Genomic DNA, 95,068 nt, shown 5'->3' on the forward strand with positions numbered 1-95,068 from the left:
ATCGGCGACCTGACGGCGTTCCTCGCCTACCTCATGCAGATCGTCATGTCCGTGATGATGGCCACCTTCATGTTCATGATGGTGCCGCGCGCGGAGGTCTGCGCCGAGCGCATCCAGGAAGTCCTCGGCACCTCCTCCAGCGTCGTGCCGCCCACCGCGCCCGTCACCGAACTGCGCCGGCACGGTCATCTGGAGATCCGGGGCGCCGGGTTCCGCTATCCGGGTGCCGAGGAGCCGGTGCTCAAGGCCATCGACCTGGCGGCGCGCCCGGGTGAGGTCACGGCCGTCATCGGGTCGACCGGCAGCGGCAAATCCACCCTGCTCGGGCTGATCCCCCGCCTCTTCGACGCCACCGAGGGTGAGGTGCTCGTGGACGGCGTGAACGTCCAGGAGATCGACCCGAAACTGCTCGCGAGGACGGTCGGGCTGGTCCCGCAGAAGCCGTACCTGTTCGCGGGCACGGTCGCCACGAACCTGCGCTACGGCAATCCGGACGCCACCGACGAGGAGCTGTGGCACGCGCTGGAGGTGGCACAGGCCAAGGACTTCGTCTCCAAGCTGGAGAACGGCCTTGACTCCCCCATCGCGCAGGGCGGCACCAACGTCTCCGGCGGTCAGCGGCAGCGGCTCGCGATCGCCCGCACCCTGGTGCAGCGCCCGGAGATCTACCTCTTCGACGACTCCTTCTCCGCGCTCGACTACGCCACCGACGCGGCCCTGCGCGCGGCGCTCGCCCGGGAGACCGCCGAGGCGACCGTCGTCATCGTCGCGCAGCGGGTGGCGACCATCCGGGACGCCGACCGGATCGTGGTCCTGGACGAGGGCCGTGTCGTCGGCACCGGCCGCCACCACGAACTGATGGCGGGCAACGAGACCTACCGGGAGATCGTGCTCTCCCAGCTCACGGAAGCGGAGGCTGCCTGATGGCCGGGCCCATGCGGGGGATGATGGGCGGGGGTGGCCCCGACCAGCGCTCGATGGACTTCAAGGGGTCCGGGAAACGGCTCCTCGCCCAGTTCAGACCCGAACGCCCCACCATGATCGTGATGCTCTTCTGCGGTGTGCTGAGTGTCGGGTTGTCCGTGGTCGGACCGAAGATCCTGGGCAGGGCGACGGACCTGGTCTTCGCCGGGATCATCGGCCGCCGGATGCCGGCGGGCCTGAGCAAGGAGCAGGTCCTCGACTCCATGCGGAAGCGGGGCCAGGGCGGCATCGCCGACATGCTCTCCGGCACGGACTTCACCCCGGGCAAGGGCATCGACTTCGGTGCCGTGGGGAACGTCCTGCTGCTCGCGCTGTGCACCTTCCTGGTGGCCGGCCTGCTGATGGCGGTGTCGACCAGGCTCTCCAACCGGGCCATCAACAAGACGGTCTACCGTCTGCGCGAGGACGTGCAGGGGAAGCTGTCCCGGCTTCCGCTGTCGTACTTCGACCGGCGGCAGCGCGGTGAGGTGCTCTCCCGCGCGACCAACGACATCGACAACATCCAGCAGACGCTCCAGCAGTCGATGGGCCAGCTCATCAACTCGCTGCTGACGATCGTCGGTGTGCTGGCGGTGATGTTCTGGGTGTCGTGGCTGCTGGCGCTGGTCGCGCTGGTGACCGTGCCGCTGTCATTCTTCGTCGCGACCCGCGTCGGCAAGCGGTCGCAGCCGCACTTCGTACAGCAGTGGCGCACCACCGGCAAGCTGAACGCCCACATCGAGGAGATGTACACCGGGCACACGCTGGTGAAGGTGTTCGGGCGGCAGGAGGAGTCGGCGAGGCAGTTCGCGGAGCAGAACGAGGCGCTGTACGAGGCCGGGTTCCGGGCGCAGTTCAACAGCGGTGTGATGCAGCCGCTGATGATGTTCGTGTCCAACCTGAACTATGTGCTGGTCGCGGTGGTCGGTGGTCTCCGGGTCGCGTCGGGCGCCCTGTCGATCGGCGACGTGCAGGCCTTCATCCAGTACTCGCGGCAGTTCTCGATGCCGCTCACGCAGGTCGCGTCGATGGCGAACCTGGTGCAGTCGGGTGTCGCCTCGGCGGAGCGGATCTTCGAACTGCTGGACGCGGAGGAGCAGGGGGCCGAACCCGAGCCGGGGCTGCGGCCGAAGGAGCTGCGCGGGCGGGTCGCGCTGGAGAACGTGTCGTTCCGCTACGACCCGGAGAAGCCGCTCATCGAGAACCTGTCGCTCAAGGTGGAGCCGGGGCAGACGGTCGCGATCGTCGGCCCGACGGGAGCGGGCAAGACCACGCTCGTCAACCTGCTCATGCGCTTCTACGACGTCACCGGCGGGCGGATCACGCTCGACGGGGTCGACATCGCGAAGATGTCCCGCGACGAGCTGCGGTCCTCGATCGGGATGGTGCTGCAGGACACCTGGCTGTTCGGCGGCACGATCGCGGAGAACATCGCCTACGGCGCCTCCCGGGAGGTCACGCGCGGGGAGATCGAGGAGGCGGCGCGGGCGGCCCACGCGGACCGGTTCATCCGTACGCTGCCGGACGGCTACGACACCGTGATCGACGACGAGGGGACGGGGGTCAGCGCGGGTGAGAAGCAGCTCATCACGATCGCGCGGGCGTTCCTGTCGGACCCGGTGATCCTGGTGCTGGACGAGGCGACGAGTTCGGTGGACACGCGGACGGAGGTGCTGATCCAGAAGGCGATGGCGAAGCTGGCGCGCGGTCGGACGTCGTTCGTGATCGCGCACCGGCTGTCGACGATCCGGGACGCCGACACGATCCTCGTGATGGAGAACGGCTCCATCGTCGAACAGGGCTCGCACACGGAGCTGTTGGCGGCGGACGGGGCGTATGCGCGGCTGTACAAGGCCCAGTTCGCCCAGGCTGTGGCCGAGGTGGACTGATCGACCGATCGACTGATCGACTGATCGACTGATCGACTGGGGCCGCCCGGATGGGCGGCCCCTTCAGTCCAGATAGCCCCTGAGCTGGTCCGCGAAGGCGTGGTCCCGCAGCTTGTTCAGCGTCTTCGACTCGATCTGGCGGATGCGTTCGCGCGTGACGCCGAAGATCCGGCCTATCTCCTCCAGGGTGCGCGGGCGGCCGTCGACGAGCCCGTAGCGCAACTGCACGACCTTCCTCTCCCGCTCACCGAGCGTGGACAGGACGGCCTCCAGATGCTCCCTGAGCAGCAGGAAAGCGGCGGACTCCACGGGGCTGGCCGCGTCGCCGTCCTCGATGAGGTCGCCGAGGGCCACGTCGTCCTCCTCGCCCACGGGAGCGTGCAGCGAGACCGGCTCCTGGGCGAGCCGCAGCACCTCGCTCACCCGCTCGCCGGGCAGCTCCAGATGCGCGGCGACCTCTTCCGGAGTCGGTTCGTAGCCGCGTTCCTGGAGCATGCGGCGCTGGACGCGGATGACCCGGTTGATCAGCTCGACGACGTGGACCGGGACCCGGATGGTGCGGGCCTGGTCGGCAAGGGCCCGGGACATGGCCTGGCGGATCCACCAGGTCGCATACGTGGAGAACTTGTAGCCGCGGGCGTAGTCGAACTTCTCGACGGCCCTGATCAGACCGAGGTTTCCCTCCTGGACGAGGTCGAGCATGGTCAGCCCGCGGCCGACGTACCGCTTGGCGACGGAGACGACGAGGCGCAGATTGGCCTCGATCAGCCGCCGCTTGGCCATGCGGCCCATGACGACCAGCCGGTCCAGGTCGAGTGCGAGCCGGGTGTCCAGGTCGGGGGTGTTGAGGAGCTTCTCCTCGGCGAACAGGCCGGCCTCGACACGGCGGGCGAGTTCGACCTCCTCGGCGGCCGTGAGCAGGGGGATGCGGCCGATCTCGCGCAGGTACTGGCGGAACAGGTCGGAGGAGGGGCCACCGGTGTCGGCACGGTCGCGGAGGGCTTCGACGGGTTCGACGACTTCGACGGCTTCGACCTGTTCGGCTGGTTCCAGCGGTTCGTCGAGCTCGGTCGGGCCCGGTGGCTCGGTCTCGGTCTCGGTCTCGGGATGGTGCGCGAGCCGGTTCTGCGGCGAAACCGCCGGGAGGACGTCGGTCTCCGCGTCCGGCTCGTCGTTCAGGATGTCCGGTTGTGTCAGGGTCTGGGTCTGCACGGGGGCGACCTCCAGGAATGTCGCTGCTTCAGGCGTGCGGCAGCGGTACGTCGGTGAGCGGAACAGCGGGGGTGTCGAACCCGCCGCCGAGGGCGGGCCGGCCGCGCTCCGAGGACTCAGGCACCGGAACCCAGTGTGGGGTACGACACATCGCCGTCAGTAGGGGCGTGCGTCCACTTTTTGAGTCCCGTGCGTGACCGGGCGGTTACTCAGTTCGTTTGACCATCGGACTGATGGCCGGGGACACTGGGACCCGCCGATGAGGGCAGGATGGAAGGCATGGGCGAGACCGAGGAGCTGCGGCGGCGTCTTGAGGCGCTGGAGGCGCAGGTACACGAAGTCGGGAGCAGCAAGCCACGACGTGAAACCTGGCCGTTGGCTCCAACCGGGAGGTAGCAGCGCTGCAGGAGCAGCGGCGGGCCGACATGCAGCTGATCCGCGCCCTGAGGGATACCCAGCTGGAGCAGGGCAGGACCTTGCAGCAGCACAGCGAACTGCTGGGAGCACTCGTAGCGGGTCAAGTCGAGCACGGCAAGGTCCTGGCTGAGCACAGCAAGGTCCTGGCTGAGCACAGCAAGATGCTGCGGTCCCTCGCGGCCGGGCAGGCCGCGGTCCTGGACCACCTCGGCATCACACCACCCGAGCCCCCGGAGGCCTGACCACTTGGGCGGCGGCCCTCACAACGCCGCCGCACCCCGCTCCCGCAGCGCCTGGTCGTACTGCTGCAGCACCCACAGCTCGTTCTGCACGGCGGCCAGTTGGGCGGGATCGCCGTGCGTGCCGAGGCGGGTCAGGGTGGACTGGATGTCACGGATCCGGCGTTCGACCGCGCGGCGGCGGACCGTGACGAGAACGGTGCCCGCGTACACGTCGTCCACCGTCCTGCGCATGATCGCCTCGACCGCCAGTTCCGTGACCATCGCGCGCACCGTGTCGTCGGGCGCCGCCTCCCGGACCCGGACCAGGTACTCCTGCGAGTCCTGCGCGCCCCACTCCGCGCCGCCCGCCTCGATGATCGCCTGCCGTACGGCCGCGTACGGCGCCGCCGTGAACTCGTCGACCCCGTAGGCGTCGAACGCGGGCGACACCAACTCCGGCCGCTGGAGGGCGAGTTTCAGCAGCTCGCGCTCGGTCGCGTAGACCGGGTTGCGGAGGGTGAGCGCCGGGCCGGAGGCAGCCGGGCGGGGGGCCGCCTCGTAGCGCTGCGCCGGGCGTGGTCCCGTCGGCGCCGGGCCTCGTCCGCCCCGGTCGCGCGCCCAACGGGCCAGCTGCGCCACCCGCTTGACCACGAACTGCGTGTCCAGGATGCCGAGCATGCCGGCCAGCTGGACCGCGACCTCGTGCTGCGCGCCGCTGTTCTTGATGCGGGCGACGACCGGCGCCGCCTCGTCCAGCGCGGCCGCCCGGCCCGCGGGGGTGTCCAGGTCGTAGCGGCCGACGATCTGGCGCAGCGCGAACTCGAAGAGCGGCGTGCGCGGCTCCGCCAGGTCCGCGACCGCCTCGTCGCCCTTGGCGAGCCGCAGGTCGCAGGGGTCCATACCGTCCGGCGCGATCGCGATGTACGTCTCGGCGGCGAACTTCTGGTCGTCCTCGAAGGCCCGCAGGGCGGCCTTCTGGCCGGCCGCGTCGCCGTCGAAGGTGAAGATGACGCGCGCGCTGCCGTTGTCCATCAGCAGCCGCCGCAGGATCTTGATGTGTTCGCCGCCGAAAGCCGTGCCGCAGGTCGCGATGGCCGTGGTCACGCCGGCGAGGTGGCAGGCCATGACGTCGGTGTAGCCCTCGACGACCACCGCCCGACTGGTCTTCGCGATCTCCTTCTTCGCCAGGTCGATGCCGTACAGGACCTGGGACTTGCGGTAGATCGGCGTCTCGGGCGTGTTGAGGTACTTGGGGCCGGTGTCCGCCTCGTAGAGCTTGCGGGCGCCGAAGCCCACCACATCGCCGCCGATGTCCCGGATCGGCCACATCAGCCGGCCGCGGAAACGGTCGATGGGGCCTCGGCGGCCTTCCTGGGACAGGCCGGAGAGGAGCAGCTCCTTGTCGCTGAAGCCCTTGCCGCGCAGATACCGGGTGAGGTGGTCCCAGCCCTGGGGGCTGTAGCCGACGCCGAAGTGCACGGCGGCGGCCTGGTCGAAGCCGCGCTCGGCCAGGAACTTCCGCCCCGCCTCTGCCTCCGCGCTCGCGTCGAGCTGCTCGGCGTACCACTGGGCCGCCAGCTGGTGGGCCTCGATCAGGCGGATGCGTTCGCCGCGCTGGTGGGTGGGGTTGTACCCGCCCTCCTCGTACCGCAGCGTGATGCCCGCGCGGGCGGCCAGGCGCTCGACCGCCTCCGAGAAGGAGAGGTGGTCCACCTTCATCACGAACGTGATGGTGTCGCCGCCCTCCTGGCAGCCGAAGCAGTGGAACAGCCCCTTGCCGGGGCTGACCTGGAAGGACGGCGACTTCTCGTCGTGGAAGGGGCACAGCCCCTTCAGGTTCCCCCCGCCGGCGTTGCGCAGCTGGAGGTACTCGGACACGACGGCGTCGATCGGAACCGCGTCCCGTACCGCCTTCACGTCCTCGTCGTTGATCCGTCCTGCCACGAGGAGATTCTACGGGGGCGGTGTGACAGGGGCGGTGGCAGTGGACGACGTCGGTCGCCGGCGGTGGACGGTGCCCGTGGTCTCAGGGTGCCAGGCTCTCCAACGGCACGCCCGGGTCCGCCAGTGCCTCCGGGTCCACCACCACCCGCTCCCGGATCAGCTTCTGGATCCGGTCCGTGACATCCCACACATTCACGTTCATCCCGGCCAGCACCCTGCCCTCCTTCAGCCAGAAGGCGATGAAGTGCCGCTTGCCGGCGTCCCCCCGGATCACCACCTCGTCGTACGTCCCGGGCGGCGCCCAGCCCGAGTACTCCATCCCCACGTCGTACTGGTCGGAGAAGAAGTACGGCACCCGGTCGTACGTCACCTCCCGCCCGAGCATCGCGCGGGCGGCGGCCGGGCCGCCGTTCAGTGCGTTCGCCCAGTGCTCGACGCGCAGCCGGGTGTCGAACAGGGGGTGGTGGAAGGACGCCACGTCACCGGCGGCGTAGATGTCGGGGTCGGAGGTGCGCAGCTGCTGGTCGACGACCACTCCCCCGCCGTGCGCCGGGTCGGCGATCTCCAGCCCCGCCGCCTCCGCGAGAGCGACCCTGGGGGCCGCGCCGATCGCCGCGAGGACATCGTGCGCGGGGTGCTCCTCGCCGTCGTCGGTGCGCGCGGCCAGCACCATGCCGTCCTGGCCGACGATCTCGGTGAGCCGCACCCCGAAGTGGAAGCGGACGCCGTGGTCGCGGTGCAGCTCCGCGAACAGTTCGCCCAGCTCGGGGCCGAGGACGTGGTGCAGCGGGGTCGGCGCGGACTGGATGACGGTGACCTCCGCACCGTACTCGCGGGCCGCCGCCGCGACCTCCAGGCCGATCCAGCCCGCGCCCGCGATCACGATGTGGCCGTTGTCCCGGCCGAGGGCGGTGAGCACGCCCTTGAGGCGCTCTGCGTGCGCGAGGCGGCGCAGGTGGTGGACGCCGGCGAGGTCCGTGCCCGGGATGTCCAGGCGGCGGGGCTCGGCGCCGGTCACGAGGAGCAGCTTGTCGTAGTGGACGACCGTGCCGTCGTCGCCGAAGCGGACCGTCTTGGCGGCGCGGTCGATGGCGTCGACGGTCTGCCCCAGGTGCAGCTCGATGTCGTTGCGCGCGTACCAGGCGGGCTCGTGGACGAAGACGCTGTCGCGCTCCTCCTTGCCGAGCAGGTAGCCCTTGGAGAGGGGAGGCCGTTCGTAGGGGTGGTCGCGTTCGTCGCAGATCAGTATCACGCGGCCCGTGAAGCCTTCCTCCCGGAGCGTCTCGGCCGCCTTGGCGCCGGCGAGACCTCCTCCGACGATGACGAATGTCTGATCCGCGTCGACCACTTGATGCCTCCTCGTAAGGATGTCGCCACTTGCGAGCCTCCCGCACGGGAGCGGGCTGCGGGAAGAGGGGGTGCCCCGATCAGGCCACGGAAGGGCACGACCGGTCGTCACGTGCCGCCGTCATGTCCCGGTGAACGTCCCGGTCATGTGCGCCCCGTCAGCCGCGCGTGCAGATGGCCGGCCGAGGCGTCCGTGAGGGAGGCGATCTGGTCGACGATCACCCGTTTGCGGGCGCGGTCGTCGGCGGCCTCCTCGAACAGCGCCCGGAACTGCGGGTCCAGTCCGTCGGGCGCGCGGGCGGTGAGCGCCTCCGCCAGCTCGGCGACGACGACGCGCTGGCCGGCGCGGATCCGCTCCTGCTCGGCGCGCTGCATCACATACAGGTCGGCGACCGCCTTGAGGACCGCGCACTCCATGCGGGTGCTGCGGGGTACGACCAGTTCGGCGGCGTATCTGGTCAGGCGCCCGCTGCCTCCCCCAGAGCCTGAACGGCCTGGGAGGTGCCCCCACGCCGCCCGGGTGGCGCCCTCCGCCGCCAGGCAGAAACGGCCGATGAGCTGGCTGGTGGCGTCCTTCAGGCGGCCCTGGGCGATGGCGGAGCCGTCGTAGCCGCGCGGCCACCACTGCTGGGCGAGGAGCCGGTCGAGGGCTTCGGCCAGTTCCTCGGGGTCGGTGTCCGCGGGCACGTACCGGCCGAGGGCGACGGCGAAGACCGCCCGCCGCTCGGGTTCGGCGTGCAGGGCGCCCGGGTCGATGTACCCGGCGTGCAGGCCGTCCTCGAAGTCGTGCACCGAGTAGGCCACGTCGTCGGACCAGTCCATGACCTGGGCCTCGAAGCAGGTGCGGTGGGCGGGGGCGCCCTTGCGGAACCAGTCGAAGACGGGGCGGTCGTCCTCGTAGACGCCGAACTTCGCGGAGGCGGGGTCGGTGGGGTGGGCGCCGCGCGGCCACGGGTACTTCGTGGCGGCGTCGAGGACGGCGCGGGTGAGGTTGAGGCCGACGCTGACGAGCTCGCCGGTGCAGACATTGGGGACGAACCGCTTGGGCTCGATGCGGGCGAGCAGGCGCAGGGACTGGGCGTTGCCCTCGAAGCCGCCGCAGTCGTGGGCGAACTCGTTCAGCGCCTGCTCGCCGTTGTGCCCGAAGGGCGGGTGGCCGAGGTCGTGGGAGAGGCAGGCGGCCTCCACCAGGTCGGGGTCGCAGCCGAGGGCGGCACCGAGCTCCCGGCCGACCTGGGCGCATTCCAGCGAGTGGGTGAGCCGGGTGCGGGGGCTGGCGTCCCAGGCCTCACTCCGGGTGCCCGGGGTGACGACCTGGGTCTTGCCCGCCAGACGGCGCAGCGCGGCCGAGTGCAGCACGCGGGCGCGGTCGCGCTGGAAGGCGGTGCGGCCGGGGCGTTTGTCGGGCTCGGCGGCCCAGCGCTCGGTGTCCGAGGCGTCGTACGCCGAGCCGTTCTCGCAGCGTGTGGGGGTCTCGTGGGCCTTCGGTGCGATCCCGTCCATGACCTGACAGTAATCGCAGCCACGGACAATCGGGATGTCGTCGTCCGTTTCTCGCCGGGCATCAGGCCGAGGCGGAGCGGCCCGGAGTGGTTCAGGCCGACGCCAGCGCGGGTTCCGTGGCCGCCTCCGGGATGGCGAGGGCCTGGTCGTAGCGGTGCAGGACGAGGCGGGCCATCGCCGCGTGGGCGCCGAGCGGGGCCGTGGCGATCCACGGTGCGGCCTCGGCGCACTCCGTGTGGAAGCGGCCGGGGGCGGTGAAGTACGAGGCGACGGCGACCCGGGGGCGGCCGCGGGCGGCCAGCGCGCGGACCGCCTCGGGCACGGTGGGTGCGGCGGCGGAGGCGTAGGCGGGGACGACGGGGACACCGAGGCGCTCGGCGAGGAGCTGGGCGGTGCGGCGGGTGTCGACGGCGGATTCGGGGTCGCGGGAACCGGCGGCGGCCAGCACCACCGCGCTGGTGCGGCGCCGGGCGTCGCTCATGCCGGCCGGCCAGCCGGCCTCCGTCAGCCGGGCGTGCAGGGTCTCCACGAGAAGAGGGTGCGGGCCGAGCGGGGCCGCCACGCGCGTGTGGGCGCGCGCCGCTGCCGCCGCCTCGGGGATGTCCTGCTTGACGTGGTAGCCGCGGCTGAGCAGCAGCGGCACGAGGACGGCGTGAGCCTCGCCGAGCCAGGCGAGGGTGTCGGGCAGCAGCGGCTCGTTCAGCTCGATGTGCCCGAGGTGCACCGCCAGGTGGGGGCGCAGTTCGCGGACCCGTTCCATAAGGGCGCGCACGGTCGCCAGGGCGCGCGGGTCGCGGCTGCCGTGCGCCACGAGGACGAGCGCGGGCGGGGCGGGGCGCCGGCTGCCGTCGAGCGAGACTTGGCTCAGCCGCCTGCCGAGCTGGCTGGTGATCCGGTTCATGAGCTGCGCCGTACTGTCGAGGTGGGCGCCGCGGGGCGGATGGCCGCCGGGGCGCGGGGCGGACTCGTCGCGAGGGGGATTCGACGGCGTCATGCACCGATCCTGGCGGCAGCAGGTTGCCGCGCCGTTGCGCGGCCGTGACCGGGTTGTTTTCCGGGGCTTCACGGCGCGGGCGTGGGGGATGTGAGGGGGGCGCGGGGGCGTGAACCGGATGGCCGTCCGCCGCGTCCCTCTTGGCATGCTGGGCATGAAGATCCGCAGACCGTGGCTGCCGCGCACGCGCGCCGGCCGGCGCAGGGCCGTGCAGGTCCTGGTCGCGCTGTGTGTGCTGGCGCTGCTGCCGGCCACCTGGCTCTACCTGACCACGGCCGGCCGGCTGCGCACCACCGCGGACGTGCCGCGCACCGAGGTCGCCGTCGTCTTCGGCGCGGGCCTGTGGGACGGCGAGCCGTCGCCGTACCTCGCACACCGCCTGGACGCCGCGGCGGACCTCTACCGGGCGGGCCGGATCAAGGTCGTCCTGGTCACCGGGGACAACAGCCGCGAGGACTACGACGAGCCGGACGCGATGCGCGCGTACCTGGCGCGGCACGGCGTACCGCGCGGGCGCGTCGTGACCGACTACGCCGGCTTCGACACCTGGGACTCCTGTGTCCGCGCGAAGAAGATCTTCGGCGTCGACCGGGCGGTCCTGATCAGCCAGGGCTTCCACATCCGCCGCGCGGTCGCCCTGTGCCAGGCGGCGGGCGTGACGTCGTACGGCGTGGGGGTCGCGGACAAGCACGACGTGACCTGGTACTACGGCGGCACGCGGGAGGTCTTCGCGGCGGGCAAGGCGGCCCTGGACGCGCTGTTCCGCCCGGACCCGACCTTCCTCGGCCCCAAGGAGCAAGGGATCACGAAGGCGCTGGCAGGGGCACGGGACTGAGCGTGGAGACAACGGATCTGACGCCCGCCGAGCGCCGGGTGTGGGAGGCCTTCCCGCTGGGGGAGGGCGTCGACTTCCGGCAGGGCGAGGACGAGGACCCGGCGCAGGGCGCCTCCTGGGGGCCGGAGCGGACCGTGCGGGCGGAGGTGCTGCGGGCGCTGCTGCTGGACGGGCCGGCGCGGGACGGGCGGATCGCCGGGCTGAAGGTGTGGGGTGCGCGTATCACCGGGCGGCTGGACCTCAAGTACGGGACGGTCGACCGCTCCGTCCGGCTGCGGTTCTGCCACTTCGATCAGGCGCCGGACCTGTACGGGGCGCGGATCGTCGCCCTGGTCCTGAACGACTCGGTGCTGCCCGGGCTCACGGCGGGGAACCTGCGCTCCGAAGGCGTCGTGCGGATCAGCTGCTGCCGCATCACGGGGCCGGTACGGCTCGCCGGGGCGAAGATCTCCAGCGGGTTCTTCGCCAACGCGGCCCGGCTGGGCAGCCCCGACGAGATCCCCGAGGAGCCCGTTCTGCAGCTCAACCACGCGGAGGTGAGCACGGACGTACAGGCGGCCGGGCTCGTCGCGCACGGCCAGGTCCGGATGAACGGGGCCACCGTCGGCGGGCAGGTGAACCTCGAGGACGCGCGGCTGTACGCCCCGGGCGGCACCGCCCTGCACGCCGAGACCCTGACGGTGGGCACCGACCTGCACGCCAGAGGGCTGCGGGCGCGCGGCCGGGTCAATGTGAGCGGGGCCCGCATACCGCGCCACCTGAGTCTCACCGGCTCCCGCCTGTGCAACCCCGGCGGGCAGGCCCTGCGCGCCAGCAGCAGTGTCGTGGGCGAGCTGTGGATGCGCGGCGCCGCGCCCGTCGAAGGCGTCGTCAATCTGCGCGGCGCCCAGGTGGACCTGCTGCACGTGCCGCCCGAGGTGTGGCCCGGGCAGGTGCGGCTCGACGGGCTCGCCTACCGGGTGCTCGCCCCTCACCTGCCCGCCGAGCAGCGGCTCCCGCTGCTGGAACGCGACACGGACGGCTACCTCCCCTACTCCTACGAGCAGTTGACCACGGCCTACCGCACGGTGGGCGACGACGCCGCCGCGCGCACCGTCCAGCTGGCCAAGCTGCGCCGCCACCGCCGCACCCTGCCGCGGTACGCCCGGCTCTGGGGCTGGGTGCAGGACGCCGCCGTCGGCTACGGCTTCCGCCCGATGCGGGCCGCGGGCTGGCTGCTGGTGCTGCTGTGCACCGGCACCCTTACCTTCGCGCTGCACCGTCCGCCCGCGCTCAAGCCCGCGGAGGCACCCGAGTTCAACCCGTTCTTCTACACCCTGGACCTGCTGCTGCCGATCATCGACTTCGGTCAGGAGGGGGCGTACGCGCCGCGCGGCTGGTACCAGTGGCTGTCGTACCTGCTGATCGCCACCGGCTGGGTGCTGGCGACGACGATCGCGGCGGGTGTCACGCGCTCGCTGAACCGGCAGTAGGCCCGGGGGCTGCGGACCTCACGCCACCCCGGGCCCGGCGGGGAGGTCATGGTCCCGGCCGTGTAACCGGCAGCGCCCCGCCGTGTAACACGCCCGACGCACGCTGAGCGGCATGCAGACCACCTCGACGCCCACCCACTGCCCCTACTGCGCCCTGCAGTGCGGGATGAACCTGAAGCCCACGCCCGAGGGGGGCGTCGAGGTGGCCGAGCGTGCCGACTTCCCGGTGAACCGGGGCGCGCTGTGCGGCAAGGGGCGCACAGCGCCGGAGGTGCTGTCGTCGCGGGTGCGGCTGACCTCGCCGTTGGTGCGTTCCGGGGGTGTGCTGACGCCCGCCACCTGGGACGAGGCGCTGGACCGTATCGCCGGGGCGCTCTCACGCGCGCGGGCTGAGCACGGGCCGGACGCGCTCGGGGTGTTCGGTGGCGGGGGCCTGACGAACGAGAAGGCGTACACGCTGGGGAAGTTCGCCCGGGTGGTGCTCGGCACCTCGCAGATCGACTACAACGGGCGGTTCTGCATGTCGTCTGCGGCGGCCGCGGGCACGAAGGCGTTCGGACTCGACCGGGGGCTGCCGTTCCCGTTGGAGGACATCCCGAAGACCGGGTGTGTGATCCTCGTCGGCTCCAACCTCGCCGAGACGATGCCGCCGGCGCTGCGGTACCTGACGGAGCTGAAGGAGAACGGCGGCACGCTGATCGTCGTCGACCCCCGGCGGACGCGGACGGCCGAGCAGGCGGATCTGCACCTGGCGCCGCGCCCGGGCACGGACCTGGCGCTGGCGCTCGGCCTGCTGCACCTGGTGGTCGCCGAGGGGCGCACCGACGAGGAGTACATCCGCGAGCGCACCAGCGGCTGGGAGGAGGCCCGGGCGGCGGTCATGGCGCACTGGCCGGAGTATGTGGAGCGGATCACGGGGGTGTCCGTTCCGCAGCTCCGGGAGGCCGTGCGGCTGTTCTGCGAGCCGGAGCACGCGATGGTGCTGACCGCGCGGGGGCCCGAGCAGCAGTCCAAGGGCACGGACACGGTGGGTGCGTGGATCGACCTGTGCCTGGCGACCGGCCGCGCGGGCCGTCCGCTGTCCGGCTACGGCTGTCTGACGGGGCAGGGCAACGGGCAGGGCGGCCGGGAGCACGGCCAGAAGGCCGACCAGCTGCCCGGCTACCGCAAGCTGACCGATCCGGGGGCGCGGCGGCACGTGGCGGAGGTGTGGGGCGTGCACCCGGACTCGCTGCCCGGCCCGGGCCGCAGCGCCTACGAGCTCCTCGACGCGCTCGGCACGGACATCCGCACGCTGCTGCTGATGGGCTCCAACCCGGTGGTGTCGGCCCCGCGTGCCGCGCACATCGAGGACCGGCTGCGCTCGCTGGACTTCCTCGCGGTGTGCGACGTGGTGCTGTCGGAGACGGCGGAGCTGGCGGACGTCGTGCTGCCGGTCACCCAGTGGGCGGAGGAGACGGGCACGACCACCAACCTGGAGGGCCGGGTCCTGCTGCGCCGCCGCGCGCTGACCCCGCCGCCCGGGGTACGCAGCGACCTGGAGGTCCTGCACGGACTGGCGGCCCGCCTGGGCGTGGAGAAGGGCTTCCCCACGGACCCGGAGGAGGTGTTCGAGGAACTGCGCCGCGCCAGCGCGGGCGGCCCGGCGGACTACTCGGGGATCACCTACCGCAGGCTGGCGGAGGAGAACGGGGTGTTCTGGCCGTGCCCGGCGCCGGCCGACGCCGTAGGGGGCGAGGACGCCTCCCTCGACCTGCTCCCCGACGACCCGGCGGACCTCGACGACCCTGAGGGTCCCTCCGGTGAACGGGCGCCCGGTGTCCACCCCGGCACCCCCCGTCTCTTCCTCGACCGTTTCGCCACCGAGGACGGCCGGGCGCGGTTCGCCGCCGTGACCTACCGGGCGGTCGCCGAGGAACCCGACGACGCGTACCCGGTGCTGCTGACCACCGGGCGGGTGGTGGCGCAGTACCAGTCCGGGGCGCAGACGCGGCGGGTCGCGGAGCTGAACGCCGCCGCACCCGGGCCGTTCGTGGAGATGCACCCGCGGCTGGCCGAGCGGCTCGGTGCGGCGGACGGGGACGCGGTCGCGGTGGTCTCGCGGCGAGGGCGGGCCGTGGCACCCGCGCGGATCACCCGCGCCATCCGGCCCGACACGGTGTTCATGCCGTTCCACTGGCCGGGCGAGGGCCGCGCCAACACGCTGACCAACCCCGCGCTCGACCCGACTTCCCGCATGCCCGAGTTCAAGGTGTGTGCGGTGCGGCTGGAGCGCTTGGGCCAGGACCACTCGCAGTGACGTCGGCGGTGGGCGTACGGGACGCGCTCGCCGCGCTGTCCGGCGGCGGCGTGCCGTCGGTCGACGCGCTCGGGAGGGGGGAGGTGGGCGCGCCGCCCGCTCCGGTGTTCGCCCGCGTCGTGTCGATGCCGACGGTCAGCGTCGCGACGAAACCCCTCTCGGCGTCCCCGGTGAGCGTCATCAGCCCGTCCCTGGCGCCACCCCCGCGGTAGACCGGGTCGTGCGCGAGCCGGGTACGGGTGCCGGTGTGCTCGGAGTACGGGGCCTTGGCGTACACCGTGTCGGCGTGGCTGTCGGCGAAGAAGAGCTGCCCGGTCCAGTTGGCCCTGCCGCCCTTGTAGGTGCCGGCGGTCCTCCTGCCGCCGGTGTGCACCTTGACGTGGAGGTGCGGAGCGCGCGCCGTGTACCAGCCGGGGAAGATCGTCACGAACTCGGCGACGCCGTCGGCCCCGGTGGTCTGGAAGCCGCGCAGATACGTCGGGTTGACGCCGCTGGTGTGGCTCTCGGCGGGCACCGTGCCGCCCGGGTGCACGCCGGCGAAGCCGGAGTAGTAGCCCCAGGCGTCGCACTGCCAGATCTCGACGGCCGCGTCCTTCAGGGGGGCGCAGGCGTGCGGCTCGTCGCGCACGGTGAGCCGTACGGTGAGCGGCACGCCCTGCTTGCCGTCGGTGATGTCCCTGCGGAAGGGCGCGCCGGCCAGGTGGTACGGCCCTTGTGTGACGCTCGGGTTGAGCACGCACAGCTCGGCGCCGGGCGCCTTGTGGGCGTCCGGTTCGTGCCGGCGGCGGGAGGAGCAGGCGCCGGCCCCCAGTCCCAGGACGGCACCCGCGGCGGCACCGCCCAGTGCGAGCGCCCGCCGCCGGGTGAGGTCGCTATCGGTCATGGCCGGGACCCTAGGCGGGGTGGCGCGACGGCGGGCGGGGGCACACGGCGTGGTCGCCCGCACGAGGGACGCATGCGTGTGGGGGCGGCGGTCGGCCTCCGGCACCCTGTGCCGGGGCTCAGCCCGTTTCCGCGCTCCGCCGGTTGAGCCAGTCCCCGCTCTCGATCGGCTTGCCCCGGGTCCGCAGCCGGGCCGCGACGGCGGGTGCGGCGAGGTAGACCCAGGCCCGTACGGTTCTGCCGTCCGCGGTGGTCACATCCCGCTGCACCCGCTCGTACAGGCTGCGCGGATCGCCCGGCACGTACTCCTCGAGGCGGTCCAGGACGGCGAGCAGCCCGTCGTACGTCTCGGGCCGCGCGGTGACGATCTCGCCGGTGACCGTGGAGCCGTCCTCGTCCGCCACCGCGAAGGGATATCCGGGCCCTTGGTACAGCACCGCGCCACGCAGCAGGCCCGGCTCCTCGGAGCCGGTGCGGCCACGCAGGAAGAGGGTGTGGTTGTGCTCCCCGGGGCGCAGCGTCCCGTAGACGAAGAACGGCAGTCTCACAGAACCGATTCTTCCCCCTCACACATCTCCTCCGCTGATCCATGGACATGACATGTCCTGGACCCTTCAATCGAAGGAACGCCAGGGGGACTTCGCCCCTGCCCTCCCCACGCGCCCCCGGGCGCCTTCCCTAGGAGACCGATGAGCCGGATACGGCCTGCCCGAGGTTCCCGTCTCACCGCGGCCGGCACCGCCGCGACCGCCGCCGCCCTGCTGGCCGCCGCGCTCGCCCCGGCCCCCGCCGCCGGCGCGGCCGACAGACCCAGCCGGTCCACCGCGATCCGCGACGCCGCGGCGGTGCTGGTGCGCGAGGCCGCACGGCTGGGCCTGACGTCGGCGCAGGGCACGAGCGTACGGGACGTCGTCGTGGACCCGGACGGCAGCCGGCATGTGCGCTACGACCGGACATACCGTCAGCTCCCGGTACTCGGCGGCGACTTCGTGGTCCACATGGCACCCGACGGCTCCTACCGCGGCGCCGACCGGGCCACGCAGCGCACCTTGTCCGTACCGACGATCACTCCGACCGTGAAGGCCCCCAGGGCCGCCGACCTCGCCACCGCCGCGCTGCGCGCCGCGAACGCCGGGAAGTTGATCGAGCACCTGACCGCCAAGCCGCAGCTCGTCGTCGACGCGCTGCACGGCACGCCCCGGCTGGCCTGGCGCACCGAGGTCGCGGGGCAGGACTCGCTCGGCAACCCGGTCGCGCGCACCGTCGTCACGGACGCGGGCACCGGACGGCAGATCGACGCCTGGGACACCATCGAGACGGCGACCGGTGACGGGAAGTCCCTCTACAGCGGCACGGTTCCGCTTGAGACGACGCAGTCCGGGTCGACGTACCAGCTCCAGGACCCGACGCGGGGCAACACGTACACGGGCGACGCCGGGAACAAGACCGACCTGTGCTTCCTCACCACCATCTGCGTCAGCCGCGCCCCCGCCACCCTCTTCACCGACTCCGACAACCACTGGGGTTCGGGCACGGTGTCGGACCGCTCCTCGGCGGCGGTGGACGCGCAGTACGGCACCGATGTGACCTGGGACTACTACAAGAACGTGCACGGGCGCAGCGGCATCGCGGGCGACGGCAAGGGCTCGTACAACCGGGTGCACTACGGCACGAACTACAACAACGCGTTCTGGGACGACAACTGCTTCTGCATGACGTACGGCGACGGTGACGGGACGACGCTCGGGCCGCTGGTGGCGCTGGACGTGGCCGGGCACGAGATGACGCACGGCGTGACGTCGAAGACGGCGGCGCTGGCGTACTCCGGGGAGTCGGGCGGCCTGAACGAGGCGACCTCCGACATCTTCGGGACGCTGGTGGAGTGGTACGCGAACAACGCCTCCGACCCCGGTGACTACCTGATCGGCGAGAAGATCGTCCGGTCGGGCTTCGGCGGGACGGCGTTGCGCTACATGGACAAGCCGTCCAAGGACGGCAACTCCGCGGACTGCTGGAGCAGTTCGGTGGGCCAGCTGGACGTGCACTACTCCTCCGGCGTCGCGAACCACTTCGCGTACCTGCTCGCGGAGGGCAGCGGCGCCAAGACCCTCAACGGTGTGTCCTACAACTCCCCCACCTGCAACGGATCGACGGTGACGGGCATCGGACGGGACAAGCTCGGGGCGATCTGGTACCGGGCGCTGACGGTCTACATGACGTCCTCGACGAACTACGCGGGCGCCCGCACGGCCACGCTGAACGCCGCGAAGGACCTGTACGGGGCGGGCAGCACGGAGTACGACGCGGTGGCGGCGGCCTGGAGCGCCGTGAACGTCGGCTGAGGGAAACACGGTGGCGGGCCGGGTGCCGCCCTGCCTAGGCTGCGGCATCCGACCGCCGTACCCCCGCTGGAGACCGATGCCCGTCGCGAGAATGCACGCCGACGAACTGGACGTGGACACCGCGCTGGTGCGTCGGCTGATCGCCGCACAGTTTCCCCGGTGGGCCGGGCTGCCGGTCAGCGAGGTGCCGTCCGCCGGGACGGACAACGCCATGTACCGGCTGGGCGACGACATGGTCGTGCGGCTGCCCCGGCGCCCCGACGGGGCGCGGCAGGTGGACAAGGAACAGCGCTGGCTGCCGCTGCTGGCTCCACACCTGCCGCTGACCGTCCCGGTGCCGCTCGGCCGGGGCACCCCGGCGCCCGGGTACGCACAGCCGTGGTCGGTGCTGCGCTGGCTGGACGGCCGGAACGCCTACGACGCCCCGATCACCGAACTGGACGCGGCAGCCGTCGAGTTGGGGCGTTTCGTGGCGGTCCTGCGGCGGGTCGACGCGAGCGGCGGCCCGGCGTCCTGGCGGGGCGGCCCGGTGGCGGCGAACGACGCGTACGTCCGCGCGGCCATCCGCGACCTGGGCGCGGACGGCGCGGTGGACGCGGACGCGGCGACCGCGCTGTGGGAGGAGGTCCTCCGGCTCCCGCAGTGGGAGGGCGATCCGGTCTGGCTGCACGGGGACCTGCTGCCCGGCAACCTGCTCACGACCGGGGGCCGACTCACCGCGGTGATCGACTTCGGCGGCCTGGGTGTGGGCGACCCGGCGGCCGACACGCTGGCCGCATGGGCGGTCTTCACCCCGGGCACCCGCGACCTGTTCCGCGAGGCGGCCGCCGTGGACGACGCGACCTGGGCCCGGGGCCGGGGCTGGGCGCTGTGCTTCGGCCTGATGGCGGAGCACTACTACCGGGAGACGAACCCGGTCCTGGCGGCGGTGGGGCACCGGGCGGTGACCGAGGCGCTGGACGACTGGCTGTGACGGCCTGGGGGTGAGGCGGGGGGAACGGACTCGCTCACGCGGCCTCACTCGTCAGCCGCTGCGGGGCCGTCCCGGCCTGCGCCCCCACACGGCTCGAGGCGGAGGCCCCGGGCAGCGCCGCCAGACAGCCGACCATGGCCAGGACGAGCGCCGCCGAGCAGCCCAGAAGCGTCGGCGTGTAGCCGCCCGTCACGTCGTGCAGTACACCGGGCAGGTAGGAGCCCAGCGAGGAGCCGACCTGGTGCGCCATGGACAGCAGGCCGAAGACCAGCCCCAGCGACTCGGCCGGGAAGTTCCGGGTGGCGATGAGGTGGGCGGGCGCCACGGTGGCGAAGTCGACGAGCCCGAAGGCGACGCTGATGACGACGAGCCACACTCCGTACGGCGCGAGCGCCAGCAGCACCAGGACCAGGGCGCGCGTGCCGTAGAGCACGGCGAGGATGCGTGCGCAGTTGTAACGGTCGCTCAACGGGCCCGAGATGACGGTCCCGGCGATGTTGGCCGCGGCCAGCAGGCTCACCGCCGTGCCGGTCAGCGCGGTGGAGGCCCCGTGGTCGTGGGCGATGGAGACCAGGTGCGTGTCCATCAGGCCGGTGGTGGTCACCCCGCACACGAAGAACGGCGCGAGCAGCCCCCACAGCAGCGGCGAGCGCAGCACCTCCTTCACGTTCCCCCGGCCGGCCGTCGGCTCCGCCGTCTCCGTCAGGTCCGGTCCGCCGTACGGCTCCAGACCGCGGTCGGCGGGGGCCGAACGCAGCAGCAGCGCGACCAGCGGGCCCACGAGGGCGACCAGCAGGACACCCTCGACGACGAGCGTGGTGCGCCAGCCGTAGGCGTCGATCAGGATCAGCGACAGGGGGTGAAGACGAACTGGCCGGCCCCGAAGCCCGATTCGACCAGGCCGAAGGCCAGCCCGCGCCGCTCGGTGAACCAGTGCCGCACCACCAGACCGGCCGTCACGCCGGAGGCGGCGCTGAAGCCGAGTGTGGCCAGCACGCCGTACAGGCCCAGCAGGACCGGCACCGAGGAGGCGGCCGAGGACAGCAGCAGGCCCGCGCCCGCCACGAACACGCCGCCGACGAGGACCGTGCGCGGCCCGAACCGCCCGGCGAGCTGGCCGACGAAGGGCTGGGTGAAGCCGTAGACGAGGTAGCTGACCAGGCTGATGGCGCTGATGGTGCCGAGGCCGGCGTGCAGGCCGTCCCGCCAGGCGGGCACGAAGGCACCGAAGGCGATCCGCGCCCCCTGTGCCGTGAGCAGGCCGAGCAGGACCAGGGCGAGCATGCCCCAGGCCGGGTGGACGCACGCGCCGGCCCGCATCTTCTCCTTCACTGTTCTCCCTTCGCCATGGCGCGCAGACCGGCGTACAGCCGCTCCGTCTCCTGCGGTCCGAAGGGCCGCAGGATCTGCTCGTTGAGCTCGGCGACCGTCCTGTCCACCTCCTCGCGCAGCGCGGCGCCCCGCGGGGTGAGCCGCAGCCGGACCAGCCGCCGGTCACGGTCGTCCGCGGCGCGCGTGACCAGGCCGGCCCGCTCCAGCCGGTCGAGGACGCCGGTGATGGTCGCGCTGTCCATGACGAGCCGTTCGCACAACTGGGCCGCGGTGCGGCCGTCCTGCTCCCACAGCCCGGCCAGCACGGAGTACTGCGGCACGGTCAGGCCGACGGACTTCAGCCGGCGCTTCAGCTCCCCGTGCACCTGCTGGTACGCCTTGCCGAGGGCGAAGACCACGCACTCGTCGATGTCCACCGCATCTCCTCCGGATCTCCTCCGGTTTCTCTCGCACACGAGAGACTGGTGCGCGAGAGATCCGCGCGTCACCCGCCAGGGGCGGCCGTCTCGCCCACCGGGACGGGAACGGCACGCCGGGCGACCGGGCGGCGCGGACACGACGCCGGGCACGAGGCCGTCGCGCTCTTCGGCCCGTCCAGCCTGCGCCGGAGTCGGCCGCCCGCCCTTCCGGCCTCGCACCTGACGGGTGGTCACTCGTTCGCCGCCGCGCCTTCACCCTTTGGGGGCCGCTTCCGCGATACGGCAGCCCCACATCCTGTGACCTGCCACAACGTCGTCGCGACCCTCGCCGCCCGACACCCGTTCACCGTATTTCTGACGCTCTGTCAGCGAGCGGGCGCGCGCCGCCGGCCTTTACCTCGACAGTGCGGGGACACGACCGACACAGCGGCACGCCGGTGATGCCGCGGGCCGTGTCCCGCCCGAGGAGCACCACGATGCGACGTACGGCCCGTTCGCTGACCGGCACCGCGCTCGCCCTCGCCGCCGCGGGGCTCGCCGCCGCGCCCGCGTACGGCGGTGAGACCGGGCGCCTGGAGGTCTTCCCCTCCATGGCCGTGCCCGGGAGCGAGGTCACCGTCAACACGGCGGCGTGCGGTGCGGACGGCTCCGCGGCGGGCGATGCCACCGCGGTCGGCGGCGGCACGTTCACGCTCGCGCCCAGCACGCACGAGCAGGACGCGATCGGCCGGTTCCGGGTGCCGCCGAGCGCCCAGCCGGGGACGTACGAGATCGTCGCCACGTGCTCCGGCGGCCGGCGGGCCAGGGTGACCGGCGACCTGACGGTCACCCTGAGCGCGGCCAAGGATCGGACGCGTCCGCGAGGAAGCGTGAAGACGGGGGTCGGCGGTGCACTCGGCCCCGACCCCGTGCGGACCGCGGCCGGTGTGACGGCACTCGCCGTCGCCGCCGCGGGCGGTACCTGGCTCCTGCATCGCCGGCTGAAAGGCGACGGGATCTGACGGACACCTCCGCTGTCCGTCCGCCGGTACCGCCTCCCCGTCCCCCTCCGGGTCCGACTGCCCCTCGCGGCCCGGAGGGGGTCCGGGACCCCCGGCTCCCCCGGAAGGAAGGAGACTCGTGTGCGCAAGGTGGGCAATGCCGCGATAGCGTCCGTGACGATGGTCTCCCTCTGCTCCGGCGCCTGGCTGCTGCACAGCGCCTACCACTCCGAGGCACCCCCTCAGCCATCAGCCGCGCAGGGCGCCGTGGACCCCGACCGCGAGGGTTCCGCCGCGCCGGCGCTGCCGCCCTCCCCGCCCGACCGCATCCGCATCCCCTCGATCCACGTGGACGCCCCGCTGATGGGCCTGCGGCTGACCAGTGCGGGCAGCCTGGACGTCCCGCCCGCCGAGAACAAGAACCTCGCCGGCTGGTACGAGGCCGGCACCATGCCCGGTGAGACGGGCACCGCCATCGTCGCCGGGCACGTCGACAACTCCCGGGGTCCGGCGGTCTTCTACGACCTGGGCGCCCTGAGCAAGGGCAGCACCATCGAGATCGGCCGCCGCGACGGCTCGACCGCTGTGTTCACGGTGGACGCGGTGGAGGTCTACGCCGCGCGGAACTTCCCCGACGACAAGGTGTACGGCGCGGCGGGGCGCCCGGAGCTACGGGTGATCACCTGCGGCGGCGGCTACTCGAAGGCGACGGGCTACCAGGGCAACGTGGTCGTCTTCGCCCATCTGACGGGCAGCCGCTGAACCGTCACGCCGCTCAGGACAGCCACTGCTGGTAGGCCAGGTTCGCGACCAGCGTGAACACCACCGTCAGCAGCACGATCCGCACGAAGCCGCTGCCCCGCTTCAGCGCCGTCCGCGCCCCGATCATGCCGCCCGCCAGGTTGAAGCCGGCCATCAGCACCGCCAGCTGCCAGAACACCGTGCCCTTCCAGGCGAACGTGGCGAGCGCGCCCGCGTTGGTGCAGCAGTTGACGATCTTCGCGGTGGCGGAGGCGGTCACCAGGTCCAGGTGCAGCACCGCGGTGAGCGCCAGGACGAGGAAGGTGCCGGTACCGGGGCCGATGAGGCCGTCGTAGAAACCGATGCCCAGGCCCGCGAGCCCGATCGCGGCGAGCACCCGGCGCGCGGAGACCGGTCCGGTGGAGGGGGCGGTGCCGAAGGCGGGACGCAGGATCACGAAGGCGCCGACGCCGAGCAGCACCACCATGACGACCGGCTTGAGGACATCGGTGCTCAGCCCGGCGGCCACGAACGCCCCGGCCGTGGACCCGGCGAGCGCCGCGATCCCGATCCGTACGGCCGTCCCCACGTCGACCGGTGTCCGGCGCGCGTACGTCACGGCCGCCCCCGTCGTCCCGACGATCGCCACTGCCTTGTTGGTGCCGAGCGCGTACGACGCCGGGGTGCCGCCGGGCAGCCCCAGCAGCAGTACGGGAAGCATCAGCAGACCGCCTCCCCCGACCACGGCGTCGATCCAGCCGGCCGCGAGGGCGGCGAGGCACAGGGCCGCGACCATGGTCAGTGAGATGTCGGGCATGATCATGACCCTAGGGACGGCATCGGTGGCCCGTCCATCCCTCTGAGGGTCTTCTGAGGTTGCCGCCCGGCCGGTCACCGGCCTGCTCACAGGCCCGGCCAGAGGTCCGGCCGCCGGGCCTGTGACGGTCCCGGCGGCCGGAGGGAAGGGTCCTGGCCGGGCGTCCTCAGGCGGCCCGTACCTCGTACGCCGCCACCCGGACCGTCTCGTCGTCCAGGCACTGGCCGGTCTCCAGGTCGAAGCGCTGCTTCAGCAGCGGTGAGGCGACGAAGGGGCGGCCCTGGTGGGTGCCGGTGAGGCCGCGGGACAGGACCGCGGCGCCGCCGAAGGGGTCCCGGTTGTCGATGCCGTACAGCCGGCCCGCGCGGTCGCGGAAGAGGGCGACCTGGCGGCCGTCCGGCAGCAGTGCCGCCACGCCACGGCCCGGGGTCAGCGTGCTCAGGTCGCAGACCTGGAACCAGGTGTCCTCGTCGATCCGGAGCTGGACCTTCAGGTCGGTGGTCTCGAGTGCCAGGGTCATCGCTGGGCGCTTCCTTCCAGGGGTCGCGTGCCGATGGTGAGCAGCGGCAGGTCGGGCTTGATCTGGTCGCGCTCGGGGACGAAGCCGACGACCGGGTCGGGGGTGTCCGGCGCGTTGATGAAGGACACGAACCGGGCCAGCTTCTCGGGGTCGTTGATGGTCTCGGCCCACTCGTCGCGGTAGTTCGCGACGTGCGCCTGCATGAGCTTCTCCAACTCGTCGCAGATGCCGAGCGAGTCGTGGACGACGACGTCGCGCACGTGGTCCAGGCCGCCGGGGATCCGCTCCAGCCAGGTGGAGGTGCGCTCCAGGCGGTCGGCCGTGCGGATGTAGAACATCAGGAACCGGTCGATCAGGCGGACCAGTTCGGCGTCGCTCAGGTCCTGGGCGAGCAGGTCCGCGTGACGCGGGGTGGCACCGCCGTTGCCGCCGACGTAGAGGTTCCAGCCGTTGGCGGTGGCGATCACACCGAAGTCCTTCGACTGGGCCTCGGCGCACTCGCGGGCGCAGCCGGAGACGGCCGACTTCAGCTTGTGCGGGGAGCGCAGGCCCCGGTAGCGCAGCTCCAGGTCGATCGCCATGCGGACGGAGTCCTGGACGCCGTAGCGGCACCAGGTGGAGCCCACGCAGGACTTCACCGTGCGCAGCGCCTTGCCGTACGCGTGCCCGGACTCGAAACCGGCGTCCACCAGCCGGGCCCAGATCAGCGGGAGCTGCTCGACCCGCGCGCCGAACATGTCGATCCGCTGACCGCCGGTGATCTTCGTGTAGAGGCCGAAGTCCCGGGCGATCTCACCGATCACGATCAGCTTCTCCGGGGTGATCTCACCGCCGGGGATGCGCGGCACGACCGAGCAGGAGCCGTTCTTCTGCAGGTTGGCCAGGAAGTGGTCGTTGCTGTCCTGCAGCGCGGCCTGCTCGCCGTCCAGGACGTAGCCGCTCGCGCCGATCGTCGGGGCGAGGGAGGCGATGATCGAGGCGACGGCGGGCTTGCAGACCTCGCAGCCGTCGCCGCCCCGGGCCTCCTCGCGGCCGTAGCGGTCGAGCAGGTCCTGGTAGGTGTTGATGCGCAGGGCGAGGACGATCTCGTACAGCTCCTCGCGGGTCCGGGAGAAGCAGCCGCACAGGCCCTTGTCGACCTCGACGCCGGACGCCTCCAGCTCGGCCGTGACCAGCTGGCCGAGGACCTTGACGCAGCTGCCGCAGGTCGTGCCGGCCTTGGTGCACTTCTTCACCTCGGGCACGGTGGTGCACTTGTGCTCGGTGACCGCCCCGCGGATCGTGCCCTTGGTGACGTTGTTGCAGGAGCAGATGATCGCGTCGTCCGGCAGCGCGGTCGGGCCGAGCTGGGCGGACTCCCCCGCGCCGGCGGGCAGCACCAGCGACTCGGGCGAGACGGGCGGCACCGAACCGGTGAAGGCCTTCAGCGTGCCGTACGCCTCCGCGTCGCCGACCAGGATGCCGCCGAGCAGGGTGCCGTCGCGGCCGATGACCAGCTTCTTGTACAGGCCCGAGCGGGAGTCGGAGTAGACGACGTCGAGGCAGTCCTCGGTGGTGCCGTGCGCGTCGCCGAAGGAGGCCACGTCCACACCGAGCAGCTTGAGCTTGGTGGACAGGTCGGCACCCGTGAAGGACGCCTCGTCGGCGGCGACCGTCGCGGCCGCCGTCTCGGCCTGCTCGTAACCGGGGGCCACCAGGCCGTACACCCGGCCGTCCGCGGCCAGCGCGCACTCGCCGATCGCGAACACGTGCGGATCGGTGACCGTGCGGCACTGCTCGTCGACGGTGATGCCGCCGCGCTCGCCGACCGCCAGGCCGCAGTCCCGGGCGAGCTGGTCGCGGGGGCGGACACCGGCGGAGAAGACGACCATGTCGGTGGCGAGTTCGGAGCCGTCGGAGAGCTTCATGCCGGTGACGGCGCCGTCGTCGCCGACGACGATCTCCTGGGTGCCCGTGCCGGTGTGCACGGTCAGGCCCATGTCCTCGATGGTGCGCAGCAGCGCGGCGCCGCCGCCCTCGTCGACCTGCACCGGCATCAGACGCGGCGCGAACTCCACGATGTGGGTGTTCAGACCGAGGCCCTTGAGCGCGCCGGCCGCCTCCAGGCCGAGCAGACCGCCGCCGACGACCGCGCCGGTGGTGGCCTTCGTCTTCGCGTACTCCTCGATGGCGAGCAGGTCCTCGATGGTGCGGTAGACGAAACAGCCCGTCGCGTCCTTGCCGGGGACCGGCGGGACGAAGGGGTAGGAGCCGGTGGCGAGGACGAGGGTGTCGTACTCGAAGACCTGGCCGGAGCGGGCCGTGACCTTCTTCGCCTCGCGGTCGATGCTCTCCGCGGGGTCGCCGACGTACAGCGCGATGCCGTGGTCGTTGATGAACTCCATGTCCGTCATGGACAGTTCCTCGGGCGTGGTGCCCGAGAAGTACGAGGTGAGCTGGACGCGGTCGTAGGCGGGGCGAGGCTCCTCGCACAGCACGACCACGCGGTGCGTGGCGGTCAGGCCGCGCTCGGCGAGCGCTTCGAGGAAGCGCTGGCCGACCATGCCGTGGCCGACGAGCACGATCGTGGGGGTGCCGGTGGACATCAGGAGCCTCCATCGTTGGTGAGCAGGTGGAGCAGGGGGCCGCCGTTCGTGGGGAGCGGCTCTGCTCCCTCCCAGGCGCGGGCGAGCGCGCCGACGGTGCCGAGTTCGCCGACGAGTACGCCGCCGACCAGGCGGTCGTCGCGGACGACGACCTTCCTGTAGGTGCCGCGGGTGGCGTCGGCGAGCTGCACGACGTCGTCGCCGGGGCGGGGTTCGGTCTCGCCGAAGGCGGCGAGGTCGAGGAAGTCCTGCCCGGCGAGGGTGAGCCGGGTCAGGGATCGGGTGCCGGTGTAGCGGGAGTTCGCGTCTCCGGCCAGCAGACCGGCCAGCGCCTCGGCCTGTTCGAGGGCGGGGGTGGCGAGGCCGTAGACCGTGCCGTCGTGCTGGGCGCAGTCGCCGATGGCCCGGATGTGCGGGTCGCAGGTGCGCAGTTCGTCGTCGACGAGGATGCCCTTGTGGACGGCGAGGCCGGCGTCCTGGGCGAGGCCCACCCGGGGGTGCACACCACAGGCGAGGACCACGAGGTCGGTGTCGAGGGCGTAGCCGTCGGCCATCTCGACGGTGCGGACGGCGCCGCCGAGGGTGCGCACGCCGCGCACCCGGGTCTCGGTGTGGACCTCGACGCCGAGGTCGGTGAGGTGACGGCGCACCAGCTTGGACGCGGACGGGTCGAGCTGGCGTTCCATCAGGCGCTCGGCCTGCTGGGCCAGGACGACCTGGGCGCCGCGGGCGGCGAGCGCGCGGGCGGCGGAGACGCCGAGGAGGCCGCCGCCGATGACGACGGCGCGCACCCCCGCGCGTACCGCCTTCGCCAGACCCAGGCAGTCGTCCATCGTGCGGAACGCGTGGACGCCCTCGGGCAGCTCGGGCCGGTCGGGGGTGAACAGACCGCGCAGGGGCGGCAGGACGGGGTTCGAACCGGTGGCGAGGACGAGCGTGTCGTATGCGATCACCGCGCCGTCCGAGCAGTGGATCTCGCGGGCCGCCCGGTCGATGCGGGTGACCCGGGCGCGCACGAGACGCTCGGGCGCCGGGAGGGAGATCACCTCGGGCGCGTAACGGCCGGCCAGCACGTCCGCGAGCAGCACGCGGTTGTACGGGGGGTGCTCCTCTTCGCCGACGATCAGGGCGGGCATCCCGAGCTCGCCGAGCCGCCGGGCGAGACGGACGCCCGCGAGCCCGGCGCCGATCACCACCACACGCGTATTCGAGGTCATGTGTCGAGCGTGCGGTGCCGACGTTACCCGGCCGCATCACGACTGTTTCCCACCGGGAACGCTGCCCTCAGCGGGGGCGGGGGGTGGGTGTGAGGGTTCCGGGGACGGGGTGGGGGTGGGCTGTGAGGCGGGGGTGGGCGCGGGTGGGGCGTGCAGGTCGTCGTCGCCGGACGCCGGTGGGAGCCGCTGGAGCAGACCGTCGCCCTGATCGAGGAGGGGGGTGGCAAAGCGCTCGCGGTGGCCGACGACGTCTCGCGTGCCGAGGACACCGAGGACCTCGTCCGGGCGGCGGTGGACCGCTTCGCTCGCTCGACCTGGCGGTGAACAACGCGGGTGTCTTCCGTGGCGGCCGGCCCCCGGCCGAGATGTCCGAGGACGACCGGCGCGCCCAGCTCGACATCAACGTCACAGGCGTCCTCCTGGCCCTCGGGGCGGAGATCGCCCGGATGCGGAACCAGGCGTCCGGCGGCACGGCCGTCAACGTGTCCTCCGCCTTCGGCAGGCACACCAGCCCCGCCGGGGCCGCCGCCTACGCCGCCTCCAAGGCCGCCGTCACCGCGCTCAGCCGGGCCGCCGCCCTCGACCGCATCCGTGACGGTGTCCGCATCAACGTGGTCAGCCCCGGCGCGACCGCCACGCCCCTGTCGCTGCGGCCCGGCGAGACGGAGGCCGCCCGCGACGAGCGCGCGAGGGCCACGCTCCCGCTCGGCCACATCTCGGCCACCGAGGAGGTCGCCGCCGCCGTGCTGTACCGGGCCTCCGGCGCCGCCGCGTCGGTCGTGGGCGCGGACCTGGTCGTGGACAGCGGTGGGTCACTGTGAGGTCGCGCCTTTCCACGCGCCACCCCGGCGATCCCCGGCACGCGAACGCCCCCGGGTCCTACCCGGGCCGGCCCACCCCCGGCTCCGCCGGGGAGCGAGGTTCCTCGCCGGGGACCCGCACGGCCCCGCCCGGAGTCGGGGGCGGGGGCAGGGCGAGGTCACGCCACCGTTGTCGGAGCCGACTGGCACAGTGGTCGGCATGGAGGAGCAGCAGCGTACGTCAGTTCGACTCGTCGTCGTCGATCCGGAACTCGATGCCCAGTGCGACCGGGTGGAAGAGCACTTGCTGGTGCCCCTGGCCGCATCCCCGCGCACACCGCGCGATGACACGCTGTTCGCGGAGGGGCTCGCCGCCTTCCGGCGCATCCGCAGCACACTGGCCGAAGCGGTGGCGCGCGGACCGCGGGTGTGGACGCCGAACGGCCGCTGGGAACACGCGGGGCTGCGCATCGTCCGTCTGCCCGGCACGGAGACCGATGTGCTGTATGCGCTGTTGCGTGACCTGTCCGGGGCGCTCGTCGCGCACCCGGACCCCGGCGACGAGCCGTCGGGCGTCGTCGCGGCGCTCCGCGAGGACGTGTCGGCGTCGGGAGAGTCCGCGGTCGGCCTGGTCGGTGCGCTGGCGCGCGTGCTGTCCATGGTGGACCTCACGCCGGATGCGGACACCGCGACCCTCTTCGCCGCACTGGAGGCGGCCGGGGATGAGGATGTCCGGCTCTCCTACGCGCAGGAGGAGGCGTGGCAGCGGCTCGCCCATCGGGTCACCGTGCTGCTGACGGAGTCCGCTCCGCTGCACCGCTTCCTGTACTGAACCGCTGGGACGCTCCCAGCGCAGTCGCCGTCGCCACACAGCGTCCGGAGCGGCGAGAGCCGGCCGGTCCGCTCCGGCAGCGTTCCCGCCCCGGGGCGGTGTTCTGAGCGTGCACAGAGATTTTGCCGGCAGTGCACTCCTTCTCGGTGTCCCACAGGAGCCTCACGGCGGAAGCGAGGGCCGTCTTTGTGCGTTCAGGGACAACCATCAGGGCACTATGGGGCATTTTTCCGGCTTTCTCCGGTGGCAGCGCGCCGCCGGAGCGGTCGTTCGCCTGCGTGCCGCCCCGGTCCGGCGTGACCCGCTCCTTGTGGCCGCGCCCGTGCGCGGATTGTTGAATACGCGAAGCGCGCCTTTCACGACTTGTAGAAAGGACGGGTACGAGGGAGGAGTCACCATGGCCGAGCTCCGGCAACGGGTCCGGGTGGGCAGTGACGCCCTGCAGGAACTGGTCGAGGAACTCGCCGTGCGGCTCCAGCGGTCGGTGGTCATCGACGACCCCCTGGTGCGGCTGATCTGCTCCAGCCAGCACTTCGGGGACGAGGACCCGGTCCGCATCCGCAGCCTGCTGCAGGGCCGGGCCGACGCGGGAATCATCCGGTACGTCCTCGACCAGGGCGTGGCCCGATGGTCGAAGCCGGGCTTCATCGAGGGCCGCGACGACCTGGGGCTGCTCACCCGCTACTGCGTTCCGCTGCGCGAGCGCGGAGAGCTGCTCGGACTGCTGATGGTCGTCGCGCCTCAAGGGGCGCTGACGCGTGAGGAGACCGACACCGTCGCGCGAGCGGTGCCGGCGATCACCGCCCAGCTCCGCGCGGACGAACTGGCCGCCGATGTCGAGAAGCTCGACATGCGGGAGACGCTGCTCTCCTTGTTCGGCACCAGTGAGGCAACCCGTGCCACCGCCCGTCAGCAGATACTCGACGGCGGTCTCCTGCCCGACGCCCCGTACGCCGTGGTGAACGTCGTCCAGGTGTCCCGCTCTCCGGAACCACCCGGTCAGGTGGAGATCGCGCTGCGCGGAGCCCTGGAGCGGTTCCACCACACACGCTCGGCGGACGGCGTCATGGCCGTCGCGCGGGACGGCGCCGTGCTGCTGCAAGTCTCGGACCGGCCCCTGCGGACGCGGGAACTCGAGGACCAGGCCACGGAGGTCCGGGAGGCACTCGCCACCTACCTGGACGCCTCGGCCGCTCCCGTCATCGGCATCGGCGGCGCTCAGGACGGTCTGGCCGCCTCCTGGGCCTCGCACGCTCAGGCACTCGTCGCGGCCCGCGCCGCGCGCCGCCTGCCCCATCTGAAAGGCATCGGCGTGTGGGAGTCGCTGGGCGAGCTCGCCGTGCTGCTGCAGGTGCCGGACGATGTCCTGAGCCCCATGTTGCTGCCCAGACCACTGCGCCTGCTCCTGGAGAGCCCCGGTGGCCAGAAGCTGGAGGAGACGCTGCGGTGCTTCCTCGAGCACGCCGGGTCGATACCGCGCACGGCGGAGGCCCTGCAGATCCACCGCACCTCGCTCTACTACCGGCTGCGCCAGATCCAGGAGGTCACCGGCCTCGATCTGGACAGCGGTGGTGACCGTCTCGTTCTCCACCTGGGCCTGCGGATACGTGAACTGCTGGAAGCACAGGCCGACCAGACCGCGGCGTAACCGGACGGGCCCGGCCGCTCGGTGCACCGGCGGACACCGGGTCTCCACAGACTGACGAAGTTTTCGCCGATCGATCTCTACGGAGCGCGGAGTCGTCTCGTCGCGTTCCACAGAGTGACGAAGTTTTCGCCGATCGATCTCTACGGAGCGCGGTGGTGTGCGAAAAGCCCGACGGTACAGAATTGCGGTACGCAGACGCCGCTTCATACATCGGCTCCATGCACCAGGTCGGTCGCACAGCGCGGCGGACGGAACCGCCGCGGGAATGTGAGGAGGAGCCGAAATGGGAACCGTGGGCCGGCTGACGACCAGTGACGGCATACGACTGGTGTACCAGGACAGCGGTGGCGAGGGATTCCCTCTGGTCATGCTGCACGGCTGGGGCCAGACACAGGAGATGTTCCGCCACCAGGCACGCGGTCTGGCGCCCGCTCGCCGCGTCATCACCCTCGATTTCCGGGGGCACGGCCTGTCCGACAAGCCGCACCACGGCTACCGCATCGCCCGCCTCGCCGCCGACGTCCTGAACCTCGTCGACCATCTGGGGCTCGACCGCTTCGACGCGCTCGGCTGGTCGATGGGGACCTCCGTGTGGTGGAGCTTCATCGACCAGTACGGCACCGGCCGCATCCGCCGTTTCGTCGCCGTGGACCAGCCCGCGGCCGTCGCCGCCGTGCCGTGGATGTCCGCCGAGCAGCAACAGCAGTCGGGTGCCATCTTCGACGTGGCAGGCCTCGTCGCACTCGGCGCGGAACTTGCCGGTCCGCGCGGTGAGCAGGCCCGGTACGACTTCGTTCGCGGCATGTTCTCCGGCGAACCCGACCCCGATCTCCTCTCCTTCGTCGCCGAGCAGATCGGGTTCACCCCGGCCCATGCCGGAGTACCCCTGCTCTTCGACCACTGCGCCCAGGACTGGCGGGACGTGCTCCCCCGCATCGATGTACCCACGCTGGTCATCGGATGCGACGGCAGCCATGTGCACCCGCGTTCGCAGCAGTTCATCGCCCAGCGGATCCCCGGCGCGCGGCTGCACGTCTTCCCGACCACGGTGGCCAACTCGCACTTCCCCTTCCTGGAGAATCCGTCGGCCTTCAACACGGTGGTCGACAAATTCCTCTCGGAGGAGTCGGACGCGGCGGATCACGCCGACGTGAGCGCCTGAATCCGAAACCTATTCGTCACCCTCTCTCGACATCAATTCCACGAAGAACTGAACACATTGAAAAGGACGCGACGGGAGCTCGATATGACCCGGTCGATCACTTCCCCCATGCCTGAAACTGCGGTAAACGATCCGTCCGACACGGCCACGAGACGTGGTTCAGGACCTTTCATCGTCCTGCCGTGGCCGGTCGACGGCGATGACCACCTTTGTCTCGCCGTCAACGTCTCCGCCGAAACGGTGCTCCTGAACCGCGAGCGCCCCGTATGCCTGGAGCCCGGCGATCTCGTGATCACCACGGCCCACTGCCCCGGCTTCCTTCTCGACGGTGAGGCACTGGCCGTCTTCCGGATCCCCTTCTGTCTGCTCAACGCGTCGGCGGCAGACCTGCGCGAGGTGCCACCGACCCGTCTCGACGGGCGGAGCGGCCTGGCGTCGCTGGTTTCGCAGTTTCTGACCGCCCTCGCCGGAACGCCCCCTCATGAGCGCTTCAGCGGCGGTCGGCAGCTCGCCCTGAACACGGCCGATCTGGCGGCGCTGCTCCTCGACGAGGTGCTTCGGACGCACAGGCCGGAGCGCGTCCGCGTCGGCCACGACATGCTGACGCGCATCCAGCGACACATCCAGGAAAACCTCATGGACCCGGACCTGACCCCCGAGTCCATCGCCCGGGCGCACCACATCTCGGTGCGCTACCTGCACAAGCTCTTCCAGCCCGGCGGCACCACCGTGGGCACCTGGATACGGCAGCGCAGACTGGACGCCTGCCGTGACGAACTGCGCAGGCAGCGGCGCACCGTGGCCGCGGTGGCTCACCGCTGGGGCTTCACCAGCCCCTCTCACTTCAGTCGGCTCTTCCGACAGACCTACGGCCTCACGCCCAGGGAGTGGCAGGCCGCCGCGTCCTCCGACTCCTGAGCCGCCTTTCCGGCGTCAGAGTACGACCGCGGCCGGTTCTGTGCGCTGTGGGGCCATCGCCGGTGCGCTGACGCGGTGTCCGGTACGGCCCGTCGGCCTGGCGTCAGGCACACCCGCATCCCGCGGGCCGGAAATCCGCGTGGCCCACGCCCATCCCCGGCCGCAACCCCCACCGCACCGGATGGGCCGTCCAGGCCCCCGTACCGGACCGCCGGTCGGGCCACCAGGCGAGCGAGGCCGCCGGCACCCCACAGCCGGACCCCGCCGGCCGAACCTCACCCGGCACGCCCCGTGATCCGCGAAGGAGCCCCGTCATGCCCACCCCCACCGTCGTCCTGGTCCACGGAGCGTTCACCGATTCCGCGAGCTGGTTCGGTGTCGTCGCCGAGCTGCACAGCCACGGCATCCCGGTCGTCGCCCCGGCGAACCCGCTGCGCGGCCTCGCCGCCGACGCCGCGCATGTCGCCTCGGTGGTCGCCCGGATCGACGGCCCCGTCGTTCTGGTCGGGCACTCCTACGGCGGCGCCCTGATCACCGTGGCCGGCACCGCCGACAACGTCGTCGGCCTGGTCTACGTGGCCGCCTACGTGCTGGAGGAGGGCGAGAGCCTGGGCGAGCTGCAGGGCCGCTTCCCGGCCACCGAGCTGGTGAGCGACCTCAGGCAGTGGACGTACCCCGTCCCCGGCGGCGAGGCCGTCGAGGTCACCATCGAGGAGTCGGCATTCCCGGCGGTGTTCGCCGCCGACGTCTGCCCCCAGGTCGCCAGGGTGCTCGCCTCCTGTCAACGCGCGCTCGCCCTGGCCGCTTTCGACGAGAAGGCCGCTGCCGCCGCCTGGCGGACCAGGCCCTCCTGGGCTCTGGTGGCCGGCGCGGACCGGGCGATCGCTCCGGATGTGGAGCGCTTCGGCGCCGCGCGGGCCGGGGCGGTCGTCATCGAGATCGAGGGCGCCTCGCACGCCGTCACCGTCTCGCAGCCGACGGCCGTGGCGGGGCTCATCCGCGACGCCGTCCATGCCTTGAGATCCACCGCACGACCAACGGAACCGGGAGGAACGGACCGATGACGACACAGCTCAAGCCGCTTCTGCGGCTATGGGAATGGCAAGCCGAGGCCGCCTGCCGGGGCATGGACAGCTCGGTGTTCTTCTCACCGCCCGGTGAGCGGGGCAACGCGCGCCGCCGGCGTGAGGAGATCGCGCGGGCGATTTGCCGATGCTGCCCGGTACGCGTCCCGTGCGACAGCTTTGCCGCGGCGTCCGAGCAGCGGTACGGCGTGTGGGGCGGCCGCACCGAGGCCGAACGCCGCACCGCCGTCTCCCCCTCCAGCCGGACGCCCGCCGCCCGTCGGACGTAGCCCGGAGTGGCTTCGCTCACCGGCAACTCACGTCACGGTGGCAGCGGTTGCCGTGGCGAGAGGGCGGCACCCCCGCACAGGGGTGCCGCCCTCTCTTCGTGCTCCGGAACCGCTGCCGTGTCGGTGAGGGTCGGGGTGACCGGCAGCGGTTCCGGCGTTCCATGCCGGTCCTCGGAGGAACTGTCGGCGGATCTAGCGGTGGTCGCTGCCCTGTGACTGCGACGCCGCCCGGCCCGCCTCCAGGCGGGCCACCGGGATGCGGAACGGGGAGCAGGAGACGTAGTCCAGGCCCACCTCGTGGAAGAAGTGCACCGACTCCGGGTCACCGCCGTGCTCGCCGCACACACCGAGCTTGAGGTCGGGGCGGGTCGCGCGGCCCGCCTTCGCGGCGTCGCGGACCAGCTTGCCCACGCCGTCCTTGTCGATGGTCTCGAACGGGGAGACGCCGAAGATGCCCTTCTCCAGGTAGGCCGTGAAGAAGCTCGCCTCCACGTCGTCCCGGCTGAAGCCCCACACCGTCTGCGTGAGGTCGTTGGTGCCGAAGGAGAAGAACTCGGCCGCCTCGGCGATCTGACCGGCCGTCAGCGCGGCGCGCGGCAGCTCGATCATCGTGCCGATCGCCAGGTTCAGCTCCGTACCCGTCGCCGACTCGACCTCCGCGATGACCTTGTCGGCCTCCTCGCGGACGATCTCCAGCTCCTGGACGGTGCCGACGAGCGGGATCATGATCTCGGCGCGCGGGTCCCCCTTGGCCGCCTTGCGCTCGGCCGCCGCCTCGGCGATGGCGCGGACCTGCATGGTGAACAGGCCGGGGATGACCAGGCCCAGGCGTACACCGCGCAGGCCGAGCATCGGGTTCTGCTCGTGGAGCCGGTGCACGGCCTGGAGCAGGCGCAGTTCGTTCTCGTGCGGCTCCTGGCGGGACTCGGCGAGGGCCACACGGACCGACAGCTCCGTGATGTCCGGGAGGAACTCGTGCAGCGGCGGGTCGAGGAGGCGGATCGTGACGGGCAGGCCGTCCATCGCCTCGAAGAGCTCGACGAAGTCCTTCTTCTGGAGGGGCAGGAGCTGCTTGAGCGACTCCTCGCGCTCCGTCTCCGTGTCCGCCAGGATCAGGCGCTCCACCAGCTCCCGACGGTCGCCCAGGAACATGTGCTCGGTGCGGCACAGGCCGATGCCCTGGGCGCCGAAACGCCGTGCGCGCAGCGCGTCCTCGGCGTTGTCCGCGTTGGCGCGGACACGCAGCCGGCGCTTGCGGTCCGCGAAGGCCATGATCCGGTGGACCGCCTCGACCAGCTCGTCGGCGTCGTCGGCGCCCGCGTGCATCCGGCCCTCGAAGTACTCGACGACCGGGGACGGGACCACCGGTACCTCGCCCAGGTACACCTTGCCGGAGGAGCCGTCGATGGAGATCACGTCGCCCTCCTCGACGACGTGTCCGCCGGGCACCGTCATCCGGCGGCGCTTGGTGTCGACCTCCAGTTCCTCCGCGCCGCACACGCACGTCTTGCCCATGCCGCGGGCGACCACGGCCGCGTGGGAGGTCTTACCACCGCGGGACGTGAGGATGCCCTCCGCCGCGATCATGCCGTCCAGGTCGTCGGGGTTGGTCTCGCGGCGGACCAGGATGACCTTCTCACCGGAGCGGGACCACTTCACGGCGGTGTACGAGTCGAAGACCGCCTTGCCGACCGCCGCACCCGGAGAGGCCGCGATGCCGCGGGCGACCTGCTGGACCTTCGCCTTCTCGTCGAACCGGGGGAACATCAACTGCGCCAGCTGCGCACCCGTCACCCGCTGCAGCGCCTCGGCCTCGTCGATCAGGCCCTGGTCCACCAGCTGGGTCGCGATGCGGAAGGCGGCGGCCGCGGTGCGCTTGCCGACGCGGGTCTGCAACATCCACAGCTTGCCGCGCTCGATGGTGAACTCGATGTCGCAGAGGTCCTTGTAGTGGTTCTCCAGCGTCTCCATGATCTGCAGGAGCTGGTCGTACGACTTCTTGTCGATGTTCTCCAGCTCGGCGAGCGGGACGGTGTTGCGGATGCCCGCGACCACGTCCTCGCCCTGCGCGTTCTGCAGGTAGTCGCCGTAGACGCCCTGGTGGCCGGAGGCAGGGTCCCGGGTGAAGGCGACGCCGGTGCCGGAGTCGGGGCCGAGGTTGCCGAAGACCATCGAGCAGACGTTGACCGCGGTGCCGAGGTCGTGCGGGATGCGCTCCTGGCGGCGGTAGAGCTTGGCCCGGTCGCCGTTCCACGAGTCGAAGACCGCCTTGATCGCGAGGTCCATCTGCTCGCGCGGGTCCTGCGGGAAGTCGCGGCCGGCCTCGGTCTTGACGATCTTCTTGAACTTGGTGACCAGCTTCTTCAGGTCGGCCGCGTCGAGCTGGGTGTCGTCGGCGACCTTCTTGGCCTCCTTGGCCGCCTCCAGGGCGTCCTCGAAGAGCTCGCCGTCGACGCCGAGGACCGTCTTGCCGAACATCTGGATGAGCCGGCGGTAGGAGTCCCAGGCGAACCGCTCGTCGCCGGCCTGCTTGGCCAGGCCCTGCACGGACTTGTCGGAGAGCCCGATGTTCAGGACGGTGTCCATCATGCCGGGCATCGAGAACTTGGCCCCGGAGCGGACGGAGACGAGCAGCGGGTTGTCGGCCTGGCCGAGCTTCTTGCCCATCTTCTTCTCGAGGGCGTCGAGGTGCGCACTCACCTCGTCACGCAGTGCCGGGGGTTCCTCGCCGCTGTCCAGGTAGACCTTGCAGGCCTCGGTGGTGATGGTGAAGCCCGGAGGGACCGGCAGGCCGAGGTTGGTCATCTCGGCGAGGTTCGCGCCCTTGCCGCCGAGGAGGTCCTTGAGGTCCTTGTTGCCTTCGGTGAAGTCGTAAACGAACTTCAGGCCCTCGGCGCCGTTCTCTGTTACGTGGCGATCTTTGTTTTCCGACACGGTCTCGACTCCTCGAGGACGCGGTGGCTGCCCTGACGGCGAGGAACATACCCAGATCAAAGGCGTCTGGGTACGTCCACTTGCTCGTCATGCGCCCGTAACCACTCGTCCGCCACCGGATCGAAAGTCAAGGCTTGGCAAGTGGCGGTCGGGCGATGTTTTCACTTCTTGAAGACATCAACACCCGCAGAGGGGGTTTGATGCTCACATGAGCAGCTCTCGACACTTCTGATTTTCGATCGATGAACGATCAAGGGGTGACACCCAGTGCCACCCCTTGAGGAAGTGCACCCGCCCGAGATTCGCTCATCTGAGCGCAACCCCTATCAGGGGTGGCGAGAATCACGCTAACCGAGGTCGCCCGATTTCACCATGCGGACGCGGATCCGAACGGAAACGCGGCTGTCACGCACACGACAAGGACCCGGAGCGTATCGGCCGCGGCTTCAGACACCGAGTGCCTTCAGCCGCTCCTCCACTCGTTCTGGTGAGTACAGGTGTTCGACTACCATCGCACCGGCCCCCACGAGCCCCGCCCGCTCCCCGAGCCGCGAGATCACCACGTCCAGATGTGCGGTGGAGCGGGGCAGCGCCCGCTGGTACAGCAGTTCCCGTACGCCCGTCAGGAACGGCGTCCCGGCCAGATCGCCCGCGATCATCAACACCCCGGGGTTCAGCAGGGTCACCACGGTCGCCAGCACCTCCCCGACCCTCCGCCCGGCCTCCCTGGCGAGCGCGACGGCCTCCGGGTGCCCTGCGGCCAGCAGCTCCCGTACGTCCGAGCCCGAGGCGGCCGGTACCCCCGCCTGCGCCAGTCGGCGCGCCACCGCACCGCCGCTGGCGACGGCGGCGAGGCAGCCGTAGGACCCGCACCGGCACAGCGCGTCGGCGCCCTCGGGGACGCGGATGTGCCCGATGTCGCCGGCGCCCCCGTCGATGCCGCGGTAGATCCGGCCGTCCACGACCACACCCGCGCCGATCCCGGTGGAGACCTTGACCAGCACGAACGCCCGGCAGTCCGGGTGTGCGGTGCGCTGTTCGCCGTACGCCATCAGATTCGCGTCGTTGTCGACCAGGACGGGCACCTCGGCGGCACCGCGCGTGTGCTCGGTGAAGGCGCGGCCGAGGCGCCCCGTTATGTCGTAGCCGTCCCAGCCCGGCATGATCGGCGGCTGCACGACCCGGCCGGTGTCGCTGTCGACCGGCCCCGGTACCGCGAGGCCGATCCCGCAGACCTCGTGCGCCTGACGGCCCGCCTTGTCGAGAAGTCCGGCGAACCAGCGGCCCAGTTCACCGAGGACGGCGTCCGGGCCGTCCTCCAGGAGCAGGACGCCGGTGTGCTCGGCCAGGATCTCCCCGGTCAGGGTGAGCACGGCGGCGCGGGCGTGCCGGGTGTCGAGGTCGGCGGCGAGCACCACGGCATGGGCGTCGTCGAACTCCAGTGTGATCGAGGGGCGTCCGCCCAGGGGCGAGTCGACCGGTCCGCCCGCACCCTCGCGCAGCCAGCCGGCCCGGAACAGCCGGTCCAGGCGCTGGCCGACCGTGGCCCGGGACAGGCCGGTGGCCTGCTGCAGGGCACCCCGGGTCGTGGCGCGGCCACTGCGCACCAGGTCGAGCAGATCTCCGGCGCCGGCCGACGCGCCAGGCCTTCCGGCTCTTCCACTCATGCGCACCCCCTTGCGTTCACCAACCCTGCATTACATATTGAGTTTTGCGTGTTAAATAGACGTAACCCTACGGTAGCCACTGCCGAACCGCTCGGCCGCACGTCTTTCGGGGAGACCTGAGTGGACCGCACGACCCAACTCACCGCCCGCCGTACGGAACTCGCGCCCGGCGGGCGTCCCTCGGGCGCGCCCGCCACGTCCGGTCCGCACGGAACCAACCCTTCCGGGACCCGCGTATACGATCCGGTCACTCCTGGATCGCTGCACGTCAGGGCGGCTCGGGTGCTCGACGCCAACTGGACGGGGACGTCCACGGTCCCCTCGCGCGGGCTGTACCCGCACCAGTGGTCCTGGGACTCGGCGTTCATCGCGATCGGGCTGCGCCACATCTCGCCGTTACGGGCGCAGACCGAGCTGGAGACGCTGCTGGACGCGCAGTGGGCGGACGGACGGATTCCGCACATCGTGTTCAACCCCTCCGTACCGTTCGACGCGTACTTCCCGAGCCCCGACTTCTGGCGCTCCACCACGGCAGGGCGCGCCGCGGGCGCCCCGCGCACCGTACAGACCTCGGGCATCGTGCAGCCACCGGTGCACGCGCTGGCGGCCTGGCTGGTGCACCTGGCCGACCCGGGGCTGTCCCGCGCGCGCGGCTTCCTCTCCCGGGTGTATCCGCACCTGGCGGCCTGGCACCGCTATCTGCTGCACCGCCGCGACCTGGGCGGCGGCGGGCTGGCCTCGGTGGTGCATCCCTGGGAGCAGGGCATGGACAACAGCCCCGCCTGGGACGCGCCGCTCGCCCGGATCACACCGGTCCCGGCCCGCTCGTTCCGCCGCGCCGACCTGGCCCACGGCGCGCCGGAGGACCGGCCGACGGATCTGGACTACGGGCGGTACGTGCGCCTGGCGACGGAGTACCGCGACGGCGGATACGCCGACGGAGGCGGGCCGTTCGCGGTGGAGGACCCGGCCTTCAACGCGCTGCTGATCGCGTCGGAACACGCGCTGGCCCGTATCGCGCAGGAGCTCGGCGCCCCGGGGACGGCACGGCACGCCCGCGCGGAGCGCCTGACCGGGACCCTGATCGACCGGCTGTGGGATCCCGTCGAGGGCATGTTCTTCTGCCGGGACGTGTACGCCGGTGACGGGGGCGCCCTCATCCCCGAGCGCACCGTCTCGGGCCTCGTCCCCCTGCTGCTGCCCGCCCTCCCGCGCGACGTCGCCGCCGCCCTCGTCCGCACCCTGCGCGGGCCGCACTTCTCGCTCGGCGACGCCACCCGGCTCGTACCCAGCTACGACCTGCTCGGCGAGGCCTTCGACCCGCACCGGTACTGGCGCGGGCCCGCCTGGTTCAACACCGGCTGGCTCCTGGAGCGCGGGCTGCGCGGGCACCGCGAGCAGGCGGACGCCGACGCGCTGCGCGAGGCGCTGCTGGACACCGCGGGCACCTCCGACTTCGCGGAGTACGTCGACCCGTACACCGGCGAGGCGTGCGGAGCGGTCGGCTTCGGCTGGACCGCCGCCCTCATCCTCGACCTGCTCCACGACCACCCCGGACAGGGCGTGTCCCCGACGGGCACCGGCACGTTCGACACGAGTGACAAGGGAGGGGACCGGGGATGACGGACCGGCATCATCTGCTCGTGTGCGGCGGGACGTTCGCCGCCGTGAGCGACAGCGGGGACATCAGCGGGGTGCGGGGCGGCACCTCCCCGTCCGGGCTGTTCGTACGGGACGCACGCCATCTGAGCCGCTGGCAGCTCACCGTGGACGGCGCGGTGCCCGAGACGCTCACGCCGGTCGCCGACGGGGACACGGCGCGCTGCGTGCTCGTGCCGCGCGGCGGCCGCCAGGAGCCGCCCGCGTACACGCTCTTCCGCGAACAGGCCGTCGTCGACGGTGCGTTCGTGGAGGCGCTGCGCGTCACCAGCAACCGCCCGGTGCCGCTCACGGTCCGGGTCGCGGTCACCGCGGACGCCGACTTCACGGACCAGTTCGAGCTGCGCTCCGACCACCGTACCTACGCCAAGACGGGCGCCGTGCGCTCCCGTCAGGTCCTCGAGGACGGCGTGGAGTTCGGCTACCGGCGCGGCGAGTGGTGCTCCGGTACGAAGGTCACGGCCGAGCCCGCGCCGGACGGTGTCGAGGAGACCGGCACGGGCGCCCGACGTCTGGTGTGGACGCTGGACCTGGAGCCGCACGGCTCGGCCGAACTGGTGCTGCGGGTCGCCGCCCGGCCGCACGGAGCGGCGCAGGACCCGGTGGTCCCCGCGTCCCCGGCCGCCGCGAACCATCAGCTGCTCCGCCTGGAGGGCGAGTTCATGGAAGGCATCGCCTTCCCCACCGGCTGGCCCGAGCTGGCCACGGCCTGTGCGCGGGGCCTGTCGGACCTGGCCGCGCTCCAGGTCCCGGCGACGGGTCCCGACGGTGAGGAGCTGCGCGTCCCGGCGGCCGGCGCGCCCTGGTTCCTCACGCTCCTCGCCCGTGACGCACTCCTGACCTCCCTCTTCGCGCTCCCCTACCGCCCCGGACTGGCGGCGGCCACCCTGCCCGCGCTCGCCGCGACCCAGGCGACCGAGGTCGCCACGGGCTCGGTCGCCCAGCCGGGGAAGATCGTGCACGAGGTGCGGCACGGGGAGCTGGCCCACTTCGGGCAGGTCCCGTACGGCCGCTACTACGGCTCGGTCGACGCCACACCGCTGTTCCTGGTGCTGCTGGGGGCCTATGTCGAGCAGACCGGTGATGTGGCGATGGCCCGCCGGCTTCAGCCCCACGCCCGCGCGGCCATCGGCTGGATGCTGGACCACGGCGGCCTGACCTCGCGCGGCTACCTGGTCTACCGCGCCGACCGGGGCGGCCTCGCCAACCAGAACTGGAAGGACTCCCCCGGCGCGATCTGCTCCGCCGACGGGAGCCGCCCCACCGGCCCGGTGATGGCTGCGGGCGCGCAGGGGTACGCGTACGACGCGCTGCGCCGCACCGCCCACCTGGCACGCACCGTGTGGGAGGACGAGGTGTACGCCGCCTTGCTCGAACAGGCAGCCGGAGACCTGCGCGACCGCTTCCAGCGGGACTTCTGGATGGAGGACCACGCGTTCCCGGCGCTGGCGCTGGACGGCGAGGGCCGTCAGGTGGACGCGCTGGCCTCGGACGCGGGACATCTGCTGTGGTCGGGTCTGCTGGACAAGGAGTACGGCGAACTGGTGGGCCGCCGCCTGCTCAAGGAGGACTTCTTCTCGGGCTGGGGCGTCCGCACCCTGGCCGCGGGCCAGTCGGCGTACCACCCGATGTCGTACCACCGCGGCTCGGTCTGGCCGCACGACAACGCGCTGATCACGCTGGGCCTCGCTCGCTACGGCCTGCACGACGAGGCCCGTACGGTCGCCCACGCCCTGGTCGACGCGGCGACGGCGACGGGCCACCGGCTGCCGGAGGTGCTGGCCGGGTACGGCCGCGACACCCACCCGGAGCCGGTGCCGTATCCGCACGCCTGCGTCCGCGAGTCCCGCTCGGCGGCGACACCGCTCGCCCTCCTCACCGCGGTCGGCGGCGCGTAGCCCCTCCCCCACAGACACCCGGGACCGCGCGGAGCCAATGGGCGGGCGGCGCGCGGCCCCGGGCCGGTTCTCGTCCGACCGTCCGCCCCCGCCCCGACGTGCTCCGGGAGTGGGTTGACCTGCGATTTGCCGGGTGTTTGCCGGGCGCTGGGGCGCCGCGGTGAACGCTTGTACCCGGCCGCCCGTACGGGATGACGGCGGGCCCAGCCTCCCCAGCGTGGCCCGCCCTCCACCACGGGCTTCGCACGGAAGGACCCTCGGGTTGCCTCTCAACACGCGCGCACCACACACGACGAGCAAGGCGGGGGCGGCCGCGGACGGGGTCCTGCCTGCGGAGGAGGGCGAACGGCCGGTGCCGGAGGCGATACCGGCCGCTCCGGAGGAGCCCACCGACCGTACGGCTGAGCCGGACGCCGCGCAGGCCCCCACGGCCGAGGAGGACCACGACACGGCGCCCGAGCCGGAGGCGGGCACCACGACCCGCGAGCCCGAGCACGCCACGGCGGCACGCGCCGACGAGCCCACCGACCGTACGGCTGAGCCGGACGCCGCGCAGGCCCCCACAGCCGAGAAGGACCACGACACGGCGCCCGAGCCGGAGGCGGGCACCACGACCCGCGAGCCCGAGCACGCCACGGCGGCACGCGCCGACGAGCCCACCACCGAGGCGGCTGCCGGGCCCGTCACCGCGTCCGCCACCGACGGCGAACCCGACGCGACCGGGACGGTGGCCGCGGAAGACGGGGCCGGCATAGCCGTCGGCCCCCGTCCCCGTCCCCGTCCCCGTCCCCGCTTCAGCTTCCGCTGGCGCACCTGGCGGGCCGACCACCCGCTCGCCGCCCGCGTCCTCGGAATCACCGTCACCGTGCTGGCCGGTGTCCTCGTCGTCGCCTCGCTGGTCATGCCCAACAGGCCCGCGAGTTTCCAGCCGGCCATGTTCACGCGGATCCCGGTGGAGGCGCTGATCGGGGCCGCCGTGCTGACCGCTCTGCCCCGGCGGCCGCGGCTGGTCGTCGCCTGGCTCGGCGGCTTGGCGCTCGGCGTGCAGACCATGCTCAACGTGCTCGACGCCGGCTTCTACCAGTACCTCGGCCGCGACTTCAACGCCATCCTCGACTGGCCCCTCTTCAGCGACGCCTACTCCTACCTCCAGGACACCCTGGGCGGGGCGGGCGCCCTGGGAGCCCTGGTCGCGGCCCTCGCGATCGTCGCCCTCGTCCTCACCGTCTCGGCACTCTCCGTCGTCCGGCTGAGCAACGTCATGGCCCGGCACCGCCTCACCACCACCCGTACCGTCCTCGTCCTCAGCATGGTGTGGATGACCTGCACGGTCCTGGGACTCCAGTACGGCGGTGTGCCGCTGGCCGCCGAGCGCACCGTCACGATGCTCCAGGTCCGCTCCGACCTCATCCGTCAGACCATCAGGGACGAGCGGGACTTCGCGAAGACCGAGCGGGCCGACGCCTTCGGCGCCACCCCGGGCTCCCAGCTCGTGCCCGACCTGCGCGGCAAGGACATGATCTTCACGTTCATCGAGAGCTACGGCCGCAGCGCCATCGAGGACCCGGTCGAGGGGCCCGGCGTCGACGCGACGCTCGACGCGCAGACCAAGGCCCTCGCCCAGGCCGGCTTCCACGCCAAGAGCGGCTGGCTGACCTCGGCCACGTACGGCGGCAGCAGCTGGCTCGGCCACTCGACGACCATGTCGGGCCTGTGGATCAACAACCAGAACCGCTACCGGACGGTCACCCAGGGCGGCGCAGGCGACCACCTCACCCTGACCAAGGCGTTCAAGAAGACCGGCGACTTCGACACCGTCGGCATCATGCCCGGCGTACAGAAGGGCTGGCCGGAGGCCAAGTGGTACGGCCTCGACCAGGTCTACAACGCTTTCCAGCTGGGCTACAAGGGCCCGAAGTTCAGCTGGTCGACCATGCCGGACCAGTACACCCTCGAACAGTTCCAGAAGCTGGTGCACAGCAAGCAGCCGGCCGACGGCAAGTCGCGGATGTCCTTCCTGATCCTGACCTCCAGCCACACGCCCTGGGCGCCGATCCCGAAGATGGTCCCCTGGGACAAGCTGGGCGACGGCTCGATCTTCGACTCCATCGAGAAGGCGGGCCACGAGCCCTCCTACACCTACACCAGCGACCTGCACTCCAAGCAGGAGTACGGCAAGTCCGTGCAGTACACGGTGACCGCTCTGACCGAGTGGCTGCAGCGCTACGGCAAGGACGACACCGTGCTCGTCTTCCTCGGTGACCACCAGGCGAACGCCCACGTCAGCGGCAACAACGCCAGCCACGACGTGCCGGTCTCGATCGTCGCCAAGGACCCCAAGGTCCTGGAGAAGGTCGCGAGTTGGGGCTGGACGGACGGCCTGCGGCCGGCGCACGACGCCCCGGTGTGGAAGATGAGCGCCTTCCGCGACAAGTTCCTCACCGCGTACGGCTCGACCCCGCACCCCAGGAGCTGAACACCGGGGGCTCTCAGCCCCCGGACGTGTCCAGCTCGGCGTCCTCGCTGATCCCCGCGCAGTCGTAGGGGTCCTTCAGCCAGCCGTCCGGCAGCACCACCCGGTTGTTGCCGGACGTACGGCCGCGGGGCCCGTCGGCGCCGGCCGGCCAGGGCTGGTCGAGGTCCAGCTCGTCGAGACCGGCCCGCAGCTCCTCCAGAGAGGAGGTGATCGCGAGCCGCTTGCGCATCTCTGAGCCGACCGCGAAGCCCTTCAGGTACCAGGCCACGTGCTTGCGGAAGTCGGTGACGCCCTTCGACTCGTCCCCGATCCATTCGCCGAGCAGGGCGGCGTGCCGGACCATGACGTCGGCGACCTGTCGGAGGGTCGGCCGCCGGAAGTCGTCGGTACGCCCCTCGAAGGCCGCCACCAGGTCGGCGAACAGCCACGGACGCCCGAGGCAGCCGCGGCCCACGACCACCCCGTCGCAGCCCGTCTCGCGCACCATCCGCAGCGCGTCCTCCGCCGACCAGATGTCGCCGTTGCCCAGTACCGGGATCTCCGGCACATGCTCCTTCAGCCGTGCGATGGCGTCCCAGTCCGCCGTGCCGCCGTAGTGCTGGGCGGCCGTGCGCCCGTGCAGCGCGACGGCCGTCACGCCCTCCTCCACGGCGATCCGCCCGGCGTCGAGGTAGGTGATGTGGTCGTCGTCGATGCCCTTGCGCATCTTCATGGTGACCGGGAGGTCGCCGGCCCCGCTGACCGCCTCACGCAGGATCGCCCGCAGCAGGTTCCGCTTGTAGGGAAGGGCCGACCCGCCGCCCTTCCGCGTGACCTTGGGGACCGGGCAGCCGAAGTTGAGGTCGATGTGGTCGGCCAGGTCCTCCTCCGCGATCATGCGGACGGCCTTGCCGACGGTGGCCGGGTCCACGCCGTACAGCTGGATCGACCGCGGCCGTTCGCTCGCGTCGAACTTGATCAACTGCATGGTCTTGTCGTTGCGTTCGACCAGCGCCCGCGTCGTGATCATCTCGCTCACGAACAGCCCCTTGCCGCCGCTGAACTCCCTGCACAGGGTGCGGAACGGCGCGTTCGTGATCCCGGCCATGGGCGCCAGCACGACGGGCGGCTGGACGGTGTGGGGACCGATCTGCAGCATCGAGTTCACGGAAGTGTTCGAGTTCGTCGAGGTCGTCATGGGCGTGGGCATTCCCCCATTGTCACGCACGCCCGGGGTACTCGGATCCACAGCCCTGTGTAATTAGTTAGCGTCACTATTGATGTGGGCGTACGATGGGACGCATGCCTGAGCTCAGCCACCGGCGACGACTGCTGGTGCTCGCGATCTGCTGCATGAGCCTGCTGATCGTGAGCCTCGACAACACCGTTCTGAACGTGGCGCTGCCCTCGATGCAGCGGGAACTGCACGCGAGCGTGTCCGGCCTGCAGTGGACGATCGACGCGTACACGCTGGTCCTCGCCTCGCTGCTGATGCTCGCGGGTTCCACGGCCGACCGGATCGGCCGCAAGCGGGTCTTCCTCGCGGGACTGACCGTCTTCAGTGTCGGCTCCCTGCTGTGCTCGCTCGCGCCGAATCTCGAACTGCTGGTCGTGTTCCGCATGGTGCAGGCGGTGGGCGGTTCGATGCTCAACCCGGTCGCGATGTCGATCATCACCAACACCTTCACCGACGCCCGTGAACGGGCCCGTGCGATCGGTGTCTGGGGTGCCGTGGTCGGCATATCCATGGCCGCGGGTCCGCTGGTCGGCGGGCTGCTGGTGGAGTCGGTCGGCTGGCGGTCGATCTTCTGGGTCAACCTGCCGGTCGGTCTGGCCGCGCTGCTGCTCACCCTGCGCTTCGTCCCCGAGTCCCGGGCGCCCAAGGCGCGCCGCCCTGACCCGGTCGGCCAGCTACTGGTGATCGCCCTGTTCGGCTGCCTGACGTACACGATCATCGAGGCGCCGGACGCCGGTGCGGGGGTGATCGTCCCGTTCGCCGCGGTCGCGTTCGTGGCGCTGCTCGGTCTGCTCTGGTACGAGCCGCGCCGCACCGAACCGCTCATCGACCTGCGTTTCTTCCACTCGGCGCCGTTCAGCGGGGCCACGGTGATCGCCATCAGCGCGTTCGCGGCCCTCGGCGGCTTCCTGTTCCTGTCCACGCTGTACCTGCAGAACGTGCGCGGCCTGACCGCGCTGCACGCGGGCCTGTGGATGCTGGCGCTGGCGGCCCCGACGATGCTGTGCGCCCCGCTGTCCGGCCGCCTGGTCGGCAACCGCGGGCCGCGTCTGCCGCTGCTGGTGGCGGGCTGTGCGATGACCGCGAGCGCGGTGCTGTTCGCGGCCTTCGAGGCGGAGACGTCGAACACGACGCTGCTCATCGGCTATGTCCTGTTCGGCATCGGCTTCGGCTTCGTCAACGCCCCGATCACCAACACCGCCGTCTCCGGCATGCCCCGCGCCCAGGCCGGCGTCGCCGCGGCGGTCGCCTCCACCAGCCGCCAGCTCGGCCAGACCCTCGGCGTGGCGGTGGTCGGCGCGGTGCTGGCCTCCGGCGTGACGGCGTCGGCGTACAAGGAGACGTTCGTCGCGGCGGCCCGCCCCGGCTGGTGGATCCTCGTCGCCTGTGGTGTGGCGGTACTGGCCGTGGGCGCGATCACGACCGGCCGCTGGGGCCGCAGGACGGCGGACCGCACGGCGGACAAGCTGCAGGAAAGGGAGGTCCGCAGCGCCGCAGGGGTGGCCACGCCCCGATAGGGCCGGAACCGGCACCGGGCCGAGAACCTGCCCCTGCTCGACGCCGTCCCGCCCGTCCGCGGCCGGGTCGGCCGGCCACGCCGCAGAGGTCACGGCTCTGCGCGGACCGCGGCTAGGACCACGACCTCTGCCGCAGGGAGCTCCGCGCCCGCGGCATGGTGCCCGCCATCGCTCGGCGCGGCACGAGCACGGCTTAGGTCTGGGTGTTCACCGGTGGGCGGTCGAGCGGACCTTTGCCCGGCTGCACGGCTTTCGTCGGTTGCGCACGCGCTGGGAACGACGAGCGGACATGGACGAAGCGTTCCTCGAACTCGCCTGCTGCCTGACCATCCACCGACAACTCAACTCATTGTGTCAGCCGTTGTAAAACCGTTCCCGGCAGTCAGCGCGGTACGGCCGTCGCGCTGAGGAACGTAACGGCCCCTGCGATCACGAGCAGACCCCCCAGGAAAGTGTGGCGACGGGCGCTGAGCAGTGCCTCCCGTACCCGCCATGCGTGGGCCGTGGCGAGCAACCAGCGCAGATAGGGGTCGGTCTTGGCGATGTTGCGATGGGCCGCCAACAGACTGCGTTGGAGGGCGTCCCGGTCTCCGGGCCCGGCCGAACGAAGCTGAACGGCGATATTGGCCGCTATCTGACGGTGCCGCAGCAGGTCGTCGAGGCTGATGGCCACTGAACCGAAGTAATACCAGGGTGCGGCGTCGAACTGCTCGCGCAGGCCGAGGAGCGCCGGGCTGGTCAACTGGGCTGGGCTCATCGTGGCTGGTACGAGAACATCGCTGGTCCGCCAGATCGCCCATGCGACGCCGGACAGCGCCAGCAGCAGTCCGCCACCTGCCCATACGCCATGTTTCCAGTCCGTGATCTTACCGACGGCCAGCAGAGGGCCGCCGCCCAGCAGCAGCGCACCCACCATCCCGGTCGAGGCGATGATCCACTGCGCGGTTGCTCGACTGCCGTCAACGGAGGTCAGGGGCGAGGGCAGAGCGTCCAGCGTCGTGGGGGCCGTCTGCGCGGCGTTCTGTTCCTGGGTCATTGCCCGTCCCCACGGAAGACGATCCCCAGTGGTCCTGGGTCGTCTTCGGGCAGATCCGTGTAGGGCACCCAGTGATCCCCATCGTAGAATTCCACGTCACCGGATTCGTTGAGGCGGACTGCGTTGGTTTCCGTCGCGCCCTGTGGTGGCTGGGCACCGCCCTGCTCGTCGATTCCCCCCGCTTCGCCGGACAATTTCCCTCCCTGGTTCTATCACCCGTGCCTGGCGCTGGCACCATCATGTCAGCGAAGGGGAGGGCGAGGCATGAGGTTGGTGATAGGCCGTTCGCAGGTGACAGGAGTGTTCAGGGGGCAGCAGATTACGCAGACAGCCGGACCGGTGGATCAGCGTACGTCCGATATGGTCTGGCGACTGCGGAGGCAGCCGACGACGGACCTGCTGCATGAAGTGGGCACAGCACTGGGACGGTGTTTCCTGACAGGTCCGGTGGGCGAGGCAGTCGCCGAGGAACTGCGGATGGGCGGCCGTCACCAGCTCGGGATCGAGGTGGCTGAGACGCAGTTGGCGGAGCTGCCTTGGGAGACCCTCGTCATTCCCGGAGGGCACACACCCTTGGTCTTGGACGATCGGGTCGACGTGTATCGATCCGCACCGGCCACCACGACGGGTGTGTCCTTGCCGAACGGCCCGCCCCGTATCCTCGCGGTTTTCGCCAGCCCCGATGACAGTAGCGGCCAGCTGTTGGACTACGAGAGAGAACTCAGGCGGATCCTGGATGTGGTTGAGCCCAGCCACCACCGTGGTGGGCAGGTGCGTCTCCTCGAATGGGGCAGTGTCGCGACGATAAGGGAGGCGCTTGCCGAGGAACCGGTTGACATTCTTCACATTTCCTGTCACGCCCGCCCCGGTGCCCTACTACTGGAGAAGGAGGACGGAGCGGAGGATGTCGTGAGCGCTGCTCGCTTCCTGGCCGAGGCCCTGCCGCCCGGTCACCGGGTCCCCCTGTTGGTGCTGGCGGGCTGCTCCACCGCGCGCGACGAACACGCCGAGCAGGCGGGTACGGCGAGAAGCCTGCTGCAACAGGGAGCGCCCGCTGTACTGGCGATGAACGGACCGGTCAGCGACGAATACGCCACCGAGTTGTGTACACGCTTATACGAAGGCCTCGCCCGCCACCCGGCAGCAGATCTGCTCACAGTCTTCTGCGAAGCCAGGCGCGACATCGAACACGATGTGGCACGGCCCCAGCCGGAGTGGGCGACGCCCGTGCTCTTCATCGCTGATCCGATGCTCGGACCTGCAGATTCGAGCGATGATGAAATCCGGCGTCCGTTGCCTTCGACAGAGGCCCCCACGGCCTCCGTGAACACCTCCATCTCAGCGTCGGCTTCGGGTGCCGTGGCCGCGAGCACACAGGTGATCGTTCAGGACGGTGTGGTGCGCCGGCCCGGGGATTTCGTCGGCCGTAGGCCCATGCTCCGTCGGCTGTCGAGGACGGTGCCCCGGATCATGCTGCACGGCATCGGTGGGGTCGGGAAGACCAGCCTCGCCACCGAACTGGCCCGGCGCTTCAAGGCCGCCGGCGGCCTCATGGCGGCGATCAGCGGCGAGACGGGTGTCGACGCGATCCTCGACCGCCTGCGCCAGAGTCTGACGCTCCACTGCGGTTCCGTGGACCTGGCCGACATGCACCCCTTGCGGCAGGCGGTCATGATGCTGTCCGAGCCCACTCGACACTGGCGGGAGCGTCTGGAGGTCCTCCGGGGCCCCTGGGCACCTTCTCTCCTCCTCGTCGTCGACAACGCCGAGGACAACCTGGACGAGGAGCATCGCCTCACCGACACGGAACTCGCGGAGTTCCTTGCGGTCTGGGCCAGGGACCATGCGCTGATCATCACGAGCAGGTACCCCTTCGACGTTCCGGGCCTGGACGCCCAGCACTTGGGACCGCTGTCCTGGCAGGAGACGCGCAAACTCATGTGGCGGCTGCCTGGAGTGGACGCGCTCACCCCCCAACAGAAGGGGGAGACGTGGAACCGGCTCGGTGGCCATCCACGTTCCCTGGAGTACCTCGACGCACTGCTGCGTGATGGTCATGGGCGGTTCGACGACGTGACCGCCCGGCTGCGCACCGCGGCCGCCGACCGACGCCCTCTCGGGGGCGGGCTCGGCGAACTACTGGCCGAGACAGGGGCATTGGTCGCCGAGGAGGTACTGCTCCCGCAACTGCTCGATCGGCTCGACACCGTTCCTTCGGGAAGGGACCTGCTGTTTGGCGCTTCGGTGTACCGAGTGCCCGTGGACATCGACGGGCTCGCCTCGGTGCTGTCCGCCGCTCCCGGGGCCGAGCAGCATCCACCAGTCCCGGCAAGCATGGCAGGCGCGCTTGCCACCCTGCTGCGCCTCGGGCTTGTAGCCCCTGACGGACCGGGCTATCTGGTGCATCGCTGGACCGCCGGGACACTGGCCCAACTGGCCGGCAAGGAGCGGTTGCGCACTCTGCACAAGAGAGCCGCGGAATACTGGGGCCGCCGCACTCGGGCCGAGACAGGTCCGACGCAGTACATCGCGCAGGTGATCGAGGCTCGCTATCACTGGCTGGCGGCCGGGGTCGTCGATGCGGCCATCGCGTGCACCGAGAAGGTCTGCCAGGAACTCCACGTCGCCGGCCAGTGGTCCTGGCAGGAGCAGCTCATCCGCCAGTCGCTCGTACTGGCCCCCCAGGATTCCCTGGCGCACGCCGACCTTGTCGCGAACCTCGCCCGCGTGAAGGTGAGCCGGGGAGACTACACCCAGGCGGAGAAGCTGTACAAGGCAGCCCTGGCGACCTACCGGGCGCTGGACGCAGACCACAACGTCGCGGTGGTGCTCCACCAGCTCGGCATAATCGCCGAGCACCGGGATGATCACCAGGAAGCCAAACGGCTGTATCAGGAGGCTCTCGCCGCCAAAGAACTTATGGGCGACCGGCATTCGATGTCATTCACGATGCACCAGCTCGCCGGGATCGCCGAGCGCGAGGGGGATCACCACCTGGCAGAGCAGCAGTACCTGGAAGCCCTGGCCATTGCCGAAGAAGTGAACGACCTGGGAGGCGTGGCTGCGAGCCATCACCAGCTCGCCGTAATCGCCCTCCGCGCCAGAGACCACGCCAAAGCGGAACAGTGCGCCCTGAAGGCATTGTCTGGATTCACGCGACTGAATGACCGAATCCACATAGGGAGCGGAAGGCTTCTGCTCTCCGAGATTGCGACCGCACTCTTCGACTACGATTCGGCCGAAATGCACATCAGGGCCGCGCTGGAAGTATTCGAGGACATCGGCAGTATCGGCGACATCGCCGCTTGCTACGTCCGCCTCGGCCAGAACGCGCGGGAACTGCGCGACCTGAGCTGGGCAGAGTCCTGTTTCGACCGCGCCCAAAGGGTGTATGCCACCATGGGCGAAGAGCGGCTACTGGCAGATGTGAACCGCCAACTGGGCGCCGTCCGTACGGTGCTGGGCCGCGCCGCTGACGGCGCTCCATGCACCGCCTACGCGTTTCTGCACTGGCGGAGTCACCCGTTCAGTGATCGACTCGACGTCGATTGGCTGGCCATCCAGTACCTTGAACTGGGAGCAGAAACCTTCAGTGCTGTCCTTAGGCAGCATCTGCCGACGGAGCACGTCGCGATTGTCCTTGACCGCACCGAGGCGTACGTCGAGTTCTCCGGCTCACCCTCCGATCTCAGCCCTCTCGGCAGCGCCTATGTGCGGCTGGCAATCACTTTGAACAAAGCGGGCCTGTACGGCACCGCCCGGATGTGTCTCGATCGGGCACTGCCGCTCTGCGAGGCTGCGGGCGACGTGCGCGCTGTGGCCAAATGCCATGAGGACCTTGGTCTGATCGCTCTTGAGACCAAGCACTCCGATGAAGCTGAGAAGAGGTACCGGACGGCGCTGGCCATCTATGAGCGGATGCACCACGAGACGAACGCCGCCATCGTCCACCACCAACTCGGACTTGTTTACCAAGAACGCGGTGACTATGCGCGCGCCGAATCAAGCCTGCGTTCGTCCATCGCAATCAAGACCCGCCTGGGAAACCGGGCCGGCATCTCCAACAGTACATACCATCTGGGAAAAGTTGCCCAGCGTCGAGGCGACCACAATCTCGCGGAACAGTGCTACCTCAATTGTCTGCGCATCGACGAAGAGCTGGATGACCGGCATGCAATCGCCTTCGACTACGCTGCACTCGGGATTCTGCGAGCAGAACAGGGAATGCACGAGGAGGCCGTCTACGGCATGGCGCACGCCCTGCACATCAACGAGCAAATCAAATCGAAGGAGGCCGCCCGCAACATCTCCGCCCTACGCGCTCAACGCGCGGAACTCGGCGATCCCGCATTTATTCGGATCCTGAATTCCTTCACCAACCAGCAAGGGGTTGCGCACATTCTCAAGGTCACCGCGCTTCTGCCCGGTGCCAGGAGTTCGGGGTCTCCTGAGTAGACCTGGCCGGCGGCGCGGCCACCGGCCCGTCCTGAGCACACAGCACATCCAGCACGTCCCTCGCCCACGGATGACCCGTGTTCGCCGCGGTGCTGTCGGGCAGAGTGAGTGCGATGAAGGCCTCGGCGAGACGGTCGGGTACGAGCGGTTCGAGGGCCTGCCCTCCGCTGTGCGGCCGGGAGGGCGGATAGCACACCATGTGGTCTGCCGGCATTCGCGCTGCGGGCCGTCCAGGCAGCATCCGCTGGAGCAGGCTGGTCGCGTCGGGGCGCGGTATGGCCCCGGTGAGAGTGGCGAGAAACACCACCTGGGTGTGCTGTTCGATCAGGCTCGGCGGGCACACGCGGCACATCCGGATTGATAGGCAAGTCAGCACTTGCCTATGATGGAGTCGTGCCGGACGATGTCTTCAAGGCCCTGGCCGACCCCACCCGCAGAAAGATCCTCGACGAGCTGACGGAGCGGAACGGTCAGACCCTGTTCGAGATCTGCGCGCGCCTTACGACCAAGCACGGTCTGGGATCGTCCCGCCAGGCGGTCAGCCAGCACCTCGCCGTGCTGGAATCCGCGGGCCTGGTCCAGACCCGGCGCCAGGGCCGCTACAAGTTCCACGACCTCACCACCGAACCGCTTGAGCAGATCGTTGCCCGGTGGCTCAAGCCCGATGCACCGGAGACCGGAAGATGAAGATCCACCTGTCGAGCGTCTGCGTCGACGACCAGGACAAGGCCCTGCGCTTCTACACGGAGGTACTGGGGTTCGTGAAGAAGCACGAGGTCCCGCTCGGCGAGCACCGGTGGCTGACCGTGGTATCGCCCGAGGATCCCGAGGGCACCGAACTGGTGCTGGAACCGGACAGCCACCCCGCGGTGAAGCCGTACAAGGAAGCGCTGGTCAGGGACGGTATCCCGGTCACCTCCTTCGCCGTCGACGATGTGCACGCCGAGTACGGTCGCCTGCGTGAACTGGGCGTGCAGTTCACGCAGGAGCCGACCGAAATGGGGCCGGTCACCACCGCGGTGCTGGACGACACCTGCGGCAACCTGATTCAGATTGCCCACACCAATTGAGCCCTCGGGCGCCGTGGCCGACCGTGGCCTGCCTCCCGCTGTCATGCTCTGACCCAGATGAGCACGGCCGCGGTGGGTGACGGTTCCGAGCCAAACGTAGCGGCGCTTGTCGTAGCGGGTGGCCGCTGCCGCCACCAAGCAGCACGCGGTCGAGGTCCCGGCCGACAGAATGCCGCTGCCCGGCGCCCCGGAGGACGCCGCGATCGACGAACTCTGCCGGGACCTCAGGCTGCCGGTCCTGTGTCAGGACCTGTGAGCGGCGGCGGCCTCCCTCTCCAGCGCGATCGCCTGCAGCTTCTCCAGCCGCTCCCGGGACTCCTGGTCCGCCGGCGCGTACGTCACCATCCGGGGTCCGTTGTGCGGCCCCAGCCACAGATCGGTGTGGTCCAGGGTCAGCCGGCCCACGTGGGCGTTGCGGAACTGCTTGCGCTTGCTGCGGGAGCCGACCACCTCGTGCAGTTCCCAGGCCTCGCGGAATTCGGCGGACTCGGTCATCAGCCGTTTGAGCAGCATCTTCCAGGCCGGCTCACCGAGGTGGTCGGCCATGTTGGCGCGGAACTTGGCGGCCATCAGCCGCATGGTCGCCTCATGCTCGACGATCGCTGCCCGCCAGTCCGGGTGCGTGTAGCACAGCACCATGCAGTTGCGGTCCGCCGGCGGGACGGCGTCGAGGTCGCACATCAGCAGCCCGTAGGTGCGGTTGTAGGCGAGGATGTCGTACCGACTGTTGGAGATGCAGGCCGGGAGCGGCTCGAGCTGTTCCAGCAGGATGCGCTGGGCATCGGTGACCGACGGGCAGTGCGCGCCGGGTGCGGGGTCGACGGCCCCGGCCAGGTTGAACAGGTGGGCGCGTTCGCTGGCGTCGAGCAGCAGGGTGCGGGCGAGGGCGTCGAGGACCTGGACGGAGACCTGGATGTCCCGGGCCTGTTCCAGCCAGGTGTACCAGGTGACGCCGACCGCGGCGAGGTGCGCGACCTCCTCGCGGCGCAGCCCCGGAGTGCGGCGGCGCCGGCCGCGGGGCAGTCCCACCTGTTCGGGGGTGATGTGCTCGCGGCGGTGCCGCAGGAACGCGGCCAGTTCATGCCGCCGGATCTCGGACGCCCGCCGATCGGACGCCTCCGTCTCCCCCGCCGCCCGCATCTCGCGGACCGCCGCCGCCTCCTGCACGATGGTCGTCATGCCTCCAGCCTGCCGCCTCCCGGAGCCTGTTTCCAGGTAGTGCGGGTACCAGGATAAAGAGACTCTGGTACCACGCTTAGGGTCGGCGGAGGCTCGATGGCGTGACCGAGACTCTCACTTCCCGTACCGTCCGCTCGCCGGTGGCGACCCCACAGCTGAGCGGGCTCGGACTGTTCACGGTGCTGCTGGGCGCGGCACTGCCTCTCATCGACTTCTTCATCGTCAACGTCGCCCTTCCGACGATCGGCAAGGACCTGCACGCCGGCGAGGCCGTTCTCGAACTGGTCGTCGCCGGGTACGGGGTGTCGTACGCCGTGCTGCTCGTGCTGGGTGGCCGGCTGGGCGACCTGTTCGGCCGGCGCGAGTTCTTCCTCTACGGGATGGCCGCCTTCGGTGTGACCTCGCTGGCGTGCGGGCTCGCCCCGAACGCCTGGACGCTGGTGGCGGCGCGCGTCGCGCAGGGCGCGGCGGCCGCGGCGATGCTGCCGCAGGTGCTGGCCACGATCCAGGCGGCGACCACCGGGAAGCACCGCGCCAAGGCGATGAGCCTGTACGGCGCGACGGCCGGGCTGTCCATGGTGGCCGGGCAGATCCTGGGCGGTGTGCTGGTGGCGGCGGACATCTGGGGCACCGGCTGGCGTTCGGTGTTCCTCGTCAACGTGCCGGTCGTGGTGGTCGGGCTGTTCCTGGGCGCGCGGGCGGTCCCGGAGACCCGCTCGCAGCACCCGGAGCCGGTGGACGGGCCCGGCACGGTGCTGCTCGCCGTCTCGCTGCTGACCCTGCTGGCGCCGCTGACCGAGGGCCGGGCCGCGGGCTGGCCGGTGTGGACCTGGCTGTCGCTGGCCGCGTTCCCGTTCGCGGTGTGGGCGTTCTACACGGTGGAGCGCCGCGCGGACCGGCTGGGCCGTACGCCGCTGGTGCCGCCGAGTCTGTTCGCTCTGACGTCGCTGCGGCGCGGGCTGGTGATGATCGTGCCGTTCTCGATCGGATTCAGCGGTTTCATGTTCGTGATCGCGGTGTCGCTGCAGCAGGGCGCGGGGCTCGGTCCGGTCCCCGCGGGTCTGGCGCTGACACCGATGGCGGTGGCGTTCTTCGCGGTCTCGCTGTACGGGCCGCGGCTGGTCGCCCGTTTCGGCACCCGGGTGGTGACCGCCGGCGGGCTGATCCAGGCGGTCGGCATCGGGCTCCTGGTCGTGACCGCCTGGCGCTCCTGGCCGCACCTGGGCGTGTGGGAACTGCTGCCGGGCGCGGCCGTGGCGGGCGCGGGCCAGGCGCTCCAGCTCCCGATCACTTTGCGGATCATCCTGTCGGAGGTACCGGCGGCGCGGGCGGGCGTCGGCAGCGGTGTCATGGTGACGACGCAGCAGTCGGCGCTGGCGCTGGGCGTCGCGACGCTCGGCACGCTGTTCCTGACGCTGGTGCCGGGCATGGGCATGCGGGACGCCCTGATGACGACGCTGCTGGTCCAGCTGGCCGGTATCGCACTGACGGTCGCCCTGAGCCTGCGCCTGCCGCGCACGATCAGCTGACGACGGTGTATCCGCGGAAACCGTGACTCGGTGCGGCCACGGGCTCTCCGTGGCCCCCGGGCGGCCCGCCGCCCGGGGGCCGAAGTCAGCTGACGACCGGTGAGGGGTCGCTGATGTCAGCAGCGGCCTCTGCTGTCGTGCGCGGCATCAGTTGAGCACCTGCTGGGTGACGACGATGTGACCCTGGTCGGGATTGAGAACGCCGCCGAGTCGGCTGAAGGCTCCGTCTGTCAGATCGAGGCACTTGGGTTCCTGGGGCGTCTGCTGGAAGGTGCCGCGGTCGTTGATGCGGACGACCAGGGACCTGCCGTTCGCCACATTCGTGACCTTCACCCTGGTCCCGAAGGGGAGTTGCGGGTTGCGGGTCAGGGAGGTGGCAGCGGTGTCCGCGTTGTTGTCGAAGACCTCCCCGCTGGCGGTCAGCGCGCCGGCCGGGATGGGGCCGTAGTGCGTCGCCCAACACTGGTCGGCCGCAGCCACCTGCACGGCGCCCGCGGCAGGCGTGGCGGTGGCGGTGGGTGCCATCACCACGAGCGCACCGAGGGCGGTGGCCCCGACGGCAGAGTGGAAGAAGGGTATTGCACGACTCATCGCTTTTCTTGCCTCTCTCGGACGTCGTCACATGGATGACGGAAGGAAGAAAGGGAAGGACGGACGGACGGAAAGCCGGCGGCCGGAAGGAAGGAGAGGAATGCGTGCCGGACCGGGGCTCAGCCCGCCACCCGGTACGCCGCACCCGCCTGCGTGGCGGTCGTGCCGTTGTAGAGGCCGGTGCCGTCGCCGCGGCTCGTCGAGAGCGTGAACCACGCGTACCGTTCGACGTACGACAGCGCCTGGAGCAGGTCGGTCGACTGCTTGATGAACGCCGCCTGCTGGGCCTGCGTCGGATACCTCGGCGTACCGGACGAGAAGTCGATCAGCGCGTACTCGGTGATCCAGATCGGCTTGCCGTAGCGTTCGTGGACGCTCTGGATGTACGTCCAGAGCTGACCGACGGCGTTCGCGGTGTTGAAGTCGGCGCCGTACCAGTGCAGTGGGACGAAGTCGACTCGGTAGCCGCGCGAGGCGGCGCCCTGCATGAACCGGTCGAGCCAGCCGCCGGCGGTGTTCGCGCCGGTCGCCACCGCGGGGGCGCCGAGCCTGAGGCCGGTCGACTGCAGCCGCGGCCACAGGTCGAGCGCCTGCTGCACGGTCATGTCGGCCTGTCCCGCCATGTCGGGTTCGTTGAACCCGAGCAGCGTGCTGCCCTGCTGCTTCGCCTGGTTGAGCTCGGCGTCCGTGACCGAGCCCGACCCCCAGATCATGGGGACGAACTCGACGTCCGCGGGCGCCGATATCTGCTGTCGGCCAGCGGACCAGGTGTAGAACCAGCCGACCCTGGAGTCCGCGAGGTCCTGGGTGACGCCGCTGAAGTTCCAGGCGCTGATGCCCTTCTTCTTCACGGCGGCGGCCGCCGTGTCCGGCACCGCCGGTGCGGTGGCCGCGCTTGCCCGGCCGCCCACGGCGAGCCCGGCCGGAAGCGAGAGCAGCCCGGCGACGACGCTTCTTCTGCGCAGGTCGTCCGACGACATGCTCACGCTCCCTCGTGGAACTCGACGGTGAAGCCGTTGCACCGGCTGCACTGCTGCATCACCTGGTTGCCGGGTTCCTGGTCCTGCTTCGACCAGCCGTAGGCTCGCGGGCAGTTGGTCGCGATCATGTCGCTGTAGGCGGTCTTCGCATCACGGTTGGGGTTGGTGCAGAGCATGGGCGAGCCGTCCGCCCACCGGGTCAGATCGGCGGCCGGGCACTTCGGCAGCAGGTTCTGGGAGCAGCCCTGGGTGGCGCAGCCGCCCCCGCTTCCGGTCACGTTCACCGGGGTGATGGTGATCGGCACGGAGAAGGCGTTGACGTAGCTGACGTCGTACCAGGGAGCGAGGCCGTCTGCGCTGTCGAAGTTGAACTCCGCGAGACTGACGGGCTGTTCGGCCTGGCCCGGGTCGCACTTCTGGGCGTACACCCCGCAGTCGCCGAGTTGGCAGTGGAAGGTGCTGCCGGTGGTGCCGCCGCACCCCATGCGGGCGAAGAACTTCCCGCGCCAGTGGCCGGGCGCAGCCGTCTCGGGGATCGCCACCGTCGCCGATTGGCCGGGATCCAGAATCGGCAGCCCGGTCAGCGGCTTGGAGCCGTCGGCGTTGACGGTGCTGCCGATCCAGATCCTGCGTCCTGTGTGGTTGACGAAGGTGACGGTGTGGTGGGTCGCGGCCGCGGCGGCGGGCACCACCCGGTGGGCGGCGTCCGTACGCGCATTGGTGTGGGTTTGCGTGGGGGGCCGGTGCGGTGCCACGGCCACCAGCATGGCGGCGGCCACAGCGGCCAGAGTGGTCATGATTCTGCGCACATTGCCTCCGTCGGACGAGTCATGCAGAGCGGTACGGGGGCAATGTTCAGCAGGTCACCTTGTCGCCCGGGGTCACGCCGAGGATCTGCGCGAACTGCCGGTAGAGGTTGATCCGGTCCTGCATCTCGGCGGGATTGCGGCCGTTGCACTCGACGGCGCCGTTGATGCTGCGGATCGTTTCGCCGAACCCCGCGCCGGAGACCATTGCCTGATGGGGCGTCATGGTTCCGGGGCCGCTCTGGGTGTTCCAGTACCACAGCGCGGTCTTCCAGGAGACCTGGCCGTCGGTCGCCACCAGGTCCGGCTTGTGCAGCAGGTCGATCCCCAGCGCGTCGCCGGCCGCCTTGTAATTGAAGTTCCAGCTGAGCTGGAGCGGGCCGCGCCCGTAGTACGCCGCCTGCCCGGCCGGGCAGCCGTAGGGGCGGGTCGTGTCGCAGTACGTCGGCCAGTTGGCGGTGTTCTGCTCCGTGATGTAGCGCAAACCGCCGGTCTCGTGGCTGGCGTTCGCCAGGAAGGCCGCCGCCTCCAGTTTCCGGTCCCGGTCGTTACCGGTGTGCGCGAAGGCGGGGTACGCGCTCATCGCGTTGACCAGCGCGTCGTAGGTGTAGAAGCCGTTCTTGTTCGGGAACATCTGCTGGAACTGGGCCCTGCTCACGGCGAAGTCGGCCGCGGCCGTCCGCGTCGACACCCCGGCGGTGGACGCGGTGGCGGCAGAGGTGGGCAGGACGACGGCCGCGACGGCTGCCGCAGCGGCGGAAGCGGCCACGAGGGCACGTCGAATGCGCATGGCTGTCTCTCCTGAGGGACGGGGGGTGGCTCACGCGAGGCTCGGCAACGTTGTCAGCGGCTCAATTGTTGAGCGCATGACACGCACGCCTCACGGGGTCTCCTGAGAGCGCTCACAGGATCTGACAGCTCCCCATGACAGCCACCCGGCAGGGACCTGTCAATGGTCCGGACCAGGTGTCGCGTCTTTCCGGACATCCTGCGGTCCCGCACCGGAAGGGCCAACTCCGCTTGATCCGACAGCTGTTGATGCCGGTCATGCGGTGGACTCGCTTCCGCATGGGCGGGCAGCGGGGTCCGGCCGCGTGGATCACCTCAGGTACGGACGGCCTACCATCGACCGGATCCTGCCTTCTGCGCCCGTGAGGAGCGTCACGCCACCCCGGCCCGGCGCGCCCGCAGCGTGCCGGCCTTGTGCCGGTTGCCGCAGTTCTCCACCGAGCGCCAACTCCTCCTCCGCGATCTCCAGGGCCGGCGTCGGCGCCGGCCGGAAGCGCTGCGCCCACGCGACCGGATCCGCGGGCCCATGCAGTACCTCGTACCATCCCGGAAGGCCCCCGGCCCGCCGGTGGGCAGCAGCTCCGGGCCCAACGCGCCCGCGCCGAAACGGAAGTCGGCTCCGTGCGGGACCGCAGCACGAGTCCGGGCGTACCGGCCCGGCCCTGGACAAGGACTCCATGTGACCCATATGAGTGGTCGCATGGGAGCGGCTCTCGACTGGAAACTGGTCGTCGACACGCAGGACGCCCCCGCCCTCGCGGACTTCTGGGCGGCGGCGCTGGGTTACGAGGTGGAGGACAACAGCGCGCTGATCAACCGACTGCTGGCGGCGGGTCAGCTTCCGGAGGCGGCGGTCGCGGAGCACAACGGCACGCGGATCTTCCGGGGTTTCGCCGCGATCCGGCACCCGGACGACCCGTACGACAAGGAGACGGGCATCGGCCGGGGCCGCCGCATCCTCTTCCAGGACGTCCCCGAGGAAAGTCGTAGCGAAGACGTAACCAGAGACGTCCCCGACTGCGTGTCCTTGCTCGCGCAGTCGGGGGCGCTGCCCGCTCCGGTCGGGGGTCCGGCGCGGGGGTCCTGATCAGTGCTCGCGTGGACGTGTCGGGGCGCGAGTGGCGGCGTTGCGCCACCACCGCAGGCCCCGGCATCCGGGCTGCGAAAGCCCGAAGTGCACCCCGCACCGTGGACACCAGGGGAGCCCGTTCTCAGGGTCCGTAGGGCACTCAGCGGAACAGCGGGGGCACTCGTCCACGGGTACCTACTCTCAGGCGCTCAGGTCGAACTCTCCGGCCTTGACGGCGTCCGTGAGTGTCACCCACTGCTCAGCCGTCATGGTGACGATGGTGTCGGGGCGCTCACTGTCCCGCAACGCCACCACACCCGGCACGTTGAGCGCCACCTGGGGGCAGTTGTCGACCTTCGGGTCACGGCATACGGCCGCGCTCACGAAATCAAACTCAGGAACTGCGGTCATTTTGCTTGTCCCTTCGCCGTAATGCTGCGGGGAATCGGTCCCCGCGCCGTTGTGCGACCCGTTCCGGCAGACGCGATAGCGGCCCATCTGTCGGAACGGGGGTCTGTGTGCTGCCCTTGCGCCTCGCAGCGCCCAGGAAGCGGCAGCCATCCGGTTTGGTGCAGGAGGGCAGTTAGGCGCCCTGGGCGTCGCTCTCGCGGTACGGGTTGTCTCCTGTCGGAGTAACGCGCCAATACGTCTCGACCATGGCTTTGTACTGCCGATGGGTCGGGTTCAGGCCCGTGTGTTTCAGCGCCCAAATCTCTACCGGTGCAGGGTCGTTGTCCTGCGCGGGCGCTTCCTCACCGCATGCGATGCACACGGCGGAATAGATGCCCTGGGGGCGCCCTCGGCGGTTTCCGGTCCGAGCGTCCATTCAGCGGCTTTGATGATCGAGCGCATCACAGTTCCCCCCTGCTGCGCCGGTTTTCTTCGGCCACTTTGGCGCGCAATTCCTGGGCGCTTCCATTGCAGCGGGGACAGGTGCACGGCGGGAGTCCCGAGGTTGCGTCGGGCACCTCAACCGGCTTCACGGTGTGCTTTGCGCGCACGGGAGTGCGGGCACCTGTTTCCGGATTGATCCGGTAGACAGCAATGGTCATGCTCACCGCGCTGCCTCCCAGGGGCACGTCTGGACGCCTGCACGGGCAGTCCTGGGCGAGCCTCCCAGGTGTGCAACGTAGGGCCGGACGAGGGCGCCCGTGTCCTCCCAGGGGGCGCGTTCGCTGTTGTGCCTGCGAGCGATCACCAGGGCGCCCCGCACGCCCGGCGTAGGGCGCCTGTGGGGCGCCGGGGGCGCTCCCTGGGGCACTGCGGTACGCCTGTGCCTGCCGGGCGTCTGTGGTCCGAACACGACCGCCCTGACCCATTCCAGGGCCGTGCGGATAAGGTCTGTCATGTCAGCGCTCCTCTGAAGCGTTGGCCATGCCCCCGGGCCGGTCGCACGGTCGCGGGGGTCTGTCGTCATCAGTCAACGCCCCTGCGAGCCAGGCGACTTGCACACTTCTTGCACACATGCCGGGCGCACTGCACGCACCCTTTGGGACCATGGGACGTGAGGACGTCACCGAGCGGGGAAGACGCAAGGTATGAGCGCTACGCAGGTACCCGGACCAGGCGCCAACGTCGCTGCGCGCCGAAAGGAACTCGGGCTAAGTCAGGTGACCCTAGCCCGCAGGGCGGGGGTGTCGGTTTCCCTTCTCAGCAAGATCGAAGTAGGGGACCGGGCGCTCACCCAGGGCGTAGGTGCTGCGCTAGCCCGCGCAATGAACCTCACCCTTGACGAACTACTGGGCAGCGCCCCGGAAGCAAACCTCAATGACCTGAACTGGGCTATCCGGCGATTCGATATTCCTGGGGAACCTCCGGAGCACCCCGAGAATCTACAGCGGGAAGTAGACGAGCTAAATCAGCTTCGGTGGAATACGGAGCTGTCCAAAGTTCTCCTGAGGCTTCCCGGAATTCTCACGAGGGTTACCAACCATGCGCACCTTACAGGGGAACCGAAGGCATGGGGTTTGGTCGCGGACGTATACGGCGTCATTTACTGGCTCGCTGCCCGGCATCGGTGGATGCACCTTGCCGAATTGGCGACGCTGAAACAGCGGATGGCTGCCGAGAGGGCAGACCCTATTGCGGCCATCGTTGCCGCGCGAGATGATGCGGGCACTTTCCTTAATTCCGGGGATTTCTCCGGAGGCTTGGCAGTCATCGACCGGGCAATTGTGCAGGCGGAGTCCACATTGACTGGACAGGACCGGGCGTTTGGGCTTGGCGTTCTACACCTGCGAGGCTTGACCCTCGCCGGACGGCTGAAAGATAAGCAGACTACCCAGAAGCACATTGACGCGGCTTGGCGGATGGCTGAGGAGATCCCGGAAGAGATTGCCAAGCATGGGATGCAATTCGGTCCCGAGCAAACGGCCACACACGTGATCTCTACAGCATCTGATATGGAACAGCACCGCAGCGCAGTGGAAACGGGCGAAAGCCTGATTCGAGCGGGTATGACTCTTCCTGCTAACCGGGTTGCCCCGGTTTACATGAACCTTGGGCGCTCTCAGCTAGCCCTAGGCGACCAAGAAGGGACCCTCGAAAGCCTTGAAAGGGCATGGGCGACCTCACCGGAAATGGCGGCAGTCCATCCGACGTCGTTGGAGCTAACGCGAGTCCTGGTGTCGAAGCACAAGCGAAGCAACGAGCGGCTCACGAAAATCGCCCAGAGGGCAGGAATCACCCTCTAAGGCTTTTCAAGCCCAGAAACGCAGAAAAACGCCCCTCCAGGCTCGCCGTAGCGAACCGGAGGGGCATTTTTCGTGCGTTGCTCACAGTGAGTAATTACCGGCAGCCAGACTCCCAGGGCCAAAATTTCGCGGCCATGTTCAGAGTCAGGGCGGCCGGGTCGCCGAGCGATCTTCGCCAGAGATTGACCCTCCCCCGGTCCCCTCACACACCGTGACCGGTAAAAGGGACGCCTGCTAGAACGACGTCGTAACCAGGCCCGTCCCCGAGATGATGCAAATGGATGCCGCATAGCGGTTCGGGATGGCTGCCGCGTAATTGTAGAGGCGCACGAATACGCTCATGTTGTTTGCGTACGTCTGCTGGAATGCTTCGGCGCGAATGTGCGATTCCCAGAGTCGGAGGTCCGAAGCACGCAGTACAAAGATGCGGTCCTGGTTTGTGCCTCCGCCCAGGTTGGTCGGAATATTGGAGTCGAGCCACACGGGGAGTCCGAGGATTTGCCCCACATAGCCCTCTTCCATTACCTGACTGAATACGCCCACAGCGTTTACGGGGCCTGCTTCCCCGGGAACGACCAGCGGGCGGTTTTGCGAGTCGATTTGAGCGACGATCCACGCCCAGCGACGCGGGTGCATGATGAGCATGTCCGGGGGCGCATACCGGTTCGTGTGCACCGTAGAAATGGCCGAAGCTATCTGCCCGAGCAGGCCGTTAGCTCCGCTCAGTGAGCATTCGTCCATACCTGACTACGGGCGCCGGAAACGGTAAGCAGACCGGTGAGCGTGCCACCCGTGCCGCTGCCGTTGAGTAGCTGCGTATCCAGCTTCATGGCGTAGTCGGCCGCAAGATCCTCAAGGATTACGTTATCGATATTGAGCGGCGACTGTTCGAGCAACTGAAGCGAAACGGTCTGTCCGCCTGCAATGGTCACGACCGGCGAGCTAACGGAAGTGCGCCTCCACCTCGACGTGCACGCCGGCCCGGACGCCCGGGAGGCGACGGTGGCCCGCCTGGAGTCCCTGGGCGCGACCCGCGTCGAGGAGGTGGACAAGGGCCCGGCCGGGCACTGGTGGGTCATGCGGGACCCGGAGGGGAACGAGTTCTGCGTGGCTTAGGACACGACGGCGGCCGCCCCGGTGGAGTCGTTCTCCCGAGTGGGTGCGGCGGAGGTGCCGGTGTGGGCGGCCAGGGCCTGCTCCAGGCGCCGGATGTGGTGGTACTGCACCCGCGTGGTGCGCTGCAGGGCCATGACCGCGCCGAGGAACTGATCCATCTCGGTGGCCCGGGTGAGGATGTCGTCGGGTACGTTCTCGTCCCGCAGACAGGCCTCCGCGTCCTGGCTGAGCACGGCCTGCGCCCAACCGCGGGTGATCGCCTTGAACAGGCCGGGGTGGTTGACCACGATCCGCGCCCGGATCGCGAGGTCGTTCTCGGCGGCTTCCAGATGCAGTCCGGTGTCCTTGTTGCGCGCCCCGAACAGCGGCTCGTGGAGGTGGTGCGCGTCGAAGCCGTGCTCGACGCAGCCGATCCAGAAGTCCCAGTCCTCCCCTGCCCGCATGGTCTCGTCGTACCCGCCCACGGCCTGCCACGCCTCACGGCGGTACAGCGAGCAGTAGAACATGATCAGCCGCTGGAGCATCAGTTCCCGGCTGTACGCGGGGAGGGGAATCGCCTGTGGGGGCAGGTCGTCATCGGTGAAGGTGAAGACGTCGGTCGACGCGATGGCGATACCGGGGTCGCCGTCCAGGACCGCGACGGTCTTCTCCAGCATCGTGGGCGCGATCACGTCGTCGGCGTCCAGCGGAAGGATGTAGCGGCCGGCGGCCGCCTCGATCCCCGTGTTGCGGGCGGCGGAGACTCCGGCGTTGGCCTGGCGGAGCAGCCGGATGCGCCGGTCGGGGTGACGGGCGATCAGGCCCTGGGCCACCTCGGCGGTGTCGTCGGTGCTGCCGTCGTCGACGATGACGAGTTCCCAGTCGCGGTACGTCTGGGCGAGGACGCTGGACACCGCCTCGGGCAGATAGCGGGCGTAGTCGTGGCAGGGGATGACCACCGAGACCACAGGGTCGGAACCTTGGGGCATGAGCCGTCTTTCGCTCGGAACGGAAGGGACGGGAGGACGGGAGGACGGGAGGACGGGAGGACAGAAGGTCGGGAGGTCGGGAGGTCGGGAGAAGGAGCCCAGCCACCGGTGGCCGGCTTCCGCACGGTCGGGTGTGGGCGGCCCCCCGGCCCTCTCCCAGGGCCACGTCGCAGCGGACCCGCCGATCGCGTGCTAGCCGATACGAAGGCCGGGCGCGTACTCGCCGTCCAAGAAGGCGGCGTTGTCGAGGCTGCGGTGACCGTGGTGGTGGCCGTAGTCACAGATGGTCATGTTGGCCACGGGAGTGCAACAGTGGCCGTAATCGCTGATGGTGACGTTGGCGATGGGCGGGCAGCAGTGGCCGTAATTGCTGATGGTGACGTTGGCGATGGGCGGGCAGCAGTGGCTGTAGTCGCTGATGGTGACGTTGGCGACGTTCTTGCAGGGGTGGTCCACCCCCGGTATGAGGGTGACGTCGCCGCTCATGGGCTGCCCTTGGTACGCGGACGCCGCCGACGCCGTCAGCGCGTCCTGGCCGAGGGCGGCGGCGTAGGAGGCCTCCGCGGTGTTGAGCAGTCCGGCGGTCGCCAGTGCGGCCGGGAGGGCCAGGGAGGATATGACGCGAGCTTTCACGGTCGTGCCGTCCTTTCGAAGGGGAGGCTGCCCCGGCATGCCGACGACCTTCACGGCAGGGACAGCAGCGCCACCGTAGGATTTGCCTACTTTACGTGGCAAAATGATTACTCCACGCGAGTGGCCGAGGTCGGCGCCGCGGGGAGCACCGTTCGTTTCAGGACGGGGACAGCACCGCCGTGTCCGCCGGGTCCGGGGCATGGTGCGGATGCAGCACTTCGAGGTCGGGCAGCGCCCAGCAGGCGGTGCCCATGTCGCGGGCCATCGCGGCCAGCCCCTCGGTCTCGATGAGGTACTGGTACGGAAAGCACGGGAAGTTCAGGCCGTCACGATGCAGGTCGGCGCGGACCAGCAACACGGTGCCGCCGACCGAGTCCACGCGGAGCAGCCCTTTGCCCCGCAGCTCGTCGAGGTAGATCCGGCCGAAGCCCTTGGGCGGCTGCAGAATGCCGTCGCGAAGCCACTGGGACCAGTTGAGCGTGCCGGCGCGGGGGTGGAGGACGAAGGTGTTGAGGTCGAATGTGGGTCCCCCGGACGTGGTGGTGCAGTGCGGGACGACGATGTCCTTGCGCGCTCCGAGCAGCCGCTGGATCAGGTCGGCCGGGTAGTCGGTGACATCCACGTCGAGCCACAGCACCCACTCCTCGTCGGCAAGGGCCCGGGCGAGCAGATGGTTGCGTGCCTTGGCCAGCACCGACCGGCGTCGGCGTTGGACGCCGGGTTCCCAGCGAGGCCCGGCCACCTGGAGGCCGAAGTCGCGGTGGACGACGGTGACCCGCCGGTACTCCGCCCGGAGGCCGGGCAGGACCTGTCGCAGCAGTTCCGGCGTCGAGTCCTTGCTGTCGCCCTCCAGCAGGCCCAGTGAGATCGCCTCGCGGGGATAGTCCAGGGAGCGCAGTTTCTCCAGGTGGCCGGGGAGGAACGCGGCCGCGTCCTTGACCGGGGTGAGCACCAGCACGAGGGGCCGCTCGCTCGCCGGGGGCGGAGCGGGTTCGACAGCCGTCGGCGGTCTTCCGGCGACGGCTCGCGCTGCGGCGGCACCGGTCTCGGCGTGGGTGATGTCCTGCGGCTGGATCGGCAGCCGGGTCGCCATGGCCAGCAACCGCTCGGCGTACGCGCCGGGTTCCGCCCAGACCTGGGTCGCCACCTCGAAGTGCTCCGCGAAGTGCGACTCGCTGAACGTGTTGCCGCCGTGACAGATGTAGGTGTACAGCTCCGGCGCGTCGATGGAGACGACCCGGCAGGTGCGGACCACCTCTTCCGCCACCGGTGTGTCCTCGCCCCGGCGTTGCGCCGGATAGCGGGGCATCCGGTCCTTGGCGCAGATCATCGACCCTTCCCAGACCCGTGCGCAGGAGATCGCGAGCTTGCGCCGAGCGGGCCACCACAGCCGTTCACGGGCGAGGAAACAGGCCTCGGCGCCGAGCGCGAGAATCGCCGCCATCTGTGTCTCGACCCGCTCCGGGTCGTACAGGTCGTCGTCGTCCCACTGGCACACGTAGGGTCCGCCGGCCCGGTCCACCGCCTCGTTGCGCAGTTCGCCGAGCGTCCGCCCCTCCGGAGGGAGCCGGTGATGGCGGATGCGCGGGTCGCCCAGCTCCCGGATGTGCCGCTCGAGCGCGTCGTCCGTGCCGTCGTCCACGACGACCAGTTCCAGGTCGCGATAGGTCTGCGCACGGAAGCAGGCGATCGCGCCGCGCGCCGTCGCCACGCGGCCCTTGGTCACCATCAGGCAGGACACCGTGGGCGTGGGTGCGCCCGAGGCCCAGCGGCGCCGCTGGGCGTCGAGACTGAGCTGCCCGTCGGCGAGCGGGTGCAGCCCCTGGCTCGCCCAGAACGGGAACCGCTTGCCGGCCGACACCCGCACCGCCGCCGCGTCGTCACACACCCAGCTGCCGGACCAGTGATGCACCGCGTACGCACGCTGGTGGTCGGCTTCCCGAGGGCCGAACAGCTCTGCCGCGTAGGGGCTCACCTCGGGGTACAGCGCTTCCGACCCGAGGACCGTGACCGAGGCGGGCTCCGGGGCGCTGTCGACGGCCCTGGTCAGGAAGAAGGGGCCGGTGGCGTCCAGGGCACTGGGGGCCCTGTGGGCGCCGACCAGTTGCCGGTGCACATGGGCCCAGAAGGGGTGGCCCGGTCGTGACGCGATGAACGCGTTGCCGACGATGCGGCCGAACCCGCGTCGGCGGGCCAGCAGCAGACGGGTGTGGGCCTCGGGCTCACAGCCGAGGACGAGCTCGTGTCCGTCGAGGATCGCGTCGACCGGCTTGAGGCACTCGAAGTCCAGGTCCACGTAGAGCCCGCCGAAGTGATCGAGCAGGAAGTAGCGGATCGCGTCGGCCCGCATGATCGCTTCGGGGTAACCGTCGTAGATCGGCAGGAACCAGGGGTAGTGCTCCTGGAGGAAGGCACGGTTGTCCGCGTCGGTCCACAGCCGGTATCCCCAGCCGGGGTGATGCAGGCGCCAGGAATCGACCCACTGACGCCATTTCGGAGGTACGTCGGCGTCCTTCCAGGTCTGATGGATCAGGGCGGGGATCTTCTCCTGTGTCCGCATGCACGCAGTATGAAGATCAGTTCTGCTTCCGAGTCGCTCCGGCGGGACCTGCCGGCCGGACATTCACCCGGGCGGCAGGGCGCGACGGCCCCCGGGGTGACGCATCACGTTCACCGTGCGTCCCTTCCACCGTTACGCGGTGCGGTCGAGGCGGACGAGCAGGAGGGCACCGTCACGGACACCGTCGGCGGCCTGTCCCCGGCCTCGCCGACGCTGGTGCCCGGCCGTCCGGTGCCCTTCTCACTGACCGTCACGGGCGATGCCGACAGCCGCTTCACCCACACGCTCTCCAGCAGGCTGAGCCTCTACCCGCCCGTGGACCCCTACCTGCGGCCCTCGGTGAGGCTGCAGGTCCTCGACGGCGGACAGTGGACGGACCTGGCCACGGACGGCGACTCCAGCTGGACACTGCCCGCCGTCCCGGCCGGTCTGAGCACCGGTGACGTCCACACCCACCAGCTGCGCTTCGTCGAGGACGCCGCGTCCGAGCCCCGCTCCGGCGACTCGCAGGCGAACTTCTCGGTCTCCACCTAACAGGACAGCGTCCACAGGCCCCTGGTCGGGCGGGCCGACGGCAGCATCGTCCTGGGCGGCACCACCGGCTGACCCGCACCCGGCACCGAGCGCCACCACACAGAAAACGCCGGGCGAGCTGGAAGATCCAGCTCGCCCGGCGTCCTGATTCAGCGCGGAGCGCCTAGCAGCCCAGGAGCCGCCCGGCCAGGTAGCCCTCGATCTGGTCGAGGGACACCCGCTCCTGCTTCATGGAGTCACGCTCACGCACGGTCACCGCGTTGTCGTCCAGCGTGTCGAAGTCCACCGTCACGCAGTACGGCGTACCGATCTCGTCCTGGCGGCGGTAACGGCGGCCGATCGCGCCCGCGTCGTCGAACTCGATGTTCCAGTGCTTGCGCAGCGCCTGGGCGAGCCCCTTCGCCTTCGGCGATAGCTCCGGGTTGCGGGACAGCGGCAGCACCGCGACCTTCACGGGAGCCAGGCGGTGATCGAGGCGCAGCACCGTGCGCTTCTCCATCTTGCCCTTGGCGTTCGGCGCCTCGTCCTCGACGTAGGCGTCGAGCAGGAACGCCAGCATGGTGCGCCCGACCCCCGCGGCCGGCTCGATGACGAACGGCGTCCAGCGCTCGCCGGCTTCCTGGTCGAAGTAGGAGAGGTCCTGGCCGGAGGCCTTGGAGTGCGCCGACAGGTCGTAGTCCGTGCGGTTCGCGACGCCCTCCAGTTCGCCCCACTCCGAGCCGCCGAACTGGAAGCGGTACTCGATGTCCGCGGTGCGCTTGGAGTAGTGGGAGAGCTTCTCCTTCGGGTGCTCGTACCAGCGCATGTTCTCCTCACGCAGGCCGAGACCCGTGTACCAGTTCCAGCGCTCCTGCATCCAGTACTCGTGCCACTTCTCGTCCTCGCCCGGCTTGACGAAGAACTCCATCTCCATCTGCTCGAACTCGCGGGTGCGGAAGATGAAGTTGCCCGGCGTGATCTCGTTGCGGAACGACTTGCCCATCTGCGCGATGCCGAACGGCGGCTTGCGGCGCGAGGTCTGCTGGACCTGGAGGAAGTTGGTGAAGATGCCCTGCGCGGTCTCCGGGCGCAGGTAGGCGATCGAGCCGCTGTCCTGGGTCGGGCCGAGGTGGGTGGAGAGCAGACCGGAGAACTGCTTCGGCTCGGTGAACTGGCCCTTGTTGCCGCAGTTGGGGCAGTTGATGTCCGCGAGGCCGTTCTCCGGGAGGCGGCCGTGCTTGGCCTCGTACGCCTCCTCCAGGTGGTCGGCGCGGAAGCGCTTGTGACAGGAGGTGCACTCGGTGAGCGGGTCGGTGAAGGTGGCGACGTGACCGGAGGCCACCCAGACCTCGGTCGCCAGGATCACCGACGAGTCGATACCGACGACGTCCTCGCGCGACGTCACCATGTAGCGCCACCACTGGCGCTTGATGTTCTCCTTGAGCTCGACACCCAGCGGTCCGTAGTCCCAGGCGGCCCGCTGACCGCCGTAGATCTCGCTGCAGGGGAATACGAAGCCACGGCGCTTGCTCAGGCTGACGATGGTGTCGATCTTGTCGGCGGCCACGGTGCTCTCTTCATTACGACGACGGGCGACGAAGCGAGACGCTTCAAAGCGAATGCTTCAGGGTACCGGCGGTGGCTCCCCCTCAATCAAATCGGTCCCGTCCACAGACCTGGGCACAGGCCCCAAGGACCGGGTTTGTTGACAACGGTTTCCATGTTTGATGAAAATGACTGTCATGAACGCACGACGACGCCTCATACCCGGGACCGCGGTCGCGGCGGCCACCGCCCTCGGTCTCGGAGCCCTCTCCGCCTGCTCCTCCTCCAGTGCCGCAGCGGGCGACAGCGGCAAGTTCGACGTCGTGGCGTCGTTCTACCCGCTGGCCTTCCTCGCCGAGCGGATCGGCGGGTCGTACGTCCACGTGACCAGTCTGACCCAGCCCGGCCAGGAACCGCACGACCTGGAGATCAGCGCCAAGCAGACCGCGCAGCTCCAGGAGTCCGACGCGGTCCTCTACCTCAAGGGCCTGCAGCCCTCCGTCGACGACGCGGTGGCCCAGTCCGAGATCAGGACGAAGGTCGACGCCGCCTCCCTGACCTCCCTGGAGGAGCACGGCAACGAGGTCGGCGGGCACGCGGCCGCCCACGACACCCACCAGGGCGAGGAGTCCGGCGGCAAGGACCCCCACATCTGGCTCGACCCGGTGCGCTACGCCCAGGTCGCCAAGGGCGTCGGCGCCGCCTTCGAGAAGGCGGACCCCAAGCACGCGGGCACGTACAAGAAGAACACCGACGCTCTGGTCAAGAAGCTCGACGACCTGAACACCCGGTACGCGGACGGCCTGAAGAACACGAGGACCAAGGTCTTCATCACCACGCACGCCGCCTTCGGCTACCTCGCCGAGCGCTACGGCCTCACCGAGGAGGCCATCAACGGGCTGGACCCGGAGTCCGAACCCAGCGCCGCCCGCGTCCGCGACCTGGAGAAGATGGCCAAGGCCGACGGCGTCTCCACGGTCTTCTACGAGACGCTCGTCAGCGACAAGACCGCGAAGACCATCGCCCAGGACGCGAACCTGAAGACGGACGTCCTCGACCCGATCGAGGGCATCACGCCGAAGTCCCGCGGCAGGGACTACTTCCAGGTCATGGAGTCCAACCTCAAGGCCCTGCAGACCGCCTTGGGCACCAAGTGATCGCCACGGAGGACGCGATGGACGCCACGGACGCCACGGACGCCACGGACGCCACGGGCGAGCCCGTCATATCGATGCGCGGCGTACGCGCCGACCTGGGCTCGCGCCCCGTCCTGCGCGGCATCGACCTCACCGTGCGCCGCGGTGAGGTCGTCGCGCTGCTCGGGGCGAACGGCTCGGGCAAGTCGACCGCCGTGCGCAGCATCATCGGCCAGGTGCCGGTGAGCTCCGGGGAGATCACACTCTTCGGCACCCCGCGCCGAGCCTTCCGCGACTGGCGGCGCGTCGGATACGTCCCGCAGCGCACCACGGCCGCGGGCGGCGTGCCCGCCACGGTGACCGAGGTCGTCTCCTCCGGGCGCCTGTCCCGGGCCCGCTTCGGCATCCTGCGCAGGGCCGACCACGAGGCCGTACGCCACGCCCTGGATCTCGTCGGCATGGCGGACCGGGCCAAGGACTCGGTCAACGCGCTCTCCGGCGGCCAGCACCAGCGCGTCCTGATCGCCCGTGCGCTCGCCTCCGAGCCCGAACTGCTGATCATGGACGAGCCGATGGCGGGCGTCGATCTGGCGAGCCAGGAGGTGCTCGCGCAGACGCTCGGGAACCAGGTGGCGTCCGGTGCGACCGTGCTGCTGGTGCTGCACGAACTGGGCCCCCTGGAGCCCCTGATCGACCGGGCGGTCGTCCTGCGCGACGGCTGCGTGCTCCACGACGGCCCGCCCCCGAAGGCCGTGGGCCAGCACGCCCTGCCCGGCCACGACCACGTCCACCCGCACGACGCCACCGGCGCCGAACCGATCCGCACGGGACTGCTGAGCTGATGGACTTCCTGAACTACGCCTTCATGCAGCGGGCCCTGCTCGCCGCCGTCCTGGTCGGCATCACGGCCCCCGCCGTCGGCATCTACCTCGTGCAGCGCCGCCAGGCCCTGATGGGCGACGGCATCGGCCACGTGGCGATGACCGGCGTCGGCCTCGGCTTCCTCCTGTCCACCTCCCCGGTGTGGATGGCGACGGCCGTCTCCGTCCTCGGCTCGGTCCTCATGGAACTGATCCGCTGGTACGGGAAGACGCGCGGCGACATCGCCCTCGCGATGCTCTTCTACGGCGGTATGGCCGGCGGCGTGATGTTCATCAACCTCGCGCCGGGCGGCTCCAACGCGAACCTGACGTCGTACCTGTTCGGGTCGCTGTCCACGGTGTCGCAGTCGGACGTCCTGGCCATCTGCCTGCTCGCGGCGTTCGTCGTCCTGGTCACCCTCGGCCTGCGCCGCCAGCTCTTCGCGGTCAGCCAGGACGAGGAGTTCGCCCGGGTGACGGGTCTGCCGGTGCGCGCCCTGAACCTGCTGACGGCCGTCACGGCGGCGGTGACGGTGACCGTCGCGATGCGCGTGGTCGGTCTTCTCCTGGTCTCCGCGCTGATGGTGGTCCCGGTGGCGGCGGCACAGCAGCTCGGCCGCAGCTTCGCGGCGACCTTCGCGATCGCGGTCGCCATCGGCGTGACCGTCACCCTCGGCGGCACGATCACGTCGTACTACCAGGACGTGCCGCCCGGCGCGACGATCGTGCTGCTGACCATCGCCGCGTTCATCGCACTGACCGCTCTCGCCACTCCGCTGGCCAGGCGACGCGCGCGGGCGCTCGCCGCCGCACAGCCCTCCGGGGACCCCGCAGAGTGCGCGATTCCGGCCACGCGAGGGGCCGCCGACGAGGTCGGAGTCTGACCGCGCAGGGGCCGGGCTGGCACAATGGGCCCGGCAGGCGCAGCGATGAAGGAGGCAACCGGTGACGATCGCAGGACCGCCCGTGAAGGGCCGCGCCACCCGGCAGCGTGCCGCTGTCGCGGCGGCCCTCGACGAGGTCGACGAGTTCCGCAGCGCGCAGGAACTCCACGACATGCTCAAGCACAAGGGCGACTCGGTCGGTCTCACCACCGTCTACCGCACCCTGCAGTCCCTCGCCGAGGCCGGCGAGGTCGATGTCCTGCGCACCTCCGACGGCGAGTCCGTCTACCGCCGCTGCTCGACCGGCGAGCACCACCACCACCTGGTCTGCCGCGTCTGCGGCAAGGCCGTCGAGGTCGAGGGCCCGGCGGTGGAGAAGTGGGCGGAGGGGATCGCGGCGGAGCACGGCTTCGTCAACGTCGCCCACACGGTGGAGATCTTCGGCACCTGCGCGGAGTGCGCGGGCGCCGCGGCGGAAGGCTGAGCACCGGCGCGAGGCCGGTTCAGGGGGACATGGCGCCCCGGTTCACGCAGGAGTAGGAACCGTCGTCGTTCCGCCCCACGCTGTCGTACGACCAGCAGTGCAGCATCGGGGCGAGCGTCCACATCCGCAGCGCCATGAGACCGCCGAACAGGGCCACGACCGCCCACCCCGCGTACGACGGCCGCCCGCCGAGTGCCGTTCCGCCGACGACGAGCAGCGCCGCGAACACCAGCGCGCCGACGGCCATCGGCGCCATGTTGTCCCGCAGGCCGGGGACCGTCTCCATGTCGGTCGTGACCATGAAGCTGAAGAACACCGCGAGGACCGCGCAGCCGATGGCGACGACCGCCGCGCAGCCGCGGACGACGCTCATGCGCGGGTCAGGTGCTGGTCCAGCAGCGTGCGCAGCCGGTCGACGTCGGCCGGGTCGGCCGCGCCCCGCTTGGCCAGCACCATCGCGCAGCGGCCCACGCGGTCGGGACTGCGCAGGATGAACACCCGCTTGCTCTCCGCGTAACTGCCGAAGTTGCCCCAGGCGGAGGTGCTCTCGGCCTGGGAGCCCACCATCCGGACACCCGCCTCGTCCACAGTCGCCCGCACCAGTCCCTGGTGCTGGACCGCCTTCAGCGAGCCACGGGCCGCGATGTGCGGCCAGAAGTACAGGAACACCGCGTACAGCGGGATCAGTACGTCGACGAAGCGCACGCCCCTGCCGTGCGCCAGGTGCAGCGCCAGTACCGCCACGCCCAGCAGCCCGAAGCTGATGATGAAGGGCAGGCGGAAGATGAACTTGGACCGCCGTTTGCGCAGGATGAGCCGGATGGCCTCCAGCATGTCCGCGTGCTGGAGGCGGTACTCCAGCACGACTCCGGTCTCTCTCAGCGCAGCAGCCTGCTCTTCGGTCACGGCCCCTCCCCGGTTCTTCGGTGACGAGCCGTGATCGTAGAGCATGGCCGAATCCAGCTCCGCGTGCCAGGCCCCGCGAGCCCGACATGATCCAAACGAGAGGCCCTAGGCCTGCTCGCCCTCCATGGCCAGCAGCTCCTCGTTCGGGATCGCCCCGCCGAAACGGCGGTCACGCGAGGCGAACTCAAGGCACGCACGCCACAGGTCGCGCCGGTCGAAGTCCGGCCACAGCACGTCCTGGAAGACCATCTCGGCGTAGGCGCTCTGCCAAAGCAGGTAGTTGGAGGTGCGCTGCTCGCCACTCGGCCGCAGGAACAGGTCCACGTCCGGCATGTCCGGGTAGTACAGGTGCTTGGCGACCGTCTTCTCGGTGATCTTCGACGGGTCGAGCCGGCCGGCCTTCACCTCCTCCGCGATGGCCTGCACCGCGTCCGTGATCTCCGCACGGCCGCCGTAGTTCATGCAGAAGTACAGCGTGAGCCGGTCGTTGCCCTTGGTCTGCTCCTGGGCGATCTGGAGCTCCTTGGCGACGGACTTCCACAGCCTGGGCATACGGCCCACCCAGCGCACCCGCACGCCGAGTTCGTCGAGCTGGTCGCGGGTCTTGCGGATGAAGTCGCGGTTGAAGTTCATCAGGAAGCGCACCTCTTCGGGCGACCGCTTCCAGTTCTCGGTGGAGAAGGCGTAGAGGGAGATACTCCCCACGCCCATCTCGATCGCGCCCTGCAGCACGTCCAGCACCCGCTCGGCACCGACCTTGTGCCCCTCGGTGCGGGGCAGGCCGCGCTGCTTGGCCCACCGCCCGTTCCCGTCCATGACGATCGCGACATGGTTCGGGATCAGCTCCCCGGGGAGCTTCGGCGGCCGCGCGCCGGACGGGTGCGGTTCCGGCGTCCTGTACTCCCGGCGCTGGCGGCCCAGAAACCCGCGTACGGCCATGTGCTTCTCGCTCCTCGGTTCTTCGCTCTGTCGCTCTGTCGCTCTGTCGCTCTGTCGCGCTTCTGACAGCTGTGACGCTGTGACGCGCTCTACTGTTCCACGTACCGGAGCGAGCGCAGCCCCCGCTCCAGGTGCCAGTGCAGATACGCCGACACCAGCCCGCTGCCCTCCCGGACGTACCGGGCCTCGCACGCGTCCGCGGTCTCCCAGTCTCCCGTCAGCAGCGCGCCGAGCAGTTCCAGGGCCTGCGGCGAGGGTACGACGCTGCCGGGCACCCGGCAGTCGGCGCACACGGACCCGCCCGAGGCGACCGAGAAGAAGCGGTTCGGCCCGGGCATGCCGCACTTCGCGCAGTCGCTGAAGCTGGGCGCGTAGCCGTTGACGGCGAGGGAGCGCAGCAGGAAGGCGTCCAGGACGAGGTGCGGCGCGTGCTCACCACGGGCGAGCGTCCTCAGGCCCCCGACCAGCAACAGATACTGCTGGACGGCCGGCTCCCCCTCGTGATCCGTGAACCGCTCGGCGGTCTCCAGCATGGCGGTGCCGGCGGTGTACCGGGCGTAGTCGGTGACGATCCCACCGCCGTACGGGGCGATGGTCTCGCTCTGCGTGCACAGCGGCAGCCCCCGCCCGACCAGCTCGCTCCCGCGCGCGAAGAACTGCACGTCCACGTGCGAGAACGGCTCCAGCCTGGCCCCGAACTTCGACTTCGTCCGGCGCACCCCGCGGGCCACGGCGCGTACCCGTCCGTGACCCCGCGTGAGCAGCGTGATGATCCGGTCCGCCTCACCCAGCTTCTGGGTGCGCAGCACGATGCCGTCGTCGCGGAACAGACTCATGGGGTCCATTCTCGCCTACGGCGAGCCCGCCTCGGGCCGGGTCCTCAAGGGACCTCACCGCGACTGCGGGCGTTGGCGTACGCGGTGGCGGCCCGCAGGCGCTCGGCCTGGGTCGCCGGGCGCACGGCCTCCGGCTCGACGTCCCACTCCTTGCCCCCGCCGTACGGTCTCAGCTGTACGTACGGGCCCTCGTGCCCCATGACCACGCCCACCCTCCCGGTGCGGGTGTCGACGGCGTACGACCCGATCGGCGGCTTCTTCTTCATCGCACCTCCGCCGCCGGCCGCGCCCGCAGCGCCGCCGCGAGCCGGACGGCGACATCGACCGAACAGCCGCCCAATTCCACCAGCGGACAGGGTGTCTCCCGTGCCAGACTTGCCGGGTCGAGCCGGAGCGACGGCAAGGTGATTCCGACGCCCGCGAGCGCCGCCCGCAATTCCTTCACTGTCTCCTCCGCCTCTTCGACGCGGTGCGCCGAGTCTCGTCCCCCGAGTGATACGTGTACTGCCGTCACCGTGCTCCCCTTCCCCTCGGACTTTCACGCTTCGCATCTCCATGGTGACGCTCTGCATCTACACTCGACAGGTGTCTGTGCCCTACAAGTGCGAGGCAGCAGGGGTGTGTTGAGCCATGGCCAACGGTGCGCGGCAGGCGGCGTGGGAGTTCTTCGGCGCGGAGCTGAAACGGCGGCGGGAGAACGCGGGATTCACCCAGGCCGCGCTGGGCGCGCGTGTTTTCGTCTCGGGCGGCTACATCGGCCAATTCGAACAGGCGATTCGGAAACCTCAGTTGGACGTGGCACAGCGGATCGACGAGGTCCTGCAAACCGAGGGCTTTTTCGAGCGCACGTGGCGAAAGCTCATTGATGACAGCCGCTATGCGGATTATTTCGCGGAGGTGGTGGAGCTCGAACGGACGGCGACCAAGATCTGCGAGTTCGCGCCTACGTTGGTGCCGGGGTTGTTGCAGACGGCGGAGTACACCCGAGCGGTGACCCTGGCGAGCAACCCGTTCGTCACCGAGGAGTACATCCAGGAGAAGGTCACGGCTCGTGTGGAGCGCGCACAGGTCCTGGCAGGCGCTGCCCGGCCCGTGTACTGGGTGATCCTGCACGAGCACGTGGTGCGCATCCCGGTCGGTGGCGATGCGGAGATGGCGGCGCAGTTGGACCACATCGCGGAACTGGCGCGGCAGCGCAGGGTCCTGGTGCAGGTGCTGCCGACGGCTGTGGGCGCCTACCCGCTCATGGGCCGCATGGTCACACTCTTCGAGTTCGAGGACGCGCCGCCAACTGTCTATACAGAGGCGGTGTATTCAGGCAACCTGCTCGACGATCCGGCCCTGGTGAAGCGTGTGCAGGAAGCATACGATCTGCTCAGGGCCGCCGCACTGCCGCCGAAGGCGTCCCTCGCCCTGATCCAGTCGGCGGCGGAGGACCACAGACGATGCGCGGGTACGACCTGAGCAACGCCCGCTGGCGCAAAAGCAGCTACAGCGACGACAACGGCGGCAGCTGCGTCGAGGTCGCGTACGACTTCCCCGGCGCCGCCCGTTGGCGCAAGAGCAGCTACAGCAACGGCGAAGGCGGCGACTGCGTCGAAGTAGCCGACGGAGTCCCCGGCGTCGTCCCCGTCCGGGACAGCAAGGTGCCCGGTGGTCCCGTGCTCCTTGTCGGCTCGGTGGCCTGGACGGAGTTCATCCGTGCTGTGGGGACCGCCCGCTTCTAGCCAGTGGCGCGCTTCCGCGCTCCGAGTGGCCCGGGTGGCGTTCGTGCGCGGACGTATGAGGTCGCGCGGGAGTTGTACGCCGTTGGGCTGATTGACCCGGGGTTTCCGGTGCGCTTTCATCCCCGAGTGCCCTCGGCGTGGGGCCGGGGGAAGACGGTTTCTCGGGGGGAGAAACGTGTCCAGAGCCACCAGAGCCTTACGCGTGGCGGGCGGAGCCGCGCTCGTCGCGCTGCTGTCCTTCGCCACGCTGCCGGGAACGGCGGCCGCGGCCGAACCGGTTCCGCGCATCCACCGCATCAGCGTCGCCGCCGACGGCTCCCAGGCCGACGGTGACTCCATGTTCCCGTCGATCAGCGCGGACGGACGGTACGTCGCCTTCGAGTCCGACGCGACCAACCTCGTGCCCGGCGACACCAACAACAGGAGCGACGTCTTCGTCAAGGACGTGCGCACCGGCCGCATCGTCCGGGTCAACGCGCAGGGCGTGGGCGCACCCGCCGACGCGGAGGCCTACCAGGCGTCCCTGAGCGCCAACGGCCGCTATGTGGCGTTCACATCGGAATGGCCGCACCCGGAGAAACACGGTCCGCCCGGCCGGCTGTCCGACGTCTACGTCCGTGACCTGCGCACCGGCCGCACCACCAAGGTCGACGTGGGCCTCGACCCGGGCTTCGGCGACGTCTCGCGGGACCCGTCGATCAGCGCCGACGGCCGGTACGTGGCCTTCGTGGCCGGGCGCGGGGCCTGGTACCCGCTGGGCCTGCACTACGACATGCGCGTGTACGTGCGGGATCTGCGGACCGGTACGACGCGGATGGTGAGCGCCAAGATCGGGCAGTACGGGGACACCCAGGCGTACGCACCGCACATCACCCCGGACGGGAGTGCCGTCGCCTACTCCTCGAACTGGCCCCATGTGTCCGGGCCGCCCATCGGATACCTCTACGCATGGCGCCGCGCCACCGGACGGACCGAGCGCGTCGACGTCACATACGACGGCAGCGACACCAACGGAATGCCCTCGAAGTTCGCCGGAGTCAGCCCGGACGGCCGATACGTCCTGTTCAACTCCCCGACGGACAGGATGGTCCCGGGCTCCCGGCACACCGGCGGCTACGTGCGCGACCTGGTCACGGGCCGCACCCGCACGGTGGACGCGCCGGGCGATCCGACGGCGCTCACGTCGGCGGGCGGGTTCCTGGGCAGCTCCTACGACCACGTCCTCACGGTCGGCACCCGCCAGTACGTACGGGATGTGCGCACGGGCCGCACCCGGCTGCTGCTGGCCGACGCCTCCGGCATGCGTGACCTGGCGTACGACAGGAACGCGCGGGTGGCGGCGTTCGAGTCGTGGAGGGACGACTGGGTACCGGGCGACACCAACCAACGAGGCGACGTCTTCCTCGTAAGGTTGCGCTGACCGACGACGGGCCGGCCGCCTCGGGGCGGCCGGCCCGACGAAGAGGTCCGTGCTGAACCCATCGCAGGCCGTGACAGCCGCCCCGACGCCCGACCTTCACTCGCGGGGGAACAAGCACGCCGAAGGTGCTGTCGCGAGACCCTCAGTCGTCAGGGGATCCCTCGAGCACGGCGAGCGTCAGCACGTTCCCGCCGATGCCCCAGCCCCCGTCCGGGACCTCCTCGACCAGGACCATCGTGTTGGCGCGGGCCCGCTCGCCGTAGAGCTCGACGTACAGCTCGGTGGTGCGGGTGACGATCTTCTCCTTCTGCTTCTCGTCCAGGGTTCCGGCGATGACCTTGAAGTTGGCGAACGGCACGATCGCTCTCTTTCCTCGCTGGTGTTCGTGTCGCCTCCAGCGTGGGCCGGGGCCTGCGACCCGTGCCACGGCTCTCCTCACCCTGGGGTCGCCGTCCCCTGGCTCAGCCCTTCGCCGTGCGGGACCATGAAACGCGTGAACCACTCCGCACTCGCCGCTTTCCTCAAGTCCCGGCGCGACCGGATCCGCCCCTCCGACGTGGGCCTGCCGCACGGTCCGCGGCGCCGGGTGCCCGGGCTGCGGCGCGAGGAGGTCGCCCAGCTGGCGGGGCTGTCCGCCGACTACTACACGGAGCTGGAACGCGGACGCGGCGCCCAGCCCTCGGCCCAGGTGCTGGCCGCCCTGGCCCGGGCGCTACGGCTGAACGGCGACGAGCGCGACCACCTCTTCCACCTCGCGGACCGCCCGGTCCCCCCGGCGGCGCAGGGCCCGACCGCGCATGTCCAGCCGGGGCTGCTCGGTCTGCTGGACCGGCTCACCACGACTCCCGCCCAGGTCATCACGGACCTGCACGAGACCCTCGTACAGAACCCCCTGGCCGTCGCGCTCCTCGGCCCCGCCCCGGCGGTGCGCGGTCCGGAGGCGAGTCTCGTGTACCGCTGGTTCACCGACCCGGAAACCCGCGGGATCTATCCCGCCGAGGACCACCCCCACCACTCCCGGGTCTTCGTCGCCGACCTCCAGGCGGTCGCCGCCCGGCGCGCCGGCGACACCGAGGTGACCCGGATGGTGGCCGCGCTGCGCCGGCGCAGCCAGGAGTTCGCCGGCCTCTGGGACACCCACGACGTCGCGCTGCGCCGCACCGACCACAAGCGGATCGTCCACCGCGCCCTCGGCGTCATCGAACTCGACTGCCACAGCCTGTTCAGCGAGGACGGCCGCCAGCGCCTGCTGTGGTTCTCCGCCCCGCCCGGCACCGAGGGCGCCGCCCAGCTGGAACTGCTCTCGGTCATCGGGACCCAGGACCTGTCCCTGGAACGGACCGACTGAGCCGCACCGCGCGGAACCTATCCCACGGACACCAGCCCCGCCTCGTACGCCATGATCACCAGCTGGACACGGTCCCTCGCATTCAGCTTGGTCAGCAGGCGGGTCAGGTACGTCTTCGCCGTCGCCACGCTGATGCACAGTTCGGCCGCTATCTCCGTGTTGGACAGCCCGGAGCCGACCAGGGTCATGACCTCGCGTTCGCGGTCCGTGATGCCCGTCAGGTCTCGGCGGGCCCGGGCCGGTCCGGGACGGGCCGCGAAGTCCTGTATCAGGCGGCGGGTCACACTGGGGGCGATCAGCGCGTCTCCCGCCGCCACCACCCGCACCGCCCCGATGATGTCGTCCAGCGCCATGTCCTTCACCAGGAACCCGGACGCGCCCGCACGCAGGGCCCCGTACACGTAATCGTCGTCGTCGAAGGTCGTCAGGACCACGATCCGCGTTTCGGCCGGCCCTGCGGTGATGCGGCGCGTCGCCTCGATACCGTCCACCTGCGGCATCCGGATGTCCATGACGACGACGTCCGGATGGAGTTCCTCCGTCAGCGTCACCGCCTCCTCGCCCGTGGCCGCCTCCCCCACGACCTCCAGGTCATCGATCTCCTCCATCACCATCCGCAGCGCCGTACGGATCAACTCCTGGTCGTCGGCGAGGACCACCCGGACCGTCATCGGACGCCCTCCGGTACCGGCAGCCGCGCCGTCACCCGAAAACCGCCCTCAGGGCGCGGGGCGGCGCTGAACTCGCCGTGCAGCAGCGCGACCCGCTCCCGCATTCCGGCCAGGCCGAAGCCGGTGTCCGTCGACGTGCCGTGGCCCCGGCCGTCGTCCGTCACCTCCAGGGCGAGGACGTCGTCGGCGTAGTCCACGGTCACCCGGCAGGCGTCCGTGCCGGAGTGCCGTACGACATTGGTGACCGACTCCTGGATGATCCGGAACGCCGACAGGTCGAGGTCGGGTGGAAGGGGGCGGGGCTCCCCCAGCCGCCGCACCTCCACGCGCACCCCCGCCGCCGTCGTCGCGGCGGCGAGGCGGTCGACGTCGTCCAGGCCGGCGGTCGGCACCGCCTCCGTGCCGTCCCCGTGGCCCTCGTCCGCCGCCCGCAGGGCGACCAGCATCCGCCGCAGCCCCGCCAGCGTCTCCCGGCCCGTCGTCTCCACCGCCCGCATCGCCTCGCGCGCCGCCTCCGGGCGGGTCGCCGCCACCCGGGCCGCCGCGCCCGCCTGGAGGGCGATGATGCCGATGCTGTGGGCCACGGTGTCGTGCATCTCGCGGGCGATGCGCAGCCGCTCCTCCGTCACCGCCCGCGCCGCGGTCTGCGCACTCAGCCGCTCGGCGTGCTCCCGCGCCTGGTGCGCGGAGTTGCCGAGCAGCCAGCTGATCACCGCCACCAGGGCCACGGCCAGCTCCGCCGACATGCCGACGTCCCACCGGCACAGCAGTCGCGTGGCGATGTACCCGACCAGGGTGCCGACGCCCATGGTCAGCGCGACGACTGCGGTGCGGTGCGGCCACGCCGCCGCGATGAAGTACAGCGCGAGAACGGGCGCGAGGTACTGCGCCATCGGCAGCTCCCCCACCCCGAGCGTGTTCGTCTCGACGATGGAGGCAAGGATCAGCCAGGTCAGGGCGCGCAGCGGTCGCCGGTGCAGCAGTCGGGCGCCGTGCAGCGCCATCGCGGTGGACGCGACAAGGAACGTCAGGCCGTCCCAGCGGTAGAGCTGGGCCGCCGGCCACTGCTGCGGCTCCGTCTCTCCGGGCAGCCTGAACGTGGTCAGGAGCGTGAAGAGCGTACTCGCGCACCACACGAGCACGATCCACGCACCCGGTGGCACACGCTTGAGCGGAGGCAGTGGCACGGTGGCGGGCATGTCGGTGATCGTAGGTGCGGACGCGGCGCAGGTCATCGGCCCGTGGACGTACAACCACGGTCGACAGCCACCGGGTTCGAATGTCAGCGCGCGGGCGATGCCTCACACCGCCTTCCCCCGCCACCGTGGTCCCCGTGATCGAAGTCAACGACCTCACCAAACGCTACGGCGACACCACCGCCGTCCGCGAACTGTCCTTCACCGTCCGCCCCGGCCACGTCACCGGCTTCCTCGGCCCGAACGGCGCGGGCAAGACCACCACCCTGCGGATGCTGCTCGGCCTGATCGAGCCGACCTCCGGCACCGCCACCGTCAGCGGGCACTCCTTCCGCCGGCATCCGCGCGGGCTGCACCACGTCGGTGCCCTGCTCGACGCGGGTGACGTGCACGGCGGCCGCTCCGCCCGGGCGCATCTGGGCGCGCTGGCCCGCAGCAACGGCATCCCGGCGCGCCGCGTGGACGAGGTCCTCACCGAGGTGGGGCTCACGGGTGCCGCTGCCCGGCGCCGGATCGGCGGCTACTCGCTCGGTATGAAGCAGCGCCTGGGCATCGCCACCGCCCTGCTCGGCGATCCACCGGTCCTTCTCTTCGACGAGCCGCTCAACGGCCTCGACCCGGAAGGTGTGTTGTGGGTGCGGGGGCTCTTCCGGAGGCTCGCCGCGGAAGGCCGTACCGTCTTCGTCTCCAGCCACCTCATGTCGGAGATGGAGCACACCGCCGACGAGTTGGTGGTCATCGGCCGGGGTCAGCTGATCGCCGCCGAGAGCCTCGCGGACTTCGCCGCGCGCGGTGCCCAGCCGACCGTGACCGTGCGGACGCCCGACGCCGGTCCTCTTTCCGCCCTGCTGTCCGCCGAGGGCGCGGCCGTGGTGCCGTACGACACCGAGACACTGAAGGTCGCCGGGGTCGACTCGGCGCGGGTCGGGGAGATCGCCCACGAACACCGGTTCCTGTTGTGGGAGTTGGCCACCCAGACCGCCTCCCTGGAGGCCGCCTTCATGGAACTGACCGCCGACAGTGTCGAATACCTCGCCGGGGAGCCCCGATGACGACCGCCCTCACCCTGCCCGCCGCCCGATTCACCGACCTGCTGGCTGCCGAATGGATCAAGCTTCGTTCGCTGCGGTCGACGTACTGGGCGCTCGGCGCCAGCGCCCTTGGCATCATCGCCTTCAACGCCAACGCGGCCCGCGCGGACTACAGCAACTACCCGCACTACGGCCGCGTCATCCAGGCGCACTTCCTCTCCTGGGCGCTGCGCGACGCCTTCACCCAGGGCGCCGCCATGATGCTGCTCCTCGCCGCGTCGAGCATCGGCGCCATCACCGTCGTCGGGGAGTACTCGACGGGCCTGATCCGTACGACCTTCGCGGCCGTCCCGGACCGGCGTGCGCTGATGACCGCGAAGGTGGTCGTCGTGACCGCCGTGATGACGCTCTACGGCGCCCTCATCGCGGGCGCCTCCTTCGCCGCGACCCAGGCCATCCTCGACGGGCGCGGGCAGGGCGTGTCGATCGGCCACCCGGGGGCACTGCGGTTGGTCGTGGCGTCGGCGCTCCTCGCGCCGGTGTGCGCGCTGGTCGGCATGGGCCTGGGCGCGCTGATCCGGCACAGCGCGACGACCATGGTGCTCGACATCTTCGTCCTGCTGTTCCTGCCGTCGTTCATCACCGACCGCTACCACTGGACGGTCTGCGTCAGGAACGCTATGCCCTTCAACGCCTGGTTGCGCCTCGTCGACGTCGACTACGCGAACCACCCGTTCACCCTGGTCCCGCGCTATCCGACGACCGTGACGGGCGGCTGGATCGTCTTCGCTGCGTGGGCGCTCGTGGCGGCCGTCGTCGCGGTGGTCGCCGTGGACCGCCGCGACGTGTGACTCTGGGGCCTGCCTCTGTGTGACGCGCGGCGTTCCGCTCAGCCGGACGCGGCGGTCGGCGCGGGCAGGGTGCCCGGGCCGGTGGGCTCGGTCGCCTCCCACAGGACGTTGAACCGCTTCATCCGCTCCTGGACGTGCGTGGGTGTCAACTTCAGGAGGGTCTTGGCCGGTACGACGTCCACGTCCGGCTCTATCTCGTAGCAGAGCTGCCCGTCGAAGACGATGAAGTCGTTGGTGAGCGTGAGGCGGGCCCGCTGCGGCAGTTCCGAGCGGACCGCGATGCGTGCGTCGATGCCGAGGTCCCGCTGGCTGCGGCAGAGTTCCTCCAGTTCCTCGGTGCGTTCCAGCGGGTTCTTCACGAGGAACAGCCGCCGCACCCGCACTCCCCGCTTGACGGCCTCCTCCTGTGCCTTCAGATAGCGGTTGGCGGGCTCGCTGGTCCAGAAGTCGCGGTCCACGGGGGTGCTGGTGGCCTCCAGGGTGTGGGTGGCGCACCCGGTGAGGGCGATCAGCCAGTCGTGCTCCTCGCCCGGGCAGTCCGTGCTGCCGCGGCTCAGGCTCTCCATCGTCGCCGCGAGCTGGGCGATCCGGTCCTGGGCGAAGTCCTTCACCAGCTGTGACTCCTGACGGCCCACATGCGTGTAGGCGCGCGCCAGCCGGGCCACGCCGTCGGACCGCAGCACCGAGCGGTCCACCTCACTGAACAGTTCGGTCGCCTCACTGATCCGGACGAAGGCGTTCTCGATCTCCCTGCGCGTCTCCTGGTGGTACTTGTCCAGGCCGTGCTCCATCGAGTTCAGCCGCTGCTCGAAGTCCACGAGGTACTGGATGATCAGTGCCGCGCCACCGAGGACGACGGACACGGTCAGCTGCCATACCTGGTTCTTGTCCTGGTTCAGGACGTTGGTCAGGAGGTAGGTGGCGGCGGCCACCACCGCCGTGACCAGTGTTTTCCGTAACAGGTTCGGCGAGTGCTGCGCCTCCTCGTTCCTCGATGCCCCGCGTGCCTGCCGTGATGACGCTCCTGACGCTTCTGACGCTCCTGTCATGTCGGTCTCCCCCGTCACGGTTGTCGGTTGGTGCCGCCCTTCAGCGCGTACTCAGTGCCTCGTGCAGCAACGGAACGGCCTGGACGGCCAGTTGGTCGCGGATGCGCTGGACCAGGGTCTGCCACTGACGGGTGAACCCCGGCTCCCGTTCCAGCACGTCCCACAGGTGGCCCAGGGTGCGGTCCACGTGTGCGCGCGGCATCCACAGATGCAGCAGGTGATCGACGGCCGGACGCAGCGCGAGGACGGCCGAGGGGCCGTCCGCCGCACCGAGCCGGCTGCTGTCCAGCATGTGCACGACGGTCGTCAGCAGCCAGTCGTGCAGGGCGAGGTCCTCGCACAGGCCGGCGGCCGCGGCGGCCGGGATGTCCTCCGGCAGCCTCAGCTCCACGGTCCGCAGCCCGTGCTCGGCAAGGGTGAAGCGCTCCAGCGACGGTCCCTCGCCCTCGGGGGCGCGTCGCGCCGCCCAGCGCAGATGGGTGCGCCGGGACTTGAAGGGTGCCTTGTGGTCGAGCAGCGGATGGCGCAGCAGTTGGGCGAGCAGGCTCTCGGCGATCATCCCGAGGTCGAGTTCGCCGCGTGCGCCGCCGCGCAGGACGCCTTCGGCGGTGGCCTGCTCAGGGAGTTTCCCGAAGGGTTCGACCAGGCCGGGCCTGACGAGGTAGTGGCCCCAGGGGCGGCGCGTGTCGGGGCCGGCGGACGGGGCGGTGAAGTAGGCGGTGGCCTGCAGGACGCGGCCCTCGGTGAGCGCGGCCCGGGCGGCCACGGTGCCGACGGCGCGGACCTTGGCGCCGTTGGAGGTGGGCAGCCGGCAATCCACGCCGGTGAGGACGTCCGGGGACAGCGCGTACAGGTTGGGCCGCTCGGAGACCCGGACGTGCTCGTCCGCCCGCAGCCTCAGCAGTTGGGCGGCGGCCCGGCCGTCCAGTGCGTGGAAGGACGGCAGCAGACAGGTGCGCACCTCACCGCAGGCGAGCACCGGGCGGGTCGGCTGTCCCCCGGCCGGCATCTCAGCTCCCCTCGGCGGTGAAGGCGCCGGCGGGCTCCTCGTAGAAGACGTACGTGGCGCGCTGCGCGACCGCGTCCGGCACCGCGGCGCCCTCGCGGGCGGAGCGTTCGGCGACCTGCTTGAGCGCGCCCGAGTCGACGTCTATCTGGTCGAGGATGAGCCGGACCGCGTCCTCGACGGCGAGGAAGCGGTTGGCCATCAGGGTGCAGGTGCGGTACGCGCTGAACGGTGCCGCCGCCGGGTTGAGCTGGATCAGCGGCGGTAGCCGGTCCCACTCGTGGGGGAAGTCGCGGCCGGTCCACGGGCGGGGTACGAGGACCGGTTCGCCGAGATGGCGCAGCAGGCCGAGGCGGGCGAGCTGCCAGACGGCGGCGAGGAACGGGCAGGACCACAGCCGCTGTCCGTCCTTCTCGGACCACAGCTCGACGTCCATGAACACGGAGTGGTTGCGGGCGGCGGTCTCCTGGGGCGGCTGCCAGCCGGTGACCTCCTCCATGGCACTGCGGGAGCCGGGGCTGCGCTGACCGTTGGCGAGCCAGCCGGTCTGGCTGACGGGCGGCCGGGAGCCGTAGCTGCCCGGCGGTGGCGACTCGACGAGGCGGTGCATCACGGACTCGGCGAGTTCGATCTTGTCGGCGACGGCGCAGCCCGACTCGCGGGCCAGGTAGTCGATGACGAGCCCGGCCCGCTCGGCCTCCTGGAGCACCACGGGGACGAGTTCGGCGGGGGTGGAGAAGCGGGTGAAGTAGTCGTCGATGAGGAAGCAGGTGCTGATGCGGGGCCGTTTGCCGCCGGTGCGGCGGGCGGCGGCGGCCCGGGCCGCGTCCACCCAGATCCGTACCTCGGCGAAGTGCTCGCGCAGCCGCTCGGGCCCGGCCTCGAAGTCCTCCATGTAGAGGTGGCCGAGTTCGAGGGAGAGATGGGCGAGCGGGACGGACTGGGTGCGGGGCTCTGCGGTGGTCTCGCGGAACACTGCTTCCGTCACGGCTGCTCCCAGTACTTGTCGTCGGTCAGCCGGTTCGCCAGTTCGCTCAGTGCCTCCCAGGTCTCCCGGTTGGCGATCTGGCTGTCGAGGACGTCCTCGTCGGTGATGAGCTGCTCGCGCCACTGCAGGACGGGCTCCAGCGGCACGGAGCCGAGCACCTGGGTGTATCCGATGCCGAGGGTGGAGGACATCTGCTTCAGGTCGCGGTCGCAGGCACGCATCCACGCCGACTGGGTCGCCGACACCTGGGACCACAGCGCCGACTCGGGGTCGGGTACGGCGGCCCGCACGAAGCGGATGACGTTCCGCAGCGCGTCCTCGTCGTGGCCGCGGGCCACCCCGCCGGCGACGATGCCGCGCTTGCCGTGCACCAGGCTCGCCGCGGCCGCCACGTGCTGCCGGGTCCAGCGGTGGAAGACCAGCCAGCGGGCCAGGACACCGCGCAGTTCGCGCTGCGCGGTGGCCTTCAGGGCCATGTCGACGGCGTAGCTGCGGCCGGCGCTGAGGTCGATGACGATGATGTCGAACTCGCTGTTGAGCCGCAGCAGGAGGTCGACGCAGCGGCGCAGGGTGTCGTCGGTGATGGCGAACTCGCCGCCGCTGACGTCGCCGGGCATCAGCACCAGGCTGCCGGAGCCGGGGGGCCGGTTGCGCAGCACCGGGTGCTCGGTCTCGGCCCAGACGTCGATGCGGGCCGGTTCGCCGACCTCGCCGGTCAGGTAGGAGTGCAGGCCACGGTCCTCGGCGGCCCGGCGGGCGTCGGGCACGTCGAAGACGGCCGCCGCGGTGGGCGAGCCGAAGTCGAAGTCCAGGTAGCAGACGTCGTCGCCGGCCAGCGCCCGGTGGTAGGCGAGGTTGGCGCTGGTGACGGAGCGGCCCGTGCCTCCCTTGTCGGAGGCCGCGAAGACGAGCACGTCACACCCCCTGGGCCGCGGCTTCCCGGGCCCGGGCGAGGGCGTCGAGCTGTCCGAGGACGTCGAGGGTCAAGGAGCAGGCGGTGCCGGGTTGTTCGTCCACGAGCCTGCGGGCGCGGCGCAACTTGACCTCGATGCCCCTGAGTTCCATGCCCCGGTTGCCCTCGGAGGCCGGTGCGGGCTCCATCTGTTCATTGCCGAGGAGGTGGGTGGCCTCGCTCAGCAACGACCGGGCCAGCACGGTGAGTTCGGTGCTGCGGATCGGGGGCTGCTTGTACATCTGGTGGACCTGGACCATCACCTCGGTGACGCGCTCGGTGACGCTCCAGGACACCTGCCCCTCGTACGCCGGGGTATGGGGATAGGCGGCGTGGACGTTGTCCCACAGGCCGGTGCCCTCGCCGTCACCGATCCGGCGCCGCCACAGGTGCTCGAAGATGTCCTCGGCGAGGCGGAGCAGCCGGTCGTGCGAGGCGAGGTTGCGGGAGAGCGTGCACAGCTGGATGGTCCGCTTGAGCAGCTGCGCGGAGAAGTCGCTCATGATCCACTGCATGGGCGGCCCCGCGCTCTCGCTGCCCTGCAGCGGCAGGGTGACGCCGGGGTGGTGCAGCCGGATCATGGGGTCGTCGCGGGTCATGCGGCTGGTGATGCGGCCGCGTTCGGCGAGGCGTTCCATGACGCTGACGGTGCGGGTCAGGTCGTCGTCGGTGGCGCGCCGCCGCATCAGGTCGTGGACGAGGATGGCGGCGACGGAGAGGGAGAAGTACTCGGACTCCAGTTTCTGGCCGGTGGTGCGCCAGGGGATGTCCTCCAGGGGCCACCGGTCGCCGCCGAAGCGCGCGATACCGGACCAGAACTGCTGGGTGATCTCCCAGCGCAGTCGTAACGCCTCGGCGAGTCGCTGCTGTTCGGGGTTGAGCAGGCCGAGGGTGAGGGTGCGGTCGGAGAACAGGTCCTGGATACCGTCGAGGGCGACCACGGTGAAGTAGAGGTACGGCACCGGGTTGGCGATGCCCCGGGGCTGCGGCCCGATGGGTTCGGCGGTCTCGACCTCGGGCGCGTCCCTGACGATGCTCCAGCCCCAGCCGCATTCGAAGAGCTGGTTGGGGTCCTTGAGGCCTTCCTCGACGTCGACACCGAGGACGAAGCTCTCGATGATGGCGGCGCGCAGCGCCTCGAAGCGGTCCTGGAACCTGCGCAGCACATGCCGTTGCGACAGCCGCCCCTGGCCGAGGAGTTCGCACAGCGTGCGCCCCTGGGAGGAGTCGGTGTCGAAGACGTTGATGGTGAAGGAGCGCAGCAGGCTCACCATGGCCGCGGTGAGGCGGTTGCTGGTGGCGGCGCGCACTTCCTGGATGGTCTCCAGGATGTCGCCGCGGCGGGTCTTGGACTCGTAGACCTTGAGGAAGCCGAGGGTGGCCAGGCACAGGGTGATCGACATGGAGTACGAGTCGACGACTCCGAGGTCGCGCTGCTCCGGGGTGAGGTCGCGGTCCTTGTCCCCGGACACGAAGTAGTAGCCGCCGGCGAACGTGGGTCTCTTCTCGTTCGTGTGCCTGCGCATGAACTCGGCGGTCGCCGTGACCAGGTTCGCGGGGATCTCCAGGCGTCCGCCGGCCTTCTTCATCGCCTTCTGGACGTCGTCCTGTGTGGTGTCCGGGTCGTCCAGGCGGAAGGCGGGGATCTCCGTGGCCGGATACAGGATGCAGAGCAGGCGCTCGGCGTCGGCGACGCTGCTTTCCCCGCCCCGCTTGCCCCAGTTCCACTCCCCGCCGTCGAACGAGTGGCGGGCGACCGCCTGCCAGATGTCCAGCAGATGCTGGCGTGGCTTGATCTGCATCCCATGCCCCTCACACAGGCCGCGCTGCCATCATTGGAGGACGTGCCGTCTTCTGTTGTGACGATGCGGTCCTCAACCGGTCGGAATACCGGTCTCCGGAGTACCGGAACCCGGAGTACCAGACTCCGGAATGTTTGACTCCGAATTCCTCCGGCCATAGGCGACGATCATTCCCGAATAGCCTTCACGCACGGCGGCCGAGGCCTTGAGGCGCATGGTCTCGAACTCACCCGCGAAAGGCCGCAGACTCTCGTACACCTCCAACTCTCCCACGTCGCAGGCCGGGAAGAAATGGTCACCCGTGTAATACCCGATCGAATGTTCCATGAACGCGGCGGCGAAGGGAGCCCCGGGGGCGAGGGCACGCAGGAAGCACTCGACGGCGCGGCGGAACTCGTCGTGCGAGGTGGTCATCGACTCGGCGACGAAGAACATGGTCCCCATGGACCACCGGCCCTCGTGCCGCACCAGGTCGAAGAGGTTGCCCGACTGGACCCGGACCACGTCCCGGAACCTGGCCCGCGGGTCCAACTCCAGTGCGCCGTATGCCTCGTTCTTGCGCAGCAGGTCCCAGAACTGGTCCCAGTTACCGTCGTAGGAGGCGACCTGGCTCTCGAGGTAGCGGACGTTCGAGGGCGAGCGCTCGTAGAGGGTGATCTCGTCGCACCAGGGGAGCATCGCGAGCGCCGGGTAGAGGTTCGCACCGGCCCCGACGTCGATGCCGGAAACACCGGCGGTGTCGCGTCCCCGGAAATGATCGCCGAAATGATCGCCCACGATCTGAAGGATCTCCGCGTCCTCCGCCTGCAGGCCGCGATAATTGTGCTCAACGTAGGCAATGGGGTCGAATGCGGCCCATGGTACGTCCGCATTCAGCTGGACATCCCCCGGCGATCTGAAGGTCATTGGTCGAGCGTACCAATCGGAAGACGGGTCCGGATCCCCCTTCGGCCAACCGGGCGAGGCAGTTACGCCAGTTGGGGCGCACCAGGGGCGCATCGGGGCGAATGACTATTTGGACCTGATCCGGCCTTGAAGGGGCTGGATCGTCCCGCTCAAGATGGTCGGAAATCTGTCGAACGCATCCGAACGGCAGACAGCGCGCGCCCCAGTGGTACCACCCGCACGGATGGTCACGCGCGCTTGACTCCATTCCGCAGGGGGGCGGCATGACTGTGTTTCCGGAGGAACGTTTCCCTTCGCGTGGCGGGCCCACCGGACCGGCTCTGTTCCGCGATCGGGCGTTCATGGACCGCCCCCTGACGATGCGGGGGGTCACGGAGGACGACCTGCCGGAACTGGTGCGGGTGGACCGGGAGGCGTTCCCCGACGACCCGTACCCCTACTTCGTGCTGCGCCAGCTGTTCGACCTGCACGGGGACTGTCTGCTGGTGCTGGACGACGGGGAGCGCCTGCACGGGTACGTCCTGTACGTCACCACGCGGGACGGCTACCGGAGTTGGATCGTCAGCCTCGGCGTGACCCGGGACCAGCGGGGGCGTGGGCTCGGCCGGCGGCTGATGCTGGAGGTGCTGCGCCGGCTGCGGGCGGAGGACGTGCGCGAGGTGCGGCTGACGGTGGAGCCGGCGAACGCGGCCGCGATCATGCTCTACCGGTCGCTGGGCTTCTCGTCCGACGAGGGGGTGCGCAAGGACTACTTCGGGGCGGGAGAGGACCGGCTCATCATGACGCTGGGGCTGTGAAGGTGCGCACGTACCGCCGCTGCCAGGGCGTCTCCACGGCGTGCCGGTCGTAGTGGGCGCGCACATAGGCCACGGCCCGCTCCCGCGGTACGCCGTCCAGCACGGCGAGGCAGGCGAGCGCGGTACCGGTACGCCCGCGTCCGCCGCCGCAGGCGACCTCGACACGTCCGTACGCGGCCCGCTCCCAGGACTCGGCCAGCAGCCGCCATGCCTCGCTGCGACTGCTGGGCAGCCGGAAGTCGGGCCACCGCAGCCAGTCGGAGGCCCAGGGCACCTCCGGGGGCCGCTTGCCGAGCAGATACAGCCCGTAGGTGGGTGCGGGTCCGCCCGGCAGGGGCCGGCGCAGGCCCCGCCCGCGCACCAGCCGCCCGGACGGCAGCCGCAGGACGCCGGGCGCCCCGGGGTCCCAGCCCTCGCCGTCGGCCGTGCCGGCGCCGTTGTCCGGTGCGGGACCGCTCATCGGCCCAGTGTCGGGCAGCCGGCCGGCGCCGGGCGCCCTGTTTCGCGGGCGGCGGACGGGCGCGTCGGCCGTCGGGCGCCGCTGTCGCTGCCGCCATCCTGGGCAGGAGCGCGAGCGTACCCCCGAGCTCGTACGTCGTCAGCCACCCCTGGGAGCCTTGATGACCTTGCCCGTTCCGCTGAGCGGCGTCGTCCCGCCGGTCTGCACGCCCCTGACACCGGACCGCGAGGTGGACGTCCCCTCGCTCCTGCGGCTGGTCGACCACCTGGTGCAGGGTGGGGTGCAGGGACTGTTCGTGCTGGGCTCGACGTCGGAGGCGGCGTTCCTGACGGACCGGCAGCGCCGCCGGGTGGTGGAGACGGTGGTCGCGCACGTCGGTGGCCAACTCCCGGTGATCGCCGGGGCCATCGACATGACGACGCCCCGCGTGCTCGACCACGTCCGGGAGGTCACGGCGGCGGGCGCGCAGGCCGTCGTCGTCACCGCGCCCTTCTACACGCGCACCCACCCCGCGGAGATCGTCCGGCACTACCGGCTCATCGCCCATCACTCCCCCGTGCCGGTCGTCGCCTACGACATCCCCGTCTCCGTGCACGTGAAGCTCGGCCCGGAGCTGGTGCTGGAACTGGCGGCGGACGGAACGCTGGCCGGTCTGAAGGACTCCAGCGGCGACCTGGCCGGGCTGCGCGCGGTGGTGACGGGGATGCGGTCGCGTCCCGGGACCGCCGGGTTCAGCGCGCTCACGGGTTCGGAGCTGCTCGTGGACTCCGCACTGGCGCTGGGCGCCGACGGGGCGGTGCCCGGGCTGGCCAACGTGGACCCCGAGGGCTATGTCCGCCTGGACCGGTTGTGCCGCGCGGGCGACTGGGAGGCGGCGCGGGCGGAACAGGAGCGGCTGTGCGCGCTGTACGGCATGGTCCGCGCCGGGGACCCGGCCCGGATGGGCGGGAGCTCGTCGGCGCTGGGGGCGTTCAAGACAGCGTTGCACCTGCGTGGGGTGATCACGTGTCCCGCGACGGCGGAGCCGCAGGTGCCGCTCACGCAGGAGGAGCGGGAGGAGGTGGGCAGGTGTCTGGCGGCGGCCGGGCTGCTGTGACCGTCACCGCGGGTCTTCCGCCACCGACTCCCTGACCCTCGGCACATCACGGGGCCGAGTAGCCACGACACCGTACGGGCCGAATGGCCACGACACCATACGGGCCGAGTAGCCACGACACCATACGGGCCGAATGGCCACGACACCATACGGGCCGAATGGCCACGACACCATACGGGCCGAATGGCCACGACACCATACGGGCC

General features: G+C 70.6%; 86 protein-coding genes and 5 pseudogenes (1 of these 91 cut by a window edge). 43 read left to right on the forward strand and 48 right to left on the reverse strand.

Annotated features, from left to right (window positions below; all coding sequences use genetic code 11):
• On the forward strand, positions 1–924 hold the 3' portion of the coding sequence (locus ACFYZJ_RS29820; protein ID WP_388573063.1) for an ABC transporter ATP-binding protein. 810 nt of this gene lie to the left of the window's left edge; only the last 924 of its 1,734 coding nucleotides appear in the window; its start codon lies off the left edge, out of view; its stop codon occupies positions 922–924.
• On the forward strand, positions 924–2,852 hold the full coding sequence (locus tag ACFYZJ_RS29825) for an ABC transporter ATP-binding protein (RefSeq protein WP_388573065.1): 1,929 nt from the start codon (positions 924–926) through the stop codon (positions 2,850–2,852). The genes ACFYZJ_RS29820 and ACFYZJ_RS29825 overlap by 1 nt, the downstream gene beginning before the upstream one ends.
• Before the next feature lie 63 nt (positions 2,853–2,915).
• Here the strand turns inward: ACFYZJ_RS29825 and ACFYZJ_RS29830 are convergent.
• Positions 2,916–4,188: pseudogene (locus ACFYZJ_RS29830) on the reverse strand (RNA polymerase sigma factor).
• 301 nt (positions 4,189–4,489) lie between these two features.
• On the opposite strand from ACFYZJ_RS29830, the gene ACFYZJ_RS29835 reads away from it, so the two are divergent.
• Positions 4,490–4,723, forward strand: a complete 234-nt coding sequence (locus tag ACFYZJ_RS29835) for a hypothetical protein (protein ID WP_388573067.1) — start codon at positions 4,490–4,492, stop codon at positions 4,721–4,723.
• Positions 4,724–4,741: 18 nt separating this feature from the next.
• On the opposite strand, the gene dnaG is transcribed toward ACFYZJ_RS29835, so the two are convergent.
• The 4 genes from dnaG to ACFYZJ_RS29855 all read right to left on the reverse strand — a co-directional run bounded on the left by dnaG (position 4,742) and on the right by ACFYZJ_RS29855 (position 10,490).
• Positions 4,742–6,646, reverse strand: coding sequence for a DNA primase (gene dnaG, locus ACFYZJ_RS29840; RefSeq protein ID WP_388573069.1), 1,905 nt, complete (start codon positions 6,644–6,646; stop codon positions 4,742–4,744).
• Positions 6,647–6,728: 82 nt separating this feature from the next.
• Positions 6,729–7,994: an NAD(P)/FAD-dependent oxidoreductase gene (locus ACFYZJ_RS29845; RefSeq protein ID WP_388573071.1), complete on the reverse strand. Its 1,266-nt coding sequence runs from the start codon at positions 7,992–7,994 to the stop codon at positions 6,729–6,731.
• A gap of 143 nt (positions 7,995–8,137) precedes the next feature.
• Complete coding sequence (locus tag ACFYZJ_RS29850; RefSeq protein WP_388573072.1) at positions 8,138–9,496, reverse strand: deoxyguanosinetriphosphate triphosphohydrolase; 1,359 nt, start codon at positions 9,494–9,496, stop codon at positions 8,138–8,140.
• A gap of 91 nt (positions 9,497–9,587) precedes the next feature.
• Positions 9,588–10,490 carry a sirohydrochlorin chelatase gene (locus tag ACFYZJ_RS29855; RefSeq protein ID WP_388573074.1) on the reverse strand — a complete coding sequence of 301 codons (903 nt, stop codon included), beginning with the start codon at positions 10,488–10,490 and terminating at the stop codon, positions 9,588–9,590.
• Between the two features lie 154 nt (positions 10,491–10,644).
• On the opposite strand from ACFYZJ_RS29855, the gene ACFYZJ_RS29860 reads away from it, so the two are divergent.
• From ACFYZJ_RS29860 to ACFYZJ_RS29870, 3 genes are all read left to right on the forward strand, one after another.
• Complete coding sequence (locus ACFYZJ_RS29860; RefSeq protein ID WP_388573076.1) at positions 10,645–11,325, forward strand: vancomycin high temperature exclusion protein; 681 nt, start codon at positions 10,645–10,647, stop codon at positions 11,323–11,325.
• A gap of 2 nt (positions 11,326–11,327) precedes the next feature.
• Positions 11,328–12,797: a membrane-associated oxidoreductase gene (locus ACFYZJ_RS29865; protein ID WP_388573078.1), complete on the forward strand. Its 1,470-nt coding sequence runs from the start codon at positions 11,328–11,330 to the stop codon at positions 12,795–12,797.
• A 112-nt stretch (positions 12,798–12,909) separates the two neighbouring features.
• Positions 12,910–15,096 (forward strand): molybdopterin oxidoreductase family protein, encoded by a 2,187-nt coding sequence (locus ACFYZJ_RS29870; protein WP_388573080.1) that lies wholly within the window; start codon positions 12,910–12,912, stop codon positions 15,094–15,096.
• On the opposite strand, the gene ACFYZJ_RS29875 is transcribed toward ACFYZJ_RS29870, so the two are convergent.
• Together ACFYZJ_RS29875 and ACFYZJ_RS29880 are read right to left on the reverse strand one after the other, a co-directional pair.
• Positions 15,044–15,979: an intradiol ring-cleavage dioxygenase gene (locus ACFYZJ_RS29875; protein WP_388573082.1), complete on the reverse strand. Its 936-nt coding sequence runs from the start codon at positions 15,977–15,979 to the stop codon at positions 15,044–15,046. The two genes, ACFYZJ_RS29870 and ACFYZJ_RS29875, sit on opposite strands and share 53 nt — an antisense overlap.
• A 118-nt stretch (positions 15,980–16,097) precedes the next feature.
• Entirely contained in the window at positions 16,098–16,526 is a 429-nt protein-coding gene (locus ACFYZJ_RS29880) for a gamma-glutamylcyclotransferase family protein (RefSeq protein WP_388573084.1), read from the reverse strand.
• Between the two features lie 141 nt (positions 16,527–16,667).
• Between ACFYZJ_RS29880 and ACFYZJ_RS29885 the strand changes: the two genes are divergently transcribed.
• Together ACFYZJ_RS29885 and ACFYZJ_RS29890 are read left to right on the forward strand one after the other, a co-directional pair.
• Entirely contained in the window at positions 16,668–18,320 is a 1,653-nt protein-coding gene (locus ACFYZJ_RS29885; RefSeq protein ID WP_388573086.1) for a M4 family metallopeptidase, read from the forward strand.
• Between the two features lie 76 nt (positions 18,321–18,396).
• The gene (locus ACFYZJ_RS29890; protein ID WP_388573087.1) at positions 18,397–19,293 is read left to right on the forward strand and encodes an aminoglycoside phosphotransferase family protein; all 897 of its coding nucleotides are present in this window, start codon (positions 18,397–18,399) and stop codon (positions 19,291–19,293) included.
• A 34-nt stretch (positions 19,294–19,327) separates the two neighbouring features.
• Here the strand turns inward: ACFYZJ_RS29890 and ACFYZJ_RS29895 are convergent, their stop codons facing one another.
• The 3 genes from ACFYZJ_RS29895 to ACFYZJ_RS29905 are packed head-to-tail and all read right to left on the reverse strand — an operon-like array spanning position 19,328 to position 21,041.
• A complete protein-coding gene (locus ACFYZJ_RS29895; protein WP_388573223.1) occupies positions 19,328–20,227 on the reverse strand; it encodes an MFS transporter in 900 nt (299 codons plus the stop codon).
• Complete coding sequence (locus tag ACFYZJ_RS29900) at positions 20,140–20,625, reverse strand: MFS transporter (protein ID WP_388573088.1); 486 nt, start codon at positions 20,623–20,625, stop codon at positions 20,140–20,142. Before ACFYZJ_RS29900 ends, ACFYZJ_RS29895 begins: the two co-directional genes overlap by 88 nt.
• Positions 20,622–21,041: a MarR family winged helix-turn-helix transcriptional regulator gene (locus ACFYZJ_RS29905; RefSeq protein WP_388573089.1), complete on the reverse strand. Its 420-nt coding sequence runs from the start codon at positions 21,039–21,041 to the stop codon at positions 20,622–20,624. Before ACFYZJ_RS29905 ends, ACFYZJ_RS29900 begins: the two co-directional genes overlap by 4 nt.
• 479 nt (positions 21,042–21,520) lie before the next feature.
• On the opposite strand from ACFYZJ_RS29905, the gene ACFYZJ_RS29910 reads away from it, so the two are divergent.
• Together ACFYZJ_RS29910 and ACFYZJ_RS29915 are read left to right on the forward strand one after the other, a co-directional pair.
• A complete protein-coding gene (locus tag ACFYZJ_RS29910) occupies positions 21,521–22,045 on the forward strand; it encodes a hypothetical protein (protein WP_388573091.1) in 525 nt (174 codons plus the stop codon).
• Between the two features lie 120 nt (positions 22,046–22,165).
• The gene (locus ACFYZJ_RS29915; RefSeq protein ID WP_388573093.1) at positions 22,166–22,786 is read left to right on the forward strand and encodes a class F sortase; all 621 of its coding nucleotides are present in this window, start codon (positions 22,166–22,168) and stop codon (positions 22,784–22,786) included.
• A 13-nt stretch (positions 22,787–22,799) separates the two neighbouring features.
• Here the strand turns inward: ACFYZJ_RS29915 and ACFYZJ_RS29920 are convergent, their stop codons facing one another.
• The 4 genes from ACFYZJ_RS29920 to ACFYZJ_RS29935 all read right to left on the reverse strand — a co-directional run bounded on the left by ACFYZJ_RS29920 (position 22,800) and on the right by ACFYZJ_RS29935 (position 27,904).
• Positions 22,800–23,582, reverse strand: coding sequence for a sulfite exporter TauE/SafE family protein (locus tag ACFYZJ_RS29920; protein WP_388573094.1), 783 nt, complete (start codon positions 23,580–23,582; stop codon positions 22,800–22,802).
• Positions 23,583–23,748: 166 nt separating this feature from the next.
• On the reverse strand, positions 23,749–24,102 hold the full coding sequence (gene nirD / locus ACFYZJ_RS29925; RefSeq protein ID WP_388573096.1) for a nitrite reductase small subunit NirD: 354 nt from the start codon (positions 24,100–24,102) through the stop codon (positions 23,749–23,751).
• Positions 24,099–26,687 (reverse strand): nitrite reductase large subunit NirB, encoded by a 2,589-nt coding sequence (nirB, locus tag ACFYZJ_RS29930; RefSeq protein WP_388573098.1) that lies wholly within the window; start codon positions 26,685–26,687, stop codon positions 24,099–24,101. Before nirB ends, nirD begins: the two co-directional genes overlap by 4 nt.
• Positions 26,687–27,904, reverse strand: a complete 1,218-nt coding sequence (locus ACFYZJ_RS29935; protein ID WP_388573100.1) for an NAD(P)/FAD-dependent oxidoreductase — start codon at positions 27,902–27,904, stop codon at positions 26,687–26,689. Before ACFYZJ_RS29935 ends, nirB begins: the two co-directional genes overlap by 1 nt.
• A gap of 61 nt (positions 27,905–27,965) precedes the next feature.
• Here ACFYZJ_RS29935 and ACFYZJ_RS29940 point away from each other — a divergent pair.
• The 7 genes and pseudogenes from ACFYZJ_RS29940 (at position 27,966) to ACFYZJ_RS29970 (ending at position 34,618) form a co-directional block, all read left to right on the forward strand.
• A pseudogene (locus ACFYZJ_RS29940) lies at positions 27,966–28,725 on the forward strand (SDR family NAD(P)-dependent oxidoreductase).
• Positions 28,726–28,924: 199 nt separating this feature from the next.
• Entirely contained in the window at positions 28,925–29,536 is a 612-nt protein-coding gene (locus ACFYZJ_RS29945; protein ID WP_388573101.1) for a hypothetical protein, read from the forward strand.
• 397 nt (positions 29,537–29,933) lie between these two features.
• Positions 29,934–31,184, forward strand: a complete 1,251-nt coding sequence (locus ACFYZJ_RS29950) for a PucR family transcriptional regulator (RefSeq protein WP_388573103.1) — start codon at positions 29,934–29,936, stop codon at positions 31,182–31,184.
• Positions 31,185–31,467: 283 nt separating this feature from the next.
• Complete coding sequence (locus ACFYZJ_RS29955; RefSeq protein ID WP_388573105.1) at positions 31,468–32,346, forward strand: alpha/beta fold hydrolase; 879 nt, start codon at positions 31,468–31,470, stop codon at positions 32,344–32,346.
• 240 nt (positions 32,347–32,586) lie between these two features.
• On the forward strand, positions 32,587–33,264 hold the full coding sequence (locus tag ACFYZJ_RS29960) for a helix-turn-helix transcriptional regulator (RefSeq protein WP_388573107.1): 678 nt from the start codon (positions 32,587–32,589) through the stop codon (positions 33,262–33,264).
• A 314-nt stretch (positions 33,265–33,578) separates the two neighbouring features.
• The gene (locus tag ACFYZJ_RS29965; RefSeq protein WP_388573109.1) at positions 33,579–34,328 is read left to right on the forward strand and encodes an alpha/beta fold hydrolase; all 750 of its coding nucleotides are present in this window, start codon (positions 33,579–33,581) and stop codon (positions 34,326–34,328) included.
• A complete protein-coding gene (locus ACFYZJ_RS29970; protein ID WP_388573110.1) occupies positions 34,325–34,618 on the forward strand; it encodes a WhiB family transcriptional regulator in 294 nt (97 codons plus the stop codon). The genes ACFYZJ_RS29965 and ACFYZJ_RS29970 overlap by 4 nt, the downstream gene beginning before the upstream one ends.
• A gap of 192 nt (positions 34,619–34,810) precedes the next feature.
• Here ACFYZJ_RS29970 and ppdK read toward each other — a convergent pair whose 3' ends face one another.
• Both ppdK and ACFYZJ_RS29980 read right to left on the reverse strand, forming a co-directional pair.
• Positions 34,811–37,552, reverse strand: a complete 2,742-nt coding sequence (gene ppdK / locus ACFYZJ_RS29975) for a pyruvate, phosphate dikinase (protein ID WP_388573112.1) — start codon at positions 37,550–37,552, stop codon at positions 34,811–34,813.
• Positions 37,553–37,998: 446 nt separating this feature from the next.
• Entirely contained in the window at positions 37,999–39,219 is a 1,221-nt protein-coding gene (locus ACFYZJ_RS29980) for an ROK family protein (protein WP_388573114.1), read from the reverse strand.
• Positions 39,220–39,339: 120 nt separating this feature from the next.
• Here ACFYZJ_RS29980 and ACFYZJ_RS29985 point away from each other — a divergent pair, with 120 nt between their 5' ends.
• The 3 genes from ACFYZJ_RS29985 (at position 39,340) to ACFYZJ_RS29995 (ending at position 45,252) form a co-directional block, all read left to right on the forward strand.
• Positions 39,340–40,842 carry a hypothetical protein gene (locus ACFYZJ_RS29985; RefSeq protein ID WP_388573116.1) on the forward strand — a complete coding sequence of 501 codons (1,503 nt, stop codon included), beginning with the start codon at positions 39,340–39,342 and terminating at the stop codon, positions 40,840–40,842.
• On the forward strand, positions 40,839–42,776 hold the full coding sequence (locus ACFYZJ_RS29990; protein WP_388573118.1) for a glycogen debranching N-terminal domain-containing protein: 1,938 nt from the start codon (positions 40,839–40,841) through the stop codon (positions 42,774–42,776). Before ACFYZJ_RS29985 ends, ACFYZJ_RS29990 begins: the two co-directional genes overlap by 4 nt.
• An 853-nt stretch (positions 42,777–43,629) precedes the next feature.
• Complete coding sequence (locus tag ACFYZJ_RS29995) at positions 43,630–45,252, forward strand: sulfatase-like hydrolase/transferase (RefSeq protein WP_388573225.1); 1,623 nt, start codon at positions 43,630–43,632, stop codon at positions 45,250–45,252.
• A gap of 13 nt (positions 45,253–45,265) precedes the next feature.
• Here ACFYZJ_RS29995 and dusB read toward each other — a convergent pair whose 3' ends face one another.
• Positions 45,266–46,429 carry a tRNA dihydrouridine synthase DusB gene (dusB, locus tag ACFYZJ_RS30000; RefSeq protein WP_388573120.1) on the reverse strand — a complete coding sequence of 388 codons (1,164 nt, stop codon included), beginning with the start codon at positions 46,427–46,429 and terminating at the stop codon, positions 45,266–45,268.
• Between the two features lie 104 nt (positions 46,430–46,533).
• On the opposite strand from dusB, the gene ACFYZJ_RS30005 reads away from it, so the two are divergent.
• Together ACFYZJ_RS30005 and ACFYZJ_RS30010 are read left to right on the forward strand one after the other, a co-directional pair.
• On the forward strand, positions 46,534–47,985 hold the full coding sequence (locus ACFYZJ_RS30005; protein WP_388573122.1) for an MFS transporter: 1,452 nt from the start codon (positions 46,534–46,536) through the stop codon (positions 47,983–47,985).
• A pseudogene (locus ACFYZJ_RS30010) lies at positions 47,986–48,352 on the forward strand (transposase); the annotation flags it as partial. It abuts the gene before it with no gap.
• Positions 48,353–48,367: 15 nt separating this feature from the next.
• Here the strand turns inward: ACFYZJ_RS30010 and ACFYZJ_RS30015 are convergent.
• Together ACFYZJ_RS30015 and ACFYZJ_RS30020 are read right to left on the reverse strand one after the other, a co-directional pair.
• Positions 48,368–49,021, reverse strand: a complete 654-nt coding sequence (locus ACFYZJ_RS30015; protein WP_388573124.1) for a hypothetical protein — start codon at positions 49,019–49,021, stop codon at positions 48,368–48,370.
• Positions 49,018–49,215: a hypothetical protein gene (locus ACFYZJ_RS30020; RefSeq protein WP_388573126.1), complete on the reverse strand. Its 198-nt coding sequence runs from the start codon at positions 49,213–49,215 to the stop codon at positions 49,018–49,020. Before ACFYZJ_RS30020 ends, ACFYZJ_RS30015 begins: the two co-directional genes overlap by 4 nt.
• A gap of 166 nt (positions 49,216–49,381) precedes the next feature.
• On the opposite strand from ACFYZJ_RS30020, the gene ACFYZJ_RS30025 reads away from it, so the two are divergent.
• The 4 genes from ACFYZJ_RS30025 to ACFYZJ_RS30040 all read left to right on the forward strand — a co-directional run bounded on the left by ACFYZJ_RS30025 (position 49,382) and on the right by ACFYZJ_RS30040 (position 54,802).
• Positions 49,382–53,476 (forward strand): tetratricopeptide repeat protein, encoded by a 4,095-nt coding sequence (locus ACFYZJ_RS30025; RefSeq protein WP_388573226.1) that lies wholly within the window; start codon positions 49,382–49,384, stop codon positions 53,474–53,476.
• A 393-nt stretch (positions 53,477–53,869) separates the two neighbouring features.
• Entirely contained in the window at positions 53,870–54,163 is a 294-nt protein-coding gene (locus tag ACFYZJ_RS30030) for an ArsR/SmtB family transcription factor (protein WP_388573128.1), read from the forward strand.
• Positions 54,160–54,546 (forward strand): VOC family protein, encoded by a 387-nt coding sequence (locus tag ACFYZJ_RS30035; protein ID WP_388573130.1) that lies wholly within the window; start codon positions 54,160–54,162, stop codon positions 54,544–54,546. Before ACFYZJ_RS30030 ends, ACFYZJ_RS30035 begins: the two co-directional genes overlap by 4 nt.
• 118 nt (positions 54,547–54,664) lie before the next feature.
• Positions 54,665–54,802 carry a hypothetical protein gene (locus tag ACFYZJ_RS30040; protein WP_388573132.1) on the forward strand — a complete coding sequence of 46 codons (138 nt, stop codon included), beginning with the start codon at positions 54,665–54,667 and terminating at the stop codon, positions 54,800–54,802.
• On the opposite strand, the gene ACFYZJ_RS30045 is transcribed toward ACFYZJ_RS30040, so the two are convergent.
• Positions 54,790–55,725 carry a helix-turn-helix transcriptional regulator gene (locus ACFYZJ_RS30045; RefSeq protein WP_388573134.1) on the reverse strand — a complete coding sequence of 312 codons (936 nt, stop codon included), beginning with the start codon at positions 55,723–55,725 and terminating at the stop codon, positions 54,790–54,792. The genes ACFYZJ_RS30040 and ACFYZJ_RS30045 overlap by 13 nt on opposite strands.
• A 101-nt stretch (positions 55,726–55,826) precedes the next feature.
• Here ACFYZJ_RS30045 and ACFYZJ_RS30050 point away from each other — a divergent pair, with 101 nt between their 5' ends.
• Positions 55,827–57,254: an MFS transporter gene (locus tag ACFYZJ_RS30050; protein WP_388573136.1), complete on the forward strand. Its 1,428-nt coding sequence runs from the start codon at positions 55,827–55,829 to the stop codon at positions 57,252–57,254.
• Between the two features lie 147 nt (positions 57,255–57,401).
• Here ACFYZJ_RS30050 and ACFYZJ_RS30055 read toward each other — a convergent pair whose 3' ends face one another.
• The 4 genes from ACFYZJ_RS30055 to ACFYZJ_RS30070 form a co-directional block, all read right to left on the reverse strand.
• Positions 57,402–57,845 carry a septal ring lytic transglycosylase RlpA family protein gene (locus tag ACFYZJ_RS30055; RefSeq protein WP_388573138.1) on the reverse strand — a complete coding sequence of 148 codons (444 nt, stop codon included), beginning with the start codon at positions 57,843–57,845 and terminating at the stop codon, positions 57,402–57,404.
• Positions 57,846–57,964: 119 nt separating this feature from the next.
• Positions 57,965–58,825 (reverse strand): glycoside hydrolase family protein, encoded by an 861-nt coding sequence (locus ACFYZJ_RS30060; RefSeq protein WP_388573140.1) that lies wholly within the window; start codon positions 58,823–58,825, stop codon positions 57,965–57,967.
• 2 nt (positions 58,826–58,827) lie between these two features.
• Positions 58,828–59,622 carry a thaumatin family protein gene (locus ACFYZJ_RS30065; protein ID WP_388573142.1) on the reverse strand — a complete coding sequence of 265 codons (795 nt, stop codon included), beginning with the start codon at positions 59,620–59,622 and terminating at the stop codon, positions 58,828–58,830.
• 58 nt (positions 59,623–59,680) lie between these two features.
• Entirely contained in the window at positions 59,681–60,421 is a 741-nt protein-coding gene (locus tag ACFYZJ_RS30070; protein WP_388573144.1) for a chitinase, read from the reverse strand.
• A gap of 699 nt (positions 60,422–61,120) precedes the next feature.
• Here ACFYZJ_RS30070 and ACFYZJ_RS30075 point away from each other — a divergent pair.
• Positions 61,121–61,507 (forward strand): VOC family protein, encoded by a 387-nt coding sequence (locus tag ACFYZJ_RS30075; protein WP_388573146.1) that lies wholly within the window; start codon positions 61,121–61,123, stop codon positions 61,505–61,507.
• A 183-nt stretch (positions 61,508–61,690) separates the two neighbouring features.
• Here the strand turns inward: ACFYZJ_RS30075 and ACFYZJ_RS30080 are convergent, their stop codons facing one another.
• Together ACFYZJ_RS30080 and ACFYZJ_RS30085 are read right to left on the reverse strand one after the other, a co-directional pair.
• Positions 61,691–61,900 carry a DUF397 domain-containing protein gene (locus ACFYZJ_RS30080; RefSeq protein WP_388573148.1) on the reverse strand — a complete coding sequence of 70 codons (210 nt, stop codon included), beginning with the start codon at positions 61,898–61,900 and terminating at the stop codon, positions 61,691–61,693.
• Between the two features lie 440 nt (positions 61,901–62,340).
• Positions 62,341–62,547, reverse strand: coding sequence for a hypothetical protein (locus ACFYZJ_RS30085; protein ID WP_388573149.1), 207 nt, complete (start codon positions 62,545–62,547; stop codon positions 62,341–62,343).
• Positions 62,548–63,027: 480 nt separating this feature from the next.
• On the opposite strand from ACFYZJ_RS30085, the gene ACFYZJ_RS30090 reads away from it, so the two are divergent.
• Entirely contained in the window at positions 63,028–64,182 is a 1,155-nt protein-coding gene (locus ACFYZJ_RS30090) for a helix-turn-helix domain-containing protein (protein WP_388573151.1), read from the forward strand.
• Between the two features lie 234 nt (positions 64,183–64,416).
• Here the strand turns inward: ACFYZJ_RS30090 and ACFYZJ_RS30095 are convergent, their stop codons facing one another.
• Both ACFYZJ_RS30095 and ACFYZJ_RS30100 read right to left on the reverse strand, forming a co-directional pair.
• On the reverse strand, positions 64,417–64,827 hold the full coding sequence (locus tag ACFYZJ_RS30095) for a hypothetical protein (protein WP_388573153.1): 411 nt from the start codon (positions 64,825–64,827) through the stop codon (positions 64,417–64,419).
• Between the two features lie 77 nt (positions 64,828–64,904).
• Positions 64,905–65,120: pseudogene (locus tag ACFYZJ_RS30100) on the reverse strand (phage major capsid protein); the annotation flags it as partial.
• 16 nt (positions 65,121–65,136) lie between these two features.
• On the opposite strand from ACFYZJ_RS30100, the pseudogene ACFYZJ_RS30105 reads away from it, so the two are divergent.
• A pseudogene (locus ACFYZJ_RS30105) lies at positions 65,137–65,298 on the forward strand (VOC family protein); the annotation flags it as partial.
• Here ACFYZJ_RS30105 and ACFYZJ_RS30110 read toward each other — a convergent pair.
• From ACFYZJ_RS30110 to ACFYZJ_RS30120, 3 genes are all read right to left on the reverse strand, one after another.
• Positions 65,295–66,266, reverse strand: a complete 972-nt coding sequence (locus tag ACFYZJ_RS30110) for a glycosyltransferase family 2 protein (protein WP_388573155.1) — start codon at positions 66,264–66,266, stop codon at positions 65,295–65,297. The pseudogene ACFYZJ_RS30105 and the gene ACFYZJ_RS30110 sit on opposite strands and share 4 nt — an antisense overlap.
• 192 nt (positions 66,267–66,458) lie before the next feature.
• Positions 66,459–66,899, reverse strand: a complete 441-nt coding sequence (locus tag ACFYZJ_RS30115) for a hypothetical protein (protein WP_388573157.1) — start codon at positions 66,897–66,899, stop codon at positions 66,459–66,461.
• A 157-nt stretch (positions 66,900–67,056) separates the two neighbouring features.
• Complete coding sequence (locus tag ACFYZJ_RS30120) at positions 67,057–69,459, reverse strand: glycosyltransferase (RefSeq protein WP_388573159.1); 2,403 nt, start codon at positions 69,457–69,459, stop codon at positions 67,057–67,059.
• Positions 69,460–69,555: 96 nt separating this feature from the next.
• Between ACFYZJ_RS30120 and ACFYZJ_RS30125 the strand changes: the two genes are divergently transcribed.
• The gene (locus tag ACFYZJ_RS30125) at positions 69,556–69,993 is read left to right on the forward strand and encodes a hypothetical protein (RefSeq protein WP_388573161.1); all 438 of its coding nucleotides are present in this window, start codon (positions 69,556–69,558) and stop codon (positions 69,991–69,993) included.
• 163 nt (positions 69,994–70,156) lie between these two features.
• Here ACFYZJ_RS30125 and ACFYZJ_RS30130 read toward each other — a convergent pair whose 3' ends face one another.
• A complete protein-coding gene (locus ACFYZJ_RS30130) occupies positions 70,157–71,539 on the reverse strand; it encodes a glycine--tRNA ligase (RefSeq protein WP_388573163.1) in 1,383 nt (460 codons plus the stop codon).
• Between the two features lie 175 nt (positions 71,540–71,714).
• On the opposite strand from ACFYZJ_RS30130, the gene ACFYZJ_RS30135 reads away from it, so the two are divergent.
• From ACFYZJ_RS30135 to ACFYZJ_RS30150, 4 genes are all read left to right on the forward strand, one after another.
• Complete coding sequence (locus tag ACFYZJ_RS30135; protein ID WP_388573165.1) at positions 71,715–72,674, forward strand: metal ABC transporter solute-binding protein, Zn/Mn family; 960 nt, start codon at positions 71,715–71,717, stop codon at positions 72,672–72,674.
• Positions 72,675–72,691: 17 nt separating this feature from the next.
• Entirely contained in the window at positions 72,692–73,495 is an 804-nt protein-coding gene (locus ACFYZJ_RS30140; RefSeq protein WP_388573167.1) for a metal ABC transporter ATP-binding protein, read from the forward strand.
• The gene (locus ACFYZJ_RS30145; protein ID WP_388573169.1) at positions 73,495–74,397 is read left to right on the forward strand and encodes a metal ABC transporter permease; all 903 of its coding nucleotides are present in this window, start codon (positions 73,495–73,497) and stop codon (positions 74,395–74,397) included. The genes ACFYZJ_RS30140 and ACFYZJ_RS30145 overlap by 1 nt, the downstream gene beginning before the upstream one ends.
• A gap of 61 nt (positions 74,398–74,458) precedes the next feature.
• The gene (locus tag ACFYZJ_RS30150) at positions 74,459–74,881 is read left to right on the forward strand and encodes a Fur family transcriptional regulator (protein WP_388573170.1); all 423 of its coding nucleotides are present in this window, start codon (positions 74,459–74,461) and stop codon (positions 74,879–74,881) included.
• Between the two features lie 19 nt (positions 74,882–74,900).
• On the opposite strand, the gene ACFYZJ_RS30155 is transcribed toward ACFYZJ_RS30150, so the two are convergent.
• From ACFYZJ_RS30155 to ACFYZJ_RS30180, 6 genes are all read right to left on the reverse strand, one after another.
• Complete coding sequence (locus ACFYZJ_RS30155; RefSeq protein WP_388573172.1) at positions 74,901–75,254, reverse strand: hypothetical protein; 354 nt, start codon at positions 75,252–75,254, stop codon at positions 74,901–74,903.
• The gene (locus ACFYZJ_RS30160) at positions 75,251–75,787 is read right to left on the reverse strand and encodes a hypothetical protein (RefSeq protein WP_388573174.1); all 537 of its coding nucleotides are present in this window, start codon (positions 75,785–75,787) and stop codon (positions 75,251–75,253) included. The genes ACFYZJ_RS30155 and ACFYZJ_RS30160 overlap by 4 nt, the downstream gene beginning before the upstream one ends.
• A gap of 105 nt (positions 75,788–75,892) precedes the next feature.
• Positions 75,893–76,726 (reverse strand): isoprenyl transferase, encoded by an 834-nt coding sequence (locus ACFYZJ_RS30165; RefSeq protein WP_388573176.1) that lies wholly within the window; start codon positions 76,724–76,726, stop codon positions 75,893–75,895.
• An 89-nt stretch (positions 76,727–76,815) separates the two neighbouring features.
• Positions 76,816–77,562, reverse strand: coding sequence for a DNA repair protein RecO (recO, locus tag ACFYZJ_RS30170; RefSeq protein ID WP_103838332.1), 747 nt, complete (start codon positions 77,560–77,562; stop codon positions 76,816–76,818).
• Positions 77,563–77,606: 44 nt separating this feature from the next.
• The gene (locus ACFYZJ_RS30175) at positions 77,607–77,828 is read right to left on the reverse strand and encodes a hypothetical protein (RefSeq protein WP_388573178.1); all 222 of its coding nucleotides are present in this window, start codon (positions 77,826–77,828) and stop codon (positions 77,607–77,609) included.
• Complete coding sequence (locus ACFYZJ_RS30180; RefSeq protein ID WP_388573180.1) at positions 77,825–78,007, reverse strand: hypothetical protein; 183 nt, start codon at positions 78,005–78,007, stop codon at positions 77,825–77,827. Before ACFYZJ_RS30180 ends, ACFYZJ_RS30175 begins: the two co-directional genes overlap by 4 nt.
• A 185-nt stretch (positions 78,008–78,192) precedes the next feature.
• On the opposite strand from ACFYZJ_RS30180, the gene ACFYZJ_RS30185 reads away from it, so the two are divergent.
• The 3 genes from ACFYZJ_RS30185 to ACFYZJ_RS30195 all read left to right on the forward strand — a co-directional run bounded on the left by ACFYZJ_RS30185 (position 78,193) and on the right by ACFYZJ_RS30195 (position 80,709).
• Positions 78,193–79,026 carry a helix-turn-helix domain-containing protein gene (locus ACFYZJ_RS30185; protein WP_388573182.1) on the forward strand — a complete coding sequence of 278 codons (834 nt, stop codon included), beginning with the start codon at positions 78,193–78,195 and terminating at the stop codon, positions 79,024–79,026.
• Complete coding sequence (locus ACFYZJ_RS30190; protein ID WP_388573184.1) at positions 79,008–79,289, forward strand: DUF397 domain-containing protein; 282 nt, start codon at positions 79,008–79,010, stop codon at positions 79,287–79,289. Before ACFYZJ_RS30185 ends, ACFYZJ_RS30190 begins: the two co-directional genes overlap by 19 nt.
• 202 nt (positions 79,290–79,491) lie before the next feature.
• Positions 79,492–80,709, forward strand: coding sequence for a TolB family protein (locus ACFYZJ_RS30195; protein ID WP_388573186.1), 1,218 nt, complete (start codon positions 79,492–79,494; stop codon positions 80,707–80,709).
• Positions 80,710–80,851: 142 nt separating this feature from the next.
• Here ACFYZJ_RS30195 and ACFYZJ_RS30200 read toward each other — a convergent pair whose 3' ends face one another.
• The gene (locus ACFYZJ_RS30200) at positions 80,852–81,067 is read right to left on the reverse strand and encodes a tautomerase family protein (protein ID WP_388573188.1); all 216 of its coding nucleotides are present in this window, start codon (positions 81,065–81,067) and stop codon (positions 80,852–80,854) included.
• 126 nt (positions 81,068–81,193) lie between these two features.
• On the opposite strand from ACFYZJ_RS30200, the gene ACFYZJ_RS30205 reads away from it, so the two are divergent.
• Complete coding sequence (locus ACFYZJ_RS30205; RefSeq protein ID WP_388573189.1) at positions 81,194–82,057, forward strand: helix-turn-helix domain-containing protein; 864 nt, start codon at positions 81,194–81,196, stop codon at positions 82,055–82,057.
• Positions 82,058–82,074: 17 nt separating this feature from the next.
• Here the strand turns inward: ACFYZJ_RS30205 and ACFYZJ_RS30210 are convergent, their stop codons facing one another.
• Positions 82,075–82,728: a response regulator gene (locus tag ACFYZJ_RS30210; RefSeq protein WP_388573191.1), complete on the reverse strand. Its 654-nt coding sequence runs from the start codon at positions 82,726–82,728 to the stop codon at positions 82,075–82,077.
• Complete coding sequence (locus ACFYZJ_RS30215; protein WP_388573192.1) at positions 82,725–83,927, reverse strand: sensor histidine kinase; 1,203 nt, start codon at positions 83,925–83,927, stop codon at positions 82,725–82,727. The genes ACFYZJ_RS30210 and ACFYZJ_RS30215 overlap by 4 nt, the downstream gene beginning before the upstream one ends.
• A gap of 134 nt (positions 83,928–84,061) precedes the next feature.
• On the opposite strand from ACFYZJ_RS30215, the gene ACFYZJ_RS30220 reads away from it, so the two are divergent.
• Both ACFYZJ_RS30220 and ACFYZJ_RS30225 read left to right on the forward strand, forming a co-directional pair.
• Entirely contained in the window at positions 84,062–84,976 is a 915-nt protein-coding gene (locus ACFYZJ_RS30220) for an ABC transporter ATP-binding protein (RefSeq protein WP_388573194.1), read from the forward strand.
• A complete protein-coding gene (locus ACFYZJ_RS30225) occupies positions 84,973–85,806 on the forward strand; it encodes an ABC transporter permease (RefSeq protein ID WP_388573196.1) in 834 nt (277 codons plus the stop codon). The genes ACFYZJ_RS30220 and ACFYZJ_RS30225 overlap by 4 nt, the downstream gene beginning before the upstream one ends.
• Positions 85,807–85,844: 38 nt before the next feature.
• Here the strand turns inward: ACFYZJ_RS30225 and ACFYZJ_RS30230 are convergent, their stop codons facing one another.
• The 6 genes from ACFYZJ_RS30230 to ACFYZJ_RS30255 all read right to left on the reverse strand — a co-directional run bounded on the left by ACFYZJ_RS30230 (position 85,845) and on the right by ACFYZJ_RS30255 (position 92,509).
• The gene (locus ACFYZJ_RS30230; protein ID WP_388573198.1) at positions 85,845–86,738 is read right to left on the reverse strand and encodes a DUF6879 family protein; all 894 of its coding nucleotides are present in this window, start codon (positions 86,736–86,738) and stop codon (positions 85,845–85,847) included.
• 157 nt (positions 86,739–86,895) lie between these two features.
• Positions 86,896–87,864, reverse strand: a complete 969-nt coding sequence (locus ACFYZJ_RS30235; RefSeq protein ID WP_388573200.1) for an SCO2521 family protein — start codon at positions 87,862–87,864, stop codon at positions 86,896–86,898.
• Position 87,865: 1 nt separating this feature from the next.
• Positions 87,866–88,849, reverse strand: a complete 984-nt coding sequence (locus ACFYZJ_RS30240) for an SCO2522 family protein (RefSeq protein WP_388573201.1) — start codon at positions 88,847–88,849, stop codon at positions 87,866–87,868.
• Positions 88,846–89,763, reverse strand: a complete 918-nt coding sequence (locus ACFYZJ_RS30245; RefSeq protein ID WP_388573203.1) for an SCO2523 family variant P-loop protein — start codon at positions 89,761–89,763, stop codon at positions 88,846–88,848. The genes ACFYZJ_RS30240 and ACFYZJ_RS30245 overlap by 4 nt, the downstream gene beginning before the upstream one ends.
• 1 nt (position 89,764) lies before the next feature.
• Positions 89,765–91,603 carry an SCO2524 family protein gene (locus ACFYZJ_RS30250; protein WP_388573204.1) on the reverse strand — a complete coding sequence of 613 codons (1,839 nt, stop codon included), beginning with the start codon at positions 91,601–91,603 and terminating at the stop codon, positions 89,765–89,767.
• 72 nt (positions 91,604–91,675) lie between these two features.
• On the reverse strand, positions 91,676–92,509 hold the full coding sequence (locus tag ACFYZJ_RS30255) for an SCO2525 family SAM-dependent methyltransferase (RefSeq protein WP_388573206.1): 834 nt from the start codon (positions 92,507–92,509) through the stop codon (positions 91,676–91,678).
• 263 nt (positions 92,510–92,772) lie between these two features.
• Here ACFYZJ_RS30255 and ACFYZJ_RS30260 point away from each other — a divergent pair, with 263 nt between their 5' ends.
• Entirely contained in the window at positions 92,773–93,306 is a 534-nt protein-coding gene (locus ACFYZJ_RS30260) for a GNAT family N-acetyltransferase (RefSeq protein WP_388573208.1), read from the forward strand.
• Here ACFYZJ_RS30260 and ACFYZJ_RS30265 read toward each other — a convergent pair.
• On the reverse strand, positions 93,287–93,766 hold the full coding sequence (locus ACFYZJ_RS30265; RefSeq protein ID WP_388573210.1) for a protein-tyrosine phosphatase family protein: 480 nt from the start codon (positions 93,764–93,766) through the stop codon (positions 93,287–93,289). The genes ACFYZJ_RS30260 and ACFYZJ_RS30265 overlap by 20 nt on opposite strands.
• A gap of 160 nt (positions 93,767–93,926) precedes the next feature.
• On the opposite strand from ACFYZJ_RS30265, the gene ACFYZJ_RS30270 reads away from it, so the two are divergent.
• Positions 93,927–94,862 (forward strand): dihydrodipicolinate synthase family protein, encoded by a 936-nt coding sequence (locus ACFYZJ_RS30270; RefSeq protein WP_388573212.1) that lies wholly within the window; start codon positions 93,927–93,929, stop codon positions 94,860–94,862.
• Positions 94,863–95,068 lie beyond the last annotated feature (206 nt).

It is taken from the genome of Streptomyces sp. NPDC001848 (assembly GCF_042891915.1).
GTDB lineage: Bacteria > Actinomycetota > Actinomycetes > Streptomycetales > Streptomycetaceae > Streptomyces.

Excerpts from the sequence above, each read along its gene's own strand:
- ACFYZJ_RS29825 (WP_388573065.1), top strand. The coding sequence starts at position 924 with ATGGCCGGGCCCATGCGGGGGATGATGGGCGGGGGTGGCCCCGACCAG.
- ACFYZJ_RS30110 (WP_388573155.1), bottom strand. The coding sequence starts at position 66,266 with ATGCCCCAAGGTTCCGACCCTGTGGTCTCGGTGGTCATCCCCTGCCAC.
- ACFYZJ_RS29855 (WP_388573074.1), bottom strand. The coding sequence starts at position 10,490 with ATGACGCCGTCGAATCCCCCTCGCGACGAGTCCGCCCCGCGCCCCGGC.
- ACFYZJ_RS30270 (WP_388573212.1), top strand. The coding sequence starts at position 93,927 with ATGACCTTGCCCGTTCCGCTGAGCGGCGTCGTCCCGCCGGTCTGCACG.
- ACFYZJ_RS30055 (WP_388573138.1), bottom strand. The coding sequence starts at position 57,845 with ATGAGTCGTGCAATACCCTTCTTCCACTCTGCCGTCGGGGCCACCGCC.
- ACFYZJ_RS30025 (WP_388573226.1), top strand. The coding sequence starts at position 49,382 with ATGGTCTGGCGACTGCGGAGGCAGCCGACGACGGACCTGCTGCATGAA.
- ACFYZJ_RS29965 (WP_388573109.1), top strand. The coding sequence starts at position 33,579 with ATGCCCACCCCCACCGTCGTCCTGGTCCACGGAGCGTTCACCGATTCC.
- ACFYZJ_RS30060 (WP_388573140.1), bottom strand. The coding sequence starts at position 58,825 with ATGTCGTCGGACGACCTGCGCAGAAGAAGCGTCGTCGCCGGGCTGCTC.
- ACFYZJ_RS29945 (WP_388573101.1), top strand. The coding sequence starts at position 28,925 with ATGGAGGAGCAGCAGCGTACGTCAGTTCGACTCGTCGTCGTCGATCCG.
- ACFYZJ_RS30145 (WP_388573169.1), top strand. The coding sequence starts at position 73,495 with ATGGACTTCCTGAACTACGCCTTCATGCAGCGGGCCCTGCTCGCCGCC.
- ACFYZJ_RS30140 (WP_388573167.1), top strand. The coding sequence starts at position 72,692 with ATGGACGCCACGGACGCCACGGACGCCACGGACGCCACGGGCGAGCCC.
- ACFYZJ_RS30250 (WP_388573204.1), bottom strand. The coding sequence starts at position 91,603 with ATGCAGATCAAGCCACGCCAGCATCTGCTGGACATCTGGCAGGCGGTC.
- ACFYZJ_RS29885 (WP_388573086.1), top strand. The coding sequence starts at position 16,668 with ATGAGCCGGATACGGCCTGCCCGAGGTTCCCGTCTCACCGCGGCCGGC.
- ACFYZJ_RS30080 (WP_388573148.1), bottom strand. The coding sequence starts at position 61,900 with ATGACCGCAGTTCCTGAGTTTGATTTCGTGAGCGCGGCCGTATGCCGT.
- ACFYZJ_RS30260 (WP_388573208.1), top strand. The coding sequence starts at position 92,773 with ATGACTGTGTTTCCGGAGGAACGTTTCCCTTCGCGTGGCGGGCCCACC.
- ACFYZJ_RS29835 (WP_388573067.1), top strand. The coding sequence starts at position 4,490 with ATGCAGCTGATCCGCGCCCTGAGGGATACCCAGCTGGAGCAGGGCAGG.
- ACFYZJ_RS30165 (WP_388573176.1), bottom strand. The coding sequence starts at position 76,726 with ATGGCCGTACGCGGGTTTCTGGGCCGCCAGCGCCGGGAGTACAGGACG.
- ACFYZJ_RS30255 (WP_388573206.1), bottom strand. The coding sequence starts at position 92,509 with ATGACCTTCAGATCGCCGGGGGATGTCCAGCTGAATGCGGACGTACCA.
- ACFYZJ_RS30190 (WP_388573184.1), top strand. The coding sequence starts at position 79,008 with ATGCGCGGGTACGACCTGAGCAACGCCCGCTGGCGCAAAAGCAGCTAC.
- ACFYZJ_RS30070 (WP_388573144.1), bottom strand. The coding sequence starts at position 60,421 with ATGCGCATTCGACGTGCCCTCGTGGCCGCTTCCGCCGCTGCGGCAGCC.
- ACFYZJ_RS30065 (WP_388573142.1), bottom strand. The coding sequence starts at position 59,622 with ATGACCACTCTGGCCGCTGTGGCCGCCGCCATGCTGGTGGCCGTGGCA.
- ACFYZJ_RS30225 (WP_388573196.1), top strand. The coding sequence starts at position 84,973 with ATGACGACCGCCCTCACCCTGCCCGCCGCCCGATTCACCGACCTGCTG.
- ACFYZJ_RS29970 (WP_388573110.1), top strand. The coding sequence starts at position 34,325 with ATGACGACACAGCTCAAGCCGCTTCTGCGGCTATGGGAATGGCAAGCC.
- ACFYZJ_RS30210 (WP_388573191.1), bottom strand. The coding sequence starts at position 82,728 with ATGACGGTCCGGGTGGTCCTCGCCGACGACCAGGAGTTGATCCGTACG.
- ACFYZJ_RS29875 (WP_388573082.1), bottom strand. The coding sequence starts at position 15,979 with ATGACCGATAGCGACCTCACCCGGCGGCGGGCGCTCGCACTGGGCGGT.
- ACFYZJ_RS30205 (WP_388573189.1), top strand. The coding sequence starts at position 81,194 with ATGAAACGCGTGAACCACTCCGCACTCGCCGCTTTCCTCAAGTCCCGG.
- ACFYZJ_RS30035 (WP_388573130.1), top strand. The coding sequence starts at position 54,160 with ATGAAGATCCACCTGTCGAGCGTCTGCGTCGACGACCAGGACAAGGCC.
- ACFYZJ_RS29935 (WP_388573100.1), bottom strand. The coding sequence starts at position 27,904 with ATGACCTCGAATACGCGTGTGGTGGTGATCGGCGCCGGGCTCGCGGGC.
- ACFYZJ_RS29920 (WP_388573094.1), bottom strand. The coding sequence starts at position 23,582 with ATGCCCGACATCTCACTGACCATGGTCGCGGCCCTGTGCCTCGCCGCC.
- ACFYZJ_RS30235 (WP_388573200.1), bottom strand. The coding sequence starts at position 87,864 with ATGCCGGCCGGGGGACAGCCGACCCGCCCGGTGCTCGCCTGCGGTGAG.
- ACFYZJ_RS29950 (WP_388573103.1), top strand. The coding sequence starts at position 29,934 with ATGGCCGAGCTCCGGCAACGGGTCCGGGTGGGCAGTGACGCCCTGCAG.
- dusB (WP_388573120.1), bottom strand. The coding sequence starts at position 46,429 with ATGACGACCTCGACGAACTCGAACACTTCCGTGAACTCGATGCTGCAG.
- ACFYZJ_RS30175 (WP_388573178.1), bottom strand. The coding sequence starts at position 77,828 with ATGAAGAAGAAGCCGCCGATCGGGTCGTACGCCGTCGACACCCGCACC.
- ACFYZJ_RS30095 (WP_388573153.1), bottom strand. The coding sequence starts at position 64,827 with ATGCTCATCATGCACCCGCGTCGCTGGGCGTGGATCGTCGCTCAAATC.
- ACFYZJ_RS29890 (WP_388573087.1), top strand. The coding sequence starts at position 18,397 with ATGCCCGTCGCGAGAATGCACGCCGACGAACTGGACGTGGACACCGCG.
- ACFYZJ_RS30045 (WP_388573134.1), bottom strand. The coding sequence starts at position 55,725 with ATGACGACCATCGTGCAGGAGGCGGCGGCGGTCCGCGAGATGCGGGCG.
- ACFYZJ_RS29910 (WP_388573091.1), top strand. The coding sequence starts at position 21,521 with ATGCGACGTACGGCCCGTTCGCTGACCGGCACCGCGCTCGCCCTCGCC.
- ACFYZJ_RS30265 (WP_388573210.1), bottom strand. The coding sequence starts at position 93,766 with ATGAGCGGTCCCGCACCGGACAACGGCGCCGGCACGGCCGACGGCGAG.
- ACFYZJ_RS30075 (WP_388573146.1), top strand. The coding sequence starts at position 61,121 with ATGGGAGCGGCTCTCGACTGGAAACTGGTCGTCGACACGCAGGACGCC.
- ACFYZJ_RS30090 (WP_388573151.1), top strand. The coding sequence starts at position 63,028 with ATGAGCGCTACGCAGGTACCCGGACCAGGCGCCAACGTCGCTGCGCGC.
- ACFYZJ_RS30135 (WP_388573165.1), top strand. The coding sequence starts at position 71,715 with ATGAACGCACGACGACGCCTCATACCCGGGACCGCGGTCGCGGCGGCC.
- nirD (WP_388573096.1), bottom strand. The coding sequence starts at position 24,102 with ATGACCCTGGCACTCGAGACCACCGACCTGAAGGTCCAGCTCCGGATC.
- ACFYZJ_RS30185 (WP_388573182.1), top strand. The coding sequence starts at position 78,193 with ATGGCCAACGGTGCGCGGCAGGCGGCGTGGGAGTTCTTCGGCGCGGAG.
- nirB (WP_388573098.1), bottom strand. The coding sequence starts at position 26,687 with ATGTCCACCGGCACCCCCACGATCGTGCTCGTCGGCCACGGCATGGTC.
- ACFYZJ_RS29980 (WP_388573114.1), bottom strand. The coding sequence starts at position 39,219 with ATGAGTGGAAGAGCCGGAAGGCCTGGCGCGTCGGCCGGCGCCGGAGAT.
- recO (WP_103838332.1), bottom strand. The coding sequence starts at position 77,562 with ATGAGTCTGTTCCGCGACGACGGCATCGTGCTGCGCACCCAGAAGCTG.
- ACFYZJ_RS29870 (WP_388573080.1), top strand. The coding sequence starts at position 12,910 with ATGCAGACCACCTCGACGCCCACCCACTGCCCCTACTGCGCCCTGCAG.
- ACFYZJ_RS29850 (WP_388573072.1), bottom strand. The coding sequence starts at position 9,496 with ATGGACGGGATCGCACCGAAGGCCCACGAGACCCCCACACGCTGCGAG.
- ACFYZJ_RS29990 (WP_388573118.1), top strand. The coding sequence starts at position 40,839 with ATGACGGACCGGCATCATCTGCTCGTGTGCGGCGGGACGTTCGCCGCC.
- ACFYZJ_RS29955 (WP_388573105.1), top strand. The coding sequence starts at position 31,468 with ATGGGAACCGTGGGCCGGCTGACGACCAGTGACGGCATACGACTGGTG.
- ACFYZJ_RS30005 (WP_388573122.1), top strand. The coding sequence starts at position 46,534 with ATGCCTGAGCTCAGCCACCGGCGACGACTGCTGGTGCTCGCGATCTGC.
- ACFYZJ_RS30215 (WP_388573192.1), bottom strand. The coding sequence starts at position 83,927 with ATGCCCGCCACCGTGCCACTGCCTCCGCTCAAGCGTGTGCCACCGGGT.
- ACFYZJ_RS30155 (WP_388573172.1), bottom strand. The coding sequence starts at position 75,254 with ATGAGCGTCGTCCGCGGCTGCGCGGCGGTCGTCGCCATCGGCTGCGCG.
- ACFYZJ_RS30015 (WP_388573124.1), bottom strand. The coding sequence starts at position 49,021 with ATGACCCAGGAACAGAACGCCGCGCAGACGGCCCCCACGACGCTGGAC.
- ACFYZJ_RS30120 (WP_388573159.1), bottom strand. The coding sequence starts at position 69,459 with ATGCGGACACAGGAGAAGATCCCCGCCCTGATCCATCAGACCTGGAAG.
- ACFYZJ_RS29860 (WP_388573076.1), top strand. The coding sequence starts at position 10,645 with ATGAAGATCCGCAGACCGTGGCTGCCGCGCACGCGCGCCGGCCGGCGC.